This window comes from Bacillus sp. MHSD_36, from assembly GCF_030757775.1.
GTDB lineage: Bacteria > Bacillota > Bacilli > Bacillales > Bacillaceae_G > Bacillus_A.
This window is the reverse complement of the sequence record NZ_JAVBIS010000002.1, coordinates 57,672-173,014: the sequence shown is the minus strand read 5'-3', so window position 1 is coordinate 173,014 and position 115,343 is coordinate 57,672. Positions and strand designations below refer to the sequence as shown.

Annotated in this window: 116 protein-coding genes, 1 pseudogene and 1 other annotated feature (2 of these 118 cut by a window edge); of the genes and pseudogenes, 99 read left to right on the top strand and 18 right to left on the bottom strand. The window is 36.6% G+C overall.

Features of this window, described 5'->3' with window-relative positions; genetic code table 11:
• On the bottom strand, positions 1–142 hold the start of the coding sequence (gene speA / locus Q9B79_RS08865; protein WP_306183517.1) for an arginine decarboxylase. The gene continues 1,331 nt to the left of window position 1, outside the view; only the first 142 of its 1,473 coding nucleotides appear in the window; its start codon is at positions 140–142; its stop codon lies off the left edge, out of view.
• A gap of 366 nt (positions 143–508) precedes the next feature.
• Between speA and Q9B79_RS08860 the strand changes: the two genes are divergently transcribed.
• Positions 509–778 (top strand): UPF0223 family protein, encoded by a 270-nt coding sequence (locus Q9B79_RS08860; protein WP_306183515.1) that lies wholly within the window; start codon positions 509–511, stop codon positions 776–778.
• 81 nt (positions 779–859) lie between these two features.
• Here the strand turns inward: Q9B79_RS08860 and Q9B79_RS08855 are convergent, their stop codons facing one another.
• On the bottom strand, positions 860–1,486 hold the full coding sequence (locus tag Q9B79_RS08855) for a YktB family protein (RefSeq protein WP_306183513.1): 627 nt from the start codon (positions 1,484–1,486) through the stop codon (positions 860–862).
• Positions 1,487–1,692: 206 nt separating this feature from the next.
• Between Q9B79_RS08855 and Q9B79_RS08850 the strand changes: the two genes are divergently transcribed.
• Both Q9B79_RS08850 and Q9B79_RS08845 read left to right on the top strand, forming a co-directional pair.
• Positions 1,693–1,881, top strand: a complete 189-nt coding sequence (locus Q9B79_RS08850) for a hypothetical protein (protein ID WP_001250168.1) — start codon at positions 1,693–1,695, stop codon at positions 1,879–1,881.
• An 88-nt stretch (positions 1,882–1,969) separates the two neighbouring features.
• On the top strand, positions 1,970–2,761 hold the full coding sequence (locus Q9B79_RS08845) for an inositol monophosphatase family protein (protein WP_306183510.1): 792 nt from the start codon (positions 1,970–1,972) through the stop codon (positions 2,759–2,761).
• Between the two features lie 44 nt (positions 2,762–2,805).
• Here Q9B79_RS08845 and Q9B79_RS08840 read toward each other — a convergent pair whose 3' ends face one another.
• Entirely contained in the window at positions 2,806–2,985 is a 180-nt protein-coding gene (locus tag Q9B79_RS08840) for a DUF5325 family protein (protein ID WP_000400127.1), read from the bottom strand.
• Between the two features lie 140 nt (positions 2,986–3,125).
• Here Q9B79_RS08840 and typA point away from each other — a divergent pair, with 140 nt between their 5' ends.
• From typA to Q9B79_RS08825, 3 genes are all read left to right on the top strand, one after another.
• Complete coding sequence (typA, locus tag Q9B79_RS08835; RefSeq protein ID WP_000914761.1) at positions 3,126–4,970, top strand: translational GTPase TypA; 1,845 nt, start codon at positions 3,126–3,128, stop codon at positions 4,968–4,970.
• A 159-nt stretch (positions 4,971–5,129) separates the two neighbouring features.
• Entirely contained in the window at positions 5,130–5,432 is a 303-nt protein-coding gene (locus Q9B79_RS08830) for a YlaH-like family protein (RefSeq protein WP_063223159.1), read from the top strand.
• 13 nt (positions 5,433–5,445) lie between these two features.
• Positions 5,446–5,721, top strand: a complete 276-nt coding sequence (locus Q9B79_RS08825; protein WP_306183506.1) for a hypothetical protein — start codon at positions 5,446–5,448, stop codon at positions 5,719–5,721.
• A gap of 35 nt (positions 5,722–5,756) precedes the next feature.
• On the opposite strand, the gene Q9B79_RS08820 is transcribed toward Q9B79_RS08825, so the two are convergent.
• Positions 5,757–5,957, bottom strand: a complete 201-nt coding sequence (locus tag Q9B79_RS08820; protein ID WP_306183504.1) for a YlaI family protein — start codon at positions 5,955–5,957, stop codon at positions 5,757–5,759.
• Between the two features lie 145 nt (positions 5,958–6,102).
• Between Q9B79_RS08820 and Q9B79_RS08815 the strand changes: the two genes are divergently transcribed.
• Positions 6,103–6,558, top strand: a complete 456-nt coding sequence (locus Q9B79_RS08815; protein ID WP_306183503.1) for a pyridoxamine 5'-phosphate oxidase family protein — start codon at positions 6,103–6,105, stop codon at positions 6,556–6,558.
• A gap of 246 nt (positions 6,559–6,804) precedes the next feature.
• Complete coding sequence (locus tag Q9B79_RS08810; protein WP_000358083.1) at positions 6,805–8,133, top strand: PhoH family protein; 1,329 nt, start codon at positions 6,805–6,807, stop codon at positions 8,131–8,133.
• Positions 8,134–8,180: 47 nt separating this feature from the next.
• On the opposite strand, the gene Q9B79_RS08805 is transcribed toward Q9B79_RS08810, so the two are convergent.
• Entirely contained in the window at positions 8,181–8,678 is a 498-nt protein-coding gene (locus Q9B79_RS08805; protein WP_306183500.1) for a peptidyl-prolyl cis-trans isomerase, read from the bottom strand.
• Positions 8,679–8,828: 150 nt separating this feature from the next.
• On the opposite strand from Q9B79_RS08805, the gene Q9B79_RS08800 reads away from it, so the two are divergent.
• The 3 genes from Q9B79_RS08800 to pyc all read left to right on the top strand — a co-directional run bounded on the left by Q9B79_RS08800 (position 8,829) and on the right by pyc (position 14,204).
• The gene (locus tag Q9B79_RS08800) at positions 8,829–9,116 is read left to right on the top strand and encodes an Fpa/YlaN family protein (protein WP_000135695.1); all 288 of its coding nucleotides are present in this window, start codon (positions 8,829–8,831) and stop codon (positions 9,114–9,116) included.
• A 125-nt stretch (positions 9,117–9,241) separates the two neighbouring features.
• Positions 9,242–10,423, top strand: coding sequence for a putative lipid II flippase FtsW (ftsW, locus tag Q9B79_RS08795; RefSeq protein ID WP_306183497.1), 1,182 nt, complete (start codon positions 9,242–9,244; stop codon positions 10,421–10,423).
• Positions 10,424–10,757: 334 nt separating this feature from the next.
• A complete protein-coding gene (gene pyc / locus Q9B79_RS08790) occupies positions 10,758–14,204 on the top strand; it encodes a pyruvate carboxylase (RefSeq protein WP_306183495.1) in 3,447 nt (1,148 codons plus the stop codon).
• An 89-nt stretch (positions 14,205–14,293) separates the two neighbouring features.
• On the opposite strand, the gene ctaA is transcribed toward pyc, so the two are convergent.
• Positions 14,294–15,229, bottom strand: coding sequence for a heme A synthase (ctaA, locus tag Q9B79_RS08785; protein WP_306183493.1), 936 nt, complete (start codon positions 15,227–15,229; stop codon positions 14,294–14,296).
• 497 nt (positions 15,230–15,726) lie between these two features.
• On the opposite strand from ctaA, the gene ctaB reads away from it, so the two are divergent.
• The 7 genes from ctaB (at position 15,727) to Q9B79_RS08750 (ending at position 22,866) form a co-directional block, all read left to right on the top strand.
• Positions 15,727–16,650: a protoheme IX farnesyltransferase gene (ctaB, locus tag Q9B79_RS08780; RefSeq protein ID WP_001015058.1), complete on the top strand. Its 924-nt coding sequence runs from the start codon at positions 15,727–15,729 to the stop codon at positions 16,648–16,650.
• A gap of 93 nt (positions 16,651–16,743) precedes the next feature.
• A complete protein-coding gene (coxB, locus tag Q9B79_RS08775) occupies positions 16,744–17,793 on the top strand; it encodes a cytochrome c oxidase subunit II (protein WP_048530648.1) in 1,050 nt (349 codons plus the stop codon).
• Between the two features lie 60 nt (positions 17,794–17,853).
• On the top strand, positions 17,854–19,689 hold the full coding sequence (ctaD, locus tag Q9B79_RS08770) for a cytochrome c oxidase subunit I (protein ID WP_306184793.1): 1,836 nt from the start codon (positions 17,854–17,856) through the stop codon (positions 19,687–19,689).
• Positions 19,689–20,312, top strand: coding sequence for a cytochrome c oxidase subunit III (gene ctaE, locus Q9B79_RS08765; protein ID WP_000557861.1), 624 nt, complete (start codon positions 19,689–19,691; stop codon positions 20,310–20,312). The genes ctaD and ctaE overlap by 1 nt, the downstream gene beginning before the upstream one ends.
• A 3-nt stretch (positions 20,313–20,315) precedes the next feature.
• A complete protein-coding gene (gene ctaF / locus Q9B79_RS08760) occupies positions 20,316–20,648 on the top strand; it encodes a cytochrome c oxidase subunit IVB (RefSeq protein ID WP_263701383.1) in 333 nt (110 codons plus the stop codon).
• 85 nt (positions 20,649–20,733) lie between these two features.
• Positions 20,734–21,639 (top strand): cytochrome c oxidase assembly factor CtaG, encoded by a 906-nt coding sequence (gene ctaG, locus Q9B79_RS08755; protein WP_306183487.1) that lies wholly within the window; start codon positions 20,734–20,736, stop codon positions 21,637–21,639.
• Positions 21,640–21,867: 228 nt separating this feature from the next.
• A complete protein-coding gene (locus Q9B79_RS08750) occupies positions 21,868–22,866 on the top strand; it encodes a formamidase (RefSeq protein ID WP_306183485.1) in 999 nt (332 codons plus the stop codon).
• 45 nt (positions 22,867–22,911) lie between these two features.
• Here Q9B79_RS08750 and Q9B79_RS08745 read toward each other — a convergent pair whose 3' ends face one another.
• Entirely contained in the window at positions 22,912–23,277 is a 366-nt protein-coding gene (locus tag Q9B79_RS08745; protein ID WP_306183483.1) for a YugN family protein, read from the bottom strand.
• A gap of 205 nt (positions 23,278–23,482) precedes the next feature.
• Here Q9B79_RS08745 and Q9B79_RS08740 point away from each other — a divergent pair, with 205 nt between their 5' ends.
• The 6 genes from Q9B79_RS08740 to Q9B79_RS08715 all read left to right on the top strand — a co-directional run bounded on the left by Q9B79_RS08740 (position 23,483) and on the right by Q9B79_RS08715 (position 27,023).
• On the top strand, positions 23,483–24,517 hold the full coding sequence (locus Q9B79_RS08740) for a CAP domain-containing protein (RefSeq protein WP_306183481.1): 1,035 nt from the start codon (positions 23,483–23,485) through the stop codon (positions 24,515–24,517).
• 186 nt (positions 24,518–24,703) lie between these two features.
• Complete coding sequence (gene ylbD, locus Q9B79_RS08735) at positions 24,704–25,153, top strand: YlbD family protein (protein WP_306183479.1); 450 nt, start codon at positions 24,704–24,706, stop codon at positions 25,151–25,153.
• An 11-nt stretch (positions 25,154–25,164) separates the two neighbouring features.
• On the top strand, positions 25,165–25,410 hold the full coding sequence (locus Q9B79_RS08730) for a YlbE-like family protein (RefSeq protein ID WP_001200991.1): 246 nt from the start codon (positions 25,165–25,167) through the stop codon (positions 25,408–25,410).
• An 82-nt stretch (positions 25,411–25,492) separates the two neighbouring features.
• Entirely contained in the window at positions 25,493–26,065 is a 573-nt protein-coding gene (locus tag Q9B79_RS08725) for a histidine phosphatase family protein (RefSeq protein ID WP_306184791.1), read from the top strand.
• A 115-nt stretch (positions 26,066–26,180) separates the two neighbouring features.
• Entirely contained in the window at positions 26,181–26,630 is a 450-nt protein-coding gene (locus tag Q9B79_RS08720; RefSeq protein WP_166701979.1) for a YlbF/YmcA family competence regulator, read from the top strand.
• A 126-nt stretch (positions 26,631–26,756) separates the two neighbouring features.
• Entirely contained in the window at positions 26,757–27,023 is a 267-nt protein-coding gene (locus tag Q9B79_RS08715) for a YlbG family protein (RefSeq protein WP_002080814.1), read from the top strand.
• A gap of 54 nt (positions 27,024–27,077) precedes the next feature.
• Here the strand turns inward: Q9B79_RS08715 and Q9B79_RS08710 are convergent, their stop codons facing one another.
• The gene (locus Q9B79_RS08710) at positions 27,078–27,467 is read right to left on the bottom strand and encodes a DUF7147 family protein (RefSeq protein WP_000616011.1); all 390 of its coding nucleotides are present in this window, start codon (positions 27,465–27,467) and stop codon (positions 27,078–27,080) included.
• 503 nt (positions 27,468–27,970) lie between these two features.
• Between Q9B79_RS08710 and rsmD the strand changes: the two genes are divergently transcribed.
• Both rsmD and coaD read left to right on the top strand, forming a co-directional pair.
• Positions 27,971–28,537, top strand: a complete 567-nt coding sequence (gene rsmD / locus Q9B79_RS08705) for a 16S rRNA (guanine(966)-N(2))-methyltransferase RsmD (RefSeq protein ID WP_098667508.1) — start codon at positions 27,971–27,973, stop codon at positions 28,535–28,537.
• Positions 28,534–29,025 carry a pantetheine-phosphate adenylyltransferase gene (gene coaD, locus Q9B79_RS08700; protein WP_000200598.1) on the top strand — a complete coding sequence of 164 codons (492 nt, stop codon included), beginning with the start codon at positions 28,534–28,536 and terminating at the stop codon, positions 29,023–29,025. The genes rsmD and coaD overlap by 4 nt, the downstream gene beginning before the upstream one ends.
• On the opposite strand, the gene ylbJ is transcribed toward coaD, so the two are convergent.
• Positions 29,017–30,246 carry a sporulation integral membrane protein YlbJ gene (gene ylbJ / locus Q9B79_RS08695; RefSeq protein WP_306183472.1) on the bottom strand — a complete coding sequence of 410 codons (1,230 nt, stop codon included), beginning with the start codon at positions 30,244–30,246 and terminating at the stop codon, positions 29,017–29,019. The genes coaD and ylbJ overlap by 9 nt on opposite strands.
• 113 nt (positions 30,247–30,359) lie before the next feature.
• Here ylbJ and Q9B79_RS08690 point away from each other — a divergent pair, with 113 nt between their 5' ends.
• Positions 30,360–31,151, top strand: a complete 792-nt coding sequence (locus Q9B79_RS08690; protein WP_306183470.1) for a patatin-like phospholipase family protein — start codon at positions 30,360–30,362, stop codon at positions 31,149–31,151.
• Positions 31,144–32,166 (top strand): SepM family pheromone-processing serine protease, encoded by a 1,023-nt coding sequence (locus tag Q9B79_RS08685; protein ID WP_306183468.1) that lies wholly within the window; start codon positions 31,144–31,146, stop codon positions 32,164–32,166. The genes Q9B79_RS08690 and Q9B79_RS08685 overlap by 8 nt, the downstream gene beginning before the upstream one ends.
• 26 nt (positions 32,167–32,192) lie before the next feature.
• Here Q9B79_RS08685 and Q9B79_RS08680 read toward each other — a convergent pair whose 3' ends face one another.
• Positions 32,193–33,434, bottom strand: coding sequence for a nucleotidyltransferase (locus Q9B79_RS08680; protein ID WP_306184788.1), 1,242 nt, complete (start codon positions 33,432–33,434; stop codon positions 32,193–32,195).
• Between the two features lie 153 nt (positions 33,435–33,587).
• Between Q9B79_RS08680 and Q9B79_RS08675 the strand changes: the two genes are divergently transcribed.
• The 3 genes from Q9B79_RS08675 to Q9B79_RS08665 all read left to right on the top strand — a co-directional run bounded on the left by Q9B79_RS08675 (position 33,588) and on the right by Q9B79_RS08665 (position 34,958).
• On the top strand, positions 33,588–34,088 hold the full coding sequence (locus tag Q9B79_RS08675) for a YceD family protein (RefSeq protein WP_000872145.1): 501 nt from the start codon (positions 33,588–33,590) through the stop codon (positions 34,086–34,088).
• A 61-nt stretch (positions 34,089–34,149) separates the two neighbouring features.
• Positions 34,150–34,323: a 50S ribosomal protein L32 gene (gene rpmF / locus Q9B79_RS08670; protein WP_001984764.1), complete on the top strand. Its 174-nt coding sequence runs from the start codon at positions 34,150–34,152 to the stop codon at positions 34,321–34,323.
• A 128-nt stretch (positions 34,324–34,451) separates the two neighbouring features.
• The gene (locus Q9B79_RS08665) at positions 34,452–34,958 is read left to right on the top strand and encodes an RsfA family transcriptional regulator (protein ID WP_306183463.1); all 507 of its coding nucleotides are present in this window, start codon (positions 34,452–34,454) and stop codon (positions 34,956–34,958) included.
• 34 nt (positions 34,959–34,992) lie between these two features.
• Here the strand turns inward: Q9B79_RS08665 and Q9B79_RS08660 are convergent, their stop codons facing one another.
• Positions 34,993–35,466 carry an N-acetyltransferase gene (locus Q9B79_RS08660; RefSeq protein WP_306183460.1) on the bottom strand — a complete coding sequence of 158 codons (474 nt, stop codon included), beginning with the start codon at positions 35,464–35,466 and terminating at the stop codon, positions 34,993–34,995.
• Positions 35,467–35,757: 291 nt separating this feature from the next.
• On the opposite strand from Q9B79_RS08660, the gene panE reads away from it, so the two are divergent.
• The 39 genes from panE to pyrE all read left to right on the top strand — a co-directional run bounded on the left by panE (position 35,758) and on the right by pyrE (position 79,420).
• Complete coding sequence (gene panE, locus Q9B79_RS08655; protein WP_306183458.1) at positions 35,758–36,648, top strand: 2-dehydropantoate 2-reductase; 891 nt, start codon at positions 35,758–35,760, stop codon at positions 36,646–36,648.
• Between the two features lie 79 nt (positions 36,649–36,727).
• Positions 36,728–38,344, top strand: coding sequence for a bacillithiol biosynthesis cysteine-adding enzyme BshC (gene bshC / locus Q9B79_RS08650; RefSeq protein ID WP_306183456.1), 1,617 nt, complete (start codon positions 36,728–36,730; stop codon positions 38,342–38,344).
• Positions 38,345–38,712: 368 nt separating this feature from the next.
• Positions 38,713–39,645, top strand: a complete 933-nt coding sequence (gene rsmH / locus Q9B79_RS08645; RefSeq protein WP_166701987.1) for a 16S rRNA (cytosine(1402)-N(4))-methyltransferase RsmH — start codon at positions 38,713–38,715, stop codon at positions 39,643–39,645.
• 15 nt (positions 39,646–39,660) lie between these two features.
• A complete protein-coding gene (ftsL, locus tag Q9B79_RS08640; RefSeq protein ID WP_000067082.1) occupies positions 39,661–40,023 on the top strand; it encodes a cell division protein FtsL in 363 nt (120 codons plus the stop codon).
• 21 nt (positions 40,024–40,044) lie between these two features.
• Positions 40,045–42,195 carry a penicillin-binding protein gene (locus Q9B79_RS08635; protein WP_483861655.1) on the top strand — a complete coding sequence of 717 codons (2,151 nt, stop codon included), beginning with the start codon at positions 40,045–40,047 and terminating at the stop codon, positions 42,193–42,195.
• An 81-nt stretch (positions 42,196–42,276) separates the two neighbouring features.
• A complete protein-coding gene (locus tag Q9B79_RS08630; RefSeq protein ID WP_139866913.1) occupies positions 42,277–44,193 on the top strand; it encodes a stage V sporulation protein D in 1,917 nt (638 codons plus the stop codon).
• A gap of 208 nt (positions 44,194–44,401) precedes the next feature.
• Positions 44,402–45,877, top strand: a complete 1,476-nt coding sequence (murE, locus tag Q9B79_RS08625) for a UDP-N-acetylmuramoyl-L-alanyl-D-glutamate--2,6-diaminopimelate ligase (protein ID WP_306183450.1) — start codon at positions 44,402–44,404, stop codon at positions 45,875–45,877.
• A 22-nt stretch (positions 45,878–45,899) separates the two neighbouring features.
• The gene (mraY, locus tag Q9B79_RS08620; RefSeq protein ID WP_000893058.1) at positions 45,900–46,874 is read left to right on the top strand and encodes a phospho-N-acetylmuramoyl-pentapeptide-transferase; all 975 of its coding nucleotides are present in this window, start codon (positions 45,900–45,902) and stop codon (positions 46,872–46,874) included.
• On the top strand, positions 46,875–48,227 hold the full coding sequence (murD, locus tag Q9B79_RS08615) for a UDP-N-acetylmuramoyl-L-alanine--D-glutamate ligase (RefSeq protein WP_306183448.1): 1,353 nt from the start codon (positions 46,875–46,877) through the stop codon (positions 48,225–48,227).
• A gap of 90 nt (positions 48,228–48,317) precedes the next feature.
• Positions 48,318–49,409 (top strand): stage V sporulation protein E, encoded by a 1,092-nt coding sequence (gene spoVE / locus Q9B79_RS08610; RefSeq protein ID WP_078419030.1) that lies wholly within the window; start codon positions 48,318–48,320, stop codon positions 49,407–49,409.
• A 105-nt stretch (positions 49,410–49,514) separates the two neighbouring features.
• The gene (gene murG / locus Q9B79_RS08605) at positions 49,515–50,609 is read left to right on the top strand and encodes an undecaprenyldiphospho-muramoylpentapeptide beta-N-acetylglucosaminyltransferase (protein WP_306183445.1); all 1,095 of its coding nucleotides are present in this window, start codon (positions 49,515–49,517) and stop codon (positions 50,607–50,609) included.
• A gap of 61 nt (positions 50,610–50,670) precedes the next feature.
• Positions 50,671–51,576 (top strand): UDP-N-acetylmuramate dehydrogenase, encoded by a 906-nt coding sequence (gene murB, locus Q9B79_RS08600; RefSeq protein WP_306183443.1) that lies wholly within the window; start codon positions 50,671–50,673, stop codon positions 51,574–51,576.
• Positions 51,577–51,674: 98 nt separating this feature from the next.
• Positions 51,675–52,445 (top strand): cell division protein DivIB, encoded by a 771-nt coding sequence (divIB, locus tag Q9B79_RS08595; protein ID WP_306183441.1) that lies wholly within the window; start codon positions 51,675–51,677, stop codon positions 52,443–52,445.
• Between the two features lie 400 nt (positions 52,446–52,845).
• A complete protein-coding gene (gene ftsA, locus Q9B79_RS08590) occupies positions 52,846–54,153 on the top strand; it encodes a cell division protein FtsA (protein WP_001087553.1) in 1,308 nt (435 codons plus the stop codon).
• A 39-nt stretch (positions 54,154–54,192) separates the two neighbouring features.
• Positions 54,193–55,347: a cell division protein FtsZ gene (gene ftsZ / locus Q9B79_RS08585; RefSeq protein ID WP_306183438.1), complete on the top strand. Its 1,155-nt coding sequence runs from the start codon at positions 54,193–54,195 to the stop codon at positions 55,345–55,347.
• Positions 55,348–55,701: 354 nt separating this feature from the next.
• On the top strand, positions 55,702–56,619 hold the full coding sequence (gene spoIIGA, locus Q9B79_RS08580) for a sigma-E processing peptidase SpoIIGA (RefSeq protein WP_141527410.1): 918 nt from the start codon (positions 55,702–55,704) through the stop codon (positions 56,617–56,619).
• 19 nt (positions 56,620–56,638) lie between these two features.
• Entirely contained in the window at positions 56,639–57,358 is a 720-nt protein-coding gene (gene sigE / locus Q9B79_RS08575; protein ID WP_000976948.1) for an RNA polymerase sporulation sigma factor SigE, read from the top strand.
• Positions 57,359–57,515: 157 nt separating this feature from the next.
• On the top strand, positions 57,516–58,295 hold the full coding sequence (sigG, locus tag Q9B79_RS08570; protein ID WP_000197753.1) for an RNA polymerase sporulation sigma factor SigG: 780 nt from the start codon (positions 57,516–57,518) through the stop codon (positions 58,293–58,295).
• Positions 58,296–58,458: 163 nt separating this feature from the next.
• Complete coding sequence (locus Q9B79_RS08565) at positions 58,459–58,743, top strand: YlmC/YmxH family sporulation protein (protein ID WP_033682636.1); 285 nt, start codon at positions 58,459–58,461, stop codon at positions 58,741–58,743.
• Positions 58,744–58,861: 118 nt separating this feature from the next.
• On the top strand, positions 58,862–59,680 hold the full coding sequence (gene pgeF / locus Q9B79_RS08560) for a peptidoglycan editing factor PgeF (protein ID WP_306183432.1): 819 nt from the start codon (positions 58,862–58,864) through the stop codon (positions 59,678–59,680).
• The gene (locus tag Q9B79_RS08555; RefSeq protein ID WP_306183430.1) at positions 59,677–60,351 is read left to right on the top strand and encodes a YggS family pyridoxal phosphate-dependent enzyme; all 675 of its coding nucleotides are present in this window, start codon (positions 59,677–59,679) and stop codon (positions 60,349–60,351) included. The genes pgeF and Q9B79_RS08555 overlap by 4 nt, the downstream gene beginning before the upstream one ends.
• A 19-nt stretch (positions 60,352–60,370) precedes the next feature.
• The gene (locus Q9B79_RS08550) at positions 60,371–60,841 is read left to right on the top strand and encodes a cell division protein SepF (RefSeq protein WP_306183428.1); all 471 of its coding nucleotides are present in this window, start codon (positions 60,371–60,373) and stop codon (positions 60,839–60,841) included.
• Between the two features lie 6 nt (positions 60,842–60,847).
• Positions 60,848–61,111, top strand: coding sequence for a YggT family protein (locus Q9B79_RS08545; protein ID WP_029439626.1), 264 nt, complete (start codon positions 60,848–60,850; stop codon positions 61,109–61,111).
• Between the two features lie 15 nt (positions 61,112–61,126).
• Positions 61,127–61,894: a YlmH family RNA-binding protein gene (locus Q9B79_RS08540; protein ID WP_306183425.1), complete on the top strand. Its 768-nt coding sequence runs from the start codon at positions 61,127–61,129 to the stop codon at positions 61,892–61,894.
• A gap of 89 nt (positions 61,895–61,983) precedes the next feature.
• A complete protein-coding gene (divIVA, locus tag Q9B79_RS08535; protein ID WP_001131611.1) occupies positions 61,984–62,490 on the top strand; it encodes a septum site-determining protein DivIVA in 507 nt (168 codons plus the stop codon).
• A 51-nt stretch (positions 62,491–62,541) separates the two neighbouring features.
• Positions 62,542–62,766, top strand: a binding site (T-box leader).
• A 71-nt stretch (positions 62,767–62,837) separates the two neighbouring features.
• On the top strand, positions 62,838–65,603 hold the full coding sequence (ileS2, locus tag Q9B79_RS08530) for an isoleucine--tRNA ligase (protein ID WP_306183424.1): 2,766 nt from the start codon (positions 62,838–62,840) through the stop codon (positions 65,601–65,603).
• A 155-nt stretch (positions 65,604–65,758) separates the two neighbouring features.
• Complete coding sequence (locus tag Q9B79_RS08525; RefSeq protein ID WP_306183422.1) at positions 65,759–66,088, top strand: TraR/DksA family transcriptional regulator; 330 nt, start codon at positions 65,759–65,761, stop codon at positions 66,086–66,088.
• A 124-nt stretch (positions 66,089–66,212) separates the two neighbouring features.
• A complete protein-coding gene (lspA, locus tag Q9B79_RS08520) occupies positions 66,213–66,671 on the top strand; it encodes a lipoprotein signal peptidase LspA (protein ID WP_001980603.1) in 459 nt (152 codons plus the stop codon).
• A gap of 4 nt (positions 66,672–66,675) precedes the next feature.
• The gene (locus tag Q9B79_RS08515) at positions 66,676–67,584 is read left to right on the top strand and encodes an RluA family pseudouridine synthase (RefSeq protein ID WP_306183421.1); all 909 of its coding nucleotides are present in this window, start codon (positions 66,676–66,678) and stop codon (positions 67,582–67,584) included.
• A 202-nt stretch (positions 67,585–67,786) separates the two neighbouring features.
• Positions 67,787–68,329, top strand: a complete 543-nt coding sequence (pyrR, locus tag Q9B79_RS08510; protein WP_001156491.1) for a bifunctional pyrimidine operon transcriptional regulator/uracil phosphoribosyltransferase — start codon at positions 67,787–67,789, stop codon at positions 68,327–68,329.
• A gap of 145 nt (positions 68,330–68,474) precedes the next feature.
• Positions 68,475–69,758: a uracil permease gene (gene uraA, locus Q9B79_RS08505; protein WP_306183418.1), complete on the top strand. Its 1,284-nt coding sequence runs from the start codon at positions 68,475–68,477 to the stop codon at positions 69,756–69,758.
• Between the two features lie 148 nt (positions 69,759–69,906).
• Positions 69,907–70,821: an aspartate carbamoyltransferase gene (gene pyrB, locus Q9B79_RS08500; RefSeq protein ID WP_306183417.1), complete on the top strand. Its 915-nt coding sequence runs from the start codon at positions 69,907–69,909 to the stop codon at positions 70,819–70,821.
• A complete protein-coding gene (gene pyrC / locus Q9B79_RS08495; protein ID WP_001108374.1) occupies positions 70,805–72,091 on the top strand; it encodes a dihydroorotase in 1,287 nt (428 codons plus the stop codon). The genes pyrB and pyrC overlap by 17 nt, the downstream gene beginning before the upstream one ends.
• Positions 72,088–73,185 (top strand): carbamoyl phosphate synthase small subunit, encoded by a 1,098-nt coding sequence (locus tag Q9B79_RS08490; protein ID WP_000828682.1) that lies wholly within the window; start codon positions 72,088–72,090, stop codon positions 73,183–73,185. The genes pyrC and Q9B79_RS08490 overlap by 4 nt, the downstream gene beginning before the upstream one ends.
• Positions 73,170–76,388 (top strand): carbamoyl-phosphate synthase large subunit, encoded by a 3,219-nt coding sequence (gene carB / locus Q9B79_RS08485; RefSeq protein WP_306183413.1) that lies wholly within the window; start codon positions 73,170–73,172, stop codon positions 76,386–76,388. The genes Q9B79_RS08490 and carB overlap by 16 nt, the downstream gene beginning before the upstream one ends.
• Positions 76,385–77,164, top strand: a complete 780-nt coding sequence (gene pyrK / locus Q9B79_RS08480; RefSeq protein WP_000983358.1) for a dihydroorotate oxidase B electron transfer subunit — start codon at positions 76,385–76,387, stop codon at positions 77,162–77,164. The genes carB and pyrK overlap by 4 nt, the downstream gene beginning before the upstream one ends.
• On the top strand, positions 77,161–78,090 hold the full coding sequence (gene pyrD, locus Q9B79_RS08475; protein ID WP_001081057.1) for a dihydroorotate oxidase B catalytic subunit: 930 nt from the start codon (positions 77,161–77,163) through the stop codon (positions 78,088–78,090). Before pyrK ends, pyrD begins: the two co-directional genes overlap by 4 nt.
• Positions 78,075–78,791: an orotidine-5'-phosphate decarboxylase gene (gene pyrF, locus Q9B79_RS08470; protein ID WP_000083496.1), complete on the top strand. Its 717-nt coding sequence runs from the start codon at positions 78,075–78,077 to the stop codon at positions 78,789–78,791. The genes pyrD and pyrF overlap by 16 nt, the downstream gene beginning before the upstream one ends.
• Positions 78,788–79,420 carry an orotate phosphoribosyltransferase gene (gene pyrE, locus Q9B79_RS08465; RefSeq protein WP_087966309.1) on the top strand — a complete coding sequence of 211 codons (633 nt, stop codon included), beginning with the start codon at positions 78,788–78,790 and terminating at the stop codon, positions 79,418–79,420. The genes pyrF and pyrE overlap by 4 nt, the downstream gene beginning before the upstream one ends.
• Before the next feature lie 38 nt (positions 79,421–79,458).
• Here pyrE and Q9B79_RS08460 read toward each other — a convergent pair whose 3' ends face one another.
• From Q9B79_RS08460 to Q9B79_RS08450, 3 genes are all read right to left on the bottom strand, one after another.
• On the bottom strand, positions 79,459–80,136 hold the full coding sequence (locus tag Q9B79_RS08460; protein ID WP_306183410.1) for an HAD family hydrolase: 678 nt from the start codon (positions 80,134–80,136) through the stop codon (positions 79,459–79,461).
• A 22-nt stretch (positions 80,137–80,158) separates the two neighbouring features.
• Positions 80,159–80,413, bottom strand: coding sequence for a YbeF family protein (locus Q9B79_RS08455; protein ID WP_212955009.1), 255 nt, complete (start codon positions 80,411–80,413; stop codon positions 80,159–80,161).
• A gap of 167 nt (positions 80,414–80,580) precedes the next feature.
• A complete protein-coding gene (locus Q9B79_RS08450; RefSeq protein WP_306183406.1) occupies positions 80,581–81,966 on the bottom strand; it encodes a hypothetical protein in 1,386 nt (461 codons plus the stop codon).
• 165 nt (positions 81,967–82,131) lie between these two features.
• On the opposite strand from Q9B79_RS08450, the pseudogene Q9B79_RS08445 reads away from it, so the two are divergent.
• Positions 82,132–82,497: pseudogene (locus Q9B79_RS08445) on the top strand (YoqO family protein).
• Positions 82,498–82,512: 15 nt separating this feature from the next.
• Positions 82,513–82,881, top strand: a complete 369-nt coding sequence (locus Q9B79_RS08440; protein WP_306183404.1) for a YoqO family protein — start codon at positions 82,513–82,515, stop codon at positions 82,879–82,881.
• 32 nt (positions 82,882–82,913) lie between these two features.
• Here Q9B79_RS08440 and Q9B79_RS08435 read toward each other — a convergent pair whose 3' ends face one another.
• From Q9B79_RS08435 to Q9B79_RS08425, 3 genes are all read right to left on the bottom strand, one after another.
• Positions 82,914–83,438: a DinB family protein gene (locus tag Q9B79_RS08435; protein WP_306183402.1), complete on the bottom strand. Its 525-nt coding sequence runs from the start codon at positions 83,436–83,438 to the stop codon at positions 82,914–82,916.
• 83 nt (positions 83,439–83,521) lie between these two features.
• The gene (locus Q9B79_RS08430; RefSeq protein WP_306183401.1) at positions 83,522–84,592 is read right to left on the bottom strand and encodes a M24 family metallopeptidase; all 1,071 of its coding nucleotides are present in this window, start codon (positions 84,590–84,592) and stop codon (positions 83,522–83,524) included.
• Positions 84,593–84,906: 314 nt separating this feature from the next.
• Positions 84,907–86,616: an Rqc2 family fibronectin-binding protein gene (locus tag Q9B79_RS08425; RefSeq protein ID WP_306183399.1), complete on the bottom strand. Its 1,710-nt coding sequence runs from the start codon at positions 86,614–86,616 to the stop codon at positions 84,907–84,909.
• Between the two features lie 103 nt (positions 86,617–86,719).
• Between Q9B79_RS08425 and Q9B79_RS08420 the strand changes: the two genes are divergently transcribed.
• The 17 genes from Q9B79_RS08420 to spoVM all read left to right on the top strand — a co-directional run bounded on the left by Q9B79_RS08420 (position 86,720) and on the right by spoVM (position 104,698).
• Positions 86,720–89,443, top strand: a complete 2,724-nt coding sequence (locus Q9B79_RS08420; protein ID WP_306183397.1) for a calcium-translocating P-type ATPase, SERCA-type — start codon at positions 86,720–86,722, stop codon at positions 89,441–89,443.
• Between the two features lie 100 nt (positions 89,444–89,543).
• On the top strand, positions 89,544–90,419 hold the full coding sequence (locus Q9B79_RS08415; protein WP_306183396.1) for a YicC/YloC family endoribonuclease: 876 nt from the start codon (positions 89,544–89,546) through the stop codon (positions 90,417–90,419).
• A 67-nt stretch (positions 90,420–90,486) separates the two neighbouring features.
• Positions 90,487–90,750: an extracellular matrix/biofilm regulator RemA gene (remA, locus tag Q9B79_RS08410; protein ID WP_001251456.1), complete on the top strand. Its 264-nt coding sequence runs from the start codon at positions 90,487–90,489 to the stop codon at positions 90,748–90,750.
• A 13-nt stretch (positions 90,751–90,763) separates the two neighbouring features.
• Positions 90,764–91,381, top strand: coding sequence for a guanylate kinase (gmk, locus tag Q9B79_RS08405; RefSeq protein ID WP_001257738.1), 618 nt, complete (start codon positions 90,764–90,766; stop codon positions 91,379–91,381).
• A 2-nt stretch (positions 91,382–91,383) separates the two neighbouring features.
• Positions 91,384–91,596 carry a DNA-directed RNA polymerase subunit omega gene (gene rpoZ / locus Q9B79_RS08400; protein WP_306183395.1) on the top strand — a complete coding sequence of 71 codons (213 nt, stop codon included), beginning with the start codon at positions 91,384–91,386 and terminating at the stop codon, positions 91,594–91,596.
• 173 nt (positions 91,597–91,769) lie between these two features.
• Entirely contained in the window at positions 91,770–92,975 is a 1,206-nt protein-coding gene (gene coaBC, locus Q9B79_RS08395; protein ID WP_306183394.1) for a bifunctional phosphopantothenoylcysteine decarboxylase/phosphopantothenate--cysteine ligase CoaBC, read from the top strand.
• Positions 92,972–95,377, top strand: a complete 2,406-nt coding sequence (gene priA, locus Q9B79_RS08390; RefSeq protein WP_306183393.1) for a primosomal protein N' — start codon at positions 92,972–92,974, stop codon at positions 95,375–95,377. The genes coaBC and priA overlap by 4 nt, the downstream gene beginning before the upstream one ends.
• Positions 95,378–95,388: 11 nt before the next feature.
• Entirely contained in the window at positions 95,389–95,859 is a 471-nt protein-coding gene (gene def / locus Q9B79_RS08385; RefSeq protein ID WP_000279468.1) for a peptide deformylase, read from the top strand.
• Between the two features lie 23 nt (positions 95,860–95,882).
• Complete coding sequence (fmt, locus tag Q9B79_RS08380; protein WP_000598791.1) at positions 95,883–96,827, top strand: methionyl-tRNA formyltransferase; 945 nt, start codon at positions 95,883–95,885, stop codon at positions 96,825–96,827.
• Positions 96,824–98,158 (top strand): 16S rRNA (cytosine(967)-C(5))-methyltransferase RsmB, encoded by a 1,335-nt coding sequence (gene rsmB, locus Q9B79_RS08375; RefSeq protein WP_306183390.1) that lies wholly within the window; start codon positions 96,824–96,826, stop codon positions 98,156–98,158. Before fmt ends, rsmB begins: the two co-directional genes overlap by 4 nt.
• Before the next feature lie 4 nt (positions 98,159–98,162).
• On the top strand, positions 98,163–99,251 hold the full coding sequence (gene rlmN, locus Q9B79_RS08370; RefSeq protein WP_048530542.1) for a dual-specificity RNA methyltransferase RlmN: 1,089 nt from the start codon (positions 98,163–98,165) through the stop codon (positions 99,249–99,251).
• A 4-nt stretch (positions 99,252–99,255) separates the two neighbouring features.
• Positions 99,256–100,008: a Stp1/IreP family PP2C-type Ser/Thr phosphatase gene (locus tag Q9B79_RS08365; RefSeq protein WP_306183387.1), complete on the top strand. Its 753-nt coding sequence runs from the start codon at positions 99,256–99,258 to the stop codon at positions 100,006–100,008.
• 8 nt (positions 100,009–100,016) lie between these two features.
• Entirely contained in the window at positions 100,017–101,990 is a 1,974-nt protein-coding gene (gene prkC / locus Q9B79_RS08360) for a serine/threonine protein kinase PrkC (RefSeq protein ID WP_306183385.1), read from the top strand.
• Positions 101,991–102,242: 252 nt separating this feature from the next.
• Positions 102,243–103,124, top strand: a complete 882-nt coding sequence (gene rsgA / locus Q9B79_RS08355) for a ribosome small subunit-dependent GTPase A (RefSeq protein WP_306183383.1) — start codon at positions 102,243–102,245, stop codon at positions 103,122–103,124.
• A gap of 2 nt (positions 103,125–103,126) precedes the next feature.
• On the top strand, positions 103,127–103,771 hold the full coding sequence (gene rpe / locus Q9B79_RS08350) for a ribulose-phosphate 3-epimerase (protein ID WP_306183381.1): 645 nt from the start codon (positions 103,127–103,129) through the stop codon (positions 103,769–103,771).
• Positions 103,772–103,870: 99 nt separating this feature from the next.
• Positions 103,871–104,551 carry a thiamine diphosphokinase gene (locus tag Q9B79_RS08345; protein ID WP_306183379.1) on the top strand — a complete coding sequence of 227 codons (681 nt, stop codon included), beginning with the start codon at positions 103,871–103,873 and terminating at the stop codon, positions 104,549–104,551.
• 66 nt (positions 104,552–104,617) lie between these two features.
• On the top strand, positions 104,618–104,698 hold the full coding sequence (gene spoVM / locus Q9B79_RS08340; RefSeq protein ID WP_001213599.1) for a stage V sporulation protein SpoVM: 81 nt from the start codon (positions 104,618–104,620) through the stop codon (positions 104,696–104,698).
• Between the two features lie 73 nt (positions 104,699–104,771).
• On the opposite strand, the gene rpmB is transcribed toward spoVM, so the two are convergent.
• Positions 104,772–104,960, bottom strand: coding sequence for a 50S ribosomal protein L28 (rpmB, locus tag Q9B79_RS08335; RefSeq protein ID WP_000124776.1), 189 nt, complete (start codon positions 104,958–104,960; stop codon positions 104,772–104,774).
• A gap of 376 nt (positions 104,961–105,336) precedes the next feature.
• Here rpmB and Q9B79_RS08330 point away from each other — a divergent pair, with 376 nt between their 5' ends.
• The 10 genes from Q9B79_RS08330 to smc all read left to right on the top strand — a co-directional run.
• On the top strand, positions 105,337–105,699 hold the full coding sequence (locus Q9B79_RS08330; protein ID WP_000021109.1) for an Asp23/Gls24 family envelope stress response protein: 363 nt from the start codon (positions 105,337–105,339) through the stop codon (positions 105,697–105,699).
• A gap of 22 nt (positions 105,700–105,721) precedes the next feature.
• Complete coding sequence (locus Q9B79_RS08325) at positions 105,722–107,398, top strand: DAK2 domain-containing protein (protein ID WP_306183374.1); 1,677 nt, start codon at positions 105,722–105,724, stop codon at positions 107,396–107,398.
• A gap of 286 nt (positions 107,399–107,684) precedes the next feature.
• Positions 107,685–109,733, top strand: a complete 2,049-nt coding sequence (gene recG / locus Q9B79_RS08320; protein WP_306183372.1) for an ATP-dependent DNA helicase RecG — start codon at positions 107,685–107,687, stop codon at positions 109,731–109,733.
• An 88-nt stretch (positions 109,734–109,821) separates the two neighbouring features.
• Positions 109,822–110,415: a transcription factor FapR gene (gene fapR, locus Q9B79_RS08315; protein ID WP_000747352.1), complete on the top strand. Its 594-nt coding sequence runs from the start codon at positions 109,822–109,824 to the stop codon at positions 110,413–110,415.
• Positions 110,412–111,404 (top strand): phosphate acyltransferase PlsX, encoded by a 993-nt coding sequence (gene plsX, locus Q9B79_RS08310; RefSeq protein ID WP_064475001.1) that lies wholly within the window; start codon positions 110,412–110,414, stop codon positions 111,402–111,404. Before fapR ends, plsX begins: the two co-directional genes overlap by 4 nt.
• Positions 111,405–111,418: 14 nt before the next feature.
• Entirely contained in the window at positions 111,419–112,363 is a 945-nt protein-coding gene (gene fabD, locus Q9B79_RS08305) for an ACP S-malonyltransferase (protein WP_306183369.1), read from the top strand.
• A complete protein-coding gene (gene fabG, locus Q9B79_RS08300; RefSeq protein ID WP_016718306.1) occupies positions 112,363–113,103 on the top strand; it encodes a 3-oxoacyl-[acyl-carrier-protein] reductase in 741 nt (246 codons plus the stop codon). Before fabD ends, fabG begins: the two co-directional genes overlap by 1 nt.
• A gap of 69 nt (positions 113,104–113,172) precedes the next feature.
• Complete coding sequence (gene acpP, locus Q9B79_RS08295) at positions 113,173–113,406, top strand: acyl carrier protein (RefSeq protein ID WP_000786062.1); 234 nt, start codon at positions 113,173–113,175, stop codon at positions 113,404–113,406.
• A gap of 58 nt (positions 113,407–113,464) precedes the next feature.
• Positions 113,465–114,202, top strand: coding sequence for a ribonuclease III (gene rncS / locus Q9B79_RS08290; protein WP_001146876.1), 738 nt, complete (start codon positions 113,465–113,467; stop codon positions 114,200–114,202).
• Between the two features lie 147 nt (positions 114,203–114,349).
• Positions 114,350–115,343, top strand: the beginning of a protein-coding gene (gene smc, locus Q9B79_RS08285; RefSeq protein ID WP_306183364.1) for a chromosome segregation protein SMC. The gene runs 2,576 nt beyond the window's last position; only the first 994 of its 3,570 coding nucleotides appear in the window; the start codon lies at positions 114,350–114,352; the stop codon falls past the right edge of the window.

Genomic DNA, 115,343 nt, shown 5'->3' with positions numbered 1-115,343 from the left:
CTAATGCATTATGCCCAATAAATTCGCGAAATGTAGGATCCATACCTTGTCCTTTTTTATGACCAGGAATATGGAATTGAATTGGATTTCGCTTACTGTGCTCAACTAAAGCGGTAAACAATGGTGTTTCGTATTGGGACAATCTATACACCCCTTCTTCTTCGTAATATTTAGTATTATTTGTTTTATATAATCCTGTTCTAAAAAAGCTAAGTCCTTTTTTAGTATGAGGCTTGTTTTTCTGCCATTCACAAAAGTGTTTTGAGATGGTAGGTTCACTTTATTTTCTATAAAACAAAAGCATTATATCACCAATAATTATAGATGTATAGAAAAAAATATTTTTACAGTGCGTATATTAAATAGTTATTTCCAATTAACTTATAGAGGAAGACAATTCCATCATAAGGAATAAATAGTGTATAATGCAAAGTGGCTATAGTGAAGAGGAAAAAATCCCTTTAAGGTAGCATATTGAAATAAGAAGAAATGATAAAAGAGGTGCAAAATGGAATATCAATATCCGTTAGATTACGATTGGTCAAATGAAGAAATGGTTGCAATTGTGAAGTTTTATGAAGCGATTGAGAAAGCATATGAAAAAGGCATTATAAGAGAAGAATTAATGGGATTATATCGTCGTTTTAAAGAGATTGTTCCGTCGAAAGCAGAAGAAAAGAAAATTGATAAAGAGTTTCAAGAAGTAAGTGGGTATTCTATATATCGTGCGATTCAAAGAGCTAAAGAAGCTGAAGAACAAAAGCTTGTGAAAATATAAAAAATATTTTGAAAAATAAAAACTGAAGTGATATAATGTGATAACAACTAAAAACGGACAATATAAATTGTCCGTTTTCTACTATCGATTACAAAGTGCATATAAAGGAAGGAGTGATTGCATCGTAGATTCAATCTTAGCAAGGAATTGTTCGTTGGTCATTGCTGAAAACTCCTCTGGTAATATATGAATACCAACTAATAATTCTGCTTTTTTTACAGTAGCTAGACGTTCAATCATCTTTTGTAGATCTTCTGTTTCAAGTGTTTTATGTAATTTTACACTTGGTTTAGTATGGTCAATGGACCAAACGAAGTCATTTGGAATATTAGTTTTTAAATCATTTAAATGTTCTAAGAAGGCGTGAGCCGTCTCCACTTTTTGTGGACACTCATAGATTAAACCAAAGTATACGAAGGCATGAGTACCCCATAATCCAATTTGGAAATGTGGTAGCATTTTATATCCGCGTTTATTTGTTGAAAAAGCAACCCAAGTATCGTTTGGTGGATTGACTTTACGACGTGCATGTTTTGCTACATGATAAAAAAAGTTCTCATCAGTTTGTTTGGATAAATACGCAGCAAACTGTTCCCCTAAAGCTTCTAGCTTAGGATGAATGTTCGTTTTAATTGCACTCATTCGTTCTTCGAGACCATCAACTGTAAAGACCTCAAAATCAGTTGATTTGAATGTTTGTAGTGTCATGATTGTTCCTCCAACTCCTATTTTGCTTTTATTTTAGCATAGCTTGTACTATTCATAAAAAAAACAGCACAAAAAAATTTAAATAAAAAAATATAATTTTGTTGCATAGATGATTTCTCCAACATAGTATAGTATAAAACAAAAAATCAGAAAATTAAATTAATTCCAGTCCGAGGGCAGACGAATATTGGGAGGAGGCAAATAATATGAGACAGGTGATTAATGCGTTAAAGAGAACAGATGCTGAAAAGAGAATTCCGGTGCTACGTTTGGAGCTAGATTATGAATTAGCGACTTTATATGATGCGATGATGGAAAATGATAAACAGAAAAAAGAAGAGTGTGTACAAAAGTTAGAAGTGTTAAGACTTGAAATGATTCGTTTAGAAGCGTAATAATAGTATATGTATAAAAAATTAGTTGGTGCGAACCTTATAAAGGGTTCGTTTTTTCTGTGAACAGTATAGATCGGAGTGTTTAAACATGCAAGAAGTATGGAAAGACATCGATGCACACGCCAAACAGTGGATTCGGGATGCGGGGGAGCGTTTAATAGCATCAATGAAAAAGGCACTTATTATAGAAACAAAATCAAATGCAGCTGACTTAGTAACAAATATGGACCGAGAAATAGAACAGTTTTTAATTGGGAAAATTAAAGAAACATTTCCAAATCATAGTATTTTAGGGGAAGAGGGCTATGGAGATGAGGTAACTTCTTCTGACGGAATTGTTTGGTTAATTGATCCAATTGACGGCACGATGAACTTTGTCCATCAAAAAAGAAATTTTGCTATTTCAATTGGAATTTATGAGAACGGTATCGGAAAGATTGGACTTATTTATGATCCAGTTCATGATGAATTATATCATGCGTTAAAAGGTGCTGGAGCTTTTTGTAATGAAGTGCCAATACCTTTATTACAAAAAGGGACTGTAGAGCAAGGTATTGTAGCTTTAAATGCGATATGGCTTACCGACAATCCATTGCTTAATATGGAAAGTATGATGGCACTTGTTAAGAAAGCAAGGGGCACGAGATCATATGGCTGTGCAGCGTTAGAGATGGTATACGTTGCAACAGGGAGAATAGATGCATATGTAACGCCGAGATTATCACCATGGGATTTTGGTGGGGGACAGATAATTGTAGAGGAAGTTGGAGGCAAGGTTACAACCTTCTCTGGAGCCACGCTTTCTATTGTAGAGAAGAGTAGCGTGTTAGTTGCGAAACCAGGGGTGTATGAAGAAGTGTTATCGTTTATATCGGAGTAACAAAAAAAGTAAGAGGCTGTATATAAGCTTCTTACTTTTTAGCGTTATTGTGATTTGCGCATTTTTCTTTTTGTTACAAAACCGTATCCAACTGTAACAAATGTGCCGATAATGCAAATAATAATACCGATGGGACTATTTTCAGCAATCATAATGCCGATACCAATTAAGAAAATAACACCGATAATTGCGGTTAATAAAAAGCGATATTGAATGTGTTCCATTTCTTCACCCTCCAATCTCATTTTACTTTCACAAAAGTAAGAATACAACTATATTTTCATTCTTGCTTTTATTTTAATTGCTATTGTATCCCCTTCGCTCTTATAATAGAGAAGGATTAAAAAGACATTAGGAGTTGGACATGTTGAAAAAACGACAAGATTTACGTAATATAGCAATTATTGCCCACGTTGACCATGGTAAAACAACACTTGTTGACCAGTTATTACGTCAAGCGGGGACTTTCCGTGCGAACGAACACGTTGAAGAACGCGCAATGGATTCAAATGATCTAGAAAGAGAACGCGGTATTACAATTTTAGCGAAAAATACAGCGATTCACTATGAAGATAAAAGAATTAACATTTTAGATACACCAGGTCACGCTGACTTCGGTGGAGAAGTAGAACGTATCATGAAAATGGTTGATGGTGTTTTACTTGTTGTTGATGCATATGAAGGTTGTATGCCACAAACACGATTTGTTTTAAAGAAAGCTCTTGAGCAAAACTTAACTCCAATCGTAGTTGTAAACAAAATTGACCGTGACTTCGCTCGTCCGGATGAAGTAGTTGATGAAGTAATCGATTTATTCATCGAACTTGGTGCAAACGAAGATCAATTAGAGTTCCCGGTTGTATTTGCATCAGCAATGAACGGAACAGCAAGCTTAGATTCAAACCCAGCAAATCAAGAAGAGAATATGAAATCATTATTTGATACAATTATCGAACATATTCCAGCGCCAATCGATAACAGCGAAGAGCCACTTCAATTCCAAGTAGCACTTCTTGATTACAATGACTATGTTGGACGTATTGGGGTTGGCCGTGTATTCCGCGGTACAATGAAAGTAGGACAACAAGTTGCTTTAATGAAAGTTGACGGAAGTGTAAAACAATTCCGTGTAACAAAATTATTTGGTTACATTGGATTAAAACGTCAAGAAATTGAAGAAGCAAAAGCTGGTGACTTAGTAGCCGTTTCAGGTATGGAAGACATCAACGTTGGTGAAACAGTATGTCCAGTTGAGCATGAAGATGCGTTACCATTATTACGTATTGATGAGCCGACACTACAAATGACGTTCCTTGTAAATAACAGTCCATTTGCAGGTCGTGAAGGTAAATACATTACATCTCGTAAAATTGAAGAGCGTCTTCGTTCACAATTAGAAACAGATGTAAGTTTACGTGTAGATAATACGGAGTCTCCTGATGCATGGATCGTATCTGGACGTGGGGAACTACATTTATCTATCTTAATTGAAAACATGCGTCGTGAAGGTTATGAACTACAAGTATCTAAGCCAGAAGTAATTATTAAAGAAGTTGATGGCGTAAGATGTGAGCCTGTAGAGCGTGTACAAATCGATGTACCTGAAGAATATACTGGTTCAATCATGGAATCTATGGGTGCACGTAAAGGTGAAATGTTAGATATGGTGAATAACGGAAACGGTCAAGTTCGCCTTACTTTCATGGTCCCAGCACGTGGTTTAATTGGTTACACAACAGAATTCTTAACATTAACTCGTGGTTACGGTATTTTAAACCATACATTCGATTGCTACCAACCAGTACACGCTGGACAAGTTGGTGGACGTCGCCAAGGTGTTCTAGTTTCACTTGAAACAGGAAAAGCATCACAATACGGTATTATGCAAGTTGAAGACCGTGGTGTAATCTTCGTTGAACCAGGTACAGAAGTATATGCTGGTATGATTGTTGGAGAACATACTCGTGAGAATGACTTAACAGTTAACGTTGTAAAAATGAAACAACAAACTAACATTCGTTCTGCAACGAAAGATCAAACTTCAACAATGAAAAAACCACGCTTAATGACTTTAGAAGAGTCATTAGAGTACTTAAACGATGACGAGTTCTGTGAAGTAACTCCAGAATCAATTCGTTTACGTAAAAAGATTCTTGATAAGAGCGAGCGCGAAAGAGCTGCTAAGAAAAAGAAATCTGTAGAAGCGTAAAATAGTAAAACAGCTACCTTTAATTAAGGTAGCTGTTTTTTTATGTTTATTTTTTTAGAATATTTACTCTTTTTTGTGGACAGTATTTTTTTCACAGGTTACTCTTGTATTAAGTACATAAAGAAAAATGGTTTGATTTATGAGGAAGGGGGATAAATGGTGTTAGAAAGAATGTCGTTTTTTGCGAAATTATGTAAAGTTGATGAAAATCCGGAGCTAGGGATGTGGTTACTGTATGGCATCATTATAATATTAAGTGCACTTGTGTATAATTTAGGTTTTGCAAGAAAGCTATCAATAATAAAAAATATAGTGATATATATATCGTTAGCGATTGGATGTACAGTTTTAACTTTCTTTGCAGTTTTTTTACCTGTTGGAGAGGGACTTGTTGTAGCGGCAATTGTGCTTGGGATTTATAGATTGCGATTACATCAAGCAAGACAACAAAAAGCAGGGTGAGGGGGGAAGTTTTATGCGTTCAGTGCAAGATGCATTATATAATTGGTTAACAATTAAAACAGTTGCCGAAGCACGTCCAGGTGATAATGCAGCAAAAGAAACGTATTTACTATTTCAAAATATGATATATGAAGAGCACAAATTAAAGAATGTGGAAGTTGAAAAGAACGAAGAAATGTATTTGATTTCATATGAAATGAATGGGGAACGAAAATCTGTACGATTTCCATTAGAAGCTATTGATTGTTTCTTGGATCAAATGAATCGTGAACCTGAAAAATATAAATAAGTCCTTATCTATATGATTAAGGACTTATTTACATTTTACCAATCGTCTTCGACTTTTTTATCACGATATAGTCGGAAGTTACCACTTGCAAGACGTTCCAGCGTACGTTCTGCAATTCGTTCCGAACATTCCATGCACATATATGTATGAATAGGGCGATTACGCAGTTTTTTTGCCGTAGGATTTTCATCATCTAACATATCTTTTTTATCACAAATCATACATTTGACTCTCATTTCGTCACCTCAATACGAATTCTATCAGTATAAGTATATCATGGAAGTATAATGTTTTTGAATAATAGCGGGAAAAAATAATATTTTCGCAATTCAAAAAATAAGTTATGATAAGGATATATTAAGTATATTTGGAGGTGGAAATATGGCGAATGTAGTAGAGCCTACATTAACAGATGATTTAGTACAAACGTTACGTAAAGAGTGTATTGTCATGGTAGCAACAACAGATTTTGAAAAACAAGTTCCCAACGTAAGTGCTATTTCTTGGGTGTATGCGGTGAGTAAAACTAGTATTCGATTTGCAGTAGATCAACGTTCTCGTATTGTGGAAAATATACGGCATAGTACTGGGGTGGTATTGACTATCATGGCGAATGAATCCGTATTTTCCATAAGTGGTGCAGGTGAAATTTTGACTGATAGAATGGAAGGCATTCCTCTAAAATTAACTGTAATAGAAGTAAATGTACAAGAAGTACGTGATGTGATGTTTTATGGTGCAAAACTTGCAACAGAGCCAACATATGAAAAAACATATGATCTTCGGGCAGCAAAAAAGCTCGATAATCAAGTATTGGTAGGAATGAAAGAATTATAAATGTGATAAATAAGAAAGTCAGTTATTAATTTTTGTAATCAGTTATTGTGATTTTATGTTAATAATTATAATTAAAAGTAATATATTGAATAGAAATGAATAAAAAATAAATAAAAGGTTTAATGGCGATACATTTCGATTCTACCTCGTTTATACGGTACATATAATTATAACAATGGTTCGTCCATATTTTATGGATGAAACCCTTGTTCTACAAATTTAAAAGTGGAGTCAGGGGGTAACAGGTTGGATAAAATTTATGTGTTAGATACGAATGTACTTTTGCAGGATCCTTTATCTATTTTTTCATTTGAAACCAATGAAGTAGTGATTCCAGCAGTTGTATTAGAAGAGGTTGATTCGAAAAAACGTTACATGGATGAAGTAGGAAGAAATGCTCGTTATGTATCTAAGTTAATAGACAAATTTCGTGAAATAGGAAAGCTGCATGAGAGTATTCCGCTAGAAAACGGCGGTACATTTCGTATTGAATTAAATCATCGTTCATTTGTCCAACTACAAGATATCTTTGTAGAAAAGACAAATGATAATCGGATTTTAGCTGTAGCAAAAAATCTATCTTTAGAAGAACAAGAAAAAGAGGATGGGAAATCTGTTATTTTAGTAAGTAAAGACGTGCTCGTAAGGGTAAAAGCAGATGCAATTGGTTTGAAGGCGGAAGATTATTTAAGCGATCGCGTAATTGAAGTAGAAAATATATACTCAGGATTTTTAGAAGGGTATATATCAAAAGAGCAATTGGATTATTTTTATGAAAAAGGTGAATTGCCTTTATCCGAAATTGCAAATCATCCTTTTTATCCAAATCAGTTTGTGGTAATGAAAGATGCATTAGGGGGATCTAGTTCAGCACTTGGCATTGTGGATCACTTAGGTAAGAAGGTAAAGAAACTTATTTTTCATAATGAACAAGTATGGGGGATACGACCGCGAAATGTGCAGCAAATTATGGGATTAGAATTGTTGCTTCGTGAAGATATTCCACTAGTAACATTAACGGGGAAAGCTGGTACAGGAAAAACATTACTAGCTTTAGCTTCGGGACTTATGCAAACCGAAGATTTAGGACTATATAAAAAATTACTCGTTGCAAGGCCAATTGTTCCAGTTGGAAAAGATATCGGTTATTTACCAGGAGAAAAAGAAGAAAAATTAAGGCCGTGGATGCAACCTATTTTTGATAATCTAGAGTATTTATTTAATACAAAAAAGCCAGGAGAGTTAGATGCGATTTTAGCTGGAATGGGTTCGATTGAAGTAGAAGCTCTTACGTATATACGCGGAAGAAGTATTCCAGATCAATTCATTATAATTGACGAAGCACAAAATTTAACGAAGCATGAAGTGAAAACGATATTAACAAGAGTAGGAGAAAAAAGTAAAATTGTATTAATGGGAGATCCTCAACAAATTGATCATCCGTATTTGGATGAGTATAATAACGGTTTAACATATGTTGTAGAGAAATTTAAAGAGCAACGTATTAGTGGTCATGTGAAATTTGTTAAAGGAGAGCGATCTAATTTAGCTCAACTAGCAGCAGATTTATTATAAAAAGGAGTGAGCCTTGGCTCACTCCTTTTTTCTTTCAAATATACACATTAAATAATGGTAAATTTACGAATGTTACGGATTGGATTTTGTCTATTAGATCCATCATTGTAATATAGATGAACAGGTCCATCTTCTTTTAATGGTTTCCCTTCTTTCGAAAAACCAAGAATAGCATTTTTGACGGTTTCTAATGGAAGTGTAAATGTATAATCCACTGTTTCGACCTCGACTTGCGTAGCGTCATCTGAAATTTCAGCGTTAGCAAGAAAAGGATGAAATGGCATACCGAACGTTCCAGTAATTAGCTGTTCTTTTTTATATTTCTTTACACTTTGTTGTATCGGCGGGAAAGCAGCACCATCACGGATTTCGCGATCCCAATGCTCTGAAGTGTTTTTTAAATAAGTTTCTAGTTCTGATATGTTTTCTCTCGTTTCATCAAAGTAAGTTGTCAAATCTACTTTTCGATCATCAAAGATCCAAACCGTTGGATCGATAGTGATTGGAAACCGAACTTTTCCATTAATAAATAAAATTTCGCTCATTGTTGTTCCCCCATTTGTGTTATACTCCCACTTTTCAGTATAATAGTATTAGACACTATTGTCACAAAAAATGTTTCTATTGCAATTTATTAAAACTATCGCTAATATTAATAGATAGGAGAGAGTAGGACGGAAACGGAGGGAATCAATTTGGCGTCTGAGACAGTATCAAATCATCAGGAAAAGGCACTAGCCCTTCTACAAGCGGATGCGGAGAAGATTTTAAGACTTATTAAGGTGCAAATGGACCATCTTACAATGCCGCAATGTCCATTATATGAAGAAGTGTTAGACACACAAATGTTTGGACTATCCCGCGAGGTCGATTTTGCAGTTCGCCTTGGTCTTATTGCAGAAGAACAAGGGAAAGCAATGTTAGGAGAGCTCGAACGTGAGTTATCTGCACTTCATGAAGCATTTACAAACAAACAACAATAACGGGTTCAAATAAGGGGGCTCAAACTGAAAAAGTTTGGGCTTTTTATTTGTATAATAAAGCAGGAAGAATCAATGTACATATGGAATACAACAATAATTAAATTGAAACAGAGAGAGGAAATGAAATGAAAAGAGTATGGAAATCAATGGATTATTCATTATTACTTCCTCTTGTTATCTTATGTGTGTTGGGAGTTATAATGGTATATAGTTCTAGTTCCATTGTCGCGATTTCGTCGAAATATAACTGGCCAGCAGATTACTTTTTTAAAAAACAATTACTTGCTCTTGCTATTGGAACGGTAATACTTGTGATTGTCGTTATAATCCCTTACAAATTGTGGAGGGAAAAAATAGTTCTTACAGCGATAGGATTAGGGAGTATTGGGTTACTAACAGCAGCTCTCCTTTTCGGTAAGGTAATCAATGGTGCAAGAGGATGGATACTAGGTATACAACCAGCTGAATTTGTAAAAATAGCAGTTATTATTACGCTAGCAAGTTTTTTTGCTAAGAAACAAGAGAGGCAAACTCCTTTTTTTCAAGGGATAATACCTCCCCTATTTGTTGTCGGTGGATCGATGGTATTAATTTTATTACAAAATGACTTAGGGACTGACATATTAATAGGTGGAACAGTGTTAATTATGTTCTTCTGTTCAGGAGTTAACGTTAACTTGTGGATAAAAAGATTTTTATTAACATCTGTCGTGTGGATTCCGGCGTTGTATTTTATTGGGGACTATAAATTAAGTAAATACCAAAAAGCGCGATTTTCAGTTTTTCTTGATCCATTTAGTGATCCTCAAAATGATGGATTCCAATTAGTTAATTCGTTTATTGGAATTGCTTCAGGTGGGTTAAATGGTAGAGGGCTAGGAAATAGTATACAAAAGTATGGCTACTTACCAGAGCCGCAAACGGATTTTATTATGGCGATTATATCTGAAGAACTAGGTTTTATAGGTGTAGCTATCATTTTAATCTGTTTACTACTTATTATCATTCGCTCGTTTAGAGTGGCGCAAAAATGTAAAGACCCATTTGGAAGTTTACTTGCAATCGGAATTGCAAGTTTAATTGGAATACAAACATTTGTTAATGTTGGTGGTATGTCTGGATTAATACCGCTTACAGGTGTACCTTTACCGTTTATTAGTTATGGTGGTAGTTCTCTATTAGCAAATCTAATTGCGATGGGTATATTATTAAATGTTGCTAGTTATGTAAAACGACAAGAGAAACAGCAAAATGAGGAAATGAAAGAAAGAGAACAAGATGGACCACGTCTTGTTGTTGTGAAATAAAGAACACATTGTGCTCTAGAGCACGATGTGTTTTTTATTTTTTTAGGAACATTAATTATGATATATCAATTGGTATTTACAATAAAAAACATATCACATTCAATCTAATGTGATATACAATTTAGTTGTTAGAAAAGGAAGAGGTATGCTATACTATTTTTGTGAAACAAATTAATCAGAAAACTTATCATTTGTTAAAAAATAAGGTATGATGGATAAAAATAAAGTGAAGCTTTCTAAGAATAATATAATATAGAAAGTGAAGAACTTCACGCTCTTTATGGTGTGTATATATTTTATCTCTAGAGTGGTAGGAAAGTAGAGGGGGAAGATCATGACAAAGCTGCAACGTATTCAAAAAGTATTGGTAGCTAACCGTGGAGAGATTGCAATTCGTGTGTTTCGAGCTTGTTCGGAACTTGGATTAAAAACAGTTGCAATCTATTCTAAAGAGGATAGTGGTTCTTATCATCGTTATAAAGCCGATGAATCCTATTTAGTTGGGGAAGGGAAAAAGCCAATTGATGCTTATCTAGATATTGAGGGCATTATTGAGATTGCGAAAAGTAATCATGTAGATGCAATCCACCCTGGATATGGTTTCTTGTCAGAAAATATTCAATTCGCAAAACGTTGTGAAGAAGAAGGAATTATCTTTATCGGTCCAAAAAGTAAGCATTTAGATATGTTTGGAGATAAAGTGAAAGCAAGAACACAAGCGCAGCTAGCACAAATTCCAGTTATTCCTGGTAGTGATGGGCCAGTAGATTCGTTAGAAGAAGTCAAAGAATTTGCTGAAAAGTATGATTACCCGATTATTATTAAAGCTTCCCTTGGCGGTGGCGGTCGTGGTATGCGTATTGTACGAAATAGTGAAGAATTAAGAGAATCGTATAATCGTGCGAAGTCAGAAGCAAAAGCAGCCTTTGGTAATGATGAAGTATACGTAGAGAAATTCGTTGAAAAACCTAAACATATAGAAGTTCAAATTTTAGCAGATGAAGAGGGCAATGTTGTTCATTTATACGAGCGAGACTGTTCTGTACAACGTCGTCACCAAAAAGTAGTAGAAATTGCACCTAGTGTGTCGCTTTCAGATGATTTGCGTCAACGTATTTGTGATGCTGCTGTGAAGTTAACGAAAAATGTAAACTATTTAAATGCAGGAACAGTTGAATTCCTTGTTAAAGATGATAATTTCTATTTCATTGAAGTGAATCCACGTGTTCAAGTAGAACATACGATTACAGAAATGATTACAGGAGTAGACATCGTTCAATCACAAATTTTAATAGCTGATGGACATGCATTACATAGCAAAATAGTAGGTGTTCCGAAGCAAGAGGAAGTTGTTGTACATGGATTTGCAATACAATCTCGTGTAACGACTGAGGATCCACTAAATAATTTCATGCCGGATACAGGGAAAATTATGGCATACCGATCAGGTGGGGGCTTTGGAGTTCGTCTTGATACAGGTAATAGTTTCCAAGGTGCTGTTATTACACCGTACTATGATTCTTTACTTGTAAAAGTTACAACATGGGCGCTTACTTTTGAACAAGCTGCTGCAAAAATGGAACGTAACTTAAAAGAATTCCGTATTCGTGGTATTAAAACAAATATTCCATTCCTAGAGAATGTAGTAAAACATAAAAACTTCTTATCAGGGGAATATGATACTTCATTTATTGATGCGTCACCTGAACTATTCTTGTTCCCGAAACGTAAAGACCGCGGAACGAAAATGTTAAATTACATTGGGACAGTAACAGTAAATGGCTTCCCAGGAGTAGGGAAAAAAGAGAAACCAATTTTCCCGGATGCTCGTATACCAAATGTATTACATTCAGAGCCAGTCCAAAATGGTACGAAACAAATTTTGGATGAGCGTGGAGCAGATGGATTAGTAAAATGGGTACAAGATCAAAAACGTGTACTTTTAACAGATACAACATTCCGTGATGCGCACCAGTCATTACTTGCGACGCGTATTCGTACAAAAGATTTACATCAAATTGCAGAGCCGACAGCGAGAATGTTACCGAACTTATTCTCAGCGGAAATGTGGGGCGGTGCAACGTTTGATGTTGCATATCGCTTCTTAAAAGAAGATCCATGGGAACGATTGCTAGATCTTCGTGAAAAAATGCCAAACGTTTTATTCCAAATGTTACTTCGTTCTTCAAACGCAGTGGGTTACAAAAACTATCCGGATAATTTAATTCAAAAGTTTGTGGAATGTTCTGCTCAAGCTGGAATTGATGTGTTCCGTATTTTTGATAGCTTAAACTGGGTAGAAGGTATGAGAGTTGCAATTGATGCTGTACGAGATACTGGTAAAATTGCAGAAGCAACTATGTGCTACACAGGAGATATTCATGATCCATTACGTAGTAAATATGATTTAACTTACTATAAAAACTTAGCAAAAGAGTTAGAAGCATCAGGAGCTCACATTTTAGGTATTAAAGATATGGCAGGCTTACTAAAACCAAACGCAGCATATGATTTAGTCTCGGCATTGAAAGAGACGGTATCGATTCCGATTCACCTACACACACACGATACGAGTGGAAATGGTATTTTAACGTATACGAAAGCGATTGAAGCTGGTGTTGATATTGTCGATGTAGCAGTAAGTTCTATGGCTGGCCAAACATCACAACCAAGTGCGAACACGCTATACTATGCGTTAGGTGGAAACGAAAGACAGCCAGACGTTAATATAGATTCACTAGAAAAACTATCTCATTACTGGGAAGATGTACGTAAATACTATGCACCGTTTGAAAGTGGTATGAATGCTCCTCATACAGAGGTATATATGCACGAAATGCCAGGCGGACAGTATAGTAATTTACAACAACAAGCGAAAGCGGTTGGTTTAGGAGATCGTTTCGATGAAGTAAAAGTAATGTACCGTCGTGTGAATGACATGTTTGGTGATATTGTTAAAGTAACACCATCCTCAAAAGTCGTCGGTGATATGGCATTATTTATGGTTCAAAATCACTTAACAGAACAAGATGTTTTAGAACGTGGGCATTCTATGGACTTCCCAGGATCTGTTATTGAAATGTTCTCAGGAGATTTAGGACAACCATATGGTGGTTTCCCGAAAAAGTTACAAGAAATTATTTTAAAAGGGAAAGAACCGTTAACAGTAAGACCAGGTGAATTATTAGAGCCAGTAGATTTCGAAGCATTAAAAGAGGAGCTATTCCATAAACTTGGACGTGAAGTGACGATTTTTGATGTCGTTGCATATGCATTATATCCAAAAGTGTTTATGGATTACGAAAAAGTTGCTGAGATTTATGGAAATGTATCTGTGCTTGATACACCGACATTCTTCTATGGTATGAGACTTGGTGAAGAAATTGATGTGGAAATTGAACAAGGTAAAACGTTGATGGTTAAACTTGTATCAATTGGAGAGCCTCAGCCAGATGGAAATCGTGTTCTTTACTTGGAGTTTAACGGTCAACCACGTGAGATTGTTGTGAAAGACGAAAGTGTGAAAGCAACAGTTGCACAACGTGTGAAAGGAAACCGTGAAAATCCAAATCATATTAGCGCAACAATGCCAGGAACGGTTATTAAAGTAGTTGTAAAAGAAGGCGATGAAGTGAAAAAAGGCGATTCTATGGCAATTACAGAAGCGATGAAAATGGAAACGACAGTTCAAGCGCCGTTCAATGGTAAAGTGAAAAAAGTATATGTTAACGATGGAGATGCAATTCAGACGGGTGACTTACTCATTGAATTAGATCACTAAAATCAAAAAAGAGCTGTGTATAATCACAGCTCTTTTTCTATATTACAAAAAAATACCTTGCTGATGCGGCAAGGTATTTTCATTTAACTTTATTTTGTTTGTTTAGAAGTTGATGCAGCTTCTCTTGCATTCACTTTACTTCTTGTTCCTAACATAACTAAGTAGCATAGTACAGCAAACAAGCAAGAAATGAATAGTGAATGTAATAATGCCATTGCTAAACTAGCATTTGTAAATACGACTAAAATTCCTACGATAGCTTGAAGTGTGACAAGGATAAATGAAATGATCCATCCCCAGTATACGACAGGCTGCTGCTTGTAATGGCGTATAGCGAGAATCATCGCGTATAGTATCCAAGCGAAAATTAACATTGCTGCAACTCTATGTCCCATTTGAACCCATTCATGGAGTTGAGTTGGCATAGGTCTGTTTTTACTACATAAAGGGAAGTCTGGACAGGCTAAGCTAGCTCGTTCGTGACGTACTAAAGCTCCTGTGTAGACGACAATATAACTGTAAATTGTTACACCATAAATATGAAATTTCATTTTTTTGTCCATAATAAGTGAACGTGCATCAAACTTTTTGTCAATTTCAAAGATAAGACACGTTAATAAAATGACAGAAGCAAATGAAATTAAGGAAATACCGAAATGGATAGCAAGTACAGCTGGCATTTGTCCCCAAACAACTGCTGCAGCCCCCATTAATGCTTGTGCAACTAAAAATACGAAGGATAAAATTGCTAACGTTTTTGTTTCGCGCACATGTTTATAATATTTCCAGGACAAAATACAAAGGAGAGTGACAAGAATTCCTGCGGATCCTGATGTAAGGCGATGACTCAGTTCAATAATAGTTTCCATTGATAAATTAGATGGAACAAATTCACCGTTACAAAGTGGCCATGATTTACCGCACCCTTGGCCAGAACCTGTTTTTGTAACTAAAGCGCCTCCTAATAAAACTATTAATAAATCAAGGCTTGTAATGACTGCTAACCATTTAATAAAGCGTTGCAATCTCGTTCACCATCTTTCTGCTATGAAGTTATTGCGAAATATTTTCATTCCATTATGTATAGAATAAAACGCGCTAGTTCCTATGATATATAAAAAATAATAAAATAGCAAAGAAATGGCGGGGGAAGACAGGGGAGAGAAAATGGGTGTGGAAATAGAATATATAAGGGAATTTTTAGGTGAAAAATAGGCTATTTTGAAAAGAAATGGGGGGAATACGTGTTAAATATGACAAAAAAGTTTATTATAGAAGGTAACATCATGTTATGATATGGATAAGTAACAATTAAGTTTTTTATATTCGACACAAAAAGTTCATGTTTTCTTCACAAAATGTTCGGGAAATATGATTTAATATATTGGAGTATGGGCGTAGATTAGTAGTAGAATGGGTTAACAATGTTTCTACTGTAATAATATTGCTATATAGAAGCGAAATATTTCATTCGAAATAGGCGCAAAAAGAAAGATGAAAGTTTTAAGAGGGGGTTAAAGTGATGAACCATGCAACAAGTGAGCTGCATGATGAGTCTGCTGTTACAAGTGTACCGGAAACAACTCGGTTACAAGATTTAAAAGCACTCGTTAAAATGGGGATTGTAAACTCAAATACACTTACTGTATTTACAGGATTTTGGTTGGCATTACACTTTAATGGATTAAGTGTGATGGACAATCTGGATAAGTTATTTTTTACAATCGTTGGTTCTGGATTAGTTATGGCAGGGGTATGTTGTTTAAACAACTATATTGATCGAGACATCGATCCATTAATGGAAAGAACAAAGACCCGTCCAACGGTTACTGGAAAGTATAAACCAGGATTTGCACTTACATTTGGATTAGTTATATTACTTCTTGGATTTGTATTTTTATTATTAACAACACCAATGGCAGTGTTAATGGGGTTTATTGGTGCTTTCACATATGTTGTTCTATATAGTTTATGGACAAAGAGAAAGTATACACTAAATACTGTTGTAGGTAGTATCTCTGGTGCAGTTCCACCTTTAATTGGATGGGCAGCAATCGATCCATCCTTAGGCCATCCAATTGCTTGGATGCTATTTTTGATTATGTTTATTTGGCAAATCCCACATTTCCTTGCATTAGCAATGAAACGTGTTGATGAATATCGAAATGCAGGCATTCCAATGCTTCCTGTAGTTCATGGATTTGAAATTACGAAACGCCAAATTATGATTTGGACAGTATGTTTATTACCACTACCATTTTATATGAGTGGACTAGGGATAACATTTATGGTAATTGCAACATTGCTTAACATCGGATGGATCGTTTTAGGATTTTATGGCTTCCGTAAGAAAGATGACATCAAATGGTCTGTGCAAATGTTTGTTTATTCCCTAAATTATTTAACAATCTTATTTGTATCAATGATTGTAGTTACATTCTTCTAAGACAACGACATAATTGGATTTCTTTACGTTGAGATTTACTTTACTTAACTATAAAGTACAATCTAATTCACAAGGAAAGTGGGGGTTGTTTGTATGAAGAAACAGTGGCGACTGCTTTCGTTCGTTTCACTGCTGGCTTTACTGTTAGGGGGATGCGGTAAAGCCTTTCAATCTACTTTAATTCCGCAAGGAGAAGTAGCAAAAATGCAATATGATCTGCTCTTACTAGCAAGTGCAATCATGGTAGGAGTAGTATTAGTAGTTACTATTATTTTCTTATATGTAATTGTGCGTTTCCGACAAAAGAAAGGTCAGGAAGATTATATTCCGGAGCAAGTTGAAGGGAATCACAAACTAGAAATTATATGGACAGTTATTCCGATTATTCTTTTGTTAATCTTAGCTGTTCCGACGGTTACATATACATTCAAACTTGCTGATGTAAGTGCGATGGAGAAAAAGAATATTGATAAAGATACTATCGTTGTTGATGTAACAGCGAATCTTTATTGGTGGGAATTTTCTTATAAATCAGAAAAGATAGTAACTTCTCAAGATTTAGTCATCCCCACAGGTAAGAAAGTGTATTTGAATTTGAAGGGTGCCGATATTAAACATTCGTTTTGGGTTCCATCTTTAGCTGGTAAAATGGATACAAATACAGATAATGTGAACAAAATGTGGTTAAAGGCAGATAAATCGGGCACTTATAATGGTTTTTGTACAGAATTTTGCGGCCCATCACATTCTTTAATGCAATTCAAAGTGAAAGCTTTAGATGAAAGCGAGTACAAACAGTGGCTTGCTGATATGAAGAAAATTGATGGGAAGAAAGAAGTAGCTTCAACGAAGGCGCAAGAAGGCCAAGAAATATTTAATAAAAGCTGTATTGGTTGTCACGCAGTTGGATCTAATGATAGTAGACCACCTTCCGCTCGTATCGCACCAAACTTAGCAAACTTTGCGGATCGCGATACAGTTGCCGGCATTGCCGAAAACAATGAAGAAAACTTAAAAAAATGGTTGAAAGATCCTGAAAATATGAAACCAGGAAATAAAATGACTGGTAAATATGGCAACTTAACGGATGATCAAATTGATGCATTAAATGCATACTTACAAACGTTAAAAGTTGAAAAGTAAAGAGGGATTATTCGCGAAGGGGAGGTTGAAAACGTGAGTTCTGTAGCAAAAAAACAGGGGATGGGTGCTGTCATATGGGATTATTTAACGACAGTAGACCATAAAAAGATTGCCATTCTCTATTTAATTGCAGGTGGATTGTTTTTTGTAATAGGCGGAATAGAAGCTCTATTTATTCGCCTTCAATTAGCGATTCCTAACAATGCTTTTCTTGTTGGGGATGCTTATAATCAAGTATTAACGATGCACGGTACAACAATGATTTTCCTCGCAGCTATGCCACTCGTGTTTGCATTTATGAACGCCGCTGTACCACTTCAAATTGGTGCACGTGATGTAGCGTTCCCGTTTTTGAATTCACTTGGATTTTGGTTATTTTTCTTTGGTGGAGTATTTTTAAATTTAAGTTGGTTTTTAGGTGGAGCACCTGATGCAGGATGGACATCTTATGCATCTTTAGCGTTAGCTTCTAAAGGCCATGGTGTTGATTTTTATGTACTAGGCTTGCAAATCTCCGGTATTGGTACGTTAATTGGAGGTATTAACTTCCTTGTAACCATTATTAATATGCGTGCGCCAGGAATGACGTATATGCGTATGCCGATGTTTACATGGACGACATTTGTAACATCTTCGCTAATATTATTTGCTTTTCCGCCGTTAACTGTAGGATTAGGACTTTTAATGTTAGATCGTTTATTTGGAACAAGTTTCTTTAATCCAGCATTGGGCGGGAATACGATTATATGGGAGCATTTATTCTGGATTTTCGGTCATCCAGAAGTATACATTCTTATACTCCCAGCTTTCGGAATATTCTCAGAAATCTTCGCGACATTTTCGAAAAAACGATTATTTGGTTATTCGTCGATGGTGTTCGCGACAGTATTAATTGGATTCTTAGGGTTTATGGTATGGGCGCATCATATGTTTACTGTTGGGCTTGGTCCAGTTGCGAATGCTATTTTCTCAGTTGCAACAATGGCGATTGCAGTACCGACTGGTATTAAAATATTCAATTGGCTCTTTACAATGTGGGGAGGAAGTATTCGTTTTACGACGCCGATGATGTGGGCGGTAGCTTTCATTCCATCATTCGTAATGGGGGGAGTTACAGGTGTTATGCTAGCATCTGCACCAGCGGATTATCAATTTCATGATAACTATTTCGTAGTAGCTCACTTTCATTATGTAATCGTCGGCGGTGTTGTATTTGGTTTACTTGCAGGAGCTCATTATTATTGGCCACTGATGTTTAATAAAGTATTGAATGAAACGTTAGGAAAGATAACATTTTGGTTATTCTTTATCGGTTTCCATTTAACGTTCTTCATACAGCATTTCCTTGGGTTAATTGGTATGCCACGTCGTTACTACACATATCTTGAAGGCCAAGGGTTGGAAATGGGGAATATGATTAGTTCTATTGGGGCGGTATTTATGGCTCTTGGAACGATTGTTCTTTTATTCAATGTAATTAAAACGACAGTTTCAAAAGAAAAGGCTGGTCGTGATCCATGGGATGCACGTACATTAGAATGGACAATGCCAGCACCTACACCAGAATATAACTTTAAACAATTACCATTTGTTCGCGGATTAGATCCGTTTTGGATTGAAAAACGTGAAGGGAATAAAGAGGTGACAGCGGCGGAACCAGTTGGTGATATTCATATGCCAAATCCATCATTTTCACCATTCATCATTTCTTTAGGATTGTTTATAGCGGCATTCGGTGCAATGTATATGCAGGGTGGAAAAGATAAGTTTTGGTTATTAGTAGCAATTATCGGTTTAATCATTACATTTGGCACAATGTTCCTACGTTCAGTAATTGATGATCATGGATACCATATTCATAAGGAAGATTTAGATGATAAGGGGGGCAAGGCATAATGCATGTAGATGAAAAATTAACAAATGAAACATTTCCAGCAGAGCCTGAAAAAGCAACCCTTGAGGGGAAAAATAAGTTTGTCGGTTTTTGGTTATTTCTTGGAGGCGAAACAGTATTGTTCGCTTCCTTATTTGGCACATATTTGGCGTTAAAAAATTCTACAAATGGTGGACCAACATCTCAAGAGATGTTCCAAATGCCACTCGTTTTCATTATGACGATGCTTTTATTAACAAGTAGTTTAACGAGTGTTTATGCGATGTATCATATGAAAAACTTTAACTTTAAAAAAATGCAACTTTGGCTACTAGTAACAGTGCTGTTAGGTTTAGGTTTTTTAGGATTTGAGATATATGAGTTTTATCATTATACGCATGAATTTAAGCATACTATGAGAAGTAGTGCATTTGGTTCCGCGTTTTATGCTCTTGTTGGTACACATGGACTCCACGTATTGTTTGGGTTATGTTGGATTTTAACATTAATCTTTAGAAATGCGAAGAGAGGTCTAAATTTATACAACGCACCGAAGTTTTATGTTGCATCGATTTATTGGCACTTTATTGACGTAGTTTGGGTGTTTATTTTCACTGTAGTATATTTGATGGGAATGGTGGGATAAACAATGGCGATTAAGCAAACGAATAATCCTAAAGTTGATCTTGTTTATCGGAAGAGAAAAAGTGCGGAGGAAATGAAGCATCAAGTTATTACATTTGCATTAATGATTTTTTTAACATTAGTTGCATTTGCAGCAGTAGCATATCCGAAAACTTTTAGTCCGATTTTCTCAGTACCATTTATTTTACTATTAGCGGTGGTACAAGTAATTTTTCAATTGTATTATTTTATGCATATGAGTCATAAAGGACATGAAGCGGCAAGTTTCTTTCTTTATTCTGGCCTGTTGATCGGGTTAATTACAATTTTAGCTTTTATGACAATTGTGTGGATTTGAAAAGTGAAGAATAAGGGAGCTTGTGTCGTCACAGCTCCCTCTTCATGTTATGTGAAAGGATAACCTTAAGAAGGTAGGTGTGGCAATGAGTAACTTGTGGATATTTGGTTTTCAAGCTCTATGGAGTCCAATCTTTTTACTATTTATGCTTTCGATCCTTATCGGGTACTTTTTAATTATTGGTCCATATAGAATGCGATTTGAACATGCGACAAAGGTAAGTAAGAAGCAAGTTTTTTATTTTACGACCGGGATTGTTCTTTTGTATTTTGTAAAGGGAGGGCCTATTGATTTAATTGGTCATATTATATTTAGTGCACATATGTTTGAAATGGCAGTCATGTATATTGCTGTTCCACCGTTATTATTGCTTGGTATACCAGTTTGGTTATATCGTTATATTACTTCTTTTAAGTTCGTTCAAATTATATTGAAGATATTTGCAAAGCCACTTATTGCATTGTTTGTATTTAATGGCCTGTTTTCTTTTTATCATTTACCAGTTGTTTTTGATACAGTAAAACAAAGTCAAATTGCTCATCCTATTTGTCTCGCTATATTGTTCTTTACGGCAATCATGATGTGGTGGCCGATGCTAAATCCATTACCAGAATATCAAACGTTAAGTGATATAAAGAAACTTGGATATATGTTTGCTAACGGTATATTGTTAACGCCAGCTTGCGCGTTAATCATTTTCGCGACAGCACCATTATTTGCAACGTATACGGATCCGGCTGCTTGGATGAAGGCGATGGAACTATGTGTACCAGCGGGAACTTTATCTGATTTAAACATAACTGGACCAGAATTTTTACACTGGATGCCGGTCGTACAAGATCAACAAACAGGTGGAATCATTATGAAAATTGTCCAGGAAATAGTGTACGGTACGATTATCGGCTATGTATTTTTTAGGTGGGCACGTAGAGAGCGTGAAAAAGATAAAGATCAGTTGCAACAATTACCACCGTATTTACAGACTAAGTAAAAAAGTGTATGGGTTTCCATACACTTTTTTTAGTGTTAGCAAGCTTGAATAAATTGAATTTTCCGATTATTCGTGTTAAGTTAGTGTAGGCATGTACTAAAAGTGGATATTAGATTTACTACTAGCTTTAATACGTAATAATTCCATGTATAGTACAAGTTTTTTAGAGAGTTGCAAATTTATATTGTTATCTTTAATAAACAAGGACTATTTTAAGGGGGAATTTAAATGGGTAGTAGTGGAAGTATGGTAAAGCCAATTAGTGGTTTTTTAACAGCGTTAATACAATATCCAGTACCGGTAGTAGAGTCACGTGCAGACATTGATAAACAAATTAAACAGATCATAAAAACAATTCATTCAACTAAAGCAGGGTATCCTGGATTGGAATTGATAGTATTTCCAGAATATAGTACGCAAGGGCTTAATACAAAAAAATGGACTACAGAAGAGTTTTTATGTACAGTCCCTGGACCAGAAACAGACTTGTTTGCTGAGGCATGTAAAGAGTCTAAGGTATATGGTGTTTTTTCTATAATGGAAAGAAACCCTGATGGTGGAGAACCGTATAATACAGCAATAATTATTGATCCACAAGGGGAAATGATTTTGAAGTATCGTAAGTTAAATCCTTGGGTGCCAGTCGAACCTTGGAAAGCTGGAGATTTAGGCTTACCTGTTTGTGATGGACCTGGAGGAAGTAAATTAGCTGTTTGTATTTGTCATGATGGTATGTTTCCTGAAGTAGCTCGTGAAGCAGCTTATAAAGGTGCAAATGTCTTGATTCGTATTTCTGGATATAGTACGCAAGTTAGTGAACAATGGATGTTAACTAATCGTTCGAATGCATGGCAAAACTTAATGTATACATTGTCAGTGAATTTAGCCGGTTATGATGGTGTATTTTATTACTTTGGTGAAGGACAAGTATGTAATTTTGATGGGACTACTTTAGTGCAGGGACACCGAAATCCTTGGGAGATTGTTACTGCCGAAGTATATCCAGAGCTAGCAGATCAAGCTAGATTAGGATGGGGTCTCGAAAATAATATATATAATTTAGGTTCAAGGGGATATGTAGCGACTCCTGGTGGGGTGAAAGAAAACCCGTATACGTTTGTAAAAGATTTAGCTGAAGGTAAATATAAGGTTCCATGGGAAGATGAAATTAAAGTAAAGGATGGAACTATTTATGGGTATCCAGTCAAAAAGACAATTCATTCGTAAGTAGGTAAATAAAACAAGCGCATCAATATGATGCGCTTGTTTTATTTACTCAATGATTTGGAATTCTTTTAACTCTTTTTCGACATTTTGTAGGAGTTGTTCGCTTTTTTGAAGTACATTTGTTGGGAAAGTTTCACCCTCACCATATTCAACGCCGTGAGGATAATAATGTTTACCTAATAAGGGAGGAAGTAGTTTTATTTCAGCATGTCTACTACCAATGTCACCTGCAATAGCTAAACCTTGCACGCGTAAATAATAAACATCGTTTAATATTTCGAATTTATAATCGTATGTAACTCGTTCATAATCCCACTGTCCAGCAAGTACAAAATGGTTTTTCTCCATAATCTCTGTTAATAGTGTTAAATCAACGACTGCCCCATTAAATTTTGTATTTGTAAATTGCATATAATACCTCCTTTTTTAATGTTACATCATTATTTTTATAATAGTATGAAAAATAAGAAAGTGCAATTCATATTGAGAGAAAAGGGATAATCCAGACTTTTTTTGCGAAAATATGATATAGTGAAAAGAGTACGGTACACACAAAAAGGAAAGAAAAGGATTTGTGTATATCTCAATTTTATGTTTTGTGCAGGAGGTATATCGATTGAAGAAATTATTGCGTATCGTAATGATTACATTTTTAATTTTAGCTGTTGATTTATACGGGAAATTACTCGTTTCACAATATATATTAACCCCATCTCAATCAAAGCAAGAAAATAAAACTGTGAAAAAGAAAAAGCAAGTAAATGAAGACTCTTCCGATACTGTTTTAAATATGATTGGCGGGGACTCTGAAAATTTATTAGCAAAATGGGGAGAACCTTCTCGAATAGAGCCATCTGCTTACGGGTATGAATGGTGGGTATATAATCAAAATTTAGCTCAGTATGTTCAATTTGGGGTTGCTGAACGTAAAGTTGTAACGGCGTATGTTGCTGGTGAAGAGGTTAAGGTGCCACCTTATTATATAAATGAAAAGTATGAAGATGTGTATAAAAAGAATCCACTCTCTCATGAGATTTCGTTAAAAAGAGGGAAGAATAGTTATCAATTTGAGTTATCTGATACCGAAGTGATGGAACAACCATTAATACCTGTAGAAGATGGCTGGGCACAATTATATTTTGATCATTTTACACATGAGCTGGTTGGCGTTCGTTATATGGATGACGAAACGTTGTTACGCCAGAGGCCTTATCAGCTTGTTTATTCAGGTGAATTACTAGCAGAACAACCATTGACTCCAGATAAAATGAAACAAATAGAGAATGGGAATATGCAACAAATTTTTGATTTAACAAATATTATTCGAAGTCGTCATGAGTTGCCATTGTTAACATGGGATCAACAAACGGCAGATGTGGCTATCGGTCATAGTAAAGATATGAAGGATAATAATTACTTTTCACACGATTCACCTACATTAGGTACGCTAGGAGATCGTTTGCAGCGTGGGAAAGTAGGATTTCAACTTGCTGGTGAGAATATAGCGGCGCAACATAGTGATGGAATTGCGGCGTTGCAAGGTTGGTTAAATAGTGAAGGACATCGAAAGAATTTATTGAATGAACAATTTACAGGATTAGGTGTTGGCGTATACGATAAGTTTTATACACAAAATTTTATTCGGAAATAAAGTGAATCTGTAAGCTGTGGATGGAACACTTCCTAGATATTTACTTCATCTCCAATGAATCATAGATAGGAATATGAACCGATGCAAATAGTAGGGGAAAAAGGTGCATGAATCGTCTAAAAATAGGCGAACCATGCGCCTTTTTTTTCTTATTATATAGTAGATATACATGGAGAGGTGAGGATTATGCCGACAACAAAAGGGCCGTTACATCCATCGGTTCAACAGTTTAAAGAGTTTGTAAACCATCACCCTAAAATGGTTCATGAAGTTAGAAGTGGTCATAAAACTTGGCAACAGTTTTATGAAGAATGGTACTTACTTGGTGAAGAAGATCCGATATGGGCAACTTTTAGACCGGATGGAGCACCTGCTTTTTCTTCGGTAAAAGAAAAGAAAACAGAAAAAGGAAAAGAAAAAGATACTCGAACTGAAGAAGAGAAAACTGCTGATGTAATGGGACAAATGCTTTCTTTCTTTAAGAAGCTAGATGTGGAACAAATGCAACATCATTTAGCCAATGTGACGAGTGCTATTGGTAGTGTGCAACAAGTTTTTCAACAATTTCAAGGAAAACGCACGCAGCAAGAAGAGAGTACTTCCGAAAATAATCCATTTTTCTTTCAGAAGGATTAGGGGGAAAGCGGATGAGAGCAGAAATTATGGAATTTATAAAGGCTGATGAGGATTTATCTCGCTATATTAGGGAGCAACCGTACTGGTATAGAAAACTAACGCGAAACCCTGAAGAAAAAGAGGCGTTTGAGTTAGCGGCTATGCAACATTTCAAAAAAACGATACCAGATAAAGTAGAGAAATTCCAAAATCAATTGGCAGTTGCTTCTATTATGATTGATATGTTTCAGTATATGAAGCAGCAAAATACAACATAATTGGAAGGGAAAACTATGTCCGTCATGCAGAACTTTTGATACAATAGAAGCGGATTATTTAAAAAGGAGTTGCAGCATGAGCATGACGGAAATTTGTTTAGTACGACATGGACAAACTGATTGGAATTTTCAAGAGATTATTCAGGGACGTGAAGATATTCCGCTGAATGAAGTGGGGAAGAAGCAAGCGAGTCAAAGTGCAGCTGCTTTGCAAGCGGAGGCATGGGATGTAATTATAAGTAGCCCATTAATTAGAGCACAAGAAACAGCTAAAGAAATTGCAGGGGCAATTGGATTACAATCAATTTTATTAGATGAGCGATTTGTTGAACGTAATTTTGGTGAAGCTTCTGGGAAGCCGGTTGCGACTGTTAGGGAATTAATTGCAGCAGGGGAAGTAGAAGGTATGGAACAAGATGAAGAGATTGTAGCTCGTTGTTTTGCTGCTATAAAAGATGTTGCAGAAACTCATTCTGGCAAACGTATTATTATTGTAGCCCATTCACATGCGATAAAAGCAATTTTACATGCAATTGCTCCGGAAGATATATCATTTAAGACACCATTAAAAAATGCATGTATTAGCTATGTGAACGAAAATAGTGGGAAATGGGATGTTCTTAAATATAATATTGCAGAACATATTAATGTATAAATTTGTGTGGACATTATATAAAAATAGTTAGAATGATATCTTTCCGTTTAGTGAGACACTTCAATTAGTAGTTCTATTCTAAATGTGGTATGATGAATACTCGGAGGTGTCACTCATGATTGTAGCGACGCTGGAAAGCGTATTAATATTAGATAAGGCAGAGCAGCTTGCAAAAGCGATTATCTGTTCAGATATAGCAGAAGATTATCGTAAGTGTTATAAAGAATTGCATGAAGATATGGAAGTTCAGACGTTGATTCAGCAATTTACAGCGATGAAAGAACGATATGAGGAAGTACAACGTTTCGGTAAATACCATCCTGACTATACTTTCGTTTCGACGAAAATGAGGGAGTTAAAGCGTTCTGTAGACTTACATGATAAGATTGCAGCTTTTAAACGAGTAGAAACGGCTTTACAAAAGTTGTTAGATGAAGTTAGTGTAGCAATCGGTTCTGAGGTGTCCTCTTCCATCAAAGTTCCAACAGGAAATCCATTTTTCGATGCTGGTGGCTGTGGTGGCGGTTGTGGTACCGGCGGAGGTTGCGGCTGTAAAACGGGGTAAATCACCCCGTTTTTTAGAAGATAGAAGAAAACGTATACAGAGTTTGTCCTGTAATGTCATAAATTTCTGATTGGTTTTCATGAAATATAAAATATATGTTTTTAAAAGGAGAAGATGGAGAAGATTATGTTCGGGCAACGACAAAGTATGATTGTTTATTTACATTCATTGAAACATGCCAAGATTTTAAGAAAATATGGTAACATACATTACATATCAAAACGTTTAAAATATGCAGTAGTATATTGTGATATGGAACAAATTGAGCATATGATGCAAAAGTTGAATAAACTTCCTTTTGTGAAAAAGATAGAACAGTCGTACCGCCCGTATTTAAAAACGGAATTTGAAAATTCACGTCCTGATCGGGCAAAAGAATACGATTATAGTTAATAGAAAAATCCCCTGCTAATTTTAGCGGGGGATTTTTCACTTGAAAATAACACTTTATTTCATTGGAGGAATGAAATTATTCATCCGTAAAATACCAATTAAATGATTGAAAAATAGTTCTTTTTCTGGGAAAGTTGTGGATGGTTTTACCGTAAAAGTAGTTACCTTTTTTCCAAGTTGTTCTGCTGTTTCTTCAAATAAGATGACGCGTTTACTTTTTTTATTTTCAAGTACAGGAATTCCTTCACGACATATGTATAATGGTTGGAAATCACCAGTAGTAGTTGGTTTTAATATTACAACAAGCGAGCATACTTTTTTTTCGTTTTTAATCGTTTCAAATTGTAACATATGTGTTATACGTTCTTGATTTGCTTTGGCAATTTCAAGTAATTCATATAAATCAGAGTAGCCTTCTCCGAGTTCTATAAAGCGTTGAATCATATTTTTTCCTCCTCTTTCTTTTACTGTACCATCTCACTTTTTAAATGAAAAGTAGACAACGAAAAAAAACCCTGCAAAGCAGGGCCCTTCTTATACTAGCATGTACTAGTAAGAAGGCAAAGGGAGAGGAGAAACCGGAGGAAGAACTTATGGGGAAACGTAAGTCTTCTCCGCGGTTGGCAACAACATCGAAGGTGATGTTGTTATAATTATTTATGTCCAATCTAAATGAAGATATACATTATGAAATTAAATTTTATGTTGGGCTTTTTATTTTTCTTTTTTTTATTTTATGATAGGATAAAAAAGGTAAAGTGAAACGAATAGTTCGTGTTAGCGAATGGTGAGATGAATACATAAAAATACAGAGCGGTTATTTTAAGCTAAGTTCTTCTAGTTTTCGTTGAAAAATGAATGGAATCGTATAGTTTGGTAGCGGTTACTGAGTGGAGAAAGGTTTTCAATAATTGGCCCATAGATTGAAATAAAGGTAGTGACAACAGATGAGAGTAGTTTCAGGGAAATGTAAAGGACATCCGCTTAAAGCGGTGCCAGGTAATACAACACGTCCAACGACAGATAAAGTAAAAGAATCAATTTTTAATATGATAGGCCCCTATTTTGATGGTGGTATCGCGCTTGATTTATTTGGGGGTAGCGGTGGTCTTGGAATCGAAGCTATAAGTAGAGGGATTGATAAAGCTATTTTTGTTGATCGAGACAATAAAGCGATAAAGGTAATCCATCAAAATTTAGAAAGTTGTAGAATACAGGAACAAGCTGAAGTATACCGAAATGATGCAGAACGTGCGATAAAAGCGCTTATAAAACGTGAAATGTCATTCGATCTTATACTAATAGATCCTCCATATAAGGATCAAAAAATTATATCTTTAATCAGTGTAATGGATCAACATGGATTGCTACATAACGATGGTTTAATTATGGCAGAGCATGGTAATGATGTAGTTTTACCTGAGTCGATAGGAAGACTTGTAAAAGTGCGAGCTGAAAATTACGGTATTACAGCGATATCTATCTATAAGTATGAAGGTGAGGGGACAGAATGACAAGTATAGCTATTTCTTCGGGAAGTTTTGATCCAATTACCCTTGGGCATCTGGATATTATTAAAAGGGGAGCAAAAGTATTTGACGAGGTATACGTAGTAGTTTTAAACAACTCGTCAAAAAAACCTTTCTTTTCAGTTGAAGAGCGCTTAGATTTAATTCGAGAAGCAACAAAGGATATCCCGAATGTAAAAGTAGATTCACATAGTGGACTACTAGTAGAGTATGCGAAAATGCGTAATGCGAACGCGATTTTACGTGGGTTACGAGCGGTTTCTGATTTTGAATATGAGATGCAAATTACTTCTATGAATCGAAAATTAGATGAAAACATTGAAACCTTTTTTATTATGACAAATAACCAATATTCATTTTTAAGCTCGAGCATTGTGAAAGAAGTAGCGAGATATGGAGGAAGCGTAGTAGACCTTGTACCTCCTGTTGTGGAGCGTGCTTTAAAAGAAAAGTTTCAAACCCCGTTAAAGTGAACGGGGTTTTTCTTTGTTGCTCCGAAAAAATAATAAGATGACATATACATATAAACAAAATAATGTAAATATTGGTCCGTAGTGTACAAAAGATGTCCAAATTTCATGCAGTATAGAAGAATGATTCGATAAAAAGACGGGGATATCTTTTTGCATAGGTGAAAAAGAGCTTACTTTTTCATAAAATGGTTTCCAAAATATAAAGGTAAAAATAGGAGCAAGGATACTTTGGATAATTCGTGCAAAAAAATAGGGTTTAAATCGTATGTCTGTTTCAGCTAATATGCTGGCAACTTGCGCCTGAATAGAAAGGCCACTAAATGCTAAAATAAAGCTTGTTACCATCGCTTGCTGCAGGAGGGGCGTTTCATTTATTTGACTAATCATTTGGCTTCCGAGTGTCATTTCAAAAATGCCAGATAATATCGGAATACTAAATTCGGTAGTTAGTTGGAAGAATGATAAAATATGTTGCATAATAAAAGAGAGGGCTGCTGTAATATGAAATACAGTAATCATTTTATTTAAAACAGAGAATAAAATAATAAATCCACCAATCATAAGTAACGTTTGAATAGAAGAAACGATAGCGTCTCCCAGTAATTTTCCTATTGGTCTTTTTTCTTGCATACGTGTCTCGTGTAGGATTGAAAATGGGTTTTGAAAAGGGCGTTTTTTAGTAGTATGTTTATCATGCGTGGAGATGTTGTTATGACCGTAAAACCGCATCAGTAACCCAACGGCAAAATTACTTATATAATGTGCAGCAGCTAATACGACTCCTAATTTCGGATTATTAAAAAAACCGATAGAAACAGCTCCGAAAATAAAAAGTGGATTGGATGAGTTTGTAAAAGATACGAGGCGCTCTGCTTCGATTTGTGTTAGTTGATTGCTTTTACGTAGTCTAGCGCTTAATTTGGCGCCAGCGGGGAATCCTGAAGCCATTCCCATTGCCCAAACAAATCCGCCTATCCCTGGCACGCGGAAAAGTGGTCGCATGAGTGGTTCTAATATAACGCCTATAAATTTTACAACACCAATACTAATGAGAAGTTCGGCAATGATGAAAAAAGGTAAAAGTGAAGGGAATACAACTTCCCACCATATATTTAACCCTCGAATGGAAGCTTGCAGAGCAGCTTGGGGGTGAAGTACAAGAGAAAAGGTTAAAAACAGTGTTGATATGGTAAGGAAAGCCGTTTTCCATTTTTCATACATGTAAGTAAATCCCCCTTTGTCCCAAAAAACGTTCATTTCAGTATACGTGGATACGTAGTGAATTTAGACCATAAGTATGAAAAAGGAATGAAAAAAATTAAAGGGTGAGAAAAATGAAAGAACCGAAAATTGGCTTAGCTCTTGGATCTGGGGGCGCAAAAGGTTTTGCTCATATTGGTGTTATAAAAGTTTTAAGGGAAAATAATATACCGATTCATATGATTGCAGGAAGTAGTATGGGGGCTTTAGTGGGTACATTTTATGCGGCTAGTTCAAACATTGAAAGACTGTATAAACTGGCAAATGTTTTTAAAAGGAAATATTATTTAGATTTTACGGTTCCGAAAATGGGATTTATTGCTGGAAAACGTGTCAAAGATATGATTAAAATGTTTACATATAATAAAAATTTAGAAGAGTTAGATATCCCGACGGCTGTTGTGGCTACTGACATCTTAAAGGGGGAAAAAGTAGTTTTTACAAGTGGTCCTGTTGCGGAGGCGGTGAGAGCTAGCATATCTGTACCTGGAGTGTTTGTACCAGAGAAAATAGATGGAAGGTTATTGGTAGATGGCGGAGTAATTGATCGCATCCCGGTATCGGTTGTGAAAGAGTTAGGCGCCGATATTGTCATTGCTGTTGATGTATCCCCGATTAAAGTAAATGGAGAAGTTACGTCTATTTATGATGTAATTATGCAGAGTATTGAAATTATGCAACATGAGCTTGTGATGAATCGGCAAATTGCATCTGATTTAATGATGCGCCCAGCTGTGGAACAATTTAGTTCTCGTGCCTTTACGAACATTGAAGATATTATTCGGGTTGGAGAGGTAGAAGCGGAAAAACATGTTGCAAATATTCATTTATTAATTGAGCAGTGGAAGGAGAAACATAATGTTTAAACGTTTTCGGTTTATATATGCAATTTTAATAGGGGTTATACTGGCGATGTTACTTGTTTACGTACGCTTACCGTATTATGTAACAAAACCAGGAATGGCTGCAAAATTAGAGCCTTACGTTCAAGTTGAGGGGGGAACGAAAGAATCTGGTGATTTTATGCTTGTTACGGTTTCGATGGCACCGGCAAATGTGGTCAATTTAATAGCGGCACAGTTTAATAAATATACACATATTTCGAAAGCGGAAGAAATATTGCAAAAAGGTGAAAGTGATGAAGAATATCAATTTCGTCAAAATTATGCGATGAAAGATTCGCAAAATGCGGCGATCTATAATGCTTATAAACGTGCAAATCGTACTGTTTCTTTTGAAAATAAAGGTGTATTGGTTGCCGGTGTAGCAAAAGGGATGCCGTCAGAAGGGAAGCTTAAACTTGGAGATGTCATCATTGCCGTTGATGGAAAAACATTTGAAAAGACGGAGCAATTTATTGAATATATGACAGGGAAAAAAGAAGGGGATACAGTAAATATTGAATATAAGAGGGATGGAAAACAGTTAAAAGAAAATTTAAATGTAAAGACTATTCCGAATGGAAATGGTCGTGTTGGTATAGGTGTTTCTATCGTTACGGAAAGAGAATTAGTGGTTGATCCGAAAGTGAAAATTGACTCTCATGAAATAGGTGGACCATCGGCAGGTTTAATGTTTACATTAGAAATATATAATCAACTGGTGGAAGCGGATCTAACAAGAGGGCATGAAATAGCTGGAACAGGTACGATTAATGAAAAGGGAGAAATTGGCCCGATTGGCGGTATTCAGCAAAAAGTGGTCGCTGCGAGTGATGCGGGTGCTGAAGTGTTCTTTGCACCAAATGAAAAAGGTGCGGAGAAATCGAATTATAAAGATGCACTTGAGGCTGCGAAAGATATTAAAACAAAAATGAAAGTTGTACCAGTTGATACGCTGGATGATGCATTAATGTATTTGGAAAAAATGGGAAATAAATAAAAACCTCTCTGAAAAAGAGAGGTTTTTTATAGGAATTTTGCAGTTGTTTCATCATAACGAATTGGATGATATGTTGCATCTTGTTTTAGTAGTTGTGTTCGTAACGGTTCTTGCATGATGGAGAAATAAACAGAATTGGCTTTTCGCTCAATCTGTAAAATAGGGTGGTCAAATGTTTTTGTATGGGTAAGGATTGGAAGCGCTATTTTTTTCTTGTTTTTTGAAAGGTAAGTTTGTCCTTTTTGTGACATGCCTAGTAGACGAATGTACGGTGCATGCTGTTCTATATTTGCGCTATGTATTTCTTCTTTTGTTGTATTAGTTAAAATATGTGTACAAGCTCTTTGCAGTCTAGTCCACGTATAACGCTTCGTTTTTAATGCCTCCATGAATGAATGGAAGGAGGAACTGCTTTTTATTTTTGATAAAATGCGATGCTCTAAACCTTCTTCAATTTCATATATATGTCGTAAGTCTTCTGGAGACATCGTCATAAGTTTGTATTTGAAAAATGGAAAGTATTGTTCCCAATTATGTAATGTCCCGTAGTTTTGTTTATAACTTGCTAAAAGAGAAGCAGTCTCTTTTGGGATAAAAGGCTCAATTTCTGTAAAGGAACTATTTTCGCTAAAAAGTTGTTTGCGAATACTTGTTGCGCTTGCAATATGTTGGTCGTTAAAAGTTTCATCATGATAATGAGATGCAAATCTTTTTATCGTTTGTGCTTGCATAGAACTATTTTGCGCCAGAATTGCTTTCATGTATTGGAAGCCTAAAATGTTGTTTGGTTGTGACATATCTATGTTTTTTTCGGAAGGTAAAATGTGTCGGAAAGCTTCAGATGTAGCTTTTGCGTAACTATTACCTGCGTTCATAAATTGCTTTACAAGCCGATTGTAAGTCTCTTCTTCAGTTTTTTGCACGGAGATCGTGTTATAAAAATTTTCAATTTGTCCATCTTCACTACCGAAACAAATTTCAGAAACGTGTAGGGCGTTTAAAATAGAAATAGCACCATTTGCAAAAGTTTCAGCCTTTTGTGTTGAGAAGGCATAAGGAAGCTCTACAACGAGGTCTACACCGCATGCTAAGGCCATTTTGGTGCGATACCATTTGGATACGAGTGCCGGCTCACCACGTTGTAAAAAAGGGCCACTCATAACAGCGATTGTTATATCAGTGTGTGTTAACTTTTTTGTTTGTTGCACATGATAATCATGACCGTTATGAAAAGGGTTATATTCAACGACAATACCACTGGCTTTTATGGTAATCTCTCCTTTCGATGTAGCATCTTTTTGAAAAACATGATACTCTATATATTATTTACTATGATGACTTCATTATAGTGTAAAGAAAAAACATTGACAAATATAAAATGGCTAGCTATAATTTTGTTTGTTGCCTTGAGGTGATATGATATGAAATGGTCCATCCATCAATTGAATAAATTGAGAAATAAAGGATTGACATTGGATGAGATGGTAGATGTAAGTGAGCTAAAAGAGGTCGAGAAAGATATTCGTGAAATTAATCCTGTTCACGTAACAGGAAGAGTTGATTTTGGCTCCGGTAAGTTTACGTTCCATCTACATATAACTGGAAGCATGGTTTTACCATGTTCTCGCTCTTTAGTAGATGTGACATTACCATTTGACATTAAAACAACTGAGGTGTTCCAAACTTCACAAGAAGAATTTGAAACTGAAGCTGAAATTCATTGTTTAGAAGGAGAAGTACTTGACTTACTGCCCGTAATCAAGGAAAATATACTTTTGGAGATTCCAATGCAAATTTTCAGTGATGATGTTTCTGGTGGAGCACCGACGCAAGGTCAAGACTGGCAAGTGATTTCGGAAGAAGACAAAGAAAAGCCTGTTGATCCAAGATTGGCAGGACTTGCAAAGTTTTTTGACAAATAATCGGAAGACTGGTTCAGGCCTTCATATGAAAATAACTATTTCTTTTAAGGAGGTGGGAAGAATGGCTGTACCTTTTAGAAGAACTTCTAAAACAGTAAAAAGAAAGCGTCGTACGCATTTCAAATTATCAGTACCTGGTATGGTAGAGTGCCCAAGCTGTGGTGAAGCGAAATTAGCTCACCGTGTATGTAAAGCATGCGGTACTTACAAAGGTAAAGAAGTAATCAGCAAGTAATTGCGGAAAATAAACGTAGAAGATATCTTCTACGTTTATTTTTTTTGTCTTATTCTTCATTTAATGTATTCTATCTTTTCTAGTAACTGCATATGTTTAATAAAAAATGCATAGGGAGGACTAGAGAGATGGCGACAACAAGACAAGATGCTTGGACTGATGATGAAGATTTGCTTCTGGCAGAAGTAGTACTCCGGCATATTCGAGAAGGTGGAACGCAATTATCTGCCTTTAAAGAAGTGGGAAGACATTTATCTCGTACACCAGCAGCATGTGGATTTAGATGGAATTCTTACGTTAGAAAGCAATACAAAGAACGTATTGAAGAAGCAAAGCAACTGCGTAAAGTGGAAAATTATGAAGTGAAAGAGACGAAGGTGCTAGAGCCTGCGTCAATTACATTGAATGATGTTATTGATTTCTTGCAAAATTATAAGGATGAAAACTCTTTAATGATGTTGCAACAGCAAATTGAATCGTTACAAACAGAGAAAGAGAGCCTGTTGGAGCGATTATCAGTATATGAGGAAGAATATAGAACGCTGCTTGATTATATCGATCAAAAAAGAAGTGTAATGGTAGCGGAAAGAAATAGTGCTCGTTCAAATGGAAAATTAGAGAAGTTAAAGAAATAAAAAAACAGCTGCTATGTAGCTGTTTTTTTATTTCTTATGCAGACTCTTCATTTGTAACCGTATTCAAATTTGTCTCTGGGTTCCAAACATAAAAATCACCATCAGGTACTGATACGGGTTGGAAATTTAATTTATCCCAAAAACCAGCTGAATGGATACGTGCAATCGTTTTGATTGGGAATTGAAGCCCCTTCGCATAATTTACAAGCATTTCTCCGAATCCTTGTTTTTGGAAAGTTGGTAATACTTCCAGTTTATAGAGTTCTAGGTAAGTACCTGTAATTTCGAATGGTTCTCCGCCGTCCCTTTTCATGTATAGACTCATACGTGCAATGAGTGATCCGCCATAATAAATACCGTAGAATGGAGATTCACTATCGTTTTCAATAATATTTGCTTGTAATTCTTCTAACATGGAGAGTTCTTGAGCTCCGCAACCTTTAAAATTTTTAAACTCGTCTAATGTTTTATAATTGATGAGCAAGCGCTCAACTTTTGGGAATCCCATAACATCACATCCTTTTCTTGTCTCGTTGAATGCAGAAAAGTAAAAATATTTATAATAATATTATAACTCATTTTTTTATTTTTATGAAGATGATAGTATATTTCTTTTATTATTTTTTTGAGGATTTGCTAAACTAAGAGTAGGAGCATATTAATAAGTAGTATATACATATTGGAAGAAGAGGTGGTAGTTGTTCCTCTTTAGTTAATTATGATTCTGCACCAATCGGGTGTTTGCGGGATAAAAAGGAGGGAGAAAAGGACTTATGTCGTGTTCATATGAGTTCCTTGTGTGAAAATGAAAATCGGAGTTGTGGGACCAGGAGCTATCGGTCTATTATATGCATTTTATTTACAAAAAAGTAATCAAGATGTTACGTTGTTTACAAGGACAGCTAAGCAGGCTGGCGAATTGAATATAACGGGTGTAACTTGTATTAGGGAGGGGAAACGCGAAACGGTATTCCCGCCTGTTTTGCCAATAGAAAGTATGCTAGACCAACAGCTAGACTATATATTTATTGCTGTTAAGCAATATCATATAACTGACATACTACCTTTTGTGCGAGGGAAATCATCATTAATCTTTTTGCAAAACGGAATGTCACATCTGCATGCGATGCAGAAAATAGAGAATGAAAATATTGCAGTTGGAATTGTAGAGCATGGTGCAAAAAAAGAGGAAGGACATACCGTTTATCATACTGGGATAGGTATAACAAAATTTGGAATTGTGTACGGCCAATCTAAACATTTTGAAAAAATGTTTAACTGCTTTCGTTTTCCTCATTTTCCAATTCAAATAGAAGATGATTGGAAGGATGTTATGCACAAAAAATTAGTAGTTAATGTATGTATCAATCCATTAACAGCGTTATTACAAGTCAAGAACGGAGATTTGATTACGAACCCATTTTTTTATCAGATGATGGAGCAAGTATTTCACGAAGTCGTTTTTCTTGTTAAAGAAGAAAAAGAAATAGTATGGGAAATGGTACGTCACGTATGTGAAAGAACGTCTCGTAATACATCATCTATGCTGGCAGATGTAAGAGCGAATAGACAAACGGAAATTGGTGCAATTGTTGGGTATGTATTAGAAGAAGCTAAGAAACAGAAACAATCTGTTCCGACACTCCAATTTTTGTTTGATGCAATAAAAGGATTGGAAGTAAAAGTATAAGTGTAATTCTTTGCTTTTACGTGAAACATTGACTACAATGTGGATTGGTGAGAGAACAGGATACGAAAGGAAGAATTATATGGAGATAAAAGAAATCTCTGTTCCGCAACAAGGTGTTGTAGCGGACTATATGAACGATAAAAAAGAGATACAGTCGTGTTTTGATTATATGTTAACAGAAGATGCTTTTAAACAGCGTGTACAAGATTTGCGTGAAAGGGAGTTTTTCCGCCAAGATTTAGTAACGCATTTATTAGAATATAATACAAAATTACAAGCGGGAGAAGCTACAATTCAAAATGTAAAAGCGCTTGAGGATGAAAATACATATGTTGTAATAGCTGGACAACAAGCTGGGTTATTAACAGGACCACTTTATACGATTCATAAAATTATCTCAGTTTTACAGCTTGCGAAGGAAAAGGAAGAAAGTTTAGGTGTTAAAGTTGTTCCTGTTTTCTGGATTGCTGGTGAAGACCATGATATGGATGAAATTAATCATACTTTCGTAACGAAGAATAAAAAAATAAAAAAGACTATTTTTCATGATCGTAATCCGAAAAAGGCGAGTGCTTCAGAGTCTGAGCTTTCTTTGGAAGACTGTAGAAAGTGGATTGAAGAAATTTTCAAAACATACCCTGAAACGAATTTCACAAAGGATGTACTTCAATTTATTGATGATTCTTTGGGGAAATCGAATACGTATGTAGATTTCTTTGGTCATCTTATTATGAAAATGTTCGTGAATTCTGGTTTAATTCTTGTCGATTCGCATCATCCTGAATTAAGAAAATTAGAAGTGCCGTTTTTTAAACAAATTGTAGGTAAGTATAAAGATGTACAAGAGGGGCTTCATAACCAACAGGAAGTAATTAAAAAATTAGGATATAAACCAATTATTGAAACAAAGTCTAATGCAATACATATATTCATGGAAATTGATAATGAGCGAGTGTTGCTTGAAGACGATCAAGGAAGGTTTGTCGGGAAGGATGGAGCATATTCCTTTTCATATGAGGAATTGATTGAAGAGATGGAAAGAAGCCCGGAGCGCTTTAGTAATAATGTTGTAACGCGTCCTCTTATGCAAGAGTATGTATTTCCTACGTTGGCGTTTATTGGAGGCCCAGGAGAATTAGCTTACTGGAGTGAATTACAACAAGTCTTTCATACTATCGGTTTCCGAATGCCACCTGTCGTTCCGCGCATTACAATTACTTATATAGAGAGGGATATAGCGACAGATTTGCATGATTTACAATTGCAAGAGAGTGATCCGTTTTTAAATAACGTAGATAAGTTGCGTGATGATTGGTTATCTAATCAAATAGAGGAACCGATAGATGACCGATTTGTAGAGGCGAAAAAAGAAATAGTTGATATTCACACGTCATTACAACAGTTTGTGAAGAAGATAGATCCAGGGTTAAGTGCGTTTGCAGAGAAAAATGAATTCAAAATTAATGAACAAATTGAACTGTTGGAAAGAATGTTGAAAAGAAATATTGAGAAAAAACATGAAGTGCAACTAAACAAATTCCGTCGCATACAATTTGCACTCCGTCCATCAGGAGCGCCGCAAGAGCGTGTGTGGAATGTATGTTACTATTTAAATCAGTACGGTTTAGATTTCGTTGATCGTGTAATGGAAAAACCATTTTCTTGGAACGGAAAACATCATGTTATAAAACTATAGAATCTTGCTCTTAGGAGCAGGATTTTATTTTTATCTCGTTGAATTTACTGTGAAGTGAAATTTTTCTGAATTATTAATTTAAAAATGGTGAATATCGCAATTATGCAGGATACTTAAATATATGACAAAATAGCACAAAATGTAAACGTATTATTATCTTTTTCGACAGTTTTTTATTTAAATTCCCGCAAAAGATGATAAAATTTAGTATATAATAAAAGAAAATAGCGATTTGTATAGTATGCTGCCGTTGTAGGCAAGTTAAATGAGTCGTTCTTTCATAGTATTTCGTTTTCTAATCGTGAAACATGCGTTTAGAAGGAGAGATGCATTCAACATAATTAATTGGAAAAAGAGTAGGTGCAACAATGTTTAAACACGTAACAGTGCTTTTGAAGGAAACAGTAGACGGCTTAGATATAAAGCCAGATGGTACATATGTAGATTGTACACTGGGGGGAGGAGGACATAGTTCTTATTTATTATCCCAATTAACTGAAGGCGGAAGATTAATCGCGTTTGATCAAGATGAAATAGCGATTCAAAATGCGAAAGAAAAATTCTCTTCATACGGTGAGCAGTTCATAACAGTAAAGAGTAATTTCCGATATTTATCTGAAAAACTACAGGAATTAGGTATAACGGAAGTAGACGGTATTCTATTTGATTTAGGTGTTTCATCTCCGCAATTAGATACACCAGAGCGTGGCTTTAGTTATCATCATGATGCACCGTTAGATATGCGAATGGATCAAGATGCCCCATTAACGGCATACGATGTTGTAAATAGCTGGTCATATGAACAACTTGTAAGAATTTTCTTCCAGTATGGTGAAGAGAAGTTTTCAAAACAAATAGCAAGGAAAATTGAAGCATATCGTGAGAATAAAGCTATTGAAACGACAGGAGAATTAGTAGAACTAATTAAAGAGGGTATTCCAGCTCCTGCTCGTAGAACGGGTGGACATCCTGCGAAGCGAGTGTTCCAAGCAATCCGTATTGCGGTAAATGACGAATTGAAAGTATTTGAAGAAGCATTGGAATCTGCAATTGAGATGGTCAAGCCAGGCGGAAGAGTTAGTGTTATAACATTCCATTCTTTAGAAGACCGTATTTGTAAAACGACGTTTAAGCGAAATAGTACAACGCCACAATTGCCACCAGGATTACCGATTATTCCTGATGAATTTAAGCCGAAACTAAAGCTTATTACGAGAAAACCGATTTTACCTTCTGATATTGAGTTAGAAGAAAATAATCGAGCGCGTTCTGCGAAATTGAGAATCGCTGAAAAAAGATAAAAAGGGGAGAGAGGTATGAGTAACTTAGCTGTAAAGTACAAACAACAAGCGCAAGAAGAGGTTCAGATTCAAACGCCCCCACAGCAGATGGTTCAGCCCAAAGCTAAAGCGAAGATTACAAGAATCGAAAAACTGTTGTATGTAGCGTTTATTGGCTTTTTATTGTATGCCTGTGTAGCGTTTATTGGAAATAAAGCAGGTCTTTATCAAGTTAATGTAGAAGCTGCGACAATAGAACAAAAAATTGTACAGCAGCAAAAAGAAAATCAAGAATTACAAGCTGAAGTAGAGAAGTTAAGTCGTTATGAACGCATCTCTGAAGTTGCAAAAAAACACGGGCTAGAAATTAATGCGAATAATGTGAAAGGCCTCAAATAAGGCAATAGGTGTGAAGGGAAAATGAAGAGAACTATGACTAAATTTCATACCAATAAGGGAGCAGGGTATTTTATGATTTTATTCCTCCTGCTCTTTTTGCTGTTATTAGCCCGATTTTTTTACATACAAGCAACAGGAACAGTGCATAATCAGGATTTGGATAAACTCGCTCAGCAAAAGCATAGTAAAACAGGGGTTCTCGAAGCAAATCGTGGGACGATTTATGATCAAAACGGCCATGTATTAGCGCAAGATGCAAACTCTTATAAGCTTGTAGCGGAATTAAAAGGTGCGAATTCTGTTAAGGATAAAGAGGATACTGCAAAGAAAATTGCGGGAGTACTCGGAAAAGATGAAGAGACGATTTTAGCTACATTAAATAAAAAAGATAAAAGTCAAGTGGAATTTGGAACGCTAGGTAAAGATTTGACGAAGGAACAGAAGGAACAAATCGAAGCATTGAAATTGCCAGGCATATCTTTTATTACTCAAAATGCAAGGGTGTACCCAAACGGTGATTTTGCGTCTTATGTTATAGGGCATGCTAAACCGAATGAAGAAGGAACTTCGGTAGGACAATTTGGTTTAGAAAAAAGTTTAGATAAGTATTTAAGTGCTTCTAACGGAAAAGTAGCTTATACAGGCGATCGTAAAGGTGTGTCTCTTGACGGTGGAAAAGTGAATGTAGAGGCACCTAAAAACGGCAATAACGCATATTTAACGATAGATCAACGGATTCAAAGTTATTTAGAAGATGCGATGAAAGCTGCGAGTAAGCGTTATGAACCAGAAAGTTTAATAGGAATCGTTGCGGATCCAAAAACAGGGAAAATATTAGGGATGTCTAGTAAACCTAGTTATGATCCAAATAGTCGTCAAATTAAATATTTTTTCAATGACGCAATTGCAAATGCATTTGAACCTGGATCAACAATGAAAATTTTCACGCTAGCATCAGCCATTAATGAAGGTGTGTATAAAGGGCAAGATTATTATCAGTCTGGTACATATCAAGTCGGAAACCGAAAAATAAAAGATCATAACGGCGGCGCTGGATGGGGATCTATCACATTTGATGAAGGGGTAGAGCGTTCTTCCAACGTAGCGTTTGCCATTTTAGGAGATCAAAAACTTGGCCCAGAACGTTTCCGAAAATATATTCATAGTTTTGGATTAGATGAAAAAACGAACATTGATTTAGCTGGTGAAGGTTCAAATACAATTATATTCGATCAGCAAATACAGCAAGTAACAACAGCTTTTGGACAAGGTTCTACTGTAACGCCAATTCAGCTTGTACAAGCTGCAACAGCTATTGCAAATGATGGAAAAATGATGAAACCTTATACAATTGACAAAATTGTAGATCCAATAACAGGAGAAGTAAAATTAGAACATAAGCCAGAAGAAGTAGGAAAACCTGTTACAAAAGAAACAGCAGCGCAAGTAAGACAGTTATTAGAACGCGTTGTTACATCGCCGAAAGGAACAGGAACTGCTTATAAAGTCGATGGATATTCAGTTGGTGGTAAAACAGGAACAGCGCAAATTCCGGATGGAAAAGGTGGCTATATGACAGGAAGAGAGAATTATATATTCTCGTTCTTAGGTATGGCACCTATGGATGATCCGCAACTTGTTGTATATGTAGCTGTTAAACAACCGAAATTGAAAGATGATGAGAGTGGTGCACAACCTTTAGCTGATATTTTTAAATATGTAACGAAGAATAGTTTAGAGTATTTAAAGATTAAGCCTAATGAAGTGAAGGATCCGAAGAAATATGTGAAAGAGCAGCAAACTGCTGTTCCAGATGTAACGGGCAAAACGATGGAAGAAGCGAAAAAAGCTATTGATAAAGCAAAACTTCGTCCAATCGTATTAGGTGAAGGGAAAGTGCAGCAACAAGTACCGAAAGCGACTGAACAAACATTGAAGGGTGATCGAGTGTTCTTAGTGGGAGATAAACCTACAATGCCGAATATACAAGGTTGGGCACTTCGTGATGTTATGAATTTAGCAAAAACATTAAAGCTTAACATAAAACCTACTGGTACAGGATACGTAACCGAACAAAGTATACAAGAAGGAACATTGTTGCAACCTGGTACAGAGTTAGGTGTAACACTTGTACCGCCACTTGAACCACAACAAGAAGCAGAAAAGCCGTAATGGTAAAAGAGAAGAAGTTCTAATTAAATAAGTACAAGCATATATTGGAACAAGCTAGGCGTAAGGGAGGCTTGTTCCAATATGCGTGTATCAAATGTAACAGTTAGAAAACGACTTATTTTTATACTTATATCAGGTATACTTATTTTCACTATCATCGATATTCGTCTTGGATATGTGCAATTTTTTCTTGGGAATATGTTAACGGATCGTGCGAAAGATTCATGGAGTCGTAATATTACTTTTGAGCCTGAACGTGGGAAGATTTTAGACCGAAATGGTGTGGAACTTGCTACGAATAAAAGTGCTCCAACTGTCTTTGTTGTACCGAGGCAAATTGAAAAACCAGCAGAGACTGCAGAGAAGTTAGCTGCAGTATTAGGTGTGGAAAAAGATGAGATTTATAAGAGAATTACAAAAAAAGAATCGATTGTAAGGTTAGATAAAGGCGGAAGGAAAATATCACATGATAAAGCGAAAGAGGTACGAGGATTAAGTTTGAAAGGTGTTTATATCGCAGAGGACTCTATCCGGTACTATCCATTTGGTAACTTTTTATCACACGTATTAGGGTTTGCTGGTAGTGATAACCAAGGTCTTATGGGACTAGAAAAATATTATGATAAAGAGCTAAATGGTGATGAAGGTCATGTGCGTTTTTTTGCAGATGCAAAAGGACAAAGGATGCCTAATGTTGGCGATGATTTTAAAAAACCAGAAGCTGGTTTGAATTTAGGTTTAACAATTGATGCACGTATAAATAGAATTATGGAAAGAGAAATGAATATCGCAGAGTCGACATATAATCCAGATGGTATGATTGCGATTGCGATGAATCCGAAAAATGGTGAAATTTTAGGTATGTCGAGTCGACCGAGTTTTGATCCAGCAGATTTTCAAAGTGTTTCTCCAGAAGTGTACAATAGAAATTTACCAGTATGGAGTACGTATGAGCCTGGTTCAACATTTAAGATCATTACGTTAGCTGCAGCTTTGAATGAAAATTTAGTAGACTTAGAGAAAGATACGTTTTATGATGATGGAGCAGCTGAAGTTGGTGGAGCAAGATTGAAATGCTGGAAAGCAGGAGGCCATGGTAGCCAAACGTTTTTAGAAGTAGTTCAAAACTCTTGTAACCCAGGATTTATCGAGCTGGGTGATCGTCTTGGTAAAGACCGATTGTTTAAATACATTCGTAATTTCGGCTTTGGACAGAAGACCGGAATTGATCTGCAAGGTGAAGGTAGTGGGATTTTATTTAATTTAGATAAAGTCGGTCCAGTCGAGCAAGCAACAACTTCATTCGGTCAAGGTGTTTCTGTTACGCCAATCCAACAAGTAGCGGCAGTAGCAGCGGCTGTAAATGGTGGAACTTTGTATCAACCGTATATAGCTAAAGAATTTATTGATCCGAAAAACAATCAAGTTGTAAGCAAAAAGACACCTGTAGCAAAAAGAAAAGTTATTTCCAAGGAAACTTCAGAAAAAGTTCGGTATGCATTAGAGAATGTTGTAGCAAAAGGATCTGGTAAAGGTGCTTTCATTGATGGGTATCGTGTAGGTGGAAAAACAGGTACGGCTCAAAAAGTGAAAGATGGTAAATATTTAGAGAATAATTATATTGTATCTTTTATCGGTTTTGCTCCAGCGGATGATCCGGAAATTGTTGTATATGTAGCTGTTGATAATCCGAAAGGTGTAACGCAATTTGGTGGAGTAGTAGCGGCTCCAATTGTTGGGAATATTCTTCGGGATGCACTTCCTGTTATGGGAGTGAAACCGAGAAAAGAACAAGTTGAGAGAGAATATAAATGGGGCGATATACCAACTGTGGAAGTTCCAAATTTAATTGGTATGAAAAAGAAAGACTTACAGACGCAACTCGTCGATTTGAAGCTTGATATAAGCGGAGACGGAGAGAAAGTCATTAAACAGTCCCCAGAAGCAGGAGCTAAAGTGAAAGAAGGCTCAAAAATTAGAATTTACTTCGGGAATTAAAGGTAACCTAGTACGTTTTATGGTACAATTGGTGGAAGTGAGTTCTCTTAAGAAGAGTTACTTAATTTGAGGCCGTAAAAGTCTCAATTATAAATAGGTCTATTTATTAGACGATAGTAGCACGTACCTCCTATTTTACTTAATTAGGAGGTAGCGTGTTGCTTATTAAAAAAGAGATAAATACACAATGTAGAGAGGGTTTAGTGAAATGAAGTTGCATACACTTGTATCATGTTTGCATGATTTTCCAGTTGTTCCAAAAGAAAATCCAGAAATCACATCTATAGAAGCTGATTCACGTAAAGTGAAAGAGGGAAGCTTATTTGTATGTATGAAAGGATATACGGTTGATAGCCATGATTTTGCTAAGCAAGCAGCGGCACAAGGAGCGGCTGCTATTGTTGCGGAAAGACCAATTGATGTTGACGTTCCAGTTGTACTTGTGAAAAACACTTTTCGTTCGTTAGCGGTTTTAGCTGATTATTTTTATGGTCAACCAACACACAAGTTACATTTAATCGGAATTACAGGTACAAATGGAAAGACAACAACATCGCATATTATGGATGAGATTATGCGCGCACATGGTCATAAAACGGGGCTAATTGGAACGATTAATATGAAAATCGGTGATGAAACATTTGAGGTGAAAAATACAACGCCAGATGCACTAACACTTCAACAGACATTTTCAAAAATGGTTGAACACGGTGTGGATAGCACAGTAATGGAAGTTTCGTCACATGCTTTAGATCTTGGTCGTGTACACGGATGTGATTACGATGTAGCAGTGTTTACAAATTTAACACAAGATCATTTAGACTATCATAAAACGATGGAAGAATATAAACATGCAAAAGGGTTGCTATTTGCACAACTAGGCAATAGTTATAATCATAATCGTGAAAAATACGCGGTATTGAATAACGATGATGTTGTAACAGAGGAATATATGAGAAGTACTGCAGCAACTGTTGTAACGTATGGGATTGATACAACAAGTGATATTATGGCCAAAGATATCGTTATGACGAGTGGTGGAACTACATTTACGCTTGTAACACCGTATGAAAGTGTAAATGTTACGATGAAATTGATTGGGAAATTTAATGTATATAACGTACTAGCAGCAACAGCGGCAGGACTTGTTTCTGGTGTAAGTTTAGAAACAATCCTTGATGTGATAAAGAAACTAGCTGGAGTTCCAGGACGTTTTGAAGTGGTTGATGGTGGACAGAATTATACAGTTATTGTTGATTATGCTCATACACCAGATAGTTTAGAGAATGTATTGAAAACAGCAAAGCAGTTTGCAAAAGGCGACGTATATTGTATCGTCGGTTGTGGTGGCGATAGAGATCGAACGAAGAGACCGATCATGGCAAGTGTTGCAACAAAATATGCAACTCACGCAATTTATACTTCAGATAATCCAAGAAGTGAAGAACCAGGGGCAATTTTAGATGATATGGTACAGGGTGTAAATGGAAATAATTATGAAGTGATTATTGATAGAAAAGAAGCGATATACCATGCAATTACTAACGCGAAAGCTGAAGATATCATCATTATTGCTGGTAAGGGTCATGAAACATATCAAATTATTGGTAAAGACGTTCATCATTTTGACGATCGTGAAGTCGCTAAAGAAGCAATTACAGAGCGTTTAAACAACGAAGAGTAACAACGTGAGAGGAGGACTATATGTGCTTGAGCAAGGTTTATTAGTAACGGCTGGGGTAGCATTCTTAATTTCGGTTGCCCTTTCGCCATTGTTTATTCCATTTTTAAGAAAATTAAAGTTCGGACAGAGTATTCGTGATGAGGGACCAAAGTCGCATCAAAAAAAATCAGGGACACCGACAATGGGTGGGATCGTCATATACGTATCTATGATGGTCACTTCACTTATTATGGCGATTAAGTTTAATCATTTAGGTGCAGAGGTTTCGTTATTACTATTAGTGACGTTTGGTTACGGATTGATTGGATTTTTAGATGACTACATAAAGGTAGTTAAGAAGAGAAATCTTGGTTTAACATCAAAACAAAAATTAGTAGGTCAGCTTGTTATTGCTATTGCGTTCTTTTTAATTGGAAAAGGGCAAGCGTTCCACACATACATCATGATTCCGGGAACGGATGTTAAGTTTGAATTAGGTTGGGCATATTTTGTACTTGTACTATTTATGCTTATTGGTGGATCAAATGCAGTTAACTTAACTGACGGTTTAGATGGTTTATTATCAGGAACAGCTGCTATTGCATTTGGAGCGTTTAGTATTATTGCTGTAGCGCAAGAGCAATTTGGAGTAGCGATATTTTGTATGGCGGTTGTAGGAGCTGTACTTGGATTTTTAGTATTCAATGCGAATCCAGCGAAAGTGTTTATGGGAGATACAGGTTCTTTAGCTTTAGGTGGAGCCATTGCGGCTGTAGCAATTTTATTAAAACAAGAATTGCTACTTGTAATCATTGGTGGAGTATTCGTAATGGAAACTTTATCTGTTATTATTCAGGTTATTTCATTTAAAACAACAGGAAAACGTGTCTTTAAAATGAGTCCACTACACCATCATTATGAATTATGTGGTTGGTCAGAGTGGCGTGTTGTTGTGACGTTTTGGTCTGTAGGATTTTTATTAGCTGTGTTAGGAATTTATATCGGGGTGTGGATGTAATTGAAAACTGTAACTGAATTTCAAAATAAAAATATTCTTGTATTAGGCATTGCAAAAAGTGGTTATGCAGCAGCTACATTGTTACAAAAAATAGGGGCGAATGTTATTGTAAATGACGGAAAACCTTTAGCAGATAATGTACTTGCCGCAGAATTACAAGCAAAAGGAATGGACGTTGTATGTGGTGGTCATCCTTTAGAGTTGTTAGAGAGAAATATTTCTCTTGTAGTAAAAAATCCAGGAATCCCGTATTCTAATCCAATATTAGTTGCTGCGAAAGAAAAGCAAATTCCGATTGTTACGGAAGTTGAATTAGCATATCGTATTTCAGAAGCGCCATTTGTTGGGATTACGGGATCTAACGGTAAAACGACGACGACAATGCTTACATTTGAAATGCTAAAAGAAGGACAAAAGCATCCTATAATTGCAGGGAACATTGGAACTGTAGCGTGTGAAGTAGCACAGGATGCAAAAGAGAATGAAGTTGTAGTTACAGAACTTTCATCGTTCCAACTGATGGGAGTAGAATTGTTCCAACCTAAAATTGCTGCGTTTTTAAATTTATTTGAGGCCCACTTAGATTATCATGGGACGAAGAAAGAATATGGTTTAGCAAAAGCAAATATTTTTAAGAACCAAACAGAAAATGATTATAGTGTAATAAATGCAGATGATGCAGATGTTATGGCTTTATCTGCTTATAGTAAAGGACAAAAAATACTATTTTCAACAACGAAAGAAGTTGAAGATGGCGCGTATATAAAAGATAATGCTCTTTATTTTAAAGGTGAAAAAGTTGTTGAAGTAGGTGATATCGTTTTACCTGGTCAACATAACTTAGAGAATATTTTAGCAGCGATGAGTATCGCAAAATTATTGGGTGTTTCTAATGAAGCGATTACGGCAGTGCTAAAACGTTTTACAGGTGTAAAACATCGTTTAGAATATGTAACAACTATTAATAACCGTAAGTTTTATAATGACTCAAAAGCAACGAATATGTTAGCGACAGAGAAAGCTTTATCTGCGTTTACACAACCGACTGTGTTATTAGCGGGAGGGCTCGATCGTGGAAATGAATTCGATGATTTAATTCCATATTTCAAAAATGTTAAAGTGATTGTAACATTTGGACAAACAGCTCCAAAATTAGTAAGAGCTGCAGAAAAAGCGGGATTAGATACAATTGAGAGTGTCGATACTTTAGATGAAGCGGTAGTGAAAGCTTATGCTCATTCTACAGAGGGTGATGTAATTCTTCTTTCTCCAGCATGTGCAAGCTGGGATCAATTTAAAACATTTGAAGAAAGAGGAGACATTTTTATACAAGCTGTGCATAAACTTATATAAAGTAAATCAAAACATCAGTAGGCTAACACCTACTGATGTTTTGTTACATAGGGCAAAAGTTTCTGCCTAAAGAGGTGGTGTTTATGGGTAATGAAGAAAACGCCTGACTTTATTCTCATCATCGTTACACTTGCGTTGTTAACAATTGGAATGGTTATGGTGTATAGTGCGAGTGCGGTTTGGGCCTCTTATAAAATGGGGGACTCATTCTTTTTTGCAAAAAGGCAATTGTTATTTGCAGGTCTGGGTGTAGTGGCTATGTTTTTAATTATGAAAATTGATTATTGGGTGTGGCGTACGTACTCAAAAGTAATTTTGCTAGTTTGCTTCATTCTTCTTATTCTCGTTCTTATACCTGGTGTAGGACTTGTTCGAGGAGGAGCGCGAAGTTGGATTGGAATTGGAGCATTTTCCATTCAACCGTCTGAATTTATGAAGTTTGCGATGATTATTTTTTTAGCGAAATTTTTAGCGGAACGACAGAAATTAATTACCTCTTTTAAACGTGGTTTACTACCAGCTCTAAGTTTTGTATTTCTTGCTTTCGGAATGATTATGTTACAGCCAGATCTTGGTACAGGAACGGTAATGGTTGGGACATGTATCATTATGATATTTATCTCGGGAGCAAGGGTCTTTCACTTTGCGATGTTTGGTTTGCTTGGTGTAGCAGGATTTGTAGGGCTAATTGCATCAGCACCGTATCGAATGAAACGTATAACATCATATTTAGATCCGTGGTCAGATCCGCTGGGGAGTGGATTTCAAATTATTCAATCGTTACTCGCAATTGGACCGGGTGGATTATTCGGGCTTGGACTTGGACAAAGTAGACAAAAATTTCTTTATTTACCTGAACCGCAAACAGACTTTATATTTGCAATCTTATCCGAGGAATTAGGTTTTATTGGTGGTTCATTTGTGTTATTATTATTTAGTCTATTATTATGGCGTGGGATTCGTATAGCTTTAGGAGCGCCAGATTTATATGGTACGTTTTTAGCAGTAGGTATTGTGGCGATGATTGCGATTCAAGTAATGATTAATGTTGGTGTTGTAACAGGATTGATGCCTGTTACAGGTATTACTTTACCGTTTTTAAGTTATGGTGGATCAAGTTTGACATTAATGTTAATGGCAGTAGGTGTATTATTAAATATAAGTCGCCATTCTCGCTACTAAACCCTGTTTTATAAGACAGGGTTTTTCGTATGTGTGCGAAGAAACAATATGTATATAGAAATAAATACGACTGAAATAAGAAAAAGAGAAGCGGAGGAGTTAGTAGTGCGTGTATTAGTAAGTGGTGGGGGCACAGGAGGTCATATTTATCCGGCTCTTGCATTAATAAGAGAAATAAAAAAAATAAATCCGGAAGCAAGGTTTTTATATATTGGTACGGAGAATGGATTAGAGAGTACAATCGTGCCAAAAGCAGGTATACCGTTTCAATCTATTGTTATAAGTGGATTTAAGCGTAAAATATCACTAGATAATGTGAAAACGGTGATGCGTTTCCTAAAAGGTGTACAAGATAGTAAACGATATATTCGTCGTTTTAATCCGGATATTGTAATTGGAACAGGTGGATATGTATGTGGACCCGTTGTATATGCTGCGGCGAAATTAGGTATTCCAACTATTGTACATGAACAAAATAGTGTACCTGGTGTAACGAATAAATTTTTAAGCCGCTATGTTGATAAAGTTGCGGTTTGTTTTGAGGCGGCTGCAGAACATTTTCCACAGTCAAAAGTAGTCATGACAGGAAATCCACGAGCATCAGAAGTAATGGATCAAAATGGAATGAAAGGAAAACGTTCAGTAGGTTTATCCCTTCCTAAAAAATCCGTGCTTATTTTTGGTGGAAGCCGTGGGGCTAGACCGATTAATGATGCTTTCGTAGAGGCAATTGAACAGTTTGGAAATAAAAGTTACGAAATATTGTATGTAACAGGTGAAGTTCATTACGACAAAGTAATGGAAGCAGTGAAGCAAAAAGGAAATCCGAGTAATGTTATTATTAAACCTTTCATTCATAATATGCCAGAGGTACTTACAGGTGTAGATCTTGTTGTTTCAAGAGCTGGGGCAACAACACTTGCAGAATTAACAGCGTTAGGTAAGCCAAGTGTGTTAATCCCGAGTCCTTACGTAACAAATAACCATCAGGAAAAAAATGCACGTTCTGTTGTCGATAAAGGAGCAGCAAAAATGTTGCTAGAAAAAGATTTAACAGCTGAAATGCTTATTCGTGATATTGATGAGATTTTATTAGATGCACAAACATTACAAAATATGAAGTTGGCTGCCGGGCAATTAGGTATTCCAGATGCAGCGAATAGGCTATATGAAGTAATGAATAAGCTTGTAAAAAAATAACGTTAGGTGAACGCCCTGCATACTACTGTAATAAGGATACTTAGTATGGGGGAGATTGTTTATGGAGCAATTAGTAAATGAGCTTATAGAAGCCAATGTTGGTCGCGTGTTAGTGGATGAACCGTTAGCGCGTTATACGACTATGAAAATAGGGGGGCCAGCTGATATTTTAATTGTGCCAAAGCATGTTGCCGGTATTGAAAAAACGTTGCAACTAGTAAAAAAATATAAAAAAAAATGGACTGTAATTGGTCGTGGTTCGAATCTTCTTGTATCTGATTTAGGTATAGAAGGTGTCGTTATTCGTTTAGGAGAAGGATTAGACCACTTAGAAGTCGAAAAACATAGGGTAAGAGTTGGTGGTGGGTATCCCCTTATTAAATTATCAACTTTACTTAGTCGTCAAGGGTTAGCCGGTCTGGAGTTTGCAAGTGGTATTCCAGGAAGTGTTGGTGGTGCAGTATACATGAATGCAGGAGCACATAAATCGGATATATCAAACATATTATCAAAAGCTCTTATTTTGTTTGAAGATGGAACAATTGACTGGTTAACTCATGAAGAAATGGAATTTTCCTATCGTACATCTGTATTGCAAACGAAACGTCCTGGTATTGTTTTGGAAGCTGAGTTTCAATTACAGATAGGAGAGTGTGAGGGAATTGTAAGTATCATGCAAAAGAATAAAGATTATCGCCGTGAAACGCAGCCATGGAATCATCCTTGTGCAGGAAGTGTGTTTCGGAATCCAATTCCATACTTTGCAGGAGATTTAATAGAAAAAGCGGGGCTTCGCGGTTATCAAATAGGTGGAGCTCAAATTTCTGAAATGCATGGAAATTTTATTATTAATACTGGCGGAGCCAGTGCGCAAGATGTATTATCTTTAATTGCATTAGTGAAGCAAACAATCAAGGATAAATTTAGCGTAGAAATGCATACAGAAGTAGAAATCATTGGAAGATAACGGTTATTCGTTCCGCTCATTATCATTTATGTTATAATAAGAAGATAAGAACGGCATGAGGAACATGCCGTTCTTTATGTTACGTAGGGGGATCGTACATGAAAAATAGTAAAGTGATTAAACTACAGGATCGTGTACCAAAGTTAAAAAATCAACAGAAAAAAAATAAGAAAAATGTTAATCATCGGTTGATTTTATACATATCAATTTTATTTTTATTAGTGCTCTTTTTAATTTATTTTCGGTCTCCGCTTAGCAATATAAAAAAGATAAGTGTGTTTGGAAATCATTATATGACAGATGAACAAGTGATGAAGGAATCAGGTGTGACATATGATACAAGTTATTTCCGAGTGACAGCACATAAAGCAGAAGAAAACTTAACGAAGCGAAAAGAAATTAAAGCAGTAAATGTAAAAAAACGTTTTCCAAATAAAATCGATATTCATATTGAAGAATATTTAACGATTGGTTATATAAACAAAGATGGAAAATTACAACCGTTATTAGAGAACGGGAAAACACTTGATGTACTCCCGAACGGAAAACTACCTGTTGCAGCGCCAATTTTTGAACCTTTTAAAGAGGAGAAAATGAAGGAGTTAATTGCTGAGCTTGAAAAATTAACACCAACTATTTTAAGGTCTATTTCTGAAATTCGTTATTCACCGACGAATGCCAATGAAGGCCACCTTACTTTATATATGAATGAAGGGTATGAAGTGAGCACTACGATTCAAAATTTCGCAAAACGTATGGAAGCTTATCCACTTATCTTAAAAACAATTGAGCCGGGTAAAAAGGTATTAATTGACTTAGAAGTAGGGGCGTATACGAAAGAATTAGGAGCGGAAGAAAAAAAAGAATAGAATGATAGTTTTCATTACGTTATCGTAGAAAAAACGAAACGAATGTTCTGCTTGATGCATAGGAATTTACAAGAATGGTTCATTTGATGAAAAATATGTAAAAATTCTTAGATTCATACTAGGATTGGGACAAGTTTCACTTTTCTATGAGTACATCTTAGTGTAGACTTATACTTGGCGGTAATCTTTACACTTGAAATAGAATTATTTCAAGATAAGCAGTTATTGACAGTTTACTGCGATATTCTTAAATGAATGTTAAATAAAAATAAGAAAAATATAGGGTTAAAAAAGGGAAACGTATAAAGACGTTGAATATTTTTCTTATAAATAGTAAAGTTGCGATTGTTGTTCCATATATTGAGTTGTATGGTATAAATAAAGAAGGAGGTGCCAAAGAATGAACAGCAATGAAATATATGTTAGTCTTGACATCGGTACATCCAATGTTAAAGTCATCATTGGTGAAATGGTTAATGACAGCTTAAACATTATTGGTGTTGGAAATGTAAAATCAAATGGTTTAAAGAAGGGATCGATAGTTGATATAGACGAGACTGTTCGATCAATTAAAAAAGCAATTGAACAAGCTGAGCGCATGGTGGGAATCCACATTGAGCAAGTTGTAGTAGGTGTCAATGCAAACCAGGTACAGCTACTTCCTTGTCACGGAGTAGTCGCTGTTTCAAATGAAGATCGTGAAATCGGGAATGAAGATGTCTTACGCGTTCTAGATGCAGCACAAGTTGTGTCAATTGCTCCAGAACGTGAGTTTATTGATGTGGTACCTCGACAGTTCATTGTAGACGGTCTTGACGAGATTAACGATCCACGCGGGATGATCGGTGTAAGATTAGAAATGGAAGGTACACTTATAACAGGGTCGAGAACTTTACTACATAACCTACTTCGTTGTGTAGAAAAAGCAGGTCTTGAAATTGTTGATATTTGTCTTCAACCTTTAGCGGCTGCAACAGTTGCTATATCTTCAGATGAAAAAAATAGAGGAGTAGCCCTTGTTGATATGGGGGGAGGATCTACAACTTTATCTATTTTTAAAGATGGAGAGTTACAGGCGACGAGCGTATTGCCATTAGGTGGAGACCATATAACGAAGGATATTGCAATTGGGTTGAAAACTTCAACAGAAAATGCAGATCAAATTAAGTTAAAATATGGACATGCTTTTTATGATACAGCATCTGAAGAAGAAATGTTTACTGTTCCTATTATGGGAAGTGATCAAACAGAACAATATTCTCAATTGGAATTATCGGATATAATAGAGGCTCGTGTAGAAGAAATTTTAATGTTTGTTCAAGATGAAGTGCGTAAGTTAGGAGTAAAACAAGTTGCTTCTGGTTATGTACTAACAGGTGGAATTGCTTCTATGCCAGGTGTTCTTGATCTTGCATATGATATTTTACATGAAAATGTTCGTATAGCAACTCCTGATTATATTGGTGTGCGTGAGCCCCAATATACAAGTGGAGTGGGATTAATTAAACATTCTTATCAAAAAGCTAAATTACGTGGGAAAAATGTGCAGGAGAAGCAAGAGCATTTTGAGCCAGTACCAGCACCAGCACCAACGCCGGTACAACAGCAACCTGCAAAACAAAAAACTCGTAATCAAAACAATAATAATCAAAATGATGACCGTATGATGTCAAAAGTAAAACGTGTATTCCGTTATTTATGGGATTAAAATTGGACACGAAAAATGAGGTTCTAGGGGGATTTCGACATGTTAGAGTTTGATACTACTCAAGATCAATTAGCGAATATAAAAGTTATCGGTGTCGGCGGTGGCGGAAACAATGCTGTAAACCGTATGATTGAACACGGCGTACAAGGTGTAGACTTTATCGCTGTGAATACTGATGCACAAGCATTAAATCTATCAAAAGCTGAAACAAAAATGCAAATTGGTGGAAAATTAACACGTGGACTTGGTGCAGGTGCAAACCCTGAAGTAGGGAAGAAAGCTGCAGAAGAAAGTAAAGAACAGATTCAAGAAGCACTTCGTGGTGCTGATATGGTATTCGTAACTGCTGGTATGGGCGGCGGAACTGGAACTGGTGCAGCTCCAGTTGTTGCTCAAGTTGCAAAAGAATTAGGTGCATTAACAGTTGGTGTTGTAACACGTCCATTTACATTTGAAGGACGTAAGCGTGCAACACAAGCGGCATCTGGTATTGCTGCATTTAAAGAAAATGTAGATACACTTATTGTAATTCCAAATGATCGCTTATTAGAGATTGTTGATAAAAACACGCCGATGTTAGAAGCATTCCGTGAAGCAGATAACGTATTACGCCAAGGTGTACAAGGTATTTCTGATTTAATCGCAACACCAGGTTTAATTAACTTAGACTTCGCAGACGTAAAGACAATTATGTCTAATAGAGGTTCTGCTTTAATGGGTATTGGCTCTGGTAATGGAGAAAATCGTGCTGCTGAAGCTGCGAAAAAAGCGATTTCTAGTCCATTATTAGAAACATCTATTGATGGAGCTCAAGGTGTTATCATGAACATTACGGGTGGAGCTAACTTAAGCTTATATGAAGTCCAAGAAGCGGCAGACATTGTAGCTTCAGCTTCAGATCCAGAAGTAAATATGATCTTCGGTTCGGTTATTAATGAAGGACTAAAAGATGATATCGTTGTAACTGTAATTGCAACTGGTTTTGATGATACAATTGCAACTCAACCACCAAAACCTATTATTCGTCCGAATGCGAATCACACGCAACAACAGCAACAGCCAGTAGCTCAACCACCAAAACAACGTGAAGTAAAACGTGAAATGAAGCGTGAAGAGCCGGTTGTACATGAGCGTCATTCGGATTCAGATGATATCGATATTCCAGCATTTTTACGTAATCGTCGTAGACGATAAAAGAAAAAGGAGCTTTCATGCTCCTTTTTGGTTTTATACAGGAAAAAGATCTGCTAAGCAGGTCTTTTTTTATTTTATCCCGCTTTAATGGGCTGCCCATAATAGTCCGATTGGTGAGGGCTAATAATCAGTGGAGGATGAAGAAAACCCCACTGATTAAAGTTTCACTTTATGTATTTCAATTAATATGTAAGCAAAAAAGTATAGTATTCTATGAAACATATACTTTTATTTTTTACCGACAGATTATGTCTAGAAAGCACAAAATAACAAAAAAACACCTCCGCAAATTGACACACTTTCCTATTGGATATGCATTATACTAGTCTCAACTTAAAAAAAGAGGTGAATTGTTTGGTTGTTTACGCCGACGTTGTTTGGTTGTTAAACGCCTGCATTGATTTTCTTTTACTTTTATTAACAGCCACCGTGTTAAAAAAGAAAATCAAAAGATGGAGGCTTGTGTTAGGGGCATTTATAGGTTCAACCATTGTTATTTTTGCCTTTACTCCTTTTGCTTCTATGATGACACATCCAATTATGAAACTACTGTACTCGTTACTTATTGTGTATACAGCATTTGGGTTTACAACGTTTAGAAATTATGCACAAACTGTTTTTACTTTTTACTTTGTTACCTTTATGGTTGGCGGAGGGTTAATGGGCACTCATTTCTTTTTGCAAACGAATGAAATGGTAAATGGGTTGGTTCAATCTCAATCAATTTCTTATGGTGATCCCATTAGCTGGTTATTTGTTATTTTTGGTTTTCCAGTAATTTATTATTTTTCTAAAAAGCGTATTGAAAGCGTAGAGGTTACAAAAATACACTATGATCAAATTGTGAAATTGAAAGTTCAATTAGCTGAAGAGGAGTTAGAACTCGCAGGTTTAATTGATAGTGGAAACCAACTTTACGATCCGTTGACGAAAACACCTGTTATGATTATGCATATTTCATCATTAGAACATTGTTTGCCAGCTTGGCTAACAGAACAAATTTATTCCAAAACAGAGATTCCTCAAATACCAGAAAATGATTCTGGATGGGCGACAAAATTACGCTTAATTCCTTTCCGAGCAGTAGGAGTAGAGAGTCAATTTTTATGGGCAATTAAGCCAGACAGTGTACAAATTTATCATGAAGGAAGTTCTATTGTCGTGAACAAAGTACTGATTGGATTAAATACACAACAGTTGTCAACCAATGGAGAGTATCAATGTATTGTGCATCCGAAAATGTTAATTTCTCAAAAAATGGTAATCGCTTAATAATGGGAGGCGGGATAATATGATGAAATTAAAATTTTATTTAGTATACCTTTGGTATAAAGTATTGCTGAAATTAGGAATTAAGACCGATGAAATTTATTACATTGGTGGAAGTGAAGCTTTACCACCGCCGTTAACGAAAGAAGAAGAGGAAGTTCTTTTAAATAAATTGCCAAAAGGAGATCAGGCGGCAAGATCGTTACTGATTGAACGTAACTTACGGCTAGTCGTATATATAGCAAGAAAATTTGAAAATACAGGGATAAATATTGAAGATTTGATTAGCATTGGCACAATCGGTCTTATTAAAGCGGTAAATACATTTAATCCAGAAAAGAAAATAAAGTTAGCAACATATGCCTCACGTTGTATTGAAAATGAAATTTTAATGCATTTGCGCCGAAATAATAAAAATCGTTCAGAAGTTTCTTTTGATGAACCGCTTAACATCGATTGGGATGGGAATGAACTTTTATTATCAGATGTATTAGGTACAGACGATGATATTATTACAAAAGATTTAGAAGCGACTGTGGATCGTCATCTTCTAATGAAGGCATTACATCAATTAAATGATCGTGAAAAACAAATTATGGAACTTCGGTTTGGGCTTGCTGGAGGAGAGGAAAAGACACAAAAAGATGTCGCGGATATGCTTGGGATTTCACAGTCATACATTTCGCGTTTAGAAAAAAGAATCATAAAAAGATTACGAAAAGAATTTAATAAAATGGTGTAAAGAATAAGACCAGCCGTTATCTAGGCTGGTCTTATTCTATTTAGTTGTATGAGGAAAGACAACTAAAATGAAAAATGAAGAGAAAACCGCATGCATAAAATCCCCTTCAAAGGAAATACTTTACACTGTACAGCAACTCCCGATAGGAGGGAACACTTTGACGAGAAACAAAGTAGAAATTTGCGGTGTTGATACAGCTAAACTTCCCGTACTAAAAAATGATGAAATGCGTAAATTATTTCGTGAAATGCAAAGTGGAGAGATAAGCGCAAGAGAGAAATTAGTGAATGGAAACTTACGTCTTGTACTGAGCGTCATCCAAAGATTTAATAACAGAGGAGAATATGTTGACGATTTATTTCAAGTTGGTTGTATCGGACTTATGAAATCCATTGATAACTTTGATTTAGGCCAAAATGTAAAATTTTCAACGTATGCTGTGCCAATGATTATTGGGGAAATACGCAGATATTTGCGTGATAACAATCCGATTCGCGTATCTCGCTCCTTACGAGATATTGCGTATAAAGCGTTACAAGTAAGGGAAAAGTTGATTGCAGAAAATTCAAAAGAACCAACAGCGATGGATATTGCAAAAGTGCTGGAAGTAACTCATGAAGAAATTGTTTTTGCTTTAGATGCGATTCAAGATCCAGTTTCATTATTTGAGCCGATCTATAACGATGGGGGAGATCCTATTTTTGTTATGGATCAGTTAAGTGATGAAAAACAAAAGGACGAGCAGTGGGTTGAAGAGTTAGCGCTAAAAGAAGGAATGAAGCGTTTAAATGATCGTGAGAAAATGATTATTCGAAAACGTTTCTTCCAAGGAAAAACACAAATGGAAGTTGCAGAAGAAATTGGGATTTCTCAGGCTCAAGTGTCACGTTTAGAGAAATCAGCTATTAAACAAATGAATAAGACGATTCAAGGATAAGGTTTCACCATTTATGGTGAAACCTTTTTATATGTAACATAGTTTGTTTTGGCTCATAGTAGGGGAGAGATGTTCATATATTGAAAATAATATGTGGTTAGTAGAGGGTACTTCCTGTTTGTTTGAGAAACAGTTTTTCAATTCGTCATATATAAGGGAGAGGATGAAAGTGATAAGAATTTCAGAATTGCAGATGAAAGATATAATAAATGTTTCAGATGGAAAAAGGCTTGGGAATATTGGGGATATTGAAATTGATATGAACACAGGGAAGATCGAATCTATAATTATTTCCAAACAGGCACGTATGTTAGGTATTTTTGGGAAAGATGTAGAAATTGTAATTCCTTGGAAGGAAATTGTGAAAATTGGGGAGGATGTCATACTTGTTAGAGTAAATACTGTTAATTCTGTAACAGAAACAATACAAACACCGACAATTTCATAAAGAATATTACAAATTCCTCTTTTTTTTCTGTTGGCATTATGAAAAAATAAAAGTATGGTAAAATAGACAGGAAGTACCATGCTTTTTTATGTTATTTTAATTAAAAGGAGCCGCTGTTATGATAGAACCATTTAAATATGTGGACGGTATACTGTATTTACAAGCGTGGAAAGAACTTGGAAACATTACTGCTGGATTTACGACAAAAGATGGTGGGGTAAGTACGGGCTCCTTTCATGCGATGAATTTAGGATTACATGTGAATGATATCGTGGAGAACGTTCATGAAAATAGACGCATTTTAGCAAATAAGTTACAGAAGCCATTAGAAAACTGGATTTGCTCTGAACAAGTTCATGATCATCATGTTGAAAAAGTAGGACAACAGGAAAAAGGAAGTGGCGTCTATTCATATGAAGACGGCATTTCAAAAACAGATGGCATTTATACGACTAATAATGATGTTCTTTTAACATCTTGTTACGCGGATTGTGTTCCACTCTATTTTTATGCGCCATCACATGGTATGATAGGACTTGCGCATGCTGGATGGAAAGGGACTGTAAAAGAAATTGCAAAGGAAATGATTCAAAAATGGAATGCAGAAGGCGTTTCGAGTGATGAAATTCACGTTGCGATCGGACCAGCAATTGGATCTTGTTGTTACGTTGTTGATGATCGAGTATTAACAGCAGCAGAGCAAGTAGTAAACGGTTCTGTCCCTTATAAAAAAATTTCTGATGGGCAGTACGCAATTAATTTAAAAGAAATTAATCGTATATTATGTGTACAAGCAGGCATAAAAGAAGAGAATATTGTAATGTCATCTCTTTGTACAAGCTGTGAAGAGCAATTATTTTTCTCTCATCGCCGTGATCAAGGTAAGACAGGGAGAATGTTGAGTTTCATAGGTTTTAAGGAGGAAGAAAGCAAGTGACAGTACAAAAAAATTTAACAACTGTAAATGAAGCAATTAAACAATCTTGTGCACAAGCGGGACGTTCGTTGCAAGATATTAAACTCGTTGCGGTTACAAAAACGGTAGGAATTGAAAAAACAAACGAAGTAATTGAAGCTGGAATTATTGATTTAGGTGAAAATAGAAATGAAGGTTTCTTACAGAAGTACGAACATTTCGGTTCGAAAGTGAATTGGCATTTTATTGGGTCATTACAAACGAGAAAAGTAAAAGAAATCATTAATGAAATTGATTATTTACATTCGTTAGATCGTCTTTCACTTGCAAAAGAAATTCAAAAACGTGCGAATAAGAAAGTAAAATGTTTTATTCAAGTGAAAACATCATCCGAAGAATCAAAGCAAGGGTTGGCAATAGAAGAAACCGTTCCTTTTATTCAAAGTTTGCAAGAATTGGATAAGATTGAAGTTGTAGGACTAATGACAATGGCTCCGTTTACAGAAGAAGAGGAAGAAATCAGACGCTGTTTTAAGGAGTTACGTATGCTACAAACAGAGGTGCAGGAGCTAGAATTATTACATGCGCCATGTAAAGAATTATCAATGGGAATGTCTAATGATTACACGATTGCAATTGAAGAAGGTGCTACATATATTCGTTTGGGGACGAGTTTAGTAGGAAAAGCGTAAAAGGAAGGAGAATCTTATTATGAGTTGGTCAAAAGTAAAATACTTCTTTTTTGATACACCTGAAGAAAAAGAAGCAGCTCAATATAGTTATGAAAAGGAGCAAATAGACATGAAGAAGCAGCAAGATCCGCCAGAACAACAAGATGTTACGTTTCCAAAAGCGCAAACGAAACAAAATGTTGTGAGCATTGAAACAGCAAAGCAATCTTCAAAAGTTGTTTTATTAGAACCACGCACATATTCGGAAGCGCAAGGGATTGCGGACCATTTAAAAGGTAGACGAGCTGTTGTGATTAATTTACAACGAATGTCTACGGATCAGGCTGTACGTATCGTTGACTTTTTAAGTGGTACTGTATACGCTATAGGCGGGGACATTCAAAAAATAGGACCGAAAACATTTATGTGTACGCCTGAAAATGTAGATATTGTTGGTGCAATTTCAGAGTTATTCGGTGAAGAAGAAGACACAAATATAAAGAGGTGGTAATACGCCATGGATACAGTTTTAAGGATTTTAGTTACTGCTATCGAGATATACTCGTGGGCACTTATTATTTACATTCTCCTATCATGGTTCCCAGGTGCAAAGGAATCAACTTTCGGAGACTTTCTTGCCCGTATTTGTGAACCGTATTTAGAACCATTTCGCAGATTTATTCCACCGCTTGGTATGATTGACATCTCACCACTCGTTGCGATTTTTGCGTTAAGACTTGCTACAAGTGGTTTAGTAACTTTATTCGGCTATTTCTTATAGTAAGAGGTTATATGAATGAGCATCTATGAGCATTTCAGACCCGATGAAGAGGTCTTTGTGGATAAGGTGTTAGAGTGGAAGCGGGCGGCGGAGTACCATCAAGTGAAGTTAACAGACTTTCTTGATCCGAGACAACAACAAATTGTCATTATGGTAATAGGGCAAGGAGATGTTACTGTACAATTTGAAGGTGCAACGCCTCATGCAGAACGCAAAAGAGCACTCATTTATCCGGACTATCTAGTAGTAAATGAAGAGGAATTTCAAGTAGAAGTATTGGAAATTGACTATCCTTCCAAGTTTTATACGCTAGAACATAGGCAAATATTAGGTACATTCATGTCTCTCGGTTTAACGAGAGAAAAATGTGGTGATATTTTGCTTCAAGAAGATCGTGCCCAAATTGTAGTCGCAAAAGAAGTTGTATCTTATATTGAGATGAACTTACAATCTATAGGGAAAGTGAAAGTCTCCTTATCACCAGTGCAAGGAGAAAAAATTCTACAGATACAAGAAACGTGGGGAGAGAGATCTGGAACGGTTTCTTCACTTCGTTTAGATGTTATGTTAGCTGAAATGTTACATATATCCAGACAGAAAGTACAACCTTTCATAAAAAATGGACTAGTAAAAGTGAATTGGAAAACTGTGGAGCAAACCTCATATGAATGTTATCCAGGAGATGTTTTTTCAGTGAGAGGATACGGACGAAGTAAATTGTTTTCTGTAGAAGGTAGAACAAAACGCGACAAATGGAGAATTTTGTATGGTATACTAAAATGATTGGTTTTTTAGAAGGAAATCCTCCTATTTTGTCGAAGAAAAGATATAATTGAAAGAGGAAATTTAGATAACTACTTGGAGGTGGCGTTGTGCCGTTAACACCATTAGATATTCATAACAAAGAATTTGGTCGCGGATTCCGTGGCTATGATGAAGATCAAGTAAATGAGTTTCTTGATCAAATTATCAAAGATTATGAATTAGTCATTCGTGAGAAAAAAGCTTTAGAAGAAAAAGTTGCGCAATTAGAAGGGAAGTTAGATCATTTCTCTAATATTGAAGATACGTTAAACAAATCTATCGTCGTTGCACAAGAAGCAGCGGAAGAAGTAAAGCGTAATGCGCAAAAAGAAGCAAAATTAATAGTACGTGAAGCTGAAAAGAACGCAGACCGTATTATTAACGAAGCGTTAGTAAAATCAAGAAAAGTTGCTTTTGATATTGAAGAGCTAAAGAAACAAGCGAAAGTATTCCGCACTCGTTTCCGTATGTTATTAGAAACGCAGCTTGAAATGTTAAACAACGATGATTGGGATAAACTAATTGAGTTAGAAGACGAAGTAGACGAGCTGTTGAAAAAAGAAGAAACAGTGTAAGCTTGACGTTTTTCTCATTATTACATATAATTTTAAACAACATATTTATTAAGAAAAACGAAGATAGGGATAAGTACCTTTTTCATACCTTATATAGCGAACTGAGGATGGTGTAAGCTCAGGATAAGGAGATAATGGGAATATCACCCTGGAGTTCCGCGCTGAACAAATAGAGTAAGCGTAGGCGTATATTCGCGTTAAGAATATAAAGAGGATTGTATACATATGTATAGGATCTACTAGGGTGGTACCGCGGGAGACTTTCTCGTCCCTTTTTGGGATGAGAAGGTCTCTTTTTTATTCCGTTTTTTTAGTATTTCTTTTATACATGTAAGGAGGAATTGAGCATGGAGTACAAAAATACATTACTAATGCCAAAAACAGAATTCCCAATGCGTGGGAATTTACCAAAACGTGAGCCTGCAATGCAAGAACAGTGGGCTGAAATGAATATTTATGAAAAGGTACAAGAACATACGAAAGGTCGTCCTTTATTCGTACTGCATGATGGACCTCCATATGCGAATGGTGATATTCATATGGGACATGCATTAAATAAAGTATTAAAAGACTTTATCGTTCGTTATAAATCAATGACTGGTTACTGTGCACCATATGTGCCAGGTTGGGATACGCACGGTTTACCAATTGAGCAAGCTTTAACAAATAAAGGTGTAAAGCGTAAAGAAATGACAGTTGCTGAGTTCCGTAAGTTATGTGCAGAGTATGCATATGAACAAGTAGAACGTCAACGTGAACAATTTAAGCGTTTAGGTGTACGTGCTGATTGGGATAACCCATACATTACTTTAGAGCCAGCTTATGAAGCACAACAAATTAAAGTGTTTGGTGATATGGCGAAAAAAGGTTATATCTATAAAGGACAAAAACCAGTTTACTGGTCTCCAACGAGTGAATCAGCTTTAGCAGAAGCTGAAATTGAATACCAAGATAAAAAATCAGCATCTATATACGTAGCATTCCCTGTAAAAGATGGAAAGAACGTATTAGAAGGTGATGAGAAATACATTATCTGGACAACAACACCTTGGACGTTACCTGCAAACTTAGGTATTTCTGTTCACCCAGAACTTGAATACGCTATTGTAAAAGTAAATAATGAAAAATATATTATTGCTTCTGAACTATTTGAGACAGTTGCAAAAACGTTAGAGTGGGAAAATGCTGAAGTTGTGAAAACGGTAAAAGGTAGCGAACTTGAGTATACAGTTGCAAAACATCCATTCTACGATCGTGATTCATTAGTTATGCTAGGAGATCACGTAACAACAGATGCAGGTACAGGTTGTGTTCATACGGCACCAGGACACGGGGAAGATGACTTTGTTGTTGGTAAAAAGTATGGATTAGAAGTACTTTGCCCAGTGGATGATAAAGGTGTGTTAACAAATGAAGCACCTGGATTTGAAGGCTTATTCTATGATAAAGCTAACAAGCCAATTACAGAAAAATTAGAAGAAGTAGGCGCATTACTGAAACTAACATTCATTACGCATTCATATCCACATGATTGGAGAACGAAAAAACCAATTATTTTCCGTGCAACAGCACAGTGGTTTGCATCTATTGAAGCATTCCGTAAAGAGTTATTAGAAGCTGTTGCGGAAACAAAATGGGTACCGGCATGGGGTGAAACTCGTCTTCATAACATGGTTCGTGACCGTGGCGACTGGTGTATTTCTCGTCAGCGTGCATGGGGTGTGCCAATCCCTGTATTCTATGCAGAGAATGGTGATCCAATTATTACGGATGAAACAATTAACCACGTAGCAGATTTATTCCGTGAACACGGTTCTAACGTCTGGTTTGAGCGTGAAGCGAAAGATCTATTACCAGAAGGATTTACACATCCAGGTAGTCCAAATGGTGAATTCCGTAAAGAAACAGACATCATGGATGTATGGTTCGACTCAGGTTCTTCTCACCAAGCGGTATTAGAAGAGCGCGATGACTTACAACGCCCAGCTGATTTGTATTTAGAAGGATCTGACCAATATCGTGGTTGGTTTAACTCTTCATTATCAACAGCGGTTGCTGTAACAGGTAAAGCCCCATATAAAGGCGTACTAAGCCATGGTTTCGTATTAGATGGTGAAGGACGCAAAATGAGTAAGTCGATTGGAAACATCGTCGTACCTAAGAAAATTATGGATCAATTAGGCGGAGACATTTTACGTTTATGGGTATCTTCTGTTGACTATCAATCTGACGTACGTATTTCAGATGATATTTTAAAACAAGTAGCAGAAGTGTATCGTAAAATCCGTAACACATTCCGTTTCTTATTAGGAAACTTAGATGACTTTAAACCAAGTGAAAATACAGTAGCTGTAGCTGAACTTCGTGAAGTGGATCGTTACATGTTAGTGAAATTAAATGACTTAATTACAAAAGTAAAAGAAGCATATGAGACATACGACTTCGCTGCTGTATATCATGCAATTCATAACTTCTGTACAATTGATTTAAGTTCATTCTACTTAGACTTTGCAAAAGACATTTTATACATTGAAGGTGCAAACCATGAAGATCGTCGTGCAATTCAAACTGTATTATATGATGTTCTTGTTGCATTGACGAAACTTGTAACACCAATCTTACCGCATACAGCTGATGAGGTATGGCCGTACATTCCAGGTGTAACAGAAGAAAGTGTACAATTAACAGATATGCCAGAAGCTGTACAATTAGATGACGCGGAAGCATTGAAAACAAAATGGGATGCATTTATGACATTGCGTGATGATGTATTAAAAGCGTTAGAAGTAGCTCGTAATGAAAAAGTAATCGGTAAGTCATTAAATGCAAGCATTACGCTATATCCAACTGCGGAAATGAAAGCTATGTTAGAGTCTATTAACGAAGACTTAAAGCAATTATTCATCGTTTCTGAGTACAAACTTGGTGGCATGATGGAAGAAGCGCCAGCAGATGCACCGAAGTATGAGCATACAGCGGTTGTTGTTGCTCAAGCAACTGGTGAAACATGTGAACGTTGTTGGGTAGTTTCAGAAACAATTGGTAAAGATGCTGAACATGAAACATTATGTGAGCGTTGTGCAACAGTTGTTAAAGAAAACTATGTAAAATAATAAAAAACTGACTGTGCGTAAGTGCAGTCAGTTTTTTATTGACGATATATTGAAATAACTTTCACTCTCTTTCCTATGAAGGAAAAATGTGTGTGAGGTAAGCATAGAAATTTCGGACACACTAATCGTACATTGCAGCTGGGAGGAATGTACACGTGGATGAAATGTATATGGAAATTAAAGAAGAATTACAATTGATGCGAAAAGAGTTACAAGAGAGGCTAGCTAAAGAGGTCATGCACAAATATGATACAGAGTTTAGCGAAGAGCTTGGATATGAAATTAAGGAAGAGATAAAGAAAAAACTGTTATTACATGATATAAAAGAGGATTTAAAAGATGTAGAACGTGCATTATTCAAAATGGAAATAGATATGTATGGTATTTGTGAAGAAACAGGGAGAGTAATTTCGGTAAAACAAATGAAGACGATGCCGACTGCTCGTACCATTCATGAATTTTTCTATGAAAAAGTAAAGGTATAAATGTGCACAACGATATTATATTACCTTTTTTTAATTTATTTTATTCTTCTATAAAGGTTCATTGTGAAAAGGTTGCAGCTATGCTAAAATTTTGAGGTACACTGTCTTTGTGGGGGAAATGAAAATGATATATTATGTAATAGCATTATTTGTCATTGCCATCGATCAAATATCGAAATGGCTAATTGTAAAGAACATGGAATTGGGTACAAGCATTCCGATTATCGATAATGTATTATACATAACATCACATCGAAATAGAGGAGCTGCCTGGGGCATTTTAGAAAATAAAATGTGGTTTTTCTACATTATTACAGTTGTCTTTGTAGTATTTATCGTAATGTATATGAAAAAATACGCAAAAACGGACAAGCTTCTAGGAATTTCATTAGGTCTAATTTTAGGCGGAGCAATTGGTAACTTTATTGATCGTGTATTTAGACAAGAAGTAGTGGATTTCATTCACGTGTATATTTTCTCGTACAACTATCCAGTATTCAATATAGCTGATTCAGCATTATGTATTGGTGTTGTATTAATTATTATTCAAACATTATTAGAAGGCAAGAAGACGAAGGAGTAATTGAATGAGTGAAGTAGTACAAGTAACAGTTGCAGAAGAACAAAAAAATGAGCGAATTGATAAATTCGTTGCAGGAATAAATAATGAATGGTCACGTACACAAGTACAGCAATGGATTAAAGATGATGTTGTGACAGTTAATGGAAAAACGGTAAAAGGGAATTATAAAGTTAGAGAAAATGATGAAATTACAGTGACGATTCCTGAGCCAGAAGAGTTAGATATTCAACCGGAAGATATGAACTTAGAAATTTATTATGAAGATGCAGATGTACTTGTTGTTAATAAGCCGCGTGGTATGGTTGTGCATCCAGCACCAGGTCATACAAGTGGTACACTTGTGAACGGTCTTATGCACCATTGTACAGACTTATCAGGCATTAATGGTGTGATGCGTCCAGGTATCGTACATCGTATTGATAAGGATACGTCTGGTCTATTAATGGTTGCTAAAAATGACATGGCACACGAATCACTTGTAAATCAACTTGTAGCAAAAACAGTAACAAGACGTTACAAAGCGATTGTACACGGTGTTATTCCGCACGATAAGGGAACAATTGATGCTCCGATTGCTCGTGATAAGAAAGAACGCCAAAGTATGACGGTTGATGAAAATGGTAAACATGCTGTTACGCATTTCCAAGTGTTAGAGCGATTCAAAGATTTCACACTTGTAGAATGTCGCTTAGAAACGGGGCGTACACACCAAATTCGTGTTCATATGAAGTATATTGGCTATCCACTGGCAGGAGATCCAAAGTATGGACCAAAGAAAACATTAGACATGAATGGACAAGCACTTCACGCGGGTATTTTAGGATTTGACCATCCCCGCACAGGTGAATATATTCAGTTTGAGGCACCAATTCCAGAAGTGTTTGAAGACGCATTAAATATTTTACGAAAATAGTATTGACAAATCATAAGAAAACTGAGATACTGACAACAGTTAAATAATGATCCTTTAACACAGCCCCGTGAGGTTGAGAAGGTAACGGTTTGAAATACATAGGGTATGATGTACCCTTTTTCAAAAGTCCTCTCGCACACGTTGAGAGGACTTTTTTTATACCATTACTCTCACGCAAGAAAAAAGCTTGGAGGTGTAGAGCATGCAAGAGAAAGCTGTCGTTTTAGATGACCAAATGATTCGCCGCGCTTTAACACGAATTAGTCATGAAATCGTGGAACGAAATAAAGGTGTCGATAATTGTGTTCTTGTCGGAATTAAAACACGTGGAATTTTTATTGCACAACGTTTAGCAGAACGAATTGGTCAAATTGAAGGAAAAGAAATGGAAGTTGGAGAGTTAGACATTACGTTATATCGTGATGATTTAACACTACAATCGAAAAATAAAGAACCACTTGTAAAAGGTTCTGATATCCCTGTAGATATTACGAAGAAAAAAGTTATCCTTGTGGATGATGTATTATATACAGGCAGAACAGTTCGAGCAGCAATGGATGCTCTTATGGATTTAGGTAGACCATCTCAAATCCAACTGGCGGTTCTTGTTGATAGAGGTCATCGTGAACTACCCATTCGCGCTGACTATGTAGGAAAGAACATTCCAACATCAAGTGAAGAGCGTATTGAAGTTGATTTGCAAGAGACAGATCAACAAGATCGAGTAAGCATATACGATAAGTAAAGCCCTTTTAAATGTAGTCCTGTGAGGCTGCCAAAGGGTCTTGGCTTTCATATGTCAAATTTGGCATACGAAAGTGTAGGACTCTTTGTGCACAGGCACAAAGAGTTTTTTTATTGCAAAGATTTAAACTGAAGGAGGATGTGCAATGGAACAAAAGCCAGTATTAGATGTTAATGAAGTACCGAAACCGGGAAAATGGTTATTTTTAAGTATACAACATTTGTTCGCGATGTTTGGATCAACAGTGCTTGTTCCGTTTTTAACAGGATTGAATCCATCAGTAGCATTAATATCAAGTGGATTAGGAACGTTAGCGTTTCTTCTTATAACGAAAGGTCAAGTACCTGCTTATCTAGGATCATCATTCGCTTTTATCGCACCGATTATAACAGCAAAAACGGCAGGTGGACCGGGAGCAGCAATGCTTGGTGGTTTGCTAGCAGGACTTGTATACATCTTAATCTCACTCGGAATTAAGAAATCAGGATCAGAGTGGATTATGAAATTACTACCACCAATCGTAGTTGGTCCAGTAGTAATGGTAATCGGTTTAGCTTTAGCACACACAGCAGTTAATATGGCGATGAACGGTGCGGATGGTAAATATAGCTTTACACACTTTTCAGTAGCATTAGTAACATTAGCAATTACAATTATCTGCTCTATATTTGGAAGAGGATTTTTCAGTATCATACCAGTGTTACTTGGCATTATCGGAGGATATATTTTCGCTTACTTCCAAGGGCTAGTAGACTTAAAGCCGGTAGCTGAGGCGAAATGGTTTGTTGTACCAGATTTCACAGTGCCATTCGTAACATACACACCAGAGTTTTCATGGAAGATTGTACTCTTGATGGTACCAGTTGCACTAGTAACAATTTCAGAACATATCGGACATCAAATTGTACTAGGAAATGTTATTAAAAGAGATTTAATTGAAAAACCAGGTTTACACCGTTCAATCTTCGGTGATGGAGTAGCAACATTAATCGCATCACTAATCGGTGGACCACCGAATACAACGTATGGTGAAAACATCGGTGTGCTAGCAATTACGAGAGCGTATAGTGTATACTTATTCATCGGTTCAGCAGTGTTCGCAATCCTGTTCGGATTTATCGGTAAGATTTCTGCACTGATTCATTCGATCCCAACACCAGTTATGGGTGGTGTATCAATCTTACTATTCGGTGTAATCGCATCAAGTGGATTACGTATGATGGTAGATGATAAAACAGACCTAAGTGACAAACGAAACTTAATGATTGCATCGGTAATACTAGTAATCGGTATTGGTGGAGCGGTACTGCACGTAGGAGAATCGTTCCAAGTAGAAGGAATGGCACTAGCAGCAATTGTAGGTGTACTGTTAAATTTACTACTACCAGAAACGAAACAAATAAAACAATCTAAGCAGATTGCTTCATAATAATAACCTTTTAATTCAGTCCTGTGAGATTGGAAAGGGTGGCTTCTTTCTTGCACCCTAGTCTCACACGACTAGGGTATTTTTATGCAATAGTTGTTATAAAAATGCAAAAGTGGTAACATAAAAATCAGAAAGATGAGGGATGACGATGAGCCATTTGTTAACGATGAGTGAATTATCGGAAGTAGAAATTTCAGAAATCCTAAAAGACGCAGAAGATTTTGCGAATGGGAAAGAGAGCAAAACGACAGAGCAAACTTTTGTTGCGAACTTGTTCTTTGAGAATAGTACGAGAACGAGATTTAGCTTTGAAGTTGCTGAGAGGAGATTAGGACTTGATGTTTTAAACTTTTCAGCTGATGCATCTAGCGTACAAAAAGGAGAAACATTATACGATACGATAAGAACACTAGAATCAATCGGAACAAAAGCAGTGGTCATCCGCCACGAGCAAGATCGCTACTTCGATGAACTAAAAGATCAGGTAAATATCCCAATCTTAAACGCTGGAGATGGATGTGGAAACCACCCAACGCAGTGCCTGCTCGACCTTCTTACAATTAAACAAGAGTTTGGAAGATTTGAAGGATTGAAGATTGCAATAGTAGGAGATGTTCGTCATAGCCGAGTAGCACGTTCGAATGCAGAAGCATTAACGAAACTGGGTGCAACAATTTACTTTGCAAGTCCAGAAGAGTGGAAAGATGAAGACAACACATTTGGAACATACAAACCACTAGATGAGCTTGTTCCAGAAGTGGATGTAATGATGTTACTTCGTGTACAACATGAGCGTCATGATCATTATGAAACAGACATTATGAAAGAGTATCATGAGAAACACGGATTAACAGTGGAAAGAGAAAAGCGTATGAAAGAAGGAAGCATTATTATGCATCCAGCTCCTGTAAATCGAGATGTTGAAATTGCAAGTGAACTTGTTGAGTGTGAGCGTTCACGCATATTTAAACAAATGGAAAATGGAGTTTACGTAAGAATGGCTGTACTAAAACGCGCCTTACCAAATGTATTAGGAGGAATGAAACATGAATTACTTGTTTAAAAATGGTCGTTATATGAATGAAGAAGGAAAAATCGTAGCAACAGATCTTCTCGTACAAGACGGTAAAATCGCTAAGGTAGCAGAAAATATTACGGCAGATAATGCTGAAGTAATCGATGTGAACGGAAAGTTAATCGCACCTGGATTAGTAGATGTACACGTACATCTTCGCGAACCAGGTGGTGAACATAAAGAAACAATTGAAACAGGTACACTAGCAGCGGCAAAAGGTGGATTCACTACAATTTGTGCAATGCCAAATACACGCCCAGTACCAGATTGCAGAGAACATATGGAAGATCTGCAAAATCGTATTAAAGAAAAAGCGCATGTTAACGTACTACCATACGGAGCAATTACAGTACGCCAAGCGGGTTCTGAAATGACAGATTTCGAAACTTTAAAAGAACTTGGAGCATTTGCTTTCACAGATGACGGTGTAGGCGTACAAGATGCTAGCATGATGTTGGCTGCTATGAAGCGTGCAGCGAAATTAAATATGGCAGTAGTTGCGCACTGTGAAGAGAATACTCTTATTAATAAAGGTTGTGTACATGAAGGGAAGTTTTCTGAGAAACACGGATTAAACGGTATCCCATCAGTATGTGAATCTGTACATATTGCAAGGGATATACTGCTCGCTGAAGCGGCAGATTGTCACTATCACGTATGTCACGTAAGTACGAAAGGCTCAGTACGCGTAATTCGTGATGCAAAGCGCGCTGGAATTAAAGTAACAGCAGAGGTAACACCTCATCACTTAGTGTTATGTGAAGATGATATCCCATCAGCTGATCCAAACTTTAAAATGAACCCACCGCTTCGTGGAAAAGAAGATCATGCAGCATTAATTGAAGGTTTATTAGATGGAACGATCGATATGATCGCAACTGATCATGCACCGCATACAGCGGAAGAGAAAGCACAAGGAATTGAAAGAGCACCATTCGGAATTACTGGTTTTGAAACAGCATTCCCACTTCTATACACAAACCTTGTGAAAAAAGGAATTATTACATTAGAGCAATTGATTCAATTCTTAACAGAAAAGCCAGCTGATACATTCGGCTTAGAAGCAGGTCGCCTAAAAGAAGGTAGAACAGCTGATATTACAATCATTGATTTAGAACAAGAAGAAGAGATTGATCCAACAACATTCTTATCAAAAGGAAAAAATACACCATTCGCAGGTTGGAAATGCCAAGGATGGCCGGTAATGACAATCGTTGGTGGTAAGATCGCATGGCAAAAGGAGAGTGCATTAGTATGAAAAGACAACTTATCTTAGAAGATGGAACAGTATTAATTGGAACAGGTTTCGGAGGAGAAATCGAAAAGTCAGGTGAGGTTGTATTTACAACAGGAATGACTGGATATCAAGAAACATTATCTGATCCATCATATTGCGGTCAAATTGTAACATTCACGTACCCATTAATCGGAAACTACGGCATCAACCGAGACGATTTCGAATCGATTCACCCTTCTGTAAATGGTTTAATTGTAAACGAAATTTGTGATCACCCATCAAACTTCCGTAATGAAATTTCGTTAAATGACTACTTAAAAGAAAGAAATATCCCAGGATTAGCAGGGATTGATACGAGAAAATTAACGAGAAAAATTCGTCAATACGGTACATTACGCGGACGTCTTTGTAACATGGATGCAGATGTAGAATACATCGTGAGCCAATTAAAAGCGACAGTATTTACAGATCATGTAAAACGCGTATCAACGAAAGATCCATACCCAAGCCCAGGTCGCGGACATCGCGTTGTACTAGTAGACTTCGGTATGAAACATGGTATTTTAAGAGAATTAAATAAACGTGATTGTGATGTAATTGTAGTTCCTTACAACACAACAGCTGAAGAAATTTTACGCCTTAGCCCAGATGGAATTATGTTAAGTAATGGACCTGGGGATCCAAAAGATGTACCAGAAGCAATTGAAATGTTAAAAGACATTATCGGTAAAGTTCCTTTATTTGGGATTTGTCTAGGACATCAATTATTCGCTCTAGCATCTGGTGCGAATACAAGTAAGTTGAAATTCGGTCACCGTGGTTTAAACCATCCAGTAAAAAATCTTGCAACTGGAAAAGTAGCAATTACATCTCAAAACCATGGTTACGCAGTAGAAGAAGAATCAGTTGAAAATACAGAACTTGAAATTACACATGTTGCTTTAAATGATGGAACAGTAGAAGGTCTTCGTCATAAGAAGTTCCCAGCATTTACAGTTCAATACCATCCAGAAGCTTCAGCAGGACCAGAAGATGCAAATGATTTATTCGAAGATTTCTTAACAATGATTGAAAACTTCAAGAAAGAAGGGGAAGAGTTATGCCAAAACGCCTAGACATTAACACAATTTTAGTAATCGGATCAGGACCAATTGTAATTGGGCAAGCAGCGGAGTTTGATTACTCTGGAACACAAGCTTGTCAATCTCTGAAAGAGGAAGGTTACAAAGTAATCCTTGTTAACTCTAACCCAGCAACAATTATGACAGACACTGCAACAGCAGATAAAGTATACATTGAGCCTTTAACATTAGAATTCGTAAGCCGAATCATTCGTAAAGAACGTCCAGATGCAATCTTACCAACATTAGGTGGTCAAACAGGTCTAAATATGGCTGTTGAACTTGCAAAATCAGGCGTACTTGATGAGTGCGGAGTTGAAATTTTAGGAACAAAATTATCAGCAATTGAGCAAGCGGAAGATCGTGATTTATTCCGTACATTAATGCAAGATTTAAATGAACCAACACCACCAAGTGAAATCATTCATAACCTTGATGAAGCATATGGCTTTGTAAATGAAATTGGTTATCCAGTAATCGTTCGTCCAGCATTCACATTAGGCGGAACGGGCGGCGGAATTTGCCATAACGAAGAAGAGTTAATTGAAATCGTAACAAGTGGTTTAAAACATAGCCCAGTAACACAATGTTTATTAGAGAAAAGTATCGCTGGCTGTAAAGAAATTGAATACGAAGTAATGCGCGATTCAAATGATAACGCGATTGTAGTATGTAACATGGAAAACATCGATCCAGTTGGTGTTCATACAGGTGATTCAATCGTTGTAGCACCGAGCCAAACGTTAAGCGACCGTGAATACCAAATGTTACGTAACACTTCATTACGAATTATTCGTGCACTAGGAATTGAAGGTGGATGTAACGTTCAGCTTGCACTAGATCCATATAGTTTCCAATACTATGTAATCGAAGTAAACCCACGTGTAAGTCGTTCATCTGCACTAGCATCTAAAGCAACTGGATATCCAATTGCAAAATTAGCAGCGAAAATTGCAGTCGGCTTAACATTAGATGAAATCGTAAACCCAGTAACACAAAAAACATATGCTTGCTTCGAGCCAGCATTAGACTATGTTGTTTCAAAAATTCCACGCTGGCCATTTGATAAGTTTGAATCAGCCAACAGAACACTTGGAACGCAAATGAAAGCAACTGGTGAAGTAATGTCAATCGGACGTAACTTAGAAGAATCATTATTAAAAGCGGTTCGTTCTTTAGAACTTGGCATTTATCACCTAGAATTAGACCACTTAAAAGAACTTGATAAAGAAACGATGAAAAAACGCATTATTAAAGCAGATGATGAGCGACTGTTTATCGTAGCAGAAGCAATTCGTCAAGGTGTAACGAAAGAAGAAATTAATGAATGGTGTGAAATGGACTTCTTCTTCTTACAAAAAGTTGAAAATATCGTAAATATGGAACGCGAAGTAAAAGCGAATGTAGGAAATATGGAAGTACTACAAGCTGCTAAAGAAATGGGCTTCAGCGATCACTACATTGCAGCAGCTTGGAACAAAACGGAGCGCGAGATTTACGATATGCGTAAAGAAAATAATATGATGCCAGTATTCAAAATGGTAGATACTTGTGCAGCAGAGTTTGAATCTGCAACACCGTATTACTACAGCACATACGCTGATGAAAACGAATCAGTTGTAACAGATCGTAAGAGTGTAGTAGTTCTAGGATCTGGTCCAATCCGCATTGGTCAAGGTGTTGAGTTTGACTATGCAACGGTTCACTCAGTATGGGCAATTAAAGAAGCTGGATATGAAGCAATTATCATTAACAATAACCCAGAAACTGTTTCAACAGACTTCAGTATTTCTGACAAATTATACTTTGAACCATTAACGATCGAAGATGTAATGCACATCATTGATTTAGAAAAACCAGAAGGTGTTATCGTTCAGTTCGGTGGGCAAACGGCAATTAACTTAGCTGCGAAATTAGAGGCTCACGGTGTGAAAATCTTAGGAACATCACTTGAAGACTTAGACCGTGCAGAAGATCGTGATAAATTCGAAGCTGCTTTAACAAAACTTGGTATCCCACAACCAGTTGGTAAAACAGCAACGACTGTAGAACAAGCGGTAGCAATCGCAGAAGAAATTGGTTACCCAGTATTAGTAAGACCATCTTACGTACTAGGTGGACGTGCGATGGAAATTGTATATCGTCAAGAAGAACTACTGCACTACATGAAAAATGCAGTTAAAGTTCACGCAGATCACCCAGTATTAATCGACCGTTACATGGTTGGTAAAGAAATTGAAGTAGATGCAATTTCAGACGGTGAGAATGTATTCATTCCAGGTATTATGGAACATATTGAACGCGCTGGAGTTCACTCTGGTGACTCAATTGGAGTATATCCACCACAAAGCTTGTCTGAAAAATTAAAAGAACAAATTATTGAACATACAATAGCACTTGGAAAAGGATTAAACATTGTTGGATTACTAAATATCCAGTTTGTAGTATTCGAAGATCAAGTGTACGTAATTGAAGTAAATCCACGTGCGAGCCGTACAGTACCATTCTTAAGTAAAATTACAGGTGTACCAATGGCAAACGTTGCAACGAAAGTTATTCTAGGGCAAGACCTAGTAGAGCAAGGATACGGAACGGGCTATCACCCAGAAGAGAAAGAAGTATATGTAAAAGCTCCGGTATTCTCATTCGCGAAACTACGCTCAGTTGATACAACATTAGGACCTGAAATGAAATCAACAGGGGAAGTAATGGGTAAAGATTTAACGCTTGAAAAAGCATTATACAAAGGGTTAGTTGCTTCTGGAATTAACATCCCAACTCACGGATCAGTAATCATTACTGTAGCGGATAAAGATAAAGAAGAGGCGATGGAAATTGCAAAACGTTTCCATGAAATTGGCTATAACTTATTAGCAACAGCTGGAACAGCACAATCGTTAGAAGAGAAAAATATTCCAGTACAAGTTGTAAACAAAATTGATTCTGAAGAATACAACTTACTAGATATTATCCGTCAAGGAAAAGCACAATTTGTAATCAATACGCTAACAAAAGGTAAACAACCAGCGCGTGATGGTTTCCGCATTCGCCGTGAATCAGTAGAAAATGGTGTAGCTTGCTTAACATCACTTGATACAACGAGAGCAATCTTACGAGTATTAGAATCTATGACATTCTCAGCTCATTCAATGAAAGAAATTACGCAAACAAAGCGTCACGAGGTGGTACATGCATGATGCAAAAGCAAAATATGATCGTCGTTAATCAAAAAGAAATCGCAAAAAACATTTACGAATTAGTGCTTCAAGGAACATTAGTACAGCAAATGAACGAACCAGGGCAGTTTGTACACATTAAGGTAGCAGAGGGCATTGCGCCCCTTCTGCGCCGCCCGATTAGTATTTGTAATGTAGATCAAGAGAAGAACGAATTTACAATGCTATACCGTGCGGAAGGACAAGGGACAAAAACATTAGCAACTAGAAAACAAGGGGAAATGGTAGATGTACTAGGACCATTAGGACACGGTTTTCCTGTAGAAGAAGCAGAAGCTGGTCAAACAGCTTTACTCGTAGGCGGGGGAATTGGTGTACCACCACTTTATGAATTATCGCAGCGCCTCGTTGCAAAAGGTGTACGTGTTATCCACATCTTAGGTTTCCAAACGAAAGATGTAGTTTTCTATGAAGAGAAATTTGCAGAGCTTGGTGATACGTACGTTGCGACAGTAGACGGTACACACGGTACAAAAGGATTTGTCACAGATGTAATTGATCATTACGGAATTGACTTTGATATTCTTTATTCATGTGGTCCGTTAGCGATGCTTCGTGCATTAGAAGGACGTTACAAAGAGAAAAAAGCCTATATTTCATTAGAAGAACGTATGGGCTGTGGTATTGGAGCTTGTTTCGCATGTGTATGTCACTTACAAGAAGATCCAAGTGGACATTCTTACAAGAAGGTGTGTAGCGACGGACCAGTATTTCCAATCGGGGAGGTTGTACTATGAACAGATTGCAAGTTGAATTACCGGGATTGTCATTAAAAAATCCAATTATACCGGCATCTGGATGCTTTGGATTTGGTCGTGAATATGCACAGTTTTACGATTTAAGTGTACTAGGATCAATCATGATTAAAGCGACGACAGAACAACCACGTTACGGAAATCCGACGCCTCGTGTTGCTGAAACACCGGGCGGCATGTTAAATGCAATCGGACTTCAAAACCCAGGGTTAGAAAAAGTAATGAATTCTGAATTACCATGGTTAGAACAATTTGATCTTCCAATCATTGCGAACGTTGCAGGCTCACAAGCTGAGGATTACGTAGCGGTTGCAAAGGAAATTTCTAAAGCGCCTAATGTCCATGCACTAGAATTAAATATTTCTTGTCCGAACGTAAAAACAGGTGGTATCGCCTTTGGTACAAATCCTGAAATTGCTGCTGATTTAACGAAGCGAGTAAAAGAGGTTTCTGAAGTACCTGTATACGTAAAGTTGTCACCGAACGTGGCAAACATTGTGGAAATTGCAAAAGCAATTGAAAATGCAGGTGCCGATGGTTTAACGATGATTAATACATTGCTTGGTATGCGTCTAGATTTAAAAACAGCTAAACCGATTTTAGCAAACCGTACAGGTGGATTATCAGGTCCTGCGATTAAGCCAGTAGCAATTCGTATGGTACATGAAGTAAGTCAAGCGGTTAACATTCCAATTATCGGAATGGGTGGTATTGAAACAGCGGAAGATGTAATTGAATTCTTCTACGCTGGCGCAAGCGCAGTTGCAGTAGGGACAGCGAACTTTATCGATCCGTTCGTATGTCCGACAATTATTGAAGAGTTACCAGCATTACTAGATGAATTAGGATTTGATCACATTTCGGAATGTCAAGGAAGGAGCTGGAAGCAAACATGTCACAGTCGTTAATCGTTGCACTAGATTTTCCAGGGAAACAAGATGTAGAACAATTCTTGCGCCACTTTGAAGGGGAAGAGTTATTTGTCAAAGTTGGTATGGAGTTATTTTACAAAGAAGGCCCTGCAATTATTACGTACTTAAAAGAAAAAGGACATAAGATTTTTCTAGATTTAAAGCTTCATGATATTCCGAATACAGTAAAAAGCGCTATGCGTAGCCTAGCTAGTCTAGATGTTGATATGGTAAATGTTCATGCTGCTGGGGGAAGCAGTATGATGAAAGCTGCGATTGAGGGATTAGAGGAAGGTAAGCAAGAAGGAAAAGAGAGACCAATTTGTATTGCAGTTACACAACTAACAAGCACTTCGGAAGCTATGATGAAAAAAGAGATCGGCATTGAGAAAACGTTAGAAGAAGCGGTTGCTCATTATGCAAAATTAACGAAAGAAAGTGGACTTGATGGCGTTGTTTGTTCAACGCTTGAAGTTCCCAAATTACGTGAAGTATGCGGAAATGAATTTGTAACAGTAACACCGGGGATTCGTCTTGCAAGCGATGATGTAAATGACCAGGTGCGCGTAGCAACACCGAAACGTGCGAGGGAACTTGGCTCAAGCTACATCGTAGTTGGACGTAGTATTACAAAAGCAGAAAATCCGCTTGAAGCGTATAAAACAGTAAAACAACAGTGGGAAGGTGTAACAGTATGAAAAAAGAAATCGCATCGCATTTATTAGAAATTGGAGCAGTATTTTTACAACCGAATGATCCATTCACATGGTCTTCAGGTATGAAATCACCAATTTATTGTGATAACCGTTTGACTTTATCTTATCCAAAAGTACGTCAGGCGATTGCAGCTGGATTAGAAGAATTAATTAAAGAGCACTTCCCAACTGTAGAAGTTATTGCAGGAACAGCAACTGCTGGTATTGCGCACGCTGCATGGGTAAGCGATCGTATGGATTTACCAATGTGCTACGTACGTAGTAAAGCAAAAGGTCACGGTAAAGGGAACCAAATCGAAGGAAAAGCTGAAAAAGGTCAAAAAGTAGTAGTAGTAGAAGACTTAATTTCAACTGGCGGTAGTGCAATTACATGTGTAGAAGCACTTCGCGAAGCTGGCTGTGAAGTTTTAGGAATCGTATCAATCTTCACATACGAGCTAGAAGCAGGAAAAGAAAAATTAGAAGCAGCTAACGTAGCATCATATTCTTTAAGCGACTACAGTACATTAACTGAAGTAGCAGCAGAAAAAGGTATGATTGGACAAGCTGAAACGAAAAAATTACAAGAGTGGCGTAAAAATCCAGCTAACGAAGCTTGGATCACAGCGTAACACGAAAAAAGACGACCGCGGGGGAACGCGGTCGTTTTTTATATCATTGTTATAATTTCATGTAAAGAACGGATAGTAGGAACGTCACATTTGAGTTGCAAATTATCACGATTTAACCATATTCCTTGCATTCCAGCTGCTGTACTACTAATTGCATCAGTTTCTAATCGATCACCAATATAATAGCAATCTTTCATTTCAAGATTTGATTGTAATACAGTTCGTTGAAAAATTTGAGGATCTGGTTTTGATACACCAATTTCACTAGAAGTAAATATGTGTTTGAAATATTGTAGAATGTTTAGAGCAGTTAACTTTTCGACTTGTTGCTCATATTCACCGTTGCTAATGATACCTAATGAGTATCCTTCTTGTTGTAAAGTCTGTAATGTATGGTGTACATCTTCAAATGCTACCCAGTTGTTCTTATATAGTTCTATATATTGATTGAATTTATGCTGAGATTCCTCGGATGATAAGTTTACTCCATATGTTTTAAATAAATGGTACATTCGCATCCTTTGTTGTTTTTGAAAAGATAATTCTTTGGACAAAAATTTGTTGAAATATTCTTCTGATAATTCATGCCAGACTTTTGTGGCCTCTGATTCATTGCCCGAAAAAATAGTAGTATATATTTGAAAAAAATCTATAATACCATTTCTTTCCGCAGCCTCATAATCAAGTAAAGTTCCATCGACATCAAAGAAAATCATATGACAATCTCCTTGCTAACAACTATTTAGCGTTTTCCGCAACTTCATATCCTCTCACAAACAATAGTGTCATATAAGAAACAATAAATGAGAAGATGCTGTACATACCAACCCAAAAGAAAAATTTTGGAGTAAGGGCGATAACACCTATTATTAAAAAACTAGCAAACGTTACAATCGGCATTACGTAATACGTTTTAGTCTTACGTGTTCCCATAACAGAAACGATAAAGATAAGTAATGGACAAATTAATAAGACGAAAATCAATTCATTCATAGGTATGTCCCCTTTTCTAATAGAAGTAATCTGTTTCTCGTAAACGTTTTGAAATAAATGCTCTCCTAATATAATTTCGCTATGTAATAACGAATCCCTTTTGAAAACCAGTAACTCATGATGAATTTTACAAGCAAAAAACGTAAGCAAGAGAACACTTGCTTACGTTATAGGATAAACATCGCAACGATAGTGGTGACAATTAAACCGATAACAACCGGTAAAAAGTTTCGGCGTGCAAGTTCAAATGGATCTACCTTGCAAATCGCAGCAGCAGGAATAAGCGCCCAAGGAATTAACGTCCCGCCCCCGGTCCAAATTGCTGCAATTTGCCCGAGTGCTGTTAATGTAGCTGTTCCATGCCCAAGTGCTGTTCCGAAAAGGTTCGCAATGGAACCAGCAAGTGATATACCTGAAAAACCTGATCCATCTAAGCCGGTAATGACACCAACGATAGTTAAAGTTCCTGCCGATACATATTGATTTAAAGGAACAGTTTGAGATAAAGCGATTCCTAAGTCATTAATGATTCCGTGTGAACCTTTCGGTAAATAGTCCCCGATAATTTTCACAAAGCCGCTATCTCCTAAATAAAAGAGTGCGGCGATTGGAATAACTGGTCCGAAAATTTTAAATCCAAATTGAAGACCTTCTATAAAATAATCGGTCGTTTTATTCAGTCCCTTTCCTTTGTAGGCGATGAGAGAAATGATGATAATCATAATAACAGTCGTCCCGCCGATCAGTGCAGTGGCATCGCTTCCTTGTAGTTTAAATTGAATCATGCAAAGGATATCAATGATATATACGATAGGGATACATATGGCGAGCCATTTCTTTATGCGAGGAGATAATAAAATAGTAGTTTTAGATGATTCAGTTGATGAAGAGGTGTCTTGCAGTGATAATCCTGTATGAAATTCTTTTCGTAAGAAGAAAAAAGCGACGGAGGTTGTCACAATGCTCATAACAATTACGAGAGGGACACTGGCAGAAACAACGCTAGAAACAGGAAGGCCAGCAGCATCCGCAGTTAATTTTGGTGCACCTTGAATAACGAAGTCGCCAGATAAGGCGATGCCATGTCCGAATAAATTCATAGCAATGGCAACTCCAATTGGCGGAAGACCGACGCGTACAGCGACGGGTAATAAAATAGCTCCCATTAAAGCGACAGCTGGAGAAGGCCAAAAGAAGAAAGAAATTGTCATCATTAAAAGGCCGATAATCCAATAGGCGAGGGTAGGGGTACGAATCATTTTTGTAAACGGTGAAATCATCGTGTCATTTATACCAGTATGAACGAGTAGATTGCTCATTGATACGATAATGGAGATGATTAATATAGTTGGTAATAGTTCAGTAATAGCATAAATGAAACTTTGAAAAATACCGCTAACGGCAAGAGGGATAGAACTTGTTGCGGTTAATGCTAGTAAAAAGATAAAAACGATACAAATAATCGTCGTATCTTTACGGAGAATAAAAAAGGTAATGATAGTGAGTAAACAAAGAATATAGAGAGCATGCAACAGCGTTAATTCAACTCCCATAACATTCACATCCTTTAGGCGTTCGTGTAGTTTATTGTATGAAAGCAGTGAAAGTATGTGAGTATAGGAAAAAGAAAAAAGTAAAATTTCATGTACTGTAATAGTAAGTACGATAAATGGATGTTACAATACAATTAATCCTAAAAATGGAATTCGAGGAGGCTTATGCGCAAAAAAATTGGGTTTTGGGGATTCATCCTCTCTTGTAGTCTATTAATCATTTTACATTTGTTTACAAGCAATGAATAGATCAGTATCATACCTGCTTTCGAGTTTGTTTTTGTACTGTTATATAACTGGGATGATATGAAACAATATAGTAAGAAAAGTATCGGAATTATGATAGGTGTCATTGTTGTTTGCTCATTTTTCGTAGGGTTTATTTTAATAGAAGAGCAGAAACAAATAGAGAAAATGTCTATTTTTCAAGAGTGGATGTCTTCTGCGAAGGGGCTTTATATTGTCATTGTAGTTGTTGTTTTTCTAAGAATTGTTATAAGGACAGCAAGTTACATATTAAAGGAGAACTAGAACGGGTGAATGTGAATGAGAGAGAAAATAGGGTATTATGGTGTGCTCGTTTGTTTACTAGTATCAGTTATTTCAGGACAATTTTTAAAAAGCGAATGGGTGCCGATTATATTATGTATAGCAGTATTAATTTTTGCTCCTATGTATCGCTGGGATGAATGGAAAGCATATAGCCGAAAAAAGAAAATTGTCTTCAGTATCGAGTTTGTCATTATCATTAGCACAATTCCATTTTTGTTATTGAAAGGAAATAAGATCATAGACGGAATTGTAATGTTTCAAGGGTGGTTATTTATTGCGAAATTGCTATATTTAATCTGTATAGTAATGTCAGTAGCGGTAATCGCTAAAAAAGTAAACGAAAAGTTATTCGTTAATGAATAAAAGAAACTGCCACCTTATTCGGTGGCAGTTTCTCATTTTGCTGAATGAGCTTTTTGCATCTTTTTAACTAAACGAATTTGTCCGCGATGATTGATTTCATCTTCAAATACGTGAAACCACTTAAAGTAGTTATTTGCTGGTTTGTCATACCAAAAGTCTGTCGTTTTAAATAGCCATTCATCAGGTAACGATTGAAAAGTCTCAATCGTTTTGGAACGTACTTCTTGTAATGTGTCTATGTAAAATTCCATAGAGTTTCCTTTTATTTTCTCGCGGCCAAGATCTCCTAACTCAATAGCAGGTAACCAACGGTCTAATTCAGTTTCTGTTAGTTCACGGTCTTCAAAAGTATGAATCTGGTAGTAAAATTCAATAGCGGCCATATGGTACAATAACATGCCAATTGAATTTGCATCTTCATCATATAAATAATCAAGTTCTTCAATTGTTAAACCTTCCACCGCTTGCATTGTTGTATAGCGAGCGTAATTCATCATGGAAACAAGTTTTGAAAATTCAGGCTGTAAACCATCTATCTTACCAATTACAAAATTCAATTTAAATTCCCCCTCTTTAAACGATGACCCCAGAGAAAGAATTCTATGTGCAACGAAAAACTCCTTTAAAAAAGGTCATGATTTCAACAAGGAATAACAATTAGTTCCCGACTTGATTTTGTAATAACTTCATATCCGTCTTTTGTAATGACTATATCGTCTTCAATTCTACAGCCACCCCAGTTTGGTATGTAAATACCAGGTTCAACTGTAACAACCATACCTTCTTCTAAAGTAGCCTTACTTTCTTGGGATAGGCGAAGTGGTTCATGGATTTCTAATCCAAGACCATGACCAGTAGAGTGTCCAAAATATTGACCGTATCCATGTTCTGTAATGTAGCCTCTCGTAATATCATCGATACTTTTCGCAGTTTCTCCAGGCTTAATTGCTTCAGTCCCACGTTTTAACGCTTCTCGTACAACATTGTATATCTTTTTGAATTCTTCTGATGGTTCCCCGATTGTTACAGTACGAGTTATATCAGAACAATATCCGTCGTAAAGTGCACCGAAATCTAATGTAACGATATCGCCTCGTTCAATTATTTTATTTGATGCAACTCCATGAGGGAGAGAAGAACGAACGCCAGAAGCTACAATAATTTGAAATGATGAGGATGTAGCCCCTTTTTTTCGCATGAAAAATTCTAACTCATCTCGTACATCATTTTCACTTATTCCCGGTTTTAGAAACGTAAGAATGTAGTGAAATGCTTCGTCTGCGATATTAGCTGCAATTTTAATTGTTTCTATTTCAGGTGTGTCTTTAATAATACGGATATTTTCGATGATTTCGCATACTTGAACCATTTCCGCATGTACGTACTTTTGTAAGTTTTTATATTGTTGTAATGTCATGTTATTTTCTTCAATTCCGAGTTTTTGAATGTTTAAGTTTGAGACTTGATGTGCAATTTCTTTTTCCAAATTTCCTTTATGCATAATAATTTCAGCATCTTTTATTTGTGATTTCGCTTGATCTACATAGCGAAAATCAGTTATAAAAACAGCTTGATCCGCAGAGATTAAAACGATGCCAGCACTACCAGTGAAGCCAGTTGCGTATTGGCGATTTTCTTTTTTTGTAATAAGCAATCCGTCAATTTCATAGTTTTGTAGTTGATTTTGGATTTTATTAATTTTTAAAGTCATGTTAAATCCCCCTATTCATAGTATTAAAAAAGCAAATAGCGTGCCAAAATGTATATTTGAAGAAAAGATAGTAGGGACAACATATATTTTAGGGGAGACAGTTTGTTCATAAAATCTAAATTGCTTCAATAAATAGCCGGGAGATGAAAAAATATTGATTGGAGTTACACTTGTACTTTATTTACATGCTGTAAAAAAATTTATACAAATATAAAATGTAACTGTCAATTTTTTTGACAATATGGAATGGATATAGCAACTAACTTGAAAACATATAAAAAATGCGTTGCTTATAAGCAACGCATTTTTTATATTTACGCTTTTAATTTCATTACAGTATCAGCATCTGGTGTTACATAAACTGTTTGCTGATTGTCGTACGTAACAAAACCAAGTTTTGCGCCACTCGGTTTTTTGACATGGCGTATTCTGGTGAAATCAACAGGTACGGAGCTAGACTCTTTTGCTTTACTGTAATAGGCAGCAATTTTGGCAGCTTCTAGTAAAGTTTCTTCAGCAGGCTCTAAAGAACGAATGACAACGTGAGAACCAGGTATGTCTTTCGTATGTAACCAAATTTCATCACGGCGGGCAAATTTCGTTGTTAAATAATCATTTTGTTTATTGTTTTTACCAACGAAAATCTCTGTGCCATCACTTGCTACATATTTATCTAATACTGGTTTAGTAGGCTTTTTCTTCGCGTTTTTCGTTTTACGGTTGCGCATATAACCTTCTTCAGCTAATTCCTCTCGAATTTCTTCAATATCTTTTGAAGAAGCAGCTTCCATTTGTTGAAGTAAGCTATCAAAATAAAGAATTTCTTCATTTGTTTTTTCAATTTGTTCTTCAACAACAACAACTGAATTTTTCGCTTTTTGGTACTTTTGGAAATAGCGTTGCGCATTTTCAGATGGCGTTTTTAAAGGATCTAATGTGATCTTTACAGTTCCGCCATTTTCATCATAATAGTTAACGACCTCAATATCTTTATCACCTTTTTTCAAAGCGTACATATTGGCTGTAAGTAGTTCTCCAAATAGTTGATATTTATCTGCTTTTCCAGCATCTTGTAATGTTTTTTGTAGTTTAATGAGTTTTTTTTCATTTTTATTTTTTTCGTTTTGCATAAAGCGCTCTAAATCATGGGCTTGCTGTTTTACACGGTCGCGCTCTGCTTTTCCGAAAAAGAAACGGTCTAGCAATTCACTAACAGATGAGAACGTCTTGTTTTCCCCTTGCAAATGTGCAAGAGGGAAGAGGTAGAAAAATTCTTTCCCATTTGAAGTAGTCATCGTTGGTGAATATGTATGAGTTAATAATGGTTTTTGTATGGAGAAAAATGCGTCCGCTAATGCTTTTTCATTTACCATACCAGCTTTTTTTACTACTTCTTTTGCGAATAACGGCGATATTCCCGTAAAGGTGCCGACAAGCTGTTTATCCATGTTTCCAGATAAGAAGTCTAGCGGTCTAATAAATTCCTCATCTGTTGCAATCTGAAGCGGGTTAATTTTATGTTGTGCTGGTGGCGCAACATATTCAGCTCCAGCGTATACAGTTCGATGTCGGTTTACGGCTAAAGAAACGTGTTTTAAGCTATCTAAAATATTATTTGTTTTTGTGTCTACTAAAATGATGTTACTATGTCGTCCCATTATTTCAATTACTAATGTTTTTAGCGATTCATCACCAATTTCATTTCTGCTTCGCACAGTAATTTGAATAATGCGCTCTAAATCAATTTGTTCAATTTTTTCAATGAATCCACCTTCTAAATGCTTACGAAGAAGCATACAAAACATTGGCGGAAGTGCAGGTGAATCGTAATTTTGATTTGTTAAGTGTAAACGTGCATATGTCGGATGAGCGGAAAGAATCAGTTTTTGATTTTTTCCGTTTGCTCGAATATGTAATAAAATCTCATATTTTGAAGGTTGATATATTTTTGAAATTCTCCCCGTGTAAAGAGAATTTGCAATTTCATGTGTAATTGCTCTTGTAAATAATCCATCGAATGCCATAAAAACACTCCTTTCTAACTAAAAGTTAATTATAGCATTTTTTTGGACGAGGCTGAATAAGCTTTCAATAGAGTATGTCTGGAATCAGGAGGTCGATAGCAGGATGAACTGGTATGGAATGCGTGCACATGAAGTGGAAGAAAGAACGAATACGAATGTGAAGATGGGACTGACAGAGAAAGAAGCAGAAGGGCGAATAAAGAAATTTGGTACAAATGAACTAGATGAAGCAAAGAGGCCTTCTGCACTCATGGTATTTTTAGCACAATTTAAAGATTTTATGGTACTTGTTTTGTTTGGGGCAACAATCGTTTCGGCTTTTTTAGGGGAATACATTGATTCTATTGCGATTGTTGCGATTGTTATTATCAACGGTATTCTCGGCTTTTTTCAAGAAAGAAAGGCTGAAAAGTCATTGGAAGCCTTAAAAGAGCTAGCCGCCCCGCAAGTTACTGTACTGCGGAATGGAAAGTGGGTAAAGGCACCGTCAAAAGCACTCGTTTTAGGTGATGTTATTAAATTTTCTAGTGGCGATCGTATCGGGGCTGATGTACGTCTTGTTGAGGCATCGAGTTTATATATTGAAGAATCAGCTTTGACAGGAGAGTCAGTACCAGTGCAGAAGAAAGTAGAAGCATTGCAAGGGCAAGATATTTCAATTGGTGATCAAAAAAATATGGCTTTTATGGGTACGATGATTACGCGAGGATCTGGAACAGGGGTCGTTGTAGCAACTGGTATGAATACAGCGATGGGCCAAATTGCAAATATGTTACAAAATGCAGAACAAATGGAAACACCACTGCAAAGAAGATTAGAGCAACTCGGAAAAATATTAATTATTGTGGCTCTTGTTTTAACAGCGCTTGTCGTATTAGCAGGTGTGTATCAAGGGAATGAAGTGTATCATATGTTTTTAGCTGGCGTGTCACTAGCCGTTGCTGCTATTCCAGAAGGATTGCCAGCAATTGTTACAGTAGCTTTATCGCTTGGTGTACAGCGTATGATAAAAAAGAGAGCAATTGTAAGGAAGTTACCAGCGGTCGAAACGTTAGGTTGTGCTTCTGTTATATGCTCTGATAAAACAGGAACGATGACGCAAAACAAAATGATGGTAACACATATGTGGTCAGGTGGAGAGTTGTGGAAAGTGACAGGCCAAGGATATGAACCGAATGGCTCTTTTATGAAAGGTGAAAAAGAAATTAATCCAGATAAGACGAAATCGCTTTATCAATTACTCACATTTGGTTCGCTATGTAATAACGCAAATATAATTCAAAAGAAAAAGGCATATGTATTGGACGGAGATCCAACTGAGGGAGCACTTGTAGCTGCAGCAATGAAAGCGGGGATAACGCGTGAGGCATTGAAAGGGAAGTTTGAAATTCTCCGCGAGTTTCCGTTTGATTCAACTCGAAAAATGATGAGTGTTATAGTACGAGATCGAGAAGGGAAAAAGTTTGTCGTTACGAAGGGAGCACCAGATGTCCTTCTGCAAATGAGTCAAACGATTTTATGGGGGGATAAGCAGCAACCATTAAGTGAGTTGTATAGAAAAGAAGTGCAGGCGGCTATTCATAGCCTAGGTAGTCAAGCGCTTCGAACAATTGCAGTTGCTTTTAAGCCTTTAAAAGTAACAGACTTAATTGAACATGAAAGAGACGTTGAAAAAGATTTTATGTTAGTCGGGATACAAGGAATGATTGATCCGCCAAGACCAGAGGTAGAGCAAGCTGTAAAAGAGTGCAGAGAAGCTGGTATTCGAACAGTTATGATTACAGGTGACCATAAAGTGACTGCAATGGCAATTGCGGAACAATTAAGTATTTTACCACCAGGTGGACGCGTTGTTGAAGGGGTAGAACTCGCAAGTATGGATGTAGAAGAGTTAGAAAATGTTGTAGAAGATACGTATGTATTTGCTCGTGTATCACCGGAACATAAATTGAAAATTGTTAAGGCGTTGCAAAATAAAGGACATATAGTAGCGATGACAGGTGATGGAGTAAATGATGCACCTGCTATAAAAACAGCGGATATTGGGATAGCGATGGGAATTACAGGGACGGACGTTGCGAAAGAAGCTTCTTCTCTCGTATTGCTGGACGATAATTTCGCTACGATAAAATCAGCAATTAAAGAAGGTAGAAATATATACGAGAACATACGTAAGTTTATTCGTTATTTATTAGCGTCGAATGTTGGAGAGATATTGGTTATGTTATTTGCGATGTTACTTGCATTACCGCTGCCGATGGTTCCAATTCAAATTTTATGGGTGAACTTAGTTACTGACGGCTTACCGGCGATGGCATTAGGTTTGGATAAAGCTGAAGGAGACGTGATGAAGAGAACGCCGCGTCATCCGAAAGAAGGGGTATTTGCTAGAGGGCTTGCCTGGAAAATTATAAGTCGTGGCTTTCTAATTGGGGCAGTGACGTTAGTGGCGTTTATAGTAGCATTTAATCAGCATCCAAATGAACTGAAATATGCACAAACTGTAGCGTTTGCAACGTTGGTACTTGCTCAGCTGATTCATGTATTTGATTGCCGAAGTGAGCATTCTGTTTTCCACCGCAATCCATTTGGAAATGTGTATTTAGTAGGAGCGGTTATCATCTCATTACTACTCATGCTAGTGGTTATATATTATCCACCGTTACAACCGATTTTTAGCACGATGCCGATACAAGCAAGAGATTGGTTGTTAATTGGAGGTTTATCATCAATTCCGACCTTCTTACTAGTAGGTTCTTTATTAACAGGGAAAAAGGGGAAGAAGGAAAAGCCAATACTATATAAGAAGGGATTAAACTTGAAATAGTCAATGATATGAAAATGTGATATAATTTACAGAAGGTAGTAGAGCCTTGTCTCTATTACCTTTTTCATTGAGTTATTTCATGGCTTGGATGTGATAAAAAATGATTTGTAGTATGACAGGATTTGGAAGGTCAAAAGTAGAAAATGATACTTTTCAAATTACAGTAGAAATGAAATCGGTAAACCACCGTTTTCTAGAGATGAGTATTCGACTTCCGAAGCAAATGATGGTATTCGAAGACAAAATTCGTAAAATAATTGCAGAACAAGTTCGACGTGGACGTATTGAAGTGTCTATTAGTATAACGGGTGAAGGGCTTGTTGAAAGAAAATTAAGTGTGAATTGGTCGCTTCTTGAGCAGTACCAATCGATTATGGAAGATATAAAAGGAAAATTTCAATTACAAGATTCTATTACACTTCAGCAGTTAATGGCAATGCCAGAAGTAACAGCGATTGAAGAAGTAGAAAATGTAAATGAACAATTTGAGAACAGTTTATATGAGGCGGTTCGCCAAGCTGCTCATATGTTAAAAACGATGAGAGATGGCGAAGGAGAACGATTACATAAAGATATAGCGAATCGTTTACAAGAGATTCACAATTGTGTAAATGCGATTATTCCGCATGCACCAATTGTTACGCAAAAATATCGTGAACGATTAGAAAATCGCTTAAAAGAATTACATAATCAAGATATAGATGAACAAAGATTGCTAACAGAAGTGGCAATCTTTGCTGAGCGTTGTGATATTCACGAAGAGTTAGTTCGTTTGCAAAGTCATTTAGAGCAATTTCGTGAAACACTGCAGATTGAAGAGCCTGTTGGAAGGAAAATGGATTTCATCGTGCAAGAGATGCATAGAGAAATTAATACGATTGGTTCTAAGGCAAATGACTTAACAATTTCAAAATATGTTGTAGAAATGAAAAATAACCTTGAAAAAATTCGTGAACAAGTACAAAATATTGAGTAGCTTTCAAAAAATATATAAAGTTATACGTGGTGGAGAAATCGGATAGACTTACTAGGAGGCGCAAACTATGGCCATGCGGTTTTTAAATATTGGATACGGAAATATTGTATCTGCTCATCGAATTATTGCTATTGTAAGTCCGGAGTCAGCTCCTATTAAACGAACAGTACAGGAAGCACGCGAACATAACGCTTTGCTTGATGCTACGTATGGGAGAAAAACAAGGGCGGTTATTGTTATGGATGATGGGCATGTTGTATTAAGTCCAATTCAGCCAGAGACGATTGCACATCGTTTGAATAATAAAGAAGATTTAAGTGAGGAAGGGTAGGTTTTACATATTTATGAGAAGTAGAAGAGGATTGCTCATCGTTCTTTCAGGACCTTCTGGGGTTGGTAAAGGAACGGTTCGAAAAGAGCTGTTTAGTCATGAGGATACACGTTTTCAGTACTCCATTTCAGTAACGACACGTAAGCCACGTGAAGGTGAAGTGGATGGTGTGGATTATTTCTTTAAAGAGAGAGAAGAATTTGAGGAAATGATTCGTAATGAAAAATTACTTGAGTGGGCTGAGTTCGTAGGTAATTATTACGGAACACCAATTGACTATGTTGAAAAAACATTACAAGAAGGAAAAGATGTATTCTTAGAAATTGAAGTGCAAGGCGCAATTCAAGTTAAGAAAGCTTTCCCAGAAGGTGTATTTATTTTCTTAGCACCTCCAAGTTTATCTGAACTAAAGAACCGAATTGTTGGTCGTGGTACAGAAACGGAAGATGTTATTGAAAATCGTTTAACGGTAGCGAAAGAAGAAATTGATATGATGGACGCTTACGACTACGTTGTAGAAAACGATCAAGTTGAACTAGCTTGTGAAAGAATTAAAGCAATTGTGGTTGGCGAACATTGCCGCCGCGAAAGAGTAGCAAAATATTATAAAGAAATGACGGAGGGTCTATAATTATGTTAAATCCATCAATTGATTCATTATTAACAAAAATCGATTCTAAATATACACTTGTAACAGTGGCTGCAAAACGTGCGCGCGAAATGCAACTTGCTAATAACTGTGTTGTAGAAAGACCGGTTTCTCATAAATGTGTAGGTAAAGCATTAGAAGAAATCGATATTGAAGCGTTAAGCTACGTACCAAGCGAAGATAAAGTAACTGAATAAGACTTTGTCTTCGACAATTTAGAACATAGACTTTATAATTTTCTATGTAACGGTAACAACCTATTTACAAGTAGGTTGTTATTTTTTTACGGTAGGGAAGAAGTATTGATACTGACGAGATAAGAATTTTGTTTCAGTATGGATAAGTTTGAAAAAGAAAGAGGACGAGCCATATGCTAAAAGGGAAAAAGATACTTTTATGTGTAACAGGAGGCATTGCGGTCTTTAAAGCGGCTGCGTTAACGAGTAAATTGACACAAGCTGGTGCTATTGTAAAAGTAATGATGAGTGAGTCGGCAATGAAGTTTGTTACACCTCTTACATTCCAAGCACTTTCTCGCCATGATGTATATACCGATACATTCGATGAGAAAGATTCAGCTGTTATTGCTCATATCGATTTAGCGGATTGGGCTGATGTTGTACTTGTTGCACCTGCTACAGCCAATTGTATTGGAAAGTTAGCTAACGGTATTGCGGATGATATGATTACAACTACTTTGTTAGCTACTACAGCCCCAGTGTGGATTGCACCTGCTATGAATGTGCATATGTATGAAAATAAAATTGTTCAAAAAAATATGATGACGTTAAAAACGTTAGGATATACATTTATTGAGCCTGGAGAAGGCTTTTTAGCGTGTGGTTATGTAGCGAAGGGAAGATTAGAAGAACCTGAAGCGATTATTGTACGGTTAGAAGAGGCTTTTTCAGAACAAAAACCATTGCAAGGAAAAAGAATATTAATAACTGCTGGCCCAACTCGCGAAAAGATTGATCCAGTTCGTTTTATGACCAATTTTTCTTCTGGAAAAATGGGCTATGCGATTGCGGAAGTGGCAGCGAACTTAGGTGCTGATGTCATACTCGTTTCGGGACCGACAGCGCTAAATCCACCGTTACATGTAACTACGGTGCAAGTGGAATCTGCACAAGATATGTTAGAGGCAGTTCTTCAACATTATCAAAACGTAGATGTTGTCATAAAAACAGCAGCAGTTGCAGACTATCGCCCGAAATATGTTCATGATAATAAAATGAAAAAGAAAAATGGCGATGCTGTAATTGAACTCGAGAGAACAGTAGATATTTTAAAAACGTTAGGTGAGATGAAAGAGAAACAGTTACTTATCGGTTTTGCGGCTGAAACGACAAACGTAGAGGAATACGCAACGAAAAAATTACGTGAGAAAAATGCAAATATGATTGTTGCGAACGATGTAAAGGCGCAAGGAGCTGGATTTGGTACAGATACGAATATTGTAACAATGTATAGAAAAGATGGAGAAATTATAGAGTTGCCACTTTTAACGAAGAAAGAGGTCGCTCGTGAAATATTAAAGCAAATTGAAATGATGTTAGAAGATGATCGTCTATGAAATTTGCAAGTGTAATTGTTGATGTACCTGCACGTCAGACAGATCGACCATTTGATTATATTATCCCTAAAAAATGGGAAGACATTGTCCAAACAGGTATGCGTGTAGTAGTTCCATTTGGCCCGAGAAAATTGCAAGGGTTTATTATTGGGGTTAAAGATTCGGCTGAAGTAGAAAGTAAGAAGTTAAAAACAATACATGAAATATTAGATGTAACACCGGTATTAAACGAGGAATTATTAAAGCTTGGGTATTGGCTTACAAGTGAAACGTTATGCTATATGATTTCAGCTTTTCAAGTTATGCTTCCAACGGCGATAAAAGCAACGTATAAAAAGCGTCTACAACTTCGTAAACAAGAAGAAGTAGCACCGGAACTACTGTTTTTATTTCAGGATAAAGAAGCGATAGATTGGGAAGCGATTGAGACGCAGCCACATCTATACCGTACGATTCAACAAGAAATTAAACATGGCACGATTGAAGTTGTGTATCAAGTAAAAGATAAAGTGCAAAAGAAGAAACAAAGAGTCGTACAACCGGAGTTGTCAGAAGATAAATTAGAATTAGCAGCATTTGAATTGAAAAGCAAAAAACAACAAGATGTCCTCTATTACTTTGTGGAAAATTATAAAAGTGTACCGTTGAAAGTAATAACAGAAGAGTTACAAATAACAAATGCTCCGATTAAAGCACTTGTTAAAAAGGGGCTACTCTCAGAAAAGTATGTGGAAGTGTACCGAAATCCGTATGACGATGATGATTTTGAACAAACGAAACCATTCCCGCTTACGGAGGAACAACAGCAAGTTATTACACCGATTTTATCATCAATTACAAATGAAACTTACAATCCATTTTTACTATATGGTGTTACAGGTAGCGGAAAAACAGAGGTATATTTACAATCTATAGCAGCTGTGCTCAAGAAAGGAAAAGAAGCTATTGTGCTTGTTCCTGAAATTGCACTAACGCCTCAGATGGTAGATCGTTTTAAAGGTAGATTTGGCTCACAAGTTGCAGTTCTTCATAGTGCGCTGTCTGTTGGAGAAAAATATGATGAATGGCGTAAGATTTTAAGAAAAGAAGTGAAAGTTGTAGTTGGTGCACGTTCAGCTGTATTTGCTCCTTTTGAAAATTTAGGGATTATTATTATTGATGAGGAACATGAATCGAGCTATAAGCAAGAAGATAATCCGAGATATCATGCAAGGGATGTAGCTGTGTGGAGGGGACAATATCATAAATGTCCTATCGTTCTTGGTAGTGCAACACCGACACTTGAATCGTTTGCAAGAGCAAAAAAAGGTGTATATGAATTACTGACGATGGAAAAGCGTATGAATGAACAAGCTTTACCGACAGTAGAGATTGTTGATATGCGTGAAGAACTTCGTGACGGGAATCGTTCCATGTTTTCAAAAGCACTGCATGAAAAAATAGCAGATCGGTTAGAAAAGAAAGAACAAATGGTGCTCTTTTTAAATAGAAGAGGTCATTCTACATTTGTTATGTGCCGTGATTGTGGGTATGTTGTACAATGTCCGCATTGTGATATCTCGCTGACATACCATAAAATGAATCATCGTTTAAAATGTCATTATTGTAGCTACGAAGAGAATATGCCGACTGCTTGTCCTGCTTGTCAAAGTACATATATTCGTTTCTTTGGTACAGGTACACAAAAGGTAGAAGAAGAAATTACAAAACTATTTCCAGAGGCACGAGTCATTCGAATGGATGTAGATACGACAAGTCGTAAAGGAATGCATGAAAAATTATTAAAGGCATTCGGGGAAGAGAAAGCAGATATATTACTTGGAACACAAATGATTGCGAAAGGATTAGATTTTCCAAAAGTAACGCTTGTCGGGGTTTTAACCGCGGACACGATGCTTCATTTACCTGATTTTCGGGCGAGTGAAAAGACTTATCAGTTATTGACGCAAGTAAGCGGACGAGCAGGCCGACATGAATTGCCAGGGGAAGTTATAATTCAAACGTATACGCCAGAACATTATAGTATAGAGTTAGCAAAGAACCAACAATATGATGTGTTTTTTGACCAAGAAATGCAAATGAGACGAACGAGACAATATCCACCTTATTACTATGTTGTACTTGTGACAGTATCTCACCCAGAATTATTAAAGGCAGTACAAGTGACGGAAAAAATTGTCGGTCATTTACGGTCGCACTGCTCGCAGCAAACAATGGTGTTAGGACCAGTTGCTTCAGCAATTCCAAGGATAAAAGATAGATATCGTTATCAATGCATGATAAAATACAAACGGGAACCAAACTTAAAGAACGTGCTCAAAATGGTAAATGAACATTATCAAGCAGAAATGCAAAAAGAGCTACAAATCTCAATTGATTTTAATCCAACAATGTTAATGTAGCGGAGGGAAATATGGCAGTTTTAGAAATAGTAAAGCATCCAAATGAAGTGTTAGAAACACCGTGTGAAAGAGTAATTAACTTTGATAAAAAGTTAGTGAAATTGTTGAAAGATATGCATGAGACAATGTTAATTGCGGACGGAGTCGGTTTAGCTGCACCTCAGGTAGGGGTAAGCTTGCAAGTGGCGGTAGTTGATATCGGTGATGATACTGGGAAAATCGAGTTAATCAATCCATCGATACTAGAAAAACGTGGTGAACAAGTAGGTCCCGAAGGCTGTTTAAGCTTCCCGGGACTTTATGGTGAAGTGGAACGTGCGGATTATATTAAAGTACGTGCGCAAAATCGCCGAGGTAAAGTATTTTTACTAGAAGCAGAAGGTTTTTTAGCGCGCGCAATTCAACATGAAATCGATCATTTACATGGTGTGTTATTTACATCGAAAGTGACGAGATATTATGAGGAAAACGAATTAGAATAGGTATTAAAAGGAGCGGTTTTTAAATGATAAAAGTAGTATTTATGGGAACACCGGACTTTTCAGTGCCGGTGCTTCGTCGTCTTATTGAAGATGGCTATGATGTAATAGGTGTTGTGACGCAACCAGATCGTCCGGTAGGCAGAAAGAAAGTATTAACACCTACACCTGTTAAAGTGGAAGCAGAAAAACATGGTATTCCAGTGTTACAGCCGTTAAGAATTCGTGAAAAAGACGAATATGAAAAAGTATTGGCATTAGAGCCAGATTTAATTGTAACAGCTGCATTCGGCCAAATTGTACCAAATGAAATTTTAGAAGCACCAAAGTATGGATGTATTAACGTCCACGCCTCTTTACTTCCTGAACTTCGTGGTGGTGCGCCAATCCATTATGCAATTATGGAAGGGAAAGAGAAAACAGGTATTACAATTATGTATATGGTAGAAAAATTGGATGCTGGTGATATCTTAACGCAAGTAGAAGTGGAAATTGAAGAGCGTGAAACGACAGGCTCGTTATTTGATAAGTTAAGTGAAGCAGGGGCGCATCTTCTATCTAAAACAGTACCTTTATTAATTCAAGGTAAGCTAGAACCGATTAAACAAAATGAAGAAGAAGTAACATTTGCATATAATATAAAACGTGAGCAAGAGAAAATTGATTGGACAAAAACAGGTGAAGAAGTATACAATCACATTCGCGGATTGAATCCATGGCCAGTTGCTTATACAACTTTAGCAGGACAAGTTGTTAAAGTATGGTGGGGAGAAAAAGTACCTGTAACGAAATCAGCTGAAGCAGGCACGATTGTTGCGATCGAAGAAGATGGTTTTGTTGTAGCAACTGGTAATGAAACGGGTGTTAAAGTTACTGAGTTGCAACCTTCTGGTAAAAAGCGTATGAGTTGTTCACAATTTTTACGTGGCACAAAACCTGAAATTGGAACGAAGTTAGGAGAAAATGCATGAGACAAAATGTTCGTGAATTAGCTCTTGATGGTTTAATTCAAGTAGAAAAAAGTGGTGCATATAGTAACTTACTTTTAAATAATTTAATTGAAAAAAGTACAATTGATAGAAAAGATATTGGTTTATTAACTGAAATTGTATATGGAACGATTCAACGTCGTGACACATTAGATTATTATTTACAGCCTTTTTTAAAAAAGAAGGTTGAGGCGTGGGTAAGAGTATTGCTTCGCTTATCTTTATATCAAATGATTTATTTAGACCGAGTGCCCGAAAGAGCGGCTATTCATGAAGCGGTTGAGATCGCAAAGCGTCGCGGCCATAAAGGGATTGCTGGTATGGTGAACGGTGTATTACGTTCGATTCAAAGAGAAGGTGTACCTTCTGTAGATGAAATTAAAGATCCAGTAGAGCGTTTGGCAATTGCAACAAGCCATCCAGTTTGGCTTGTTCAAGAGTGGGCTTCAGAATATGGTTTAGAAACTGCTGAGAAAATGTGTGAAGTGAACATGTTACCGCCTGTACCAACGGCGCGTGTAAATGTTGATAAAATAACAGTAGAAGAAGCAATTAAATTATTGGCTAGTGAAGGTATAGAAGCGAAGCGTGGCGATTTATCAGATGATGCGATTCAAATTGAAAAAGGGAATGTAGCGCACACAGATGCGTTTAAAAAAGGTTTTCTTTCTATTCAAGATGAAAGTTCTATGCTGGTAGCGCGCGCGTTAGAACCAGATGAGGGAGATGTAGTTCTTGATAGTTGTGCTGCTCCAGGCGGAAAAACAACGCATATTGCAGAGCGATTAAAAGGAACTGGTCAAGTTATGTCCCTTGATTTACATGCACATAAAGTACGTTTAATTAAACAACAAGCAGAGCGACTTGGTCTAGAAAATATCGAAACAAAGGCATTAGATGCTAGAAAAGTGCAAGAGCATTTTGCAAATGGAACGTTTGATAAAATATTAGTAGATGCCCCATGTTCTGGATTTGGTGTAATTAGACGTAAGCCTGATATTAAGTTAGGTAAAGATAAAGGCGATAGTGAAAGATTATCGATGATTCAACTTGCAATACTAGAAAAAATCGCACCGTTATTAAAACAAGGTGGTCGCCTTGTTTATAGTACGTGCACAATTGAAAAAATAGAAAATGAACAAGTAATAGAGCGATTTTTACAAGAGCATCCTGAATTTGAGTGGGATACTACGATAAAAGAACGTATGCCAGAAAAGTTAAGTCCGTATATTGATGAAGGTCAAGTACAAATTTTACCGCATTATTTTGCAACAGATGGCTTTTATATTGCTTGTTTAAGGAAGAAGGTGTAGCATCGTGGAAACGACTGTGAGAAAACAAAAGAAAAATTTAGAAACGAAAAAACCATCAATTTACTCTTTACAACTTCATGAAATGCAAGAGTGGTTAAAGGAACAAGGAGAACCAAAGTTCCGTGCTGGGCAAATTTTTGACTGGCTATATAAAAAACGTGTAAAAAATTATGAGGATATGTCAAACCTTTCTAAAGGATTGCGTGATAAATTGTCGAATTCCTTTGATATTACTACTTTAAACACTTTAGTAAAACAAACGTCTTCGGATGGAACAATTAAATTCTTATTCCAATTATATGATGGATATTCTATTGAAACGGTATTAATGCGACATGAATATGGAAATTCAATTTGTGTAACAACGCAAGTAGGTTGTCGTATTGGATGTACGTTCTGTGCTTCGACGCTTGGTGGTTTAAAACGAAACCTAGAAGCTGGAGAAATTGTAGCACAAGTAGTCGAAGTGCAACGTGCACTTGATGAATCCGAAGAACGTGTAAGTTCTCTTGTTGTTATGGGAATTGGAGAACCATTTGATAACTACGATAATTTAATGGGATTCTTACGCATTATTAATCATGAAAAAGGACTTCATATTGGTGCAAGACATATGACAGTTTCGACAAGTGGAATTATCCCGAAAATCTATAAGTTCGCTGAAGAAGACTTACAAATTAATTTTGCGATTTCACTGCATGCCCCAAACTCAGAATTACGTTCAAAATTAATGCCGATTAACCGTGCTTATAAGCTACCTGATTTAATGGAAGCTATTAAATACTATGTAAATAGAACAGGGCGTCGTATTACTTTTGAATATGGACTATTTGGGGGAGAAAATGACCAAGTTGAGCACGCTGAAGAGCTTGCTGCGCTCTTAAAAGGTGTAAAATGTCATGTAAACTTAATTCCGGTAAACTACGTACCTGAACGTGATTATGTGCGTACACCACGTGAACAAATTTTCTTGTTTGAAAAAACGTTAAAAGATCGTGGAGTAAATGTAACGATTCGCCGTGAACAAGGTCATGATATTGATGCAGCCTGCGGTCAGTTGCGTGCGAAGGAGCGCAAAGAAGAGACGAGGTGACGAGATGAAAGCCGTGTTTCTATCAGATAAAGGAAAAGTTCGTCAACATAATGAAGATAGTGCGGGAGTTTTTCACAATTTAGATGGAAATATTTTAGCGGTAGTAGCAGATGGAATGGGAGGTCATCGAGCTGGTGATGTAGCTAGCTCGATGACCATTCAATTATTCCATGATTATTGGAAGCAAACGCATAATATGAATGAGCCCAAAAAAGTAGAAGAGTGGTTACATACTAGTGTTGGGATTATTAATGAGCGTGTATATGAGTACTCTAAGCAACATGTAGAATGTAACGGCATGGGAACAACGCTTATAATAGCAATTTGTACACCAAACTTTGTGACAATAGGTCACATAGGAGATAGTCGTTGTTATATGATATCAGAGGGGGAAATCTCGCTTGTAACGGAAGATCATTCACTTGTAAATGAACTTGTGAGACATGGTGAAATTTCGAAAGAAGACGCAGAATATCACCCGAAAAAGAATGTTTTGTTAAGGGCATTAGGAACAGAAGAAAAAGTCGGATTAGATGTTAAAACATTAGTGCTTGAGGAAGATGATCAGTTACTTCTTTGCTCTGATGGATTATCTAACAAAGTTTCTATTGCTGATATGCAACAAATTTTACAGTTAAATGAACAGCTAGAAGCTAAGGGACAACGTCTCATTCAATTGGCGAATGATCGTGGCGGGGAAGATAATATCACCCTTGTTCTTATTGATTATGCGGGTTCGACAAACGAAAGTAGGTGAAGTGCAACGTGCTGATTGGAAAACGCTTAAATGACCGTTATAAGCTACTGAAAATGATTGGTGGCGGTGGAATGGCCAATGTGTATTTAGCTCATGATGAAATACTGGGCCGGGATGTAGCGGTAAAAATATTAAGACTCGACTATTCAAATAACGAAGAGTTCATTAAACGTTTCCATCGAGAAGCGCAGTCTGTTACAACGTTGTCGCATCCAAATATTGTGAATATGTATGATGTCGGAGAAGAAGATGGTATATATTATCTTGTAATGGAGTATGTACCAGGACAAACATTGAAGCAATACATAATCGAGCGAGGGATGTTACCTATAGGAGAAGCTCTTGATATTATGGAGCAGTTAACATCCGCCATGGCACACGCCCATCATTTTGAAATTGTGCACCGTGATATAAAACCGCACAACATATTAATTCGAACTGATGGAGTAATAAAAGTAACAGATTTTGGAATTGCGACAGCTACAAGTGCAACAACAATTACACATACAAATTCGGTACTCGGTTCGGTGCATTACCTATCACCAGAACAAGCGCGCGGCGGGATAGCAAATAAACAATCAGATATTTATTCCCTAGGGATTGTTATGTTTGAGTTGTTAACAGGAAGACAACCGTTTTCTGGCGAATCTGCTGTTGCTATAGCTTTGAAGCATTTACAAAGTGAAATTCCGTCTCCAAAAAGATGGAATGAAAATATTCCACAAAGTGTGGAAAATATTATATTAAAGGCAACTGCAAAAGATCCGTTTCATCGATATCAATCTGCCAATGCGATGAAACGAGATATTGAAACTGCGCTATATCCAGAGAGGATAAATGAGCAGCCATTTTACATACCGGAAGATATGGAAGCGACAAAAGCGATTCCGATTATTCAACAAGAACAATTATTCGAAAATGTAACTGATGAAACAATTGTTTTAAAAGGAAGTAAAGTGGATGAACAGACAAGAAACGAAGAAGCAAAATTAAATAAAAAGAAAAAACGAAGTAATAAATGGCTCAAAATTTTAATTACAACATTTTTACTTTTAGCGATTGGAATAACATTAGCGCTTACTGTTATTCCAGGATTCTTTATTCCAAAAGATGTAAAAGTCCCTGATGTGGCTGGTATGAAATATACGACAGCAGTAAATACATTAGTTGAAAAGGGTTTTGAGGTTACGGAACCTAGTATTGTATATACAGATGATGTAGAAGTCGGCGATGTCATAAAAACAGACCCTGTAGCAGGGAGAGTCGTGAAAGAAAACTCTAAAATTACTATCTATCAATCAGGTGGAAAAAAGAAAAATAAGATGAGTGATCTCACAGGAAAAGACTTTGAGAGTATAAGGAATGAATTAGAAGAAAAATATAAGCAAGTTACAATAAATTATATTGAAAATGATAGGCCAAAAGGTGAGATCGTTGAGCAAATTCCGACGCCGGATCAAATGGTAGTAGAAGCGGAACAAGAACTGAAAATTTGGGTAAGTAAAGGTCCTTATCAAATTAGACCAGGTGATTTTTCAGGATGGACTGAAAATAGCGTAAATGGTTATTTGAATGAGAGAAAACTAACTCCAGATATAAAACGCGAGTATTCTGATACTGTTGATAAAGGACTTGTCATTTCGCAATCTCCAAAACCAGGAACGCCGTTAAAAGAAGGAGATAAAGTGACGATTGTTATCTCAGAAGGTCCTAAGCCGAAAGTAACGAAAACAGTGAAAGTAGATAATATTTCTATTCCGTATGAGTCTTCTATAATAGGTGAGAAAAAACCACAAACGATAGAAATTTATAAAGAAGATATGCAACAAAAAATGGATAGACCAATTGAAACTAGAACAATTTCGGAGTCGGCAACTATTTCATTAGAATTTGTAATTCAAGAAGGCACAAAAGGACACTATAAAATTGTGCGAGATGGTGTAACGATTATCGACAAAGAAGTACCTTACCCGACTCAATAATAATGAATTCCATGTTCTGTTTAAAGAGGATGGGATGTATTACTCTTGCCTGTTATGCTGTCTACATATAGTAGAAAGTATAACAGGCAAAAATATATGATTCAAAAAGCTATAAAAGTGATACTGTTATAAATAATATTTTAAATTTGATGGTAGGTTAAATATAATAACTTGTATATATGACGGGTTTTGAAATCATTATTTAATAATTTTAATTACAGCTTCACTTTATACAAAATAAAGGAGAATTATATGCCAGAAGGAAAAATTGTAAAAGCTCTAAGTGGGTTTTATTATGTGCAACATGAAGATGGGATTACACAATGTCGCGGGCGTGGTGTGTTTAGAAAAAATAAAATTACACCACTGGTAGGAGACCAAGTTGTCTTTCAAGCAGATAATCCAACTGAAGGATACGTGCTTGAAGTATTTGATCGAAAAAATGAACTTGTTAGGCCTCCTATTGCTAATGTTGACCAAGCCATCCTTGTTTTCTCCGCAGTAGAACCAGATTTTAATCCGGGACTGTTAGATCGATTTTTAGTGCTGATCGAATATCATAACATTAAACCGATTATTTGCATTAGTAAGATGGATTTAGTAGATGAAAAAATGAGAGAGACTGTTGAATCTTATGCAAATGACTATCGTGAGATGGGATATGATGTATTATTTACTTCTATAAATACATCGGAAAGTATTGATATTTTAAAACCATTCTTAGAAGGTTGTGTTTCTGTCGTTGCAGGACAATCAGGTGTTGGAAAATCTTCTATGCTTAACGTTTTACGTCCAGAGTTAGAACTGAAAACAAATGATATTTCCTCGCATTTAGGACGCGGAAAACATACGACAAGACACGTGGAATTGATTGCGATTGGAAGCGGACTAGTTGCAGATACACCTGGTTTTAGTTCGCTTGATTTCATAGATATCGAGGTAGAAGATCTTACATATTGTTTTCCAGAGTTGAAAGAAGCGAGCCAATACTGTAAATTTAGAGGGTGTACACATCTTTCTGAACCGAAATGTGCTGTGAAAGCAGCGGTTGAAGAAGGGAAGATTACAGAATATCGTTATAAGAATTACAAACAATTCGTAGAAGAAATTAGAGAGAGAAAGCCGAGGTATTAGTTATGATTAAAATTGCACCATCGATCTTATCAGCAGATTTTTCAAAATTAGGGGAAGAAATTAAAGATGTAGAAAAGGGCGGAGCAGATTACATTCACGTCGATGTAATGGATGGACATTTCGTACCAAATATTACGATCGGACCGTTAATTGTAGAAGCAATCCGTCCGATTACATCGTTACCATTAGATGTACATTTAATGATTGAAAATCCTGATAACTATATCCCGACTTTTGCAAAAGCAGGAGCGGATATTATTACTGTTCATGTAGAGGCGTGTCCTCATTTACATCGTACAATTCAGTTAATTAAATCTCATGGTATTAAAGCGGGGGTTGTATTAAATCCGCATACGCCAGTTTCAGTGATTGAGCATGTATTAGAAGATATCGATATGGTATTACTTATGACAGTAAATCCTGGATTTGGTGGACAGAAATTTATCCATTCTGTATTACCGAAAATTAAACAAGTTGCAGATATGGTTAAAGAGCACAATCTAGACGTAGAAATTGAAGTTGATGGTGGTGTAAACGCTGAAACAGCAAGACTTTGTGTGGAAGCAGGAGCAAATGTACTTGTAGCAGGATCAGCTGTATACAATCAAAAAGACCGCGGTGAAGCAATTCGTGTCATTCGTGGATAATGAATGAACGAGTCTTTATCCCAGTGAATCTTCTAGTGTACTAGGTTTTCACTGTTTATAAAGGATAGAGAAAAAATATGTAAAAAGGCAATCTACCGAATGGCAGATTGCCTTTTTACAATAGAAGGGGAAGGAAACATGATTATTCATATTTTAGCGGGAGGCCCTGCGGAATATTGTGCAGATTTTTCTCGATATGAAAATGAAAAAGTAGTGTGGGCGGCAGTTGATAGAGGAGTATATCGTTTATTAAAAGGAGGGATTACTCCAGCTGTTGCATTTGGAGATTACGATTCGGTTACTGAAGAGGAATTAGAATGGATGGGACAGCAAACAAATGATTTACATATTGTTCCTCGTGAAAAAGATCAAACAGATTTAGAGATTGCGATTAACTGGGCGTTAGAACAAAATCCGGCATTAATTCGCATTTTTGGTGCTACTGGCGGAAGGTTGGATCACGGTTTAGCAAATATACAGATGCTTTTAAAAGGGTTAGAAGTAGGAATAGAAATGTGTATTGTAGACAATAAAAATGAAATAAGCGTAAAAAAAGTGGGTACACATATAATTGAAGAAAATAAAAATTTCCCTTATGTATCTTTTGTACCGGTTACTGAAATAGTGGAAGGGATTACATTGCTCGGTTTTAAGTATCCTCTAACAAATAAAACAATAGAGTGGGGATCGACACTTTGTATTAGTAATGAACTCGTTGAGGAAAAAGGTACTTTTTCATTTACTTCTGGCATATTAATGGTGATAAGAAGCACTGATTAAAGAAACAATTTTGCTCCTTACATCATATAGTGAACAAGTGGAGTAATGGGGATTAGGAGGGAAACCATGAGATTTTATACAATTAAGTTACCTAAATTTCTTGGTGGAATTGTTCGTGCCATGTTAAATACCTTCAAAAAAGATTAAAAAAAGCACCTATTACCGGTGCTTTTTTCATTGGTATAGTAAAAAAAGAGCCTAGCGGCTCTTTTTTTTATTATTAAACACGTTCGATTTTGCCAGATTTTAATGCTCTAGCAGAAACGTAAACACGTTGAACTTTTCCGTCGATGCGTACGCGAACTTTTTGAAGGTTAGCGCCCCACTTACGTTTTGTAGCGTTCATTGCGTGAGAACGAGAGTTACCAGAACGAGCTTTTCTTCCAGTAATAGCACAAACACGAGCCATTTATATTTCCCTCCCTTGATACCTTACCATACGTAATTTTTCAATGTTAGTCTTTTATGCGATGCTAAAAACACTACTATAATTTAACACAACTAAATAGAGAATGCAACACTGTAGAAAAAAGAAATCAAGAAAAATTACTTGACACTACATATCAATGAAGAAAAGTTGAAATCAAGAAAAATTGCTTGACATATTATAGTGGTACATGTTGTATAATAACAATGGACTATTTTGCTCATCATAAAAAATGTGATTTAAAACATAAAATATGAGAGTGAAAAGAAAGAACGATGGAATTTTCTTTAAAAAGATTATATGATAGTAACTAAAGTAGTCTAACTCACTTTCACCATTTATGAAGGGGGAAAACGAGATGTCAATTGAAATTAAAACGAAGTACGGTCAAATTGATATTAGTACAGATGTAATTGCAACAATTGCTGGAGGTGCCGCGGTAGATTGCTACGGTATCGTAGGTATGGCATCAAAAAATCAGTTAAAAGATGGATTAACAGACATTTTACGAAAAGAAAACTTCACTAGAGGTGTTATCGTTCGTAAAGATGAAGATGAAGTACATATTGATATGTATATTATTGTGAGCTATGGTACGAAAATTTCAGAAGTAGCACATAACGTGCAGACGAAAGTGAAATATACATTAGATCAAACTGTAGGACTAGCAGTAGATTCTGTAAACATCTACGTACAAGGAGTTAAAGTAATAAACTTGTAATGTGCATTAAGGAGGAAAATCTGTGTCAATTCAAAAAATTGATGGAAAACGTTTATCACAAATGATCATTCAAGGAGCGAATAATTTAACAAATAATGTTCAGCTTGTTGATGCATTAAACGTATTTCCAGTTCCAGATGGCGATACCGGTACAAACATGAACTTATCTATGACTTCAGGCGCACGTGAAGTGAAAGCAAATCCTTCACAACACGCTGGTAAAGTCGGCGTAAGTTTAGCCAAAGGATTATTAATGGGAGCTCGTGGTAACTCTGGAGTTATTTTATCTCAGTTATTCCGTGGTTTCTCAAAATCTATTGAGCAAAAAGAAGAATTAACAACAGTTGATTTTGCTGAAGCTTTAGAAGCTGGAGTAGAAGCGGCTTACAAAGCGGTTATGAAACCGATTGAAGGAACGATTTTAACGGTTGCTAGAGAAACGGGTAAATATGCAGTAACAGTTGCGAAAAAACAGCGCGACTTTGTTTTGTTTATGGAAGACGTTGTGAAAGAAGCAAATGCATCGTTAAATCGTACGCCGGATTTATTACCTGTATTAAAACAAGTTGGCGTTGTAGATAGCGGTGGTAAAGGTCTTGTTGTTGTATACGAAGGATTTTTAGCTGACTTAAAAGGAGAAACAATTTCTTCAGATGCGCCGACGCAACCATCTATGAATGAAATGGTACGCGCAGAACATCACCGTAGTGTACAAAGCCAATTGAGTACAGAAGATATTAAGTATGGATATTGTACGGAGTTCATGGTGAAATTAGAAGCTGAAAAAGTGAAAGAACATAATTTCTCTGAACAAAAATTCCGTGAAGATATTAGTGTGTATGGTGATTCTTTACTAGTTGTATCTGATGATGAGATTGTAAAAGTTCATATTCATGCAGAGCATCCTGGAGACGCTATGAACTACGGACAACGTTACGGTAGTTTAATCAAGATTAAAGTAGAGAATATGCGTGAACAGCATACTGCTTTATTAGATGAGCCTGCTATGATGCCTGAGCCAATTAGTCAGTCTAAAGAGAAGCAACCGTACGGTATCGTAACTGTAGCTATGGGATCTGGTATTAAAACTTTATTTGAGAGCATTGGCGCAACGAAAGTTATCGAAGGTGGCCAAACGATGAATCCAAGTACGGAGGATATTGTGAAGGCGATTGAAGAAGCGAACGCTGAAAAAATCATTATTTTACCGAATAACGGGAATATCGTGATGGCAGCAGAACAAGCAGCGTCAGTTGTCGATCAAGAAGTAATTGTAGTTCGTTCAAAAACAGTTCCTCAAGGTATGGCTGCAATGTTAGCATTTAATCCAGTTGGAACGTTAGAAGAAAATGAAGAAAACATGAAAGAAGCTTTATCTCATGTGAAAACTGGTCAAATTACGTATGCTGTACGTGATACGGAAATTGATGGTGTAGCAATTCAAAAAGATGACTTCATGTGTATTGCAGATGGAAAAATCGTATCAACAAATGCTGAAAAAGTAGGAGCTGCGAAGCAATTACTAAAAGCACTTATTGATGAAGATTCTGAAATCGTAACGATTCTACAAGGTGAAGATGCAACTGACGAAGAAGTAGCTGAGTTAGTTGAATTTGTAGAAGAGAACTTTGAAGATGCAGAAGTAGAAGTACATGCTGGAAACCAACCGGTGTATTCTTTCATCTTCTCTGTAGAATAAGAAATAATTCGTTTTGGAAATAAACGGATTATTTACTTGCTAATGGATAATAAGTAGTAATATGAAGTTTATTACTAGTTTTTATTCAAAAGGCTAGCATATTGAAGATAAAAAAGAGCCTTGCTGCTAATAGTGAGGCTCTTTTCTTTCGTGTTGCTTATGAGGGATTCGAGTAGTTTCTCTTAGAATGCCTATGATAGAATATATAAGGTGAAAGAGAGCGATTACAGATGTCAATCGCGTTAATGGATAATGAAAGAAAATAATGTGACGGAGCGTGAGAATCTTGAATGAAGTTGTACAAGTTCCTGTTACGGATGTAAAGGGAATCGGAGGAGAAACATCTGAATTACTACACGAGATGGGAATTTATACAGTTTCTCATCTATTAGAGCATTTTCCGTACCGTTATGAAGATTACGCGATGAAAGATCTTGCTGAAGTAAAGCATGATGAACGCGTAACAGTTGAGGGGAAGGTTCATAGTGCTCCTTTACTACAATATTATGGGAAGAAAAAATCGCGTCTTACGGTTCGTGTCCTTGTCGGTCGTTATTTAATTACGGCTGTATGTTTTAATAGGCCGTACTATAAGCAGAAGTTAACTTTAGATGAAACGGTAACGATTACTGGTAAATGGGATCAGCATCGTCAAACGATTGCAGTATCAGAACTTCATTTTGGACCGGTTGTACGTCAACAAGAAGTAGAACCTGTATACTCAGTGAAAGGGAAGCTTACAGTAAAACAGATGCGCCGTTTTATTGCACAAGCGCTAAAGGAGTACGGAGATTCTATAGTCGAAGTGTTGCCTGACGGATTGCTAAGTCGATATAAATTATTGCCACGTTATGAAGCGCTTCGGGCGTTGCATTTTCCAACAGGACAGGAAGATTTAAAACAAGCGCGTCGCCGTTTTGTATATGAGGAATTTTTCTTATTCCAGTTGAAAATGCAAACATTACGGAAAATGGAGAGAGAAAATTCGAAAGGGACGAAAAAAGAAATTCCTTCAGCAGAATTGCAAGAGTTTATTGATGCACTTCCGTTTCCGTTAACTGGCGCACAACGCCGTGTTGTGGATGAAATTATGAAAGATATGACATCTCCTTATCGAATGAATCGTCTGTTGCAAGGCGATGTAGGTTCTGGTAAAACGGTGGTTGCAGCAATTGGGCTTTATGCAGCCAAATTAGCACATTATCAAGGTGCTTTAATGGTTCCTACAGAAATTTTAGCAGAACAACATTATCAATCGCTCGCAGAGACGTTCTCGCACTTTGGTATGAAAGTGGAATTATTAACAAGTTCGGTTAAAGGCGCAAGACGTCGAGAGATTTTGGCAAAATTAGAACAAGGAGAAATAGACATCCTTGTTGGAACGCATGCTTTAATTCAAGATGAAGTTATTTTTCATAGGTTAGGTCTCGTGATTACTGATGAACAACATCGGTTTGGTGTAGCGCAGCGACGAGTTTTAAGGGAAAAAGGTGAAAGTCCAGACGTTTTATTTATGACAGCAACACCAATTCCGCGTACGTTAGCAATTACTGCATTTGGAGAGATGGATGTTTCTATAATCGATGAGATGCCAGCTGGTAGAAAGGTAATTGAAACATACTGGGCAAAACATGATATGTTAGACCGTGTTCTAGGTTTTGTAGAGAAAGAGATCAAAAAAGGGAGACAAGCATATGTTATTTGTCCTCTTATTGAAGAATCTGAGAAACTGGATGTACAAAATGCAATCGACTTACATAGTATGTTGACTCATCATTATCAAGGGAAATGTCAAGTCGGATTAATGCATGGAAGATTATCATCTCAGGAAAAAGAAGAGATAATGGGACAATTTAGTGAAAATAACGTGCAAATTCTTGTATCGACAACAGTTGTTGAAGTAGGTGTGAACGTACCGAATGCGACTGTAATGGTTATTTATGACGCTGAGCGTTTCGGTTTATCGCAGCTTCATCAGCTAAGAGGGCGTGTTGGTCGTGGTAGTGAACAATCGTATTGTTTATTAATCGCAGATCCGAAATCGGAAACAGGAAAAGAGCGAATGCGTATTATGACCGAAACGAATGATGGATTTGTATTGTCAGAAAAAGATTTAGAGTTAAGAGGTCCTGGAGATTTCTTTGGGAGTAAGCAAAGTGGTTTACCAGAATTCAAGGTTGCTGATATGGTACATGATTATCGAGCGTTAGAAACAGCTAGACAAGATGCGGCGTTACTAGTAGATTCAGAAGCATTTTGGCATAATGATCAATATGCGTCGCTGCGTAAGTATCTTGACGGGACAGGTGTGTTCCAGGGAGAGAAGCTCGATTAAAGGGAGGCAACGAAAGTTTTTGTTGCATTCTACTTTTAATGATTATATACTACTGTTAGTACCTAGTCATAAAAATGGATGGTGCGGTATGAAAAAAAGAAGAAGTAAAAAAGAAAGACAAGAATTATTACAACAAACTATAGAAACGAATCCTTTTATTACGGATGAAGATTTAGCAGAAAAATTTCAGGTGAGTATACAAACCGTACGTCTTGATCGTATGGAATTATCTATTCCTGAATTAAGAGAAAGAATTAAACATGTAGCTACAAAGCAACATGAAGAAGATGTGAAATCTTTACCGTTAGAAGAGGTTGTCGGAGAAATTATCGATATAGAATTAGATAGACATGCGATTTCTATTTTTGAAGTGAAGGTAGAACACGTATTTAAAAGAAATCAAATTGCTCGTGGGCATCATTTGTTTGCACAAGCAAACTCACTAGCTGTTGCGGTTATTGATGAAGAATTAGCATTAACTGCAAAGTCTACCATTCGATACATTCGTCCTGTAAAATTAGGAGAGCGTGTCGTTGCGAAAGCGCGCGTTGAAGATGTAGAGAATGATAAAGGACGGACGGTTGTCAAAGTGCGTAGCTTTGTTGGAGAAGAACTTGTTTTCACAGGCACTTTTGAAATGTATCGATCTAGTAATTATAGTGAGGAAGGTAACAACTTATGAAAATCGCAATAGATGCAATGGGCGGCGATCATGCTCCAAAGGCTGTCGTACTAGGAGCAATGAAAGCTATTAAGGAATATTCAGATTTACATATTACGTTAGTAGGGAAAGAAGAGGGAATTCGTCAATACTTAACGAGTGAAGAACGAATTACTATACTTCATACAGATGAAAAAATCGAATCGACAGATGAACCAGTAAGAGCCGTTCGTCGAAAAAAACAAGCTTCAATGGTACTAGCAGCACAGCAAGTGAAAGACGGTGTAGCGGATGCTTGTATATCAGCTGGTAGCACAGGAGCTTTAATGGCGGCTGGATTGTTTGTTGTAGGTCGTATGGAAGGAATTGAGCGACCAGCTTTATCCCCTACAATGCCAACTGTTGATGGAGAAGGTTTTGTTATGTTAGATGTTGGAGCGAACGTTGATGCAAAACCAATTCATTTATATCAATATGCAGTAATGGGATCTGTATATGCTGAGAAAGTAAGAGGAATTAAAAATCCTCGCGTTGGACTTTTAAACGTTGGAACAGAAGATGGCAAAGGTAACGAGCTTTCAAAACAAGTCTTTGCAATGCTTAAGGATGCCCCAATTCATTTCGTTGGGAACGTTGAATCAAGAGATTTATTGCAAGGTGTAGCAGATGTTGTAGTATGTGATGGGTTTACAGGGAATGTAGCACTGAAATCATTAGAAGGAACAGCACTTGCATTATTCTCTATGTTAAAAGAACAGTTAATGAGTTCGTTTACGAGCAAATTAGCAGCAGCGGTATTAAAGCCAAAACTTATGGTATTAAAAGATAAAATGGATTATTCGGAGTATGGAGGAGCGGCATTATTTGGATTGAAGGCTCCTGTCATTAAGGCTCACGGTTCTTCCAATGACCAATCGATATTTAGTGCGATTCGTCAGACGAGAGAAATGGTAGCGAAAGAAGTTATTCCTACTATTTCAAGCGTAATGGAGAAAGAGCCACTCCAATAAGAGGAGGATTTGAAATGGGAAAACTAGCATTTCTTTTTCCGGGCCAAGGTTCACAGGCAGTTGGAATGGGTAAACAGTTAGCAGAGAATAATAAAGAGGTTGCAAATGTATTTGCAAAAGCAGATGAGGTATTGCAAGATTCACTTTCGGAAGTGATTTTTGAAGGACCGCAAGACAAGCTTACGTTAACGACAAATGCGCAACCGGCCTTATTAACAACGAGTTTTGCTATTTTGACAGCTTTAAAAGAGTATGATATTATACCAGACTTTGTCGCAGGGCATAGTTTAGGTGAATATAGCGCTCTTGTAGCGGCGGGTGCAATAACTTTTGAAGATGCAGTATATGCTGTAAGGAAACGTGGGGAATATATGGAAGAAGCTGTTCCTGGCGGAGAAGGTGCAATGGCGGCTATTTTAGGTGCTGATCCACATATGCTGAAACAAGTTACAGAAGAAGTAACAAGTGAAGGATATGCAGTACAAATTGCTAATATGAATAGTACGAAGCAAATTGTGATTTCTGGAACAAAGCAAGGAGTCGAGATTGCTTCTCAAAGAGCGAAAGAAAATGGTGCAAAGAGAGCTGTTCCGCTTAAGGTAAGTGGACCGTTCCACTCTTCGCTTATGAAGCCAGCAGCGGAGAAATTCCAAAGTGTCTTAAATGAAATTACAATTCAAGATACGAATATTCCGGTTATCGCAAATGTAACAGCAGACGTTATTACAAGTGGTGCGCATATTCAAGAAAAGCTAATTGAGCAGCTCTATTCGCCTGTCTTATGGTACCCATCCATTGAATACATGGTGAGTCAAGGGGTAGATACATTTATTGAGATTGGACCTGGGAAAGTACTTGCTGGACTTATGAAGTCAATTGATTCATCAGTGAAAGCATACGCGATATATGATGAAGAGACATTACAAGATACCATTTCGAATTTGAGAGGAGAAAACTGATGTTAAAAGGGAAAGTAGCATTAGTAACGGGTGCTTCACGTGGAATCGGTCGTGCAATTGCGATTGATTTAGCAAAACAAGGGGCAAATGTTGTAGTGAATTATGCTGGTAACGAGCAAAAGGCAAATGAAGTAGTTGATGAAATAAAGAAATTAGGTTCAGATGCAATTGCAGTAAGAGCAGATGTTGCAAATGCTGAAGACGTTACAACTATGGTGAAACAAACTGTAGATGCATTTGGACAAGTTGATATTCTTGTAAATAATGCAGGTGTAACAAAAGATAATTTATTAATGCGTATGAAAGAAGAAGAATGGGATACAGTTATTAATACAAACCTAAAAGGTGTATTCTTATGTACGAAGGCAGTATCTCGATATATGATGCGTCAACGTCATGGACGTATTGTAAATATCGCTTCTGTTGTCGGAGTAACGGGAAACCCAGGACAAGCAAACTATGTTGCTGCTAAAGCGGGTGTAATTGGATTAACAAAAACATCAGCAAAAGAGTTAGCGAGCCGTAATATTACTGTAAATGCAATTGCTCCTGGATTTATTGCGACAGATATGACAGACGTATTAGATGAAAATATAAAAGCTGAAATGTTAAAATTAATTCCTGCAGCTCAGTTTGGTGAGGCGCAAGATATCGCGAATGCTGTAACATTTTTTGCTTCTGATCAAAGCAAATATATTACAGGTCAAACGTTAAATGTTGATGGCGGTATGGTAATGTAATAAAAGAATCGATTTCAGCTAGTTTTTTTGGACAATATTTAATATAATATTTGAGGGGAGGTGAATGGAATGGCAGATGTTTTAGAGCGTGTAACAAAAATCATCGTTGATCGTTTAGGAGTAGAAGAAACAGAAGTAGTACCAGCTGCAAGCTTCAAGGAAGATTTAGGAGCAGACTCCCTAGATGTAGTAGAACTTGTAATGCAATTAGAAGACGAATTCGAAATGGAAATTTCTGATGAAGATGCTGAAAAGATTGCTACTGTTGGCGATGCTGTGACTTACATAGAGAGTCATCTATAATGCTTGAATGAAGTCCCGTTTTTTAGCGGGGCTTCTCGGCTTATATCTGGAGGGACCTATGCCGTACCGTAAATATAGAGAAAAAAAATACGAAACAAAATATCGTGAAGCGTTTAAAGTATTTCAAGAAAAGATAGGTATTACGTTTACAGATGAAAAATTATTGATTCAAGCATTTACGCATTCATCGTATGTGAATGAGCATCGAAAAAAACCGCATGAAGACAATGAGCGTCTCGAATTTCTTGGAGATGCAGTATTGGAACTTACTGTATCGCAGTATCTGTTTCAAAAATATCCGACAATGAGCGAAGGAGAGTTAACAAAACTACGTGCAGCTATTGTATGTGAACCATCTCTTGTTCGTTTTGCCAACGAGTTGTCATTTGGTAGCCTTGTTTTATTAGGAAAAGGTGAGGAAATGACAGGCGGACGTGAACGACCAGCTTTATTAGCGGATGTCTTTGAAGCGTTTATTGGTGCCCTTTATCTTGATCAAGGGCTAGAAACAGTATGGGGCTTCCTAAAAGAAATTGTATACCCTAAAATTAATGAAGGTGCTTTTTCTCATGTGATGGATTATAAGAGTCAATTACAAGAGTTGATTCAGCGTGATGGTAGTGGCAATATTGAGTATCAAATTTTGCAAGAAAAAGGACCAGCTCACAATCGAGAATTTGTGTCACGTGTTACGTTAAATAACGTGGCTTTAGGTCTTGGTAGTGGTAAGTCAAAAAAAGAAGCAGAGCAACAAGCTGCTGCAGAAGCGTTGAAAAAGTTAAAAGAACAACTATAAGGAATCCCCCTTTGAATGAGGGGGATTCCTTGTGCATAGAATGAAACTTTCCTTTCGTTTGTAAGTGTAAGGGAAGGAAATCCGTATAATAGTTTGTTTTTGTATAAACAACATTTATAGCAACGGAGAATAGGAGGAAGGCCTTTCGTGTTTTTAAAAAGATTAGAAATAGCAGGATTTAAGTCTTTTGCTGAGCGTGTATCTGTTGATTTTGTCCCAGGTGTAACGTCTGTAGTAGGACCTAATGGAAGCGGGAAAAGTAATATTACTGATGCCATTCGCTGGGTACTTGGTGAACAATCGGCAAAATCATTACGTGGTGCAAAGATGGAAGATATTATTTTTGCAGGCAGTGATACGAGAAGAGCAGTTAATGTTGCTGAAGTAACGATAACTTTAAATAATGAGGATCAACGTTTACCGATTGAATATAATGAGGTGTGTGTAACGCGTCGTGTATCTCGTTCTGGTGATAGTGATTTTTATATTAATAAACAATCATGTAGATTGAAAGATATTATCGACTTATTTATGGACTCTGGTATGGGAAGAGAAGCTTTTTCGATTATTAGCCAGGGGAAAGTTGAAGAGATTTTAAGTAGTAAATCAGAAGAACGTCGTGGTGTATTTGAAGAAGCGGCGGGAGTGCTGAAATACAAACTTCGTAAAAAGAAAGCTGAAGGGAAATTAGCAGATACACAAGAAAATTTAAATCGTGTACAAGATATAATTCACGAATTAAGTAGTCAAGTAGAACCTTTAGAAAGACAAGCTTCTATTGCGAAAGATTATCTTGAGAAAAAAGAAGAATTAGAGAAAGTAGAAGCGGCGCTTATTGTACATGAAATTGAAGAATTACATGAGAAATGGGAAGCGCTTCGAAATCAGTTTGGGCATAATAAAAACGAAGAAGCGAAAATGTCAACACATTTACAAAAAGGTGAAGAAGAGCTAGAGGAATTACGAGGCCAATTACAAGCAGTAGATGAGTCTGTAGATTCCCTGCAAGAAGTACTTCTTCTTTCTAGTAAAGAACTAGAAAAGTTAGAAGGGCAGCGTGAGCTATTAAAAGAGAGAAAGCAAAATGCAACGACGCATTGTGCGCAACTCGAACAGTTAATTGTTGAATTAACTGCGAAAG

Bases quoted from the DNA above. Each gene is read 5' to 3' on its own strand.
- Q9B79_RS08860 (WP_306183515.1), top strand. From the start codon at position 509: ATGGAATATCAATATCCGTTAGATTACGATTGGTCAAATGAAGAAATG.
- Q9B79_RS08855 (WP_306183513.1), bottom strand. From the start codon at position 1,486: ATGACACTACAAACATTCAAATCAACTGATTTTGAGGTCTTTACAGTT.
- Q9B79_RS08850 (WP_001250168.1), top strand. From the start codon at position 1,693: ATGAGACAGGTGATTAATGCGTTAAAGAGAACAGATGCTGAAAAGAGA.
- Q9B79_RS08845 (WP_306183510.1), top strand. From the start codon at position 1,970: ATGCAAGAAGTATGGAAAGACATCGATGCACACGCCAAACAGTGGATT.
- Q9B79_RS08840 (WP_000400127.1), bottom strand. From the start codon at position 2,985: ATGGAACACATTCAATATCGCTTTTTATTAACCGCAATTATCGGTGTT.
- typA (WP_000914761.1), top strand. From the start codon at position 3,126: ATGTTGAAAAAACGACAAGATTTACGTAATATAGCAATTATTGCCCAC.
- Q9B79_RS08825 (WP_306183506.1), top strand. From the start codon at position 5,446: ATGCGTTCAGTGCAAGATGCATTATATAATTGGTTAACAATTAAAACA.
- Q9B79_RS08820 (WP_306183504.1), bottom strand. From the start codon at position 5,957: ATGAGAGTCAAATGTATGATTTGTGATAAAAAAGATATGTTAGATGAT.
- Q9B79_RS08815 (WP_306183503.1), top strand. From the start codon at position 6,103: ATGGCGAATGTAGTAGAGCCTACATTAACAGATGATTTAGTACAAACG.
- Q9B79_RS08805 (WP_306183500.1), bottom strand. From the start codon at position 8,678: ATGAGCGAAATTTTATTTATTAATGGAAAAGTTCGGTTTCCAATCACT.
- ftsW (WP_306183497.1), top strand. From the start codon at position 9,242: ATGAAAAGAGTATGGAAATCAATGGATTATTCATTATTACTTCCTCTT.
- pyc (WP_306183495.1), top strand. From the start codon at position 10,758: ATGACAAAGCTGCAACGTATTCAAAAAGTATTGGTAGCTAACCGTGGA.
- ctaB (WP_001015058.1), top strand. From the start codon at position 15,727: ATGAACCATGCAACAAGTGAGCTGCATGATGAGTCTGCTGTTACAAGT.
- coxB (WP_048530648.1), top strand. From the start codon at position 16,744: ATGAAGAAACAGTGGCGACTGCTTTCGTTCGTTTCACTGCTGGCTTTA.
- ctaD (WP_306184793.1), top strand. From the start codon at position 17,854: ATGGGTGCTGTCATATGGGATTATTTAACGACAGTAGACCATAAAAAG.
- ctaE (WP_000557861.1), top strand. From the start codon at position 19,689: ATGCATGTAGATGAAAAATTAACAAATGAAACATTTCCAGCAGAGCCT.
- ctaF (WP_263701383.1), top strand. From the start codon at position 20,316: ATGGCGATTAAGCAAACGAATAATCCTAAAGTTGATCTTGTTTATCGG.
- ctaG (WP_306183487.1), top strand. From the start codon at position 20,734: ATGAGTAACTTGTGGATATTTGGTTTTCAAGCTCTATGGAGTCCAATC.
- Q9B79_RS08750 (WP_306183485.1), top strand. From the start codon at position 21,868: ATGGGTAGTAGTGGAAGTATGGTAAAGCCAATTAGTGGTTTTTTAACA.
- Q9B79_RS08745 (WP_306183483.1), bottom strand. From the start codon at position 23,277: ATGCAATTTACAAATACAAAATTTAATGGGGCAGTCGTTGATTTAACA.
- ylbD (WP_306183479.1), top strand. From the start codon at position 24,704: ATGCCGACAACAAAAGGGCCGTTACATCCATCGGTTCAACAGTTTAAA.
- Q9B79_RS08730 (WP_001200991.1), top strand. From the start codon at position 25,165: ATGAGAGCAGAAATTATGGAATTTATAAAGGCTGATGAGGATTTATCT.
- Q9B79_RS08725 (WP_306184791.1), top strand. From the start codon at position 25,493: ATGACGGAAATTTGTTTAGTACGACATGGACAAACTGATTGGAATTTT.
- Q9B79_RS08720 (WP_166701979.1), top strand. From the start codon at position 26,181: ATGATTGTAGCGACGCTGGAAAGCGTATTAATATTAGATAAGGCAGAG.
- Q9B79_RS08715 (WP_002080814.1), top strand. From the start codon at position 26,757: ATGTTCGGGCAACGACAAAGTATGATTGTTTATTTACATTCATTGAAA.
- Q9B79_RS08710 (WP_000616011.1), bottom strand. From the start codon at position 27,467: ATGATTCAACGCTTTATAGAACTCGGAGAAGGCTACTCTGATTTATAT.
- rsmD (WP_098667508.1), top strand. From the start codon at position 27,971: ATGAGAGTAGTTTCAGGGAAATGTAAAGGACATCCGCTTAAAGCGGTG.
- coaD (WP_000200598.1), top strand. From the start codon at position 28,534: ATGACAAGTATAGCTATTTCTTCGGGAAGTTTTGATCCAATTACCCTT.
- ylbJ (WP_306183472.1), bottom strand. From the start codon at position 30,246: ATGTATGAAAAATGGAAAACGGCTTTCCTTACCATATCAACACTGTTT.
- Q9B79_RS08690 (WP_306183470.1), top strand. From the start codon at position 30,360: ATGAAAGAACCGAAAATTGGCTTAGCTCTTGGATCTGGGGGCGCAAAA.
- Q9B79_RS08685 (WP_306183468.1), top strand. From the start codon at position 31,144: ATGTTTAAACGTTTTCGGTTTATATATGCAATTTTAATAGGGGTTATA.
- Q9B79_RS08675 (WP_000872145.1), top strand. From the start codon at position 33,588: ATGAAATGGTCCATCCATCAATTGAATAAATTGAGAAATAAAGGATTG.
- rpmF (WP_001984764.1), top strand. From the start codon at position 34,150: ATGGCTGTACCTTTTAGAAGAACTTCTAAAACAGTAAAAAGAAAGCGT.
- Q9B79_RS08665 (WP_306183463.1), top strand. From the start codon at position 34,452: ATGGCGACAACAAGACAAGATGCTTGGACTGATGATGAAGATTTGCTT.
- Q9B79_RS08660 (WP_306183460.1), bottom strand. From the start codon at position 35,466: ATGGGATTCCCAAAAGTTGAGCGCTTGCTCATCAATTATAAAACATTA.
- bshC (WP_306183456.1), top strand. From the start codon at position 36,728: ATGGAGATAAAAGAAATCTCTGTTCCGCAACAAGGTGTTGTAGCGGAC.
- rsmH (WP_166701987.1), top strand. From the start codon at position 38,713: ATGTTTAAACACGTAACAGTGCTTTTGAAGGAAACAGTAGACGGCTTA.
- ftsL (WP_000067082.1), top strand. From the start codon at position 39,661: ATGAGTAACTTAGCTGTAAAGTACAAACAACAAGCGCAAGAAGAGGTT.
- Q9B79_RS08635 (WP_483861655.1), top strand. From the start codon at position 40,045: ATGAAGAGAACTATGACTAAATTTCATACCAATAAGGGAGCAGGGTAT.
- Q9B79_RS08630 (WP_139866913.1), top strand. From the start codon at position 42,277: ATGCGTGTATCAAATGTAACAGTTAGAAAACGACTTATTTTTATACTT.
- murE (WP_306183450.1), top strand. From the start codon at position 44,402: ATGAAGTTGCATACACTTGTATCATGTTTGCATGATTTTCCAGTTGTT.
- spoVE (WP_078419030.1), top strand. From the start codon at position 48,318: ATGAAGAAAACGCCTGACTTTATTCTCATCATCGTTACACTTGCGTTG.
- murB (WP_306183443.1), top strand. From the start codon at position 50,671: ATGGAGCAATTAGTAAATGAGCTTATAGAAGCCAATGTTGGTCGCGTG.
- divIB (WP_306183441.1), top strand. From the start codon at position 51,675: ATGAAAAATAGTAAAGTGATTAAACTACAGGATCGTGTACCAAAGTTA.
- ftsA (WP_001087553.1), top strand. From the start codon at position 52,846: ATGAACAGCAATGAAATATATGTTAGTCTTGACATCGGTACATCCAAT.
- ftsZ (WP_306183438.1), top strand. From the start codon at position 54,193: ATGTTAGAGTTTGATACTACTCAAGATCAATTAGCGAATATAAAAGTT.
- sigE (WP_000976948.1), top strand. From the start codon at position 56,639: ATGATGAAATTAAAATTTTATTTAGTATACCTTTGGTATAAAGTATTG.
- Q9B79_RS08565 (WP_033682636.1), top strand. From the start codon at position 58,459: ATGAAAGTGATAAGAATTTCAGAATTGCAGATGAAAGATATAATAAAT.
- pgeF (WP_306183432.1), top strand. From the start codon at position 58,862: ATGATAGAACCATTTAAATATGTGGACGGTATACTGTATTTACAAGCG.
- Q9B79_RS08550 (WP_306183428.1), top strand. From the start codon at position 60,371: ATGAGTTGGTCAAAAGTAAAATACTTCTTTTTTGATACACCTGAAGAA.
- Q9B79_RS08545 (WP_029439626.1), top strand. From the start codon at position 60,848: ATGGATACAGTTTTAAGGATTTTAGTTACTGCTATCGAGATATACTCG.
- Q9B79_RS08540 (WP_306183425.1), top strand. From the start codon at position 61,127: ATGAGCATCTATGAGCATTTCAGACCCGATGAAGAGGTCTTTGTGGAT.
- ileS2 (WP_306183424.1), top strand. From the start codon at position 62,838: ATGGAGTACAAAAATACATTACTAATGCCAAAAACAGAATTCCCAATG.
- lspA (WP_001980603.1), top strand. From the start codon at position 66,213: ATGATATATTATGTAATAGCATTATTTGTCATTGCCATCGATCAAATA.
- Q9B79_RS08515 (WP_306183421.1), top strand. From the start codon at position 66,676: ATGAGTGAAGTAGTACAAGTAACAGTTGCAGAAGAACAAAAAAATGAG.
- pyrR (WP_001156491.1), top strand. From the start codon at position 67,787: ATGCAAGAGAAAGCTGTCGTTTTAGATGACCAAATGATTCGCCGCGCT.
- uraA (WP_306183418.1), top strand. From the start codon at position 68,475: ATGGAACAAAAGCCAGTATTAGATGTTAATGAAGTACCGAAACCGGGA.
- pyrB (WP_306183417.1), top strand. From the start codon at position 69,907: ATGAGCCATTTGTTAACGATGAGTGAATTATCGGAAGTAGAAATTTCA.
- pyrC (WP_001108374.1), top strand. From the start codon at position 70,805: ATGAATTACTTGTTTAAAAATGGTCGTTATATGAATGAAGAAGGAAAA.
- Q9B79_RS08490 (WP_000828682.1), top strand. From the start codon at position 72,088: ATGAAAAGACAACTTATCTTAGAAGATGGAACAGTATTAATTGGAACA.
- carB (WP_306183413.1), top strand. From the start codon at position 73,170: ATGCCAAAACGCCTAGACATTAACACAATTTTAGTAATCGGATCAGGA.
- pyrK (WP_000983358.1), top strand. From the start codon at position 76,385: ATGATGCAAAAGCAAAATATGATCGTCGTTAATCAAAAAGAAATCGCA.
- pyrD (WP_001081057.1), top strand. From the start codon at position 77,161: ATGAACAGATTGCAAGTTGAATTACCGGGATTGTCATTAAAAAATCCA.
- pyrF (WP_000083496.1), top strand. From the start codon at position 78,075: ATGTCACAGTCGTTAATCGTTGCACTAGATTTTCCAGGGAAACAAGAT.
- pyrE (WP_087966309.1), top strand. From the start codon at position 78,788: ATGAAAAAAGAAATCGCATCGCATTTATTAGAAATTGGAGCAGTATTT.
- Q9B79_RS08460 (WP_306183410.1), bottom strand. From the start codon at position 80,136: ATGATTTTCTTTGATGTCGATGGAACTTTACTTGATTATGAGGCTGCG.
- Q9B79_RS08455 (WP_212955009.1), bottom strand. From the start codon at position 80,413: ATGAATGAATTGATTTTCGTCTTATTAATTTGTCCATTACTTATCTTT.
- Q9B79_RS08450 (WP_306183406.1), bottom strand. From the start codon at position 81,966: ATGGGAGTTGAATTAACGCTGTTGCATGCTCTCTATATTCTTTGTTTA.
- Q9B79_RS08440 (WP_306183404.1), top strand. From the start codon at position 82,513: ATGAGAGAGAAAATAGGGTATTATGGTGTGCTCGTTTGTTTACTAGTA.
- Q9B79_RS08430 (WP_306183401.1), bottom strand. From the start codon at position 84,592: ATGACTTTAAAAATTAATAAAATCCAAAATCAACTACAAAACTATGAA.
- Q9B79_RS08425 (WP_306183399.1), bottom strand. From the start codon at position 86,616: ATGGCATTCGATGGATTATTTACAAGAGCAATTACACATGAAATTGCA.
- Q9B79_RS08420 (WP_306183397.1), top strand. From the start codon at position 86,720: ATGAACTGGTATGGAATGCGTGCACATGAAGTGGAAGAAAGAACGAAT.
- Q9B79_RS08415 (WP_306183396.1), top strand. From the start codon at position 89,544: ATGATTTGTAGTATGACAGGATTTGGAAGGTCAAAAGTAGAAAATGAT.
- remA (WP_001251456.1), top strand. From the start codon at position 90,487: ATGGCCATGCGGTTTTTAAATATTGGATACGGAAATATTGTATCTGCT.
- gmk (WP_001257738.1), top strand. From the start codon at position 90,764: ATGAGAAGTAGAAGAGGATTGCTCATCGTTCTTTCAGGACCTTCTGGG.
- rpoZ (WP_306183395.1), top strand. From the start codon at position 91,384: ATGTTAAATCCATCAATTGATTCATTATTAACAAAAATCGATTCTAAA.
- coaBC (WP_306183394.1), top strand. From the start codon at position 91,770: ATGCTAAAAGGGAAAAAGATACTTTTATGTGTAACAGGAGGCATTGCG.
- priA (WP_306183393.1), top strand. From the start codon at position 92,972: ATGAAATTTGCAAGTGTAATTGTTGATGTACCTGCACGTCAGACAGAT.
- def (WP_000279468.1), top strand. From the start codon at position 95,389: ATGGCAGTTTTAGAAATAGTAAAGCATCCAAATGAAGTGTTAGAAACA.
- fmt (WP_000598791.1), top strand. From the start codon at position 95,883: ATGATAAAAGTAGTATTTATGGGAACACCGGACTTTTCAGTGCCGGTG.
- rsmB (WP_306183390.1), top strand. From the start codon at position 96,824: ATGAGACAAAATGTTCGTGAATTAGCTCTTGATGGTTTAATTCAAGTA.
- Q9B79_RS08365 (WP_306183387.1), top strand. From the start codon at position 99,256: ATGAAAGCCGTGTTTCTATCAGATAAAGGAAAAGTTCGTCAACATAAT.
- rsgA (WP_306183383.1), top strand. From the start codon at position 102,243: ATGCCAGAAGGAAAAATTGTAAAAGCTCTAAGTGGGTTTTATTATGTG.
- rpe (WP_306183381.1), top strand. From the start codon at position 103,127: ATGATTAAAATTGCACCATCGATCTTATCAGCAGATTTTTCAAAATTA.
- Q9B79_RS08345 (WP_306183379.1), top strand. From the start codon at position 103,871: ATGGCAGATTGCCTTTTTACAATAGAAGGGGAAGGAAACATGATTATT.
- spoVM (WP_001213599.1), top strand. From the start codon at position 104,618: ATGAGATTTTATACAATTAAGTTACCTAAATTTCTTGGTGGAATTGTT.
- rpmB (WP_000124776.1), bottom strand. From the start codon at position 104,960: ATGGCTCGTGTTTGTGCTATTACTGGAAGAAAAGCTCGTTCTGGTAAC.
- Q9B79_RS08330 (WP_000021109.1), top strand. From the start codon at position 105,337: ATGTCAATTGAAATTAAAACGAAGTACGGTCAAATTGATATTAGTACA.
- fapR (WP_000747352.1), top strand. From the start codon at position 109,822: ATGAAAAAAAGAAGAAGTAAAAAAGAAAGACAAGAATTATTACAACAA.
- plsX (WP_064475001.1), top strand. From the start codon at position 110,412: ATGAAAATCGCAATAGATGCAATGGGCGGCGATCATGCTCCAAAGGCT.
- fabD (WP_306183369.1), top strand. From the start codon at position 111,419: ATGGGAAAACTAGCATTTCTTTTTCCGGGCCAAGGTTCACAGGCAGTT.
- fabG (WP_016718306.1), top strand. From the start codon at position 112,363: ATGTTAAAAGGGAAAGTAGCATTAGTAACGGGTGCTTCACGTGGAATC.
- acpP (WP_000786062.1), top strand. From the start codon at position 113,173: ATGGCAGATGTTTTAGAGCGTGTAACAAAAATCATCGTTGATCGTTTA.
- rncS (WP_001146876.1), top strand. From the start codon at position 113,465: ATGCCGTACCGTAAATATAGAGAAAAAAAATACGAAACAAAATATCGT.